Genomic DNA, 115,343 nt, shown 5'->3' with positions numbered 1-115,343 from the left:
CGCTGGTCGTCCCACCTCGCCTCGTGCACCTCGTGGCGCAGACGCAACTTCGGGCGGATGCCGAAGCGGTCGACGCAGCCCCGCAGGTAGTCCCAGATCTCCGGCTGACTGGAGAAGGTGTTCGACCAGCCGGGGTTGGGGGCGAAGGAGAACGAGTAGAGGTGCGACGGGACATCACAGGCGCAGCCCGGGTAGCTGTTGTCCCGCCAGGTGCCGCCGACGTCCGCACCCCTGTCGAAGACGAGAAAGTCGGTGAAGCCGGCCCGCTGTAGGCGGATGGCGGCACCCAGGCCACCGAATCCGGCGCCGATGATGGCGACGTCTGTTTCCATTCACTCCTCCGTGGGCTCGGGCGCGGCAGGCGGGTCGGCCTCGGGCGGCCAGGGCGGATCGCCCACGCCGGTGATGCGTACGCCGCCCCACGGATCGACCTCGGCCAGTCGGGCCGCCCGAACGCGGTCGGCGATGCGCACCTCGACGTCGCGCCGGCCGGAGCGCAGCAGGTGGGCCACCCGCGGCTCGGGCTCGATCCGTCCGCCCCAGTGGAAGCGGCCGTCGACGGGCTCCCACCGCCCGCTGAGGTGCACCCGGACCGGGGTGCCCTCGACACCCGCCGGGCCGTGGTAGCTCACGGCACGATCCGCTCGTGGGCGCGGGTGAGCTCGTGCGGCAGGTCGGCGCTGGCCCGCACTCCCTCGATGCCGCTCCACAGCAGGGTGGTCAGGTAGTCGGTGAGGGCCGCCCGGCTGATCGGCTGGCCGTGTGTGGTCCACCAGTCGCCGACCGCCTGCACGAAACCCACCAGGCCGTACGCCCAGGGCTCGGCGGGACCGGCGTCCAGGCCCAGCGTGCGTAGCCGGTCGCCGATCACCCGGGCGAGCCCGGCGGCCACCTGCCGGCTGGTGCCCGCGATCACCTGGTGGATGCCGGGGTCGCCGGACTGGTGCATCAGGAACCGGTAGAGCCTCGGCTCCGACTCGATCACGCCCAGGTAGGCGTCGATCGTCGCTTCGACCAGGCCACGTTCCTCGCGGACCTGTTCGATGGCGGGCGCGATGGTGTCGACCATCCGGGCCGCCACCACCTCGCTGACCGCTACCCAGAGCTGCGACTTGTCGGCGAAGTAGCGGTACAGAACCGGTTTGCTGACGCCAGCGGCGGCGGCCACCTGTTCCATGTCGACCTCCGGCCCGTGCCGCAGCAGCGCCTGCATGGCGGCCCCGACCAGCTCCTGCCGTCGTTGCTCACGATGGTCTGCCCAGCGGTCTCGGCGGCCGTTGCCCTTCGCCTTCGGGCTGCCGTCGGGAGGGATGGCCGATGGGTCGGACGCATTGACATCGGTGAACGGCGATTGCATGCTACTACTCGTAACAGTTACCGATCGTCACGTCAATATGGAGGAACCATGGAGGCGGCGGAAACCGAGCGTGCGGCGGTCGCCGAGCGACTACTCACGTCCTCGCTGCGGACCAGCTACGACCCCACCGTCGAGATCGACTGGGACGCCCCGCACACCCCCGGCGCCTACTGGCTCCCGCCGCAGCGCAGCAGCCTCTACGGCACGCCACTGTGGGAGCAGCTCGGCGAGGAGCAGCGCGTCGAGCTGACCAAACACGAGGTGGCCAGCGCGGCCAGCGCCGGGCTGTGGTTCGAGACGATCCTCATGCAGATGCTGATCCGGGAGTACTACCGCGCCGACCCGACCAGCCGGCAGGCCCAGTACGCGTTGACCGAGGTCGCCGACGAGTGCCGGCACTCCATCATGTTCGGCCGGCTGATCGAGGCGATGGGTTGTCCGGTCTACCGCGCCAGCGCCACCGACCACCACCTCGGGCGCTTTCTCAAGGCCACCGCCAGCGGCCCCAGGATGTTCGCCGCGATCCTCATCGCGGAGGAGATCCTCGACGCGTTCCAACGCGAGATCATGGCGGACGAGTCTCTCCAGCCGCTCATCCGGATGGTCTCCCGCATCCACGTGGTGGAGGAGGCGCGGCATGTCCGGTTCGCCCGCGAGGAGCTGGCCGCCGCGGTCGCGGCCACCGGCCCGCTGGGCATGGCGTACGCCCGACTGTTGGTCGGTCGTGCCGCCTACACGATCGCCAACCGCCTGGTCCATCCCGACGCGTATGCGGCGGTGGGCATCCCGCCGGCTGTCGGTCGTGCCGCTGCCCGCGCCAACCCGCGCTGGCGTGCCACCCTGCGCTGGTCGGCGGCGCGGGTGCACGCCAACCTGGCGGACGTCGGCCTGGTGGCGGGGCCGGGGCGTCGGCTCTGGGCCCGGGCCGGGCTGATCTGATCGTCGCCCCGCGCGCCGAGCGGCATGGGGCGGCCCGTCTCCGGCCGGACCCCACGCCGCCCGTCTGGGCTCACTAGCTGCGAGCGAAGCCACCCTTCGGCGCGATGATCTCCAGGTTCGTCCCGTCCGGGTCGTTGAAGTACGCGACAGCGGTGCCGACCGCCGCCGGCGGCTCCACCTCGCCGGACGCGAACGTGTACGGCTGGCCGAGGAACTCGAACCCGGCCTCGCTCATCCGGTCGTAGACCGCGCGTACGTCGTCCACGTGGAAGCACAGGTGCATCGAGCCGGGCCGGTTGGCCGCCACCTGGGCGGCGTCGCCGATCGGCTCCTGGAACTGGATCAGGTCGATGCCGAGGTTGTCGAGGTTGAACGTGGCGTACCGCAGCTTCGTCGTCGGCAACCCCTGTGACTGCGCGAACCCCGCGCCGTGCATGCTTTCGTCCCGAACGACCGGTTCCGCGCCGAGCAGGGCCTGGTAGAACGCGACCGAGCGGTCGAGGTCACTCACCGCGATCCCGACGTGCGCGGCCTTCTTCAGCCCGATGGACACGGTCGAGGGATTGGGGAATGCCATCCTGACTCTCCTTACCAGCGCTCTTCGTCGCCTGTGTTGTTGCTGATCTTCCTGGCGTACCCAGGGCGAGATCAGTTCATGCGACGTGGCTGTCAGGCCCGCTCGACCCGCGCCTGCTGGTGATCTGTCAGCCGCAGCCCCACCCCGCGCACGACATCGATGGTGGCCCCGGTGCCCAGGTCGTGCAGCTTGCGGCGCAGCCGCTTGACCAGCGACTGCACGTCCGCCTTGCGTTCGCGCCCCTCGTCACCCCAGACCGAGCGGTGCAGCTCGGCGTAGCTCCAGACCCGGGCCGGCTCGGTGATCAGGCAGGTCAGCAGGTCGTGTTCCAGGCGGGTGAGGTCGATCTCGCGTTCCCCGCAGCGGGCGCTGGAGCGGGCAGAGTCGATCACCAGGGCGGCGACCGGCGCCGGTTCGGACGGGGCGGCCACCTGCTGAGGAGCGGCGATCAGCCGGCGCAGCTCGTCGAGGTCGGCGACCAGCAGCAGCGGCGCGATGCCGTCGAGAAGCTCAGCGAGCCGGATGCGCTCGGCGGGCGACGGGGTCACCGCGATCAGCAGTGGGAACGGCTCGTCGGCCGGCTCACTCCTGTTCACCGTTGCCTCGTCCTCGGCCACCGCACCACCCGGGATCGATGGGCATCCCTGCCCAACTCTCGTCACGGTCCTGACAATGATTGGCAAGCGTGCCGCCAGCCAGGGCAACTCTTAGCGACAAGTTGCTCACGGCAAGTTCTTGATCGTCCGTTCTTCTCGATCATAGTGTCCAGTCGGGCAACCGGCGTGACCCGCGCGGTGCATGGGGAGGTCCACCATGGCCCACTACACCCTGGGTCGTTCTGAGGGAGGCAGCACCGATGTTCAGACGTCCACAATGGCGGCGCGCGGCCAGATCGCTGGTGAGCGCCGGCGCGGCGACGATCCTCGCCGCGACATGCTTGGCCACTGTCAGCTCCGGCGCGCAGGCCGCGCCGGGCGGTGCGATGGGGGCGGGCGCCCCGACCGGGGACAAGATCCGACCGGAGCTCGCCAAGCAGCTCCAGGCCAAGAGTGAAGGGGACTTCTGGATCCGGTTCAAGGACCGGGCGGACCTCAGCAAGGCCAGCGCCATCAAGGACTGGTCGAAGCGTGGCACGGCGGTGGCGGACGCGCTGCGCAAGACCGCCGCCGCGAGCCAGGGCAAGATCCGGGCCGACCTCGACAGCTCGGGCACCAGATACCAGACCTTCTGGGCCACCAACGCCATCAAGGTGAACAGCGGTTCGCTGGCGATGGCCCAGAAGTTCGCCGGGCACTCGGAGGTCGAGGGCCTCTACGCCCCGGTCGCGTACAAGGTGCCGGAGACGACCAAGGGCACCGACGAGAAGACGGTGAACGCCCTGGAGTGGGGCATCGCCAACATCAACGCCGACGACGTCTGGTCCCAGTACGGAGTCAAGGGCGAGGGCATCACCATCGCGAACATCGACACCGGGGTGCAGTTCAACCACCCGGCGCTGGTGAACTCCTACCGGGGCAACAACGGCGACGGGACGTTCGACCACAACTACAACTGGTTCAACGCCGCCAACGCTACCGGGGCCTGCGCCACCGCCCCCTGCGACGGTGATGGCCACGGTACGCACACCATGGGCACCATGGCCGGCTCCGACGGCGCGAACCAGATCGGTGTCGCCCCCGGGGTCAAGTGGATCGCGGCGAACGGTTGCTGCCCCAGTGACGCCGCTCTTGTCGAATCCGGTCAGTGGATGCTCGAACCGCTCGACCTCAACGGTCAGAACGCGGACGCGAGCAAGCGACCGAACATCATCAACAACTCGTGGGGCACCCAGGACCCGTCCAACGAGCCGTTCATGGAGGACGTGACGGACGCCTGGGCCGCGTCCGGAATCTTCGGCACCTGGTCCAACGGCAACAGCGGGCCGGCCTGTCAGACCAGTGGCTCGCCGGGCAGCCTCGTCAGCAACTACTCGACCGGTGCGTACGACGTCAACAACAACGTCGCCGGCTTCTCCTCCCGCGGGGCCGGTCAGAACGGCGAGATCAAGCCCAACATCTCCGCGCCGGGCGTGAACGTCCGGTCGAGCATCCCCGGCAGCGCCTACGGCAGCATCAGCGGCACCTCGATGGCCGCACCGCACCTCGCGGGCGCGATAGCGCTGCTGTACTCGGCGGCGCCGTCGCTGGTCGGCGACGTCAACGCCACCCGCGCGCTGCTCAACGGCACCGCGATCGACAAGGCCGACGACCAGTGCGGTGGCACCGCCGCCGACAACAACGTCTACGGCGAAGGTCGACTGGACGCCCTCGCGTTGCTCAACGCCGCCCCGACCGGCGACATCGGCACGCTGGCCGGCACGGTCACCGACGCGACCTCCGGCGCCCCTGTCGCCGGCGCGACACTGACGCTCACCGGCGCGTCCGAGCGTGAGCTGACCACCGGTGCCGACGGCAAGTTCTCCACCCAGCTCCCCATCGGCGACTACCAGGTCGCCGTCGCGGCGTTCGGGTACGCCAGCACCACCAGAACGGCAACGGTCGCGAAGGCCGCGACCACGACGCTCAACGTCGCCCTCACGGCGGTGCCGAGTGTCAACGTCACCGGAGCGGTCACCGACGGCTCCGGCCACGGCTGGCCGTTGTACGCGAAGGTGACAGTGACTGGCGTGTCCGGTGTCTACGACTACACCACCCCGTCGAACGGCCGCTACAGCATCAAGCTGCCGGCCGGGCAGACGTACACCCTGAAGTACGAGCCGCAGTACCCGGGCTACCAGACAGTCACCAAGCAGGTGGTGGTCGGCTCGGGCAACGCCACCGCCAACGTCGCCGTGCCGGTGGACAGCAGCGTCTGCACCACCGCGCCCGGATACACGACCGGCTCCGACGGTGAGTACGAGACCTTCGACGCCACGACCACGCCGGCCGGCTGGACCGTCGTGGACAACGCGGGCAGCGGTCAGGTCTGGAAGTTCACCGACGACGGAGACCGGGGCAACCTGACCGGTGGCACCGGCAACTTCGCGATGGTCGACAGCGACGCCTACGGAGCGGGCACCAGCCAGGACACCGCCCTGGTCAGCCCGGTGGTCGACCTGACCAGCGTCACGGCCCCGGTCATCCGGTTCAACCAGGACTTCAACCAGCTCAACGACGACACGGCCGACGTGGACCTGAGCATCGACGGCGGTGCCACCTGGACCAACGTGCTCCGGCAGGAGACCGACGTCCGGGGACCGAAGCTGACCGAGATTCCGATTCCGCAGGCCGCCGGCCAGGCGCAGGTGCAGGTCCGCTTCCGCTACTACGACGCCTCGTACGAGTGGTGGTGGGAGGTCGACAACGTCCTGATCGGCAGCCAGGTCACCTGCGTGCCGGTCGACGGTGGTCTGGTCGTCGGCAACGTCCGCGACAAGAACGACGGCAGTTACGTCAACGGCGCGACCGTCACCAGCAAGGACCGGCCCGCCGAGAAGGCCGTCACAGTGGCGACCCCGGACGACCCGGGGCTGGCCGACGGCTTCTACTGGATCTACTCGTCGCTCACCGGCGAGCACCCGTTCACGGCGACCGCCGGCAACTACGTCAGCCAGACCAAGTCTGTCGACGTCGAGGCCGACTGGGCGACCACCGCGAACTTCCAGCTCGCGGCCGGTCGACTGGCGGTGACGCCGACGCAGCTGAGCGCGACGCTCCAGATGCCCAACGGCAAGACCAGCAAGTCGTTCACGGTGACCAACACCGGCGGCGCGCCGGTGGAGGTCAAGTTCGGTGAGCGGGACAACGGGTTCGAGCTCCTGCGGGCGGACGGTTCCACTGTCACCCGGCAGCAGGTGCTCGGGTCCGCTGGAGCGCCGGAGCAGCGGCTCACCGTCCCGACGTCGTTCGCCGCCAAGGCGTCCGGCAAGGAGGCCAAGGCGGCTGCCGCGGCGACCGGCCCGCAGGCGGCGCCGTGGACCGACATCGCCAACTACCCGGCCACGATCATGGACAACCGGGTGGTGAACCTGGACGGCAAGGTGTATTCGCTCGGTGGCGGCGACGGTGAGGCCTCCACCACCAAGAACTATGCCTACGACCCGGCCGCGCAGACCTGGACGGCGATCGCCGACCTTCCCGGCGCGCGTAACGCAGTGACCGCCGGCGTGGTGAACGGCAAGATCATTGTCACGGGCGGCTGGGGCGACGCGGGCCCGGACTCCGCCACCTGGTCGTACGACCCGGGGGCCAACACCTGGACCGAGCTGGCCGACAACCCAGCACCGCGGGCCGCGGCCGGTCAGGCAGTCGTCGACGGCAAGCTGTACGCGGTCGGTGGCTGCACGACGGCGGCCTGTCTGCCGATGTCGAACAGCGTCGTCCGCTACGACCCGACCGGTGACAAGTGGGAGACGCTGGCCAACTACCCGAAGTCGGTGGCCTTCGCCTCCTGCGGCGGGATCGACGGCGTCCTCTACTGCACCGGCGGCAATGACGGGTCCGCCGCGCAGAAGTCCAGCTACGCCTTCGACCCGGGTGCCAACACCTGGACCGCCATCGCCGACGCGCCGACCGACAACTGGGCCAGCTCGTACGCGGTCGCCAGCGGCAAGCTCCTCGTCGTCGGTGGCTCGCAGGGTGGGGCCATCAGCAACGCCGGCTTCGCCTTCGACCCGGCCGCCGGGTCGTGGTCCAACCTGCCCAACTCGAACACCGCGCGGTACCGCGGCGGCGCGGCGTGCGGCTTCTACAAGATCGGCGGCTCGTCCGGCAACTTCAACGCGGCTCCGGACAGCGAGGTGCTCCCAGGCTTCGAGGGTTGCTCCGAGTCGGCGGCCGACGTCAGCTGGATGACCATCGACAAGTCGGCGGTCACCCTCGCACCGGGCGCGAAGGTCACTGTCACCGTCGGGCTGACGGCGAACGTGGACCAGCCGGGCACCTACTCCGGCGCCGTCGCGATCTCCGAGAACACCCCGTACTCGGTGGCGCCGGTCGCGGTGACCATGACCGCGAACCCCCCGAAGACCTGGGGCAAGCTCATGGGTACGGTCACCGGCACCAGCTGCCAGGGTGCGACAGCGCCGCTCACCGGTGCTGTCGTACAGGTCGACTCGTGGGCGGCCTCGTACACCTTCGCCACCGACGCCGAGGGCAGGTACGCCTACTGGGTGGACCGCCGCAACAACCCGCTCACCATGATCGTGGCCAAGGACGGCTGGAAGCCGCAGACCCGTCAGACCCGGATCGACACCGCCACTCCGACCGTGGAGAACTTCGGTTTGGCACCCATCAGGTGCTGACGCACTAGCCGATAAGGTCCGGCCCGCCTGGTCCCCGACCAGGCGGGCCGGACCGCGCCCGGGGGTGATTCAGACGGGAGCGAGCCGGAAGCCGACGCCGCGTACCGAGTGGATCGTCGCCGCGGCGTTGAGACTGGCGAGCTTGCCGCGCACCCGGCGGATCACCGAGTGCATGTCGGAGCCCCGGCCGAGGTGCCGGTTGCCCCAGACCTCGAGGTGCAGGCGCTCGTAGGTCCAGACCTGACCGGGCGCGTGCACCAGGCAGAGCAGGACGTCGTGCTCCAGTCGGGTCAGGTCGATCTCCTGGTCGCGCCAGCGCAGCACCCGGCGGTCGGAGTCGACGGCCAGATCCGGTGGCGGTGGCTGTGGGCTCGGCGCCACCTCGGCGAGCGCCACCCGGGTCGGGGGAGCCGGGGCGGTAGGCGCCTCGACCACCCCGAGGAACTCTCGTGCCTGGTCGACTGTCGAGACGATCAGGAAGGCGTCACTGCCGCCGAGCAGCCGGGCCAGATGTCGCCGCTCGGCCGGCGAGGATGCGATGCCGATGACCAGGCTGGCCACTGGGATTTCCTGCATGTGCCAACACCTTCCGGTTCCCCAACTCACTCCGGATGGATTTTTCGTACCGCCGACCGAAACATCGATCGGCGTCCTGACCCTAGTGGTGGCTGATCTCGGCTGGGTAAAACATAGTTGCATGGAAGCATGTGAATCCCATCGCGCCGTCCAGGTCCACCCGGTCCCACCGCCGACGATCCGCTTTCCGGAGGCGGTGGGGGTGGTTGTGACAGAACCAAGACAATCCGAGGACGGGGTACGGACCTGGCGAAGCGAGCATGGTCGCCATGTCCATCGGATCGTTGTACCTCGTAGGGCGATCGACGCCCGGTCCGGCGCGACCGCTGCCCCACGCCCGCGCGGCGGTTCCACTGGGCCTGCGGCTGCTCGCGGCGGCGCTGTGCGCTCTGGTTGCCCTGACCCTCACCGCCGCCGTCTTCGTGCGGACGTACCCCGGGCAGTGGCTGGACGGGGAGCTCCTGCCGCGCGCCGAGCGAGGCGGAGGGTACGAGCAGCAGACCGTGCTGGTGGGCCCGGCCAAGACGGTGCTGGCCACTTTCGGCAGCCCGAGCCTCATCGCGGCTCTGCTCGGTGTGGTGCTGCTGGTGGGTGTGCTGCGCCGGCGGCTGGTGGCGGGGGCCGTGGGTGTGGGCATGGTCGTCTGTGCGGTGCTGCTGGCCGGCGCCGTGAAATCGGAGCTGCCCCGCCCGGATCTGCAGGTTCTGAGCTCCACCACCCACAACAGCTTCCCCAGCGGTCACGTCGCTGCGGCGACCGCACTGCTGCTGGCGTTCATGCTGGTCCTGCCCGGGTGGGCCCGGCGCTGGCTGGCGGCGCCGGGCGCTGTGGGGGTGTCGGTGATCGCCTCCGCCACGATGATCGCGGGCTGGCACCGGTTCAGCGACGTGCTCGGTGGCGTACTGCTGGGGGTGACGGTGTTCTGCCTGGGCGCGGCCGCGTTGGCGGCCTGGTCCGGCGACGGCGACACGACCGGCGGTTCGGACGGCGGCAGCCTCTGGCGCAGGCTGGCCGAGGCGGGAGTCGGGCTTGTCGGGCTGGTCTGGGCGCTGCTGGTGGTCGTGCCCGGTCTGGCCGCGTCGGTGCAGCGGGGCTTGTTGATCGCCATCGTGGCCGCCGCCGCGTCGACGATGTTCCTGGTGGGCGCTGTCGTGTTCCTGGTGCGTTCGACGGAGTTCGCGGTTCGGGTTCCCGCGCGGAGCCCCGCGCCGCCGCCGTCGACGGGAACCCGAAACATCTCATGATGGGATACTTGACGACATGTCCCAGGTGCTGTTGATCGAAGACCACCAGACGGTGCGCGACGGACTGCAGTTGGCGCTCACCCGACAGGGCCACACAGTGCATGCCGTGGGCACCGGTGAGCAGGGGTTGGAACGGCTGCGCACGACCCCGTCCGATGTCGTGGTCCTCGATCTCATGCTGCCCGGGATGGACGGGTTCGAGGTCTGCCGTCGGATCCGGCAGCTCGGCGACCTGCCGATCATCATGCTCACCGCCCGCAACGACGACATGGACGTGGTGGCCGGCCTGGAGGCCGGCGCCGACGACTACGTGGTCAAGCCCGTGCAGGCCCGGGTGCTGGAGGCGCGCATCCGCGCGGTGCTGCGGCGGACCGGTGGCGACTCGCGGCGAGGCGGCGACCGGACCGGCCTGGAACAGCACGGTGCGTTGACCATCGACCGGGCCGCGCTGGTGGTCAGCAAGGACGGAACGCCGGTCAGCCTCGCCCCGACGGAGCTGCGGCTGCTGCTCGAACTCTCGCACACGCCGGGCCAGGTGCTCAGCCGCCAGCAGCTGCTGGAGGCCGTGTGGGAGCACGGGTATCTGGGCGACTCGCGACTCGTGGACGCCTGCGTCCAGCGGGTACGCGCCAAGATCGAGGCCGATTCGTCGGCACCGCTCTACATCCAGACAGTGCGTGGTTTCGGATACCGGTTCGGGCCGCTGTGACACTGTGGCGCCGGGTCGGCGCGTGGGTCTCGGGTCTGCGGGTCCGACTCGTCCTGGCCTTCGCGCTGCTGGGCGTGACCACGACGGTGGCGGTGGCCAGTGGCAGCTACTTCCAGGCTCGGACCGTCATCCTCCAACAGGCGCAGGACGCCGCTGTGACGTCGCTGACCGACCAGCTCACCAAGGTCTACCCGATCGTCCAGCTTCCGCCGACCCAGGACGACCTCGAACTGTTGGCCCAGCGCCTCAGCGACCGGGAAAGCTTCGCGGTGGTCGTCTACCGGGACATGCGGACACAGAGCGGCTCCAAACTCGCCGACCCGCTCACCCCCGAGCTGCGGCAGGAGGTCCGTGACGGTCGCATCGCCTGGCAACGTGTCTCGCTCGCCGGAGAACCCGCGCTGCTCATCGGTACCCAGTTGGCGCTGGACAGCCCGGACGGCACGTCCCGCCCGTCCGGGGTGGAGGTCTACTCGGTGCGCAGTCTCGTGCCCGAGCAGCAGAGCATCGACCAACTCGCCAGCAGGGCATGGCTGACCGGCGGGTTGTCCCTGCTCCTCGCCGTCCTGCTGGCCCTGCTGTCCGCCCGCGGAGTCCTGCGGCCCGTCCGCGACCTCAGCCAGGCGGCGCGCCGCCTCGGTGAGGGCGACCTGAGCACCCGGTTGACGATCCGGGGCGCCGACGAGTTGGCGGATGTGGCACGGACCTTCAACGACACCGCGGGCACGCTGGAGCGGCAGGTAGGCGAGCTGCGGCGACTGGAATCCGACGCCCGCCGCTTCGTGGCCGACGTCTCGCACGAACTCCGGACTCCGCTGGCCGCGATGACGGCGGTCACCGACGTGCTCGACGAGGAGGCGGAACACCTGCCCGGGGACGCGGGCCGGGCCGCCCGGCTGGTCAGCCAGGAGACGCAGAACCTCACCCAACTGGTCAACGACCTCATCGAGATCAGCAGGTTCGACTCCGGCACCGCGCGGCTCGCCCTGGACGACGTGGACGTGGCCGCGGCGGTGACCGCGACCCTGCGCATCCGCGGCTGGCTGGACCGGGTACGAACGGAGTTGGCACCCGGCATCGTGGCTCGACTCGACCCCCGCCGACTGGACGTCATCGTCGCCAACCTGGTCGGCAACGCCTTCCGGCACGGTGCCGAGCCGGTGTCGGTACGGCTCAGCGCCGACCAGGACTGGGTCACCATCGAGGTGGCCGACCGGGGACCCGGACTGGATCCGGAGGTGTTGCCACACGTCTTCGACCGCCTCTACAAGGCCGACACCGCGCGAACCCGCTCCGAGGGCAGCGGCCTCGGTCTCGCCATCTCCTGGGAGAACGCGCGCCTGCACCGTGACGGCGATCGACGGGGGAGTCTCGTAGCGGGCAACGGCCACCACGGCGGCGCGGTGTTCACCCTCCGCCTGCCCCGCGAAACGGTGGACACCGGAGGTGCCCGGTGACCGGCCGACGGACGGGCCGCGCGCTGCTCGCCAGCGGCCTGCTGCTGACGCTGGTCGCGGCGGGCTGTGGGGTACGACCCAGCGGGGTCATCACCGGTCGCCCCCCGATCAGCGGCCCCGCCCAGGGCACGTGGCTCTACCTGCTCGCGCAGGGCGAACTGGTGCTGGTCCTCCGCCCGGTCAACGCGGACCCGTCGCCCACCGCCGCGCTCTCGCTGCTCGCGGCCGGTCCGCAGGAGAACGAACGCGCCCAGGGTTTCACCAGCGACGTTCCGGCTGGCCTCGACCCGGTCACCGTGACGGCCGGAGCCGGTCGGTCCGGTGACCTCACGGTGCGGGCGAACATCGCGGCGCAGGCGTTGTCAGCGCGCGCGGTCGACCAGATCATCTGCACGAGCGTCGCTGCCGCGGCGCAGGTCAGCGCGGCGAACACCGCCACCACTGTCACCATCGTCGGGTCGGACGGCGCCCGAGGGCCCCGGGCGTGCCCGATCAGGTGACCGGGCACCGAGCGCCGACTCACACCAGGTGGTCGACAGCGCGTTCCGGCCGGGGCAACCCGCTGTGGTTGCCGTGGTCCTGATCGGCCAGCGCGCCGGCGATCAGGATGTCGATCAAGGCGGCGAAGTCGATGCCGGCCTGCTGCCAGATCTGCGGGAACTGGGACGCGGCGGTGAAGCCGGGGAACGTGTTGACCTCGTTCACTATGGGCTCGGTCGATCCCTCGGTGGGCAGGAAGAAGTCGACCCGCAGCAGCCCACGGCAGTCGAGGGCCTGGAAGGCGCGGATCGCACGGTCCTGAAGCACCTCGGTGGTCGCCGCGTCGAGCGGGGCGGGAATCTGGAAGATCGCCCCGCCGTCGTACTTCGCGTCGTAGTCGAAGAAGCCGGCACCGGTCACCCGGATCTCCAGCGGCGGGCCGGCCTGCACCCGGCCGTCCGGGTGCTGGAGCACAGCCACGTCGATCTCGCGCCCCCGCGCTCCCTGCTCGACGAGCACCTTCGGGTCGACCTGGCGGGCCTGCTCCAGCGCGGCGGGAACTCCCGCCCAGTCGTCCACCCTGACGACGCCCAGGCTCGACCCGGCCCGGGCCGGCTTGACAAAGACCGGCAGCTCCAGCCGACGCTGGTCCTCGGGGGACAACTCCTCGCCGGGACGCAGTGTCACCCCCGGGCTGACCCGCAGGCCCTCGGCCGCGAGGAGCCGCTTGGTGACCCCCTTGTCCATGCCGGCGGCGCTGGCGAAGACGCCGTTGCCGACGTACGGCACACCGAGCCACTCCAGCAGCGACGACACCGTGCCGTCCTCGCCGTACGGGCCGTGCAGGGCCGGGAACACCACGTCCTGGGCACGCAGGACGCGCAACGCCGCGGGCAGGGGCGTCGGTCGGCCGCCGACGTGCCACAGGCCGTCGCGGTCGATGAGCACCTCGGTGACCTGGTACCGCTCACGGTCCAGGTGGGCGAGGATGCTCGCCGCCGAGCGGCAGGACACCTCGTGCTCGCCGCTCTGCCCGCCGTACAGCACTGCCAGTCGGGTTGTCATGAGTTCCGTGCCCTTCCGTGGAGGTGCTCGCGGGCCACCCGGGCCCCGATACCGGTCAAGATCTCGTGTGGGTTGGTGTCGGCCCAGCGGGCCCACTCGACGACAGTGGGAGGGTGCTGGTCGCCCTCGGCCGGGCCGAACACCACCACCGGGTCGCCGATCGTCACGGGAAGGTCCCCGGCGTCGACAACGCACTGGTCCATCGCGATGCGCCCGACGATCGGGCACCGCCGGCCGCCGAGCCACACCGAGGCGTGGCCACCCGCGGCCCGGGGGAGCCCGTCGGCGTAGCCGAGCGGCAGCAGCGCGAGCGTGGTCGGTGCGCCGGTCACGTGCTCGGGCCCGTAGGAGACGCCAGTGCCGGCCGGCACCCGCTTGACGTTGACCACGCTCGTCCGCACTGTCATCGCGGGGCTCAGCCCGAACTCGCCCGGACCGTTCACGCCGAACGGGTCCACGCCGTAGAGGGCGATCCCGATCCGGCAGAGGTCGAATCGGGTCCGCGGTGCGGAGAGCGCGGCGGCCGAGTTGGCCAGGTGGACGAGGTCGGGGCTCAGGCCAGCAGATCGTGCGGTCCGCAGCGCCTCCTCGAAGATCGCCACCTGACGGGTGAGCGCGGGGGCGCCCGGCAGGTCGGCGTCGGCGAGGTGGGACCACACCCCGCGCACCCGGATCCCACCCTCTCGTTCGTACTTGCGGGCCCAACCGACCAATTCCGGCCAGTCGTCCCCGGCGGCCCCGTTGCGGGACAACCCGGTGTCCGCCTTGAGCTGCACCATCGCCGGCACGCCGAGCAGACGGGCCGCGTCGGCGACGGCGTGCAGGTGCGTCGTCGTGGACACGCCGACGTCGACGCCAGTCTTGATCAACATACCGAAGTCGTCATCCGGGCCGTGCAGCCAGCTCAACGTGGGCGCTGTCACACCCGCCTCGCGAAGGGTCAGCGCCTCGGCCGTCGAGGTCACCCCCAGCCAGGAGGCGCCGGCGCGCAGCGCGGCCCGGGCCACCTGCACCGCACCGTGGCCGAACCCGTCGGCCTTGACCACCGCCATCAGTCCGGTGCCGGTGACCGACGCGATTGCCCGCACGTTGCTGGCGATCGCGTCCAGGTCGATCAGGGCTTCGGCGAGGGCGCTCATCCGGCCGCCTCCACGCGGCGCGCGCCGGGCAGCGCGAACAACCAGCCCGCGCGAACCGCCAGCAGCCCGCGGTGAACGGCCAGGCTCAGACCGATCACCAGCCCGCTCAGCAGAATCGGATAACCGAGCACTATCAGGCCCTGAGCGGACCCATCCAGCCCGGAAAGCGGTACGAGCAACAGCCGGTGCAGCAGGGCCAGGACCGGCATGTGGATGACGTAGATCGGCAGTGTGATGCGGCCGAGCCTAGCCAGCGGTTCGCTGAGCGCCGACCACCGCGACAGCCGGGCAGCGGCGGTTATGCCGAAGATCACTGCCAGCACGGAGACCGCCGGCCATACCCCGAACCACTGCTGGGCGCCGGTCACCGCCATCGCGGCGAGCGCCAGGACGTAACCACCAGAGGTCAGCAACAGCCGGCGGCGGCTGGCGGTGGCGGCCCACCGCTGGATCTGCGGCCGCAGGTACAGGCCGGCGAGGAAGAAGACCAGGTTCTGGTAGAGGCCGGCGCGGTTGCCCGGGGTGTCGAGCAGGCCGGCGGCGGCCACGGCGGACAGCGCGGCGGCGGGGACCAGGACCAGCGCCCGGGGCGCCCGGCGGGTCACCTTGGCGATCGTGAAGTAGAGCGCCAGGGCGTACAGGTACCAGAGGTTGGACGGCGTGACGGTGAGCTGCTCCAGCAGGCCGAGCGCCGAGGTGGCCCGGTCGGTAGGCAGTTGCGGCGCGGCGGCGAGGACCACTGTGTGGATCAGCAGCCAGACGGCGTACAGGTAGAGGAACCCGGCGATCCGGCTGCGGGCGACCACCCGCCACTGCCGCTGGGCGGCGTTCGCCGCGAAGACGCCCGAGATGGTGAAGAACAGCGGCATCCGCAGCGGGAGGAACTGCTCACCCAGCGTTCCCCAGAAGCCCGGCACCGGTACGCCGACGTGCCAGTCGATCTGGAGGTAGTCCTTCACGACGACGTGCCACAGCACGACGAGGATGATGCAGACGCCCTTCGCGGCATCAGCCCACTGCGCCCGGTGTGACCCGGCGGCGGGTGCGGGCGCGGAGGCAGGGGTGGGTCCGGTCCGGTGGCGGTGGCGGAACCGGACGCGCGTCGCGTCGGGCTTCAGCTCGACGGGCCGGGGCTCGGTGGGAGACAGCTGTTGGATCACTCACCGAAAGCTGCCAGCCGGATATCCCCGCGTGATCCACGAATTGTCATGGTCCGGTAATGGACGCCGCCGGAGCTGATTCGTAGGCGGTTCCGAGCCGCCTCCGGCAGACGCCGGGCGGCACTAGGCTCGTTGCGGAGGTGCCAACATGAAGCTCGGGCTGCACTACTGGAACTACTCGACTCCGGCCGACCCGGCCGCGATCGCACCGACCCTGGCGCAGACGGCGACAGTCGCCGAGCAGGCCGGCGTCGCGTCGTTCACGGTGATGGACCACTTCTTCCAGATGGACGCGGTGTTCGCGGCCGAGGAGCCGATGCTGGAGGCGTACACCACGCTGGGCTACGTCGCGGCCATGACGCAACGGATGACGCTGGGCGTGCTGGTCACCGGCGTGATGTACCGCTACCCGGGGTTGCTCGCCAAGACCGTGACGACCCTCGACGTGCTCTCCGGCGGCCGGGCCCGCCTCGGCATCGGCGCCTCCTGGTACGAGCGGGAGCAGCTCGGGCTGGGCGTGCCGGTCGTCCCGGTGGCCGAGCGGTTCGAGCGGTTGGAGGAGACGCTGCGCATCTGCCTTCAGATGTGGAGTGCCGACGACGGCCCGTTCAACGGGCAGCACTACCAGCTCGCCGAGACCATCAACTCGCCGCAGCCGTTGAGCCGCCCGCGCCCGCCGATCATGATCGGTGGTGGCGGCGAGAAGAAGACCCTGCTGCTGGTGGCCCGGTACGCCGACGCCTGCAACCTGTTCGGCCGCGGCGGCATCGACGACATCGCGCGCAAGCTGGATGTGCTGCGCGGGCACTGCGCCGCCGAGGGCCGTGACTACGACACCATCGAGAAGACCGTGGTCGCCGCCCAGGCGCCGCTGGACGACACCGACGCGTTCCTCGCCGAGGTGTCCGAGTACGCAGCGCTCGGCGTGCGCGAGGTGCAGGTGACGCCGGATCGGGACCCTGTCGAGTTCGCCCGGCGGCTCGGCGACGAGGTGCTGCCCCGGTTGGCCGACATCGGCTGATTCCACAGCGCCAGGACACTGACCAGGGCCGTCCTCCCGGTGGTGCGGAGGACGGCCCTCGTCTGTGCCTGGGTCAGGCGACCGCGGCGGGGAACCGTTCCCAGACCCGGTGTGCGGCCATCAACTGCTGCACGGCGGTCAGCGCCTCGGCGCCCGAGCCCGCCGCCACGACGCCCGGGGTGCCGGCGACGCCGACCTGCTCCAGCACTGTGACGCCGGAGCCCCAGGCGCCGATCGCCTTGGCGTGCCGCCAGCACTCCTCGACGAGAAGCAGCACGCGGGGGTCCACGGTGGTTGGGGCCGGCGTGCCCGCCTTGGCGTCGCGGGCGGGCAGGGCATCCGGTGCGGGTGCCGGCGCGCCGGCCAGGAGGACCGCGTCGAACTCGACCGACCGGCCGGTGGCGAAGGTGCGCTGCACCGGCAGGTCGCCGACCATGCCGCCGTGCGGGGCGATCAGCAGCGGCACCATCCCGGCGTCGAACACGGCCCTGCGGACCTCGTCGACGCCGTCCAGGTCGCCGTCGGGGTCGACGACGATCCCGACCATCCGGCCGTCACTCGGCCACTCCCGACCGACCTGCGACAGCGCCGGGCTGGGCGTGACGTCGGGAAGCGGCACTGTCGGCTGGGGCGCGGGCAGGCCCAGGCCGGTGGCGACCTGTTCGCACAGCACCGGGTCGATGTTGGCGAGGCTCTGCAGCTGACGCTCCTTGATCGCCTGGTGGTAGCACTTGCCCAGCTCGAAGGTGTACGCCCTGATGATGTGTTCCTTCTCGACCGGCGACATGCTCAGCCAGAACAGGCGGACCTGGCTGTAGTGGTCGTCGAACGAGGCAGGGTTCGCGCGTACCTTCGGTGCCTGCGCCACGGTTACCGGCACGTCGACGAAGGCGTGCTCGGCGTCCCCGGCGGGGAACGGGTTGCCGCCGTCGAGCGAGTTCGGTCGGTACGGTGCGACGCCTGCGTGCACGGCGTGCTGGTGGAAGCCGTCACGCAGCATGTCGTTCACCGCGGCGTGCGGGCGGTTGATCGGGATCTGCGTGAAGTTGGGCCCGCCCAGCCGGGTGAGCTGGGTGTCGAGGTACGAGAAGAGCCGGCCCTGCAACAGCGGGTCGTTGGTGACGTCGATGCCCGGGGGCAGGTGACCGAGGTGGAAGGCGACCTGTTCGGTCTCGGCGAAGAAGTTCGTCGGCGTCCGGTTGAGCACCAGCTTCCCGATGGGCTGCACCTCGGCCAGCTCCTCCGGCACGATCTTCGTCGGGTCCAGCAGGTCGATGTCGGCGAAGGTCTCCTCGGGAGTGTCCGGGAAGACCTGGATGCCCAGCTCCCACTCGGGATACGCGCCGGCCTCGATGGCGTCGTAGAGGTCGCGTCGGTGGAAGTCCGGGTCGATGCCGCCGATCAGCTGCGCCTCCTCCCAGGTCAGCGAGTGCACGCCCAGCTTCGGCTTCCAGTGGAACTTTGCCAGCACCGTCTCCCCGGCCTCGTTGACGAGGCGGAAGGTGTGCACGCCGAAGCCCTCCATCGTCCGGTACGAACGCGGAATGCCCCGGTCGGACATGTTCCAGATGGTGTGGTGCTGCGCCTCGGTGTGCAGAGACACGAAGTCCCAGAAGGTGTCGTGGGCGCTCTGCGCCTGCGGGATCTCCCGGTCGGGGTGCGGCTTGCCGGCGTGGATGATGTCCGGGAACTTGATCGCGTCCTGGATGAAGAAGACCGGGATGTTGTTGCCGACCAGGTCGAAGGTGCCCTCGTCGGTGTAGAACTTCGTGGCGAAGCCACGGGTGTCGCGGACCGTGTCGGCCGAACCCCGCGAACCGAGCACCGTGGAGAACCTGACGAAGACGTCGGTCTCGCGCCCCTTCTTGAGGAACCCGGCCCTGGTGACCGCCTCGGCGGTGCCGTACGCGGTGAACACACCGTGCGCGCCGGCGCCCCGGGCGTGCACCACGCGCTCCGGAATGCGTTCGTGGTCGAAGTGCATGATCTTTTCGCGTAGGTGGTGATCCTGAAGGAGCACCGGGCCGCGCGGGCCGGCCTTGAGCGAGTGGTCGGTGTCGCGCAGCCGCGCGCCGTTCGCGGTCGTGAGGTAGGCCCCCTGCTGACCGTTGGCGATCGTCGGCGCGCCGGTCTCCGCGCCGGTTGGCGTGCGCGTCTGCGGTGCCCCCTGTTCGGGCTTCGGCGGTAGCGGGTCGTGCGGCGTCGTCGGCTCCTCGAGCGGCGGTGGCGCGCTCCCCGGCGCACCGGGGACATCCGGGGTGAGGGCGTCGACGATCTTTCCTGAGGCGGTCTTCACGACGTTCTTGACCGCCTCGGCGGGCTTGCTGGAATCCACTGAATGAACCTCTCGATGGCGCGTGTGCGGGCCGGCGTCTGCCCTGCTACCCCAGGTCAGAGGGTCGAAACACCATTCATCTCGGCATCCCGCGCCGGGACTGGTGATTTCGCCGATGCCGAGATCGGCCAAGCAGCTAAAACTGACACACGTCGATATCCCTCGACTTTAGGGAGTGCCCGACGTGTCCTCACCAACCACCACCCGTCCCCGTTCCGTCGCAGCCCGTGCCACCCGGTTCGCGTTGGCCGCCGTCCTGGCCGCCAGCGGCGTACTGGCCGGATCCTCCGGTGCCGCCCAGGCCGCCGGCCCGTACGAGCGGGGCCCCGCCCCGACCACCGCGATCCTGGAGGCCAGCCGCGGCCCGTTCGCGACGGCCTCGCAGAGCGTGTCCTCGCTGAGCGTCACCGGCTTCGGCGGCGGCGTCATCTACTACCCGACCAGCACCAGCGAGGGCACCTTCGGCGCCATCGCCATCTCGCCCGGTTACACAGCCGCCTGGTCCAGCATCAGCTGGCTCGGACCGCGCATCGCCTCGCACGGGTTCGTGGTGATCGGCATCGAGACCAACACCCGACTGGACCAGCCGGCCAGCCGGGGCCGGCAGTTGCTCGCCGCCCTGGACTACCTCACCCAGCGCAGTTCGGTGCGGACCCGGATCGACAGCAGTCGACTCGCCGTGGCCGGCCACTCCATGGGTGGCGGGGGCAGCCTGGAGGCGGCATCGTCGCGGCCGTCGTTGCAGGCCGCTGTGCCGCTGGCACCGTGGAACACCGACAAGAGCTGGTCCGAGCTGCGGGTGCCCACCCTGATCGTCGGTGGGGAGAGCGACAGCGTCGCGCCCGTCGCGACGCACTCGGTGCCGTTCTACAACAGCATCCCGGCCTCCGCCGAGAAGGCGTACCTGGAGTTGAACGGGGCGAGCCACTTCTTCCCGCAGACCACGAACACGCCGACCGCGCGGCAGATGGTGGCCTGGTTGAAGCGCTTCGTCGACGACGACACCCGTTACGAGCAGTTCCTCTGCCCCGGCCCGAGCGGCTCGCAGATCCAGGAGTACCGCAACACCTGTCCCAGCGCCTGACGGCGGTCACGGGGCGGTCGCCGCTGGCGGCCGCCCCGTCCACGTGCGCGAAGGGGCATTGAAGGTCTTGACGCCAAACCCGAGAAACGTACACTGCGAGTGTAAATAAACACCCGCCACGGCAGAGGGATGGGTGATGGAGCGCGGCCTCGAACTGCACCACATCGGCGTCCGTTTCGGCGGCCTCACCGCCCTCGACGACGTGTCAGTGCGGGTGCCACCCAACCGGGTGGTGGGCGTCATCGGGCCCAACGGCGCCGGCAAGACCACGCTGTTCAACGTGATCTGCGGCTTCGTCGCACCGGAGACGGGCTCACTCACCCTCGACGGCCGGCCGCTGCGGCCACGGCCGCACCGGCTGACCCGGCTCGGCATCGCCCGGACCCTCCAGGGCACCGGACTCTTCGCCGGGCTCAGCGTGCTGGAGAACGTGATGACCGGCGCTTCGCACACCGCCCGTGCCGGCTTCGTCCCGGCGCTGCTCGGGCTGCCGGCCAGCGACCGCGACGAGCGCCGGCTGCGCGGGGACGCCCTCGCCATCCTCGACGAGCTGGGCATCGCCGAGCACGCCGGGGCCGCGCCGACCACACTGCCCTTCGCCGTACGCCAGCGGGTCGCCCTGGCCCGCGCGCTCGCCGCGCGGCCCCGGCTGCTCCTGCTCGACGAGCCGGCCGGTGGCCTCGGAGCGGACGACATCGCCGAGCTGGCGGAGCTGGTCCGGCAACTGCCCCGGCGGGACACCGCCCCCTGCGCCGTGCTCCTGGTCGAACACCACATGGACCTGGTGATGGCCGTCTGTGACGAACTCGTGGTGCTCGACTTCGGCCGGGTCATCGCCGCCGGCACCCCGGACGAGATCCGCGACGACCCCGCGGTCACCGACGCGTACCTCGGTGTCACAGTCGAGGAGGCATCCCCATGACCGCGACCGACCTGCTCGTCGTGCGGGGGCTGGTCGCCGGTTACGGTGCCGCGCCCGTGTTGCGGGCCATCGACCTCACCGTCCCGGCCGGCACCATCGCCGCTGTCGTCGGCGCGAACGGCGCCGGCAAGACCACTCTGCTGCGCGCGCTCTCCGGCATGATCCGCCCGGCCGCCGGCCAGGTCCTGCTGGCCGGGGAAGACCTTCGCGGTACGCCGGTGGAGCAGCTCGTCCGACGCGGCATGGCGCACGTGCCGGAGGGTCGTGGCGTGATCAGCGAGCTGACCGTCGACGAGAACCTGCGGCTGGGCGGGCTGTGGCGACGCGACCGGGCCGACGCCGGGCGGGCCCTCGACGAGGTCTACCAGCTCTTCGAGCCGCTGGCCCGACGCCGCCGGCACCTCGGTCACCAGCTCTCCGGCGGCGAGCGGCAGATGCTCGCGCTCGGTCGGGCCCTGGTCGGCCGACCCCGTCTGCTGCTGCTGGACGAGCCGTCGCTCGGCCTTGCGCCACGGGTGGTCGCCCGGACCATGGCCCTGCTCCGCCAACTGCGCGACCGCACCGGGCTGACCGTCCTGCTGGTCGAGCAGAACGTGCGCAGCGCGCTCGCCGTCGCCGACCAGGGCGTCGTGATGTCCCTCGGTCGGGTGGTGATCGCCGCCCCGGCGGTGCAGCTACGCGACGACGTCGACCTGCGCCACGCGTACCTCGGTTTCTGACCACCACCTCGTCCCCCGGAGGGAGGACTGTTGGACCGCTTCGTGTTCCTCACCGTCGACGGCCTGTCCCGGGGCGCGGTGTACGCCGCGTTCGCGTTGGCCCTGGTGCTCATCTGGCGGGCGGCGCGGGTCGTCAACTTCGCCCAGGGAGCGATGGCCGTCGCCGCCGCGTACGTCGCCTACACGGTCAGCACCGCTACCGGTTCCTACTGGCTGGGTTTCGTGGTCGCGATCGTCGCCGGCCTGCTGCTCGGCGCGCTGGTGGACCGCGTGGTGATGCGGCACGTCGATCACGCCTCACCGCTCAACCCGGTGATCGTCGCGCTCGGGCTGGTGCTGCTGATCCAGGCCGTACTGGGCATGGTGTACGGCAGCGAGTTCCGCCCGGCCGAGGCCCCGTTCAGCCGGTCCGCCCTCACCGTGGGTGGGGTCGCCGTGCTGTCCCCGTACGACCTGTTCGTCTTCGCCACGATCGGCGTGGTGGTCAGTGGCCTGGCCTGGATGTTCGCCCGTACCCCGGTGGGGTTGCGGATGCGCGCGGCGGCCTTCGCTCCGGAGGTCTCCCGGCTGCTCGGGGTCAACGTCGGTGGGATGCTGACCCTCGGCTGGGCGCTCGCCTCCGGGGTGGGCGCGCTGGCCGCCATGCTGGTCCTGCCGACCGAGTTGGGCCTGCACCCGCACGCGATGGACCTGGTGTTCGTCTCGGCGTTCACCGCGGCGGTGGTCGGCGGGCTGGACAGTCCACCGGGGGCGGTGGTCGGTGGGCTGGTGGTGGGGCTGCTGCTCTCCTACGTCAGCGGTTACGCCGGCAGTGACCTCACTCCGCTCGCGGTGCTGGTCCTGCTGCTGGCGGTGCTGCTGGTCCGGCCCGGTGGGCTGTTCGCCCCGGTCGCGGCGAGGCGGGTGTGAGCGCCACGAGGGCGGCACTGCCGCCGAGAGAGCAGCTGGACGACCGGGGCGGCCGACCGGTCGACCGGCGACGCGGCTCCACACTGCTGCGCCACCTGGCTGTGGTGCTGGCCGCCGGGTTGCTGTTGGTGGCGGTCAGCTACTCCGTCGAGCCGTTCCGCAACTTCCAGCTCGCCACTGTGGCCGCCTACCTCTGCGCGACGGCTGGGCTGACCGTCCTCACCGGGCTCAACGGTCAACTGTCGCTCGGGCACGGCGCGTTGATGGCCACCGGGGCGTACACGGTGGCGCTCTGTCAGACCGCGTTCGCCGACCGGGGGATGACCGGCGGCTGGCTGTTGCCGCTGTCGTTGGGTGCGGCGATCGTCTGCACGGTCGCGGTCGGCGCGGTGGTCGGTGTGGCCGCGGCCCGGCTGCGCGGCCCCTACCTGGCCGGGGTCACCCTCGCGGTGGCCGTGGTGGTGCCGGCGCTGGCGGTCACCTTCGACGGCGTGTTCAACGGCGAGCAGGGGCTGTCGGTGCCGGTGGAGCCGCCGCCGTTGTCGCTCGGCCCGTACTTCCCGTACGAACGGTGGCAGCTCTGGGTCACCGGCGCGGCCACCCTGCTCGCGTTGCTGCTGTTGGCGAACCTGATCCGCAGCCGGTACGGGCGTACCTTCCGGGCGGTCCGCGACGACGAGGTGGCGGCCCGCCTGGCCGGCATCCACGTGGCCCGCACCCAGGTCCTCGCGTTCGTGGTCAGCGCCGCCACCGCCGGGCTCGGCGGTGCGCTCCTGGCGGTGCTCGCGCAGAGCGTCTCGCCCGGCGCGTTCTCGCTGACCCTGTCGCTGTTCCTGCTGATGGCAGTGGTGATCGGTGGCCTGGGTCGACTGACCGGCGCGTTGTGGGGAGCTGTCCTGCTGGTCGCCCTGCCCGATCTGACCCACTCGGTGACCGAGATGCTCACGCTCTCGCCCGCGGTGGCGCAGCGGCTGGAGGGCAACCTTCCCCTGGCGATCTTCGGGCTCACCCTGATCGTCGTCATGATCGCCGCCCCCGGCGGTGTGCAGGGTCTGCTGTCGCGTCTCGGCCGGGCGTTGCTGGCCAGGCGGCCGACCCGGCGTTCCTGAGCTGTCCTCGGTCCGGCCTCGGCCGGGCGCCCCACCACCACACCGTTCCCCGACAACCGGACCGAGAAAGGTCGGTGTTTCCCATGCACCGTAAAGCGCATCGCGGCCTCGCGATCGCCAGCACCCTTGCCCTGCTCATCACCGCAGCCGGCTGTAGCGGCGACGACGGACCCGGCTCCGGCGGGGCGTCGGTGCCGGGTGTCACCGCCACCGAGATCCTCGTCGGCACCCACATGCCGCTGACCGGGCCGGCCTCGGCCGGCTACTCGAAGATCGCCCCGGCGACGAAGGCGTACTTCGACTACGTCAACGCCAACGGCGGAGTGCACGGCCGCAAGATCACCTACAAGATCATGGACGACGGCTACAACCCGGCGAACACCCAGCAGGTGGTCCGTCAGCTCGTCCTCCAGGACAAGGTCTTCGCCGTCCTCAACGGCCTGGGTACGCCGACGCACACCGGTGTGCTCGACTTCCTCAAGAGCAACCGGGTGCCAGACCTGTTCGTCGCCTCCGGCAGCCGCAGCTGGGACCAGCCGGACAAGTATCCGGGCACGTTCGGGTTCAACCCGGACTACACGGTCGAAGGCAAGATCCTCGCCAACTACGCGAAGCGGGACCTGGCCGGGCAGAAGGTCTGCTTCCTCGGTCAGGACGACGACTTCGGGCGGGACAGCCTGGCCGGCGTGGAGAAGGTGCTCGGCGCCACGGCCGTGGCGGTCAAGCAGACGTACGTCACCAGCAACACCAACGTGGCGCCGCAGATCGGCGCGTTCAAGGCGGCCGGTTGCCAGGTCGTCGTGCTGGCCACAGTGCCCGGCTTCACCGCGCTCTCCATCGGCACCGCGGCGCGGCTGGGCTTCAAGCCGCAGTGGCTGGTCTCCAACGTCGGCGCCGACCACCCGACACTGGCCAAGCAGCTCGGCGCCGCCGCGCCGCTGTTGGAGGGCATGGTCGGCACCAACTACCTGCCGATGCAGAACGACACAGCGAACCCGTGGATCCAGCTCTTCACGAAGGTCAACAAGGAGCACAACGGCGACGCGCCGTTCGACGGCAACACCGTCTACGGCATGTCGGTCGGCTACCTCTTCGTGCAGGTGCTGCTCGCCGCCGGCAAGGACCTGAGCCGGGAGAAGGTGCTGGAGGCAGTGCAGAAGGGCGGCTTCCAGGGCCCCGGGCTGGTGCCGCTGCGCTTCTCCGCGAAGGACCACTCCGGGTACGGCGGCCAGCGGTTGAGCCGGGTGAGTGGGGGAGTGCAGAGCTACTTCGGGCCGGCGTACGAGACGGACGAGGCGGACGGGTCGGTCAACGAGTACACCGCCACCCCGGCCGCGCCGCCGGCGAACGGGGTGCCGACCGTCTCCTGAGGCCCCGCAGCCCCGACGTCCGACCGGGCGTGGTCCCGCCCGACCACGCCCGGTCGGACGACTGCGCGCGTGCTGTCGGCTCGGCCTGCCGACCGGTCGCCGGAGGCGTTGACCGATACCGATCGACGCTCCTACTATCTGCACCGTGAATGCATATTCGGACCGACTCGCGGGCCGGGTCGCCATCGTCACCGGCGCCAGTCGGGGGATCGGTCTGGCCATCGCCCAACGCCTCGTCGCCGAGGGCGCGCGGGTGGGTCTGACCGCCCGCCGCCCGGAAGGGCTGGCCGAGGCGGTCGCCACCCTGGGCGGTCCGGCGCACGCCCTTGCGGTGCCGGGCCGGGCCGACGATCCCGAGCACCGGGCCGCCGCGGTGCGCCAGGTGAGCGCGGCGTTCGGCCCGGTGGATCTGCTGGTCAACAACACCGGCATCAACCCGGTGCACGGCCCGCTGGTCGAGCTGGACCTGGCTGCGGCCCGCAAGATCCTCGACGTGAACGTGGTCGCCGCGCTCGGCTGGGTGCAGGAGGTCTGCGCCGCCGGCATGACCGAGCGCGGCGGCTGCGTCGTCAACGTCTCGTCGATCGCCGGGCTGGGCCCGTCCCCCGGCATCGCCTGCTACGGGGTCAGCAAGGCTGCGCTCAACCACCTCACCGCCAGTCTCGCCGTGGAGCTGGGGCCGATGGTCCGGGTCAACGCGGTCGCCCCCGGCGTGGTGAAGACCCGCTTCGCCGCCGCCCTCTACGACGGGCGGGAGGCCGAGGTCGCCGCGCGGTACCCGCTCGGACGCCTCGGTCTGCCATCGGACGTGGCCGGCGCTGTCGCCTTCCTGGCCTCCGACGACGCCAGTTGGATCACCGGGCAGACCATCGTCTGCGACGGTGGCGTCTCGCTGACCGGCCGGGCCGGATGACGACGTCGGCGGAGCGTCCGGAGCCGCTGATCAACGGCTGTCTAGACTCGGCGGTGCGTCGGGGGACGCCATGGCGGTGAGGGGGCGAGGGCGGATGGACGGGGTCGATGTGGCGGGCCGGGTCGACGGGCGCACCGCCCGCGCCGAGCGGACCCGCGCGGCCATCGTCGAGGCGCACCTCGCGCTCATCTCCGAGGGTGACCTCCGCCCGACCGGGGAACGCATCGCGGAGCGGGCCGGGATCTCGTTGCGCACCCTCTGGACCAACTTCAAGGACATGGAAACCCTCTTCGAGGCCAGCGGCGCGGAGGTGCTCCGTCAGCAGGACGCCGCCTACCGGCCGATCTCGACCGGGCTGCCGTTGGCGAAGCGGGTCGACGCGTACTGCCGGCAGCGGGCCCGGCTGCTCCAGCTCATCGCGCCGTCGGCGCGGGCCGCCCAGATGCGTGAGCCGGTCTCCGAGCAGCTGCACCGCAACAAACTCAAGCACATCGAACGGGTCCGCGACGAGGTCGAGGAGCTCTTCGCCGTCGAGCTGGCCGAGGCCGGGCCGGGCCGGGAGCAGTTGCTCAACGCCCTGGTGGCGGCGAGCACGTGGCAGGCCTGGTCGATGCTGCGCTACGGGCTCGATCTCGGCGTGGACCAGGCCCGCGCGGTGATGTCCCGGACCGTGGGCGCCCTGCTGGCCGAGGTCGCGCCCGACTGATTCCGGCCCGGCCCGATATCGCCCCCTCTTTCCATTCGGTTTCCGATGGGTAACACTGGCAAGCATGGTTACTGCATCAAGAGTGCAACTAACCGTGCTGCGTGGCCGGGACGACGAGTGCCGGGCTGTCCGGAGCCTGCTCGACGGCATGACCAACGCCGGCGGTGCCCTGCTGTTGCGCGGAGAGCCCGGATCGGGCCGGACTGCGCTGATCGGCTACGCCCACCGGCACGCCGAGGGTGGCTGCACCGTGCTGGCCGGCAGCGGGCTCGCCGAGGAGGCCGCACTGCCGTACGCCGGCCTGCAACGTCTTGTCGACCCGGTGCTCGACCGGGCCGCCGCGCTCCCCGGTGAGCAGCGCCAACTGCTGCGGCGCGCGCTGGCTGGGGAGAGCTGCCCGGCCGACCGGCGGTTGACCCTGTCGATGGCGGTGCTCGGGCTGCTCGCCGCCGCCGCCCGGGACCGGCCGCTGCTCGCCACCATGGACGACATCGACCGGGGTGACCCGCAGACCGCGCAGGTGCTGGCGTTCGTGGCCCGCCGACTGCGGCACCTGCCGCTCGCCGTCCTGCTCACCGCGGACGTCACCGCCAACCTCGACGGGATACCGGCGCACCGGCTGCGCGCGCTGAGCGAGCACGAGAGCCGCGCCGTCCTCACCGATCGACTCGATCGGCTGACCGAACGCGAGGGCGTCAACCGGCTCCCCGACCGGCCAGCCACGTCGGCCCTGACCGCCTTGGCCGCGATCGGCGGCGGCAACCCGCAGGCCCTTGTGGACCTCGCCGAGGTGCTCACCGCGGGGCAGTGGCGGGGCGAGGAGTCACTGCCCGCCGCGCCACCGGCGGACGGAGCGCTGGGTCGCGCGTACCGTGCCCGGCTGGACCGGCTGCCCCCGGAGACCCGGCGGGTGCTGTTGCTCGCCGCGCTCGATGAGGACGGCGAGCCGGGCACCCTGATCCGGGCCACGGCAGCCGCCGGCGCCGAGGTCGAGGCGCTCGCCCCGGCGGAGGTCGCCGGCCTGGTCCGCGTCGAGCAGCGCGGCGTCACGTTTCCGCAGCCGCTGGTGCGCACGATGATCGCGGCCAGCGCGCCGATCGCGGAGCGTCGCGCGGCGCACCGACTGCTCGCCGAGGTGCTGGTCGCGGACGGGCAGCGGCTCCGCCGGGCGATGCACCTCGCCGCCGCGACCGCCGGTGCCGATCCGGCCCTCGCCGCCGAGCTGGAACAGGCGGCGGTCGGCGGACCCGACGGCTGGGTCGCCGCCTCGGTGGCCCTGCGGTGGGCCGCCGAGCTGAGCGACCAGCCGAGGCTGACCGCCACCCGCCTGCTGACCGCAGCCCGGTACGCCTGGGCCGGGGGACAACCCGACGAGGCCCGGCTGCTGCTCGACCGCCTCCGCGCGGTCTGCGTCGACCCGGTCGTTCGAGGCCGCGCCGATCTGCTCCGCGGCGAGCTGGAGCTGCGCTGCGGCACCGCGATGAGTGCGTCGGCCACGCTGCTGGCCTCCGCCGCGGCGGTAAACGGCACCGACCGTGCCCTGGCGTTGACCGGGCTGGTGCGGGCCGGGGAGGCGGTCTGCTTCACCGGCGACCAGTACCGGTACGCCGAGATCGGCCGGCGGGCGCTGGCGTTGCGGCGACCGGACGACCCACCGGCCATCGAGGTCATGGGCTGTCTGGTCGCCGGGGTGGCGGCGACCCTGCGGGGCGACCACGAGCGAGCCGGGCCCGCGCTGCGCCGCGCCGTGGTGTTGGGCGACCGGCTGACCGGTTGGGCGTTGACCCCCACCGCGCTCAGCTGCGCCGCGGCGGCCGGACTGCTGGTGGCAGTGGACGGCGCGGCCCACCGGCTCGCCGAACGCGCCGTCGAGCTGGCCCGGGAACGGGGTGAGTTGTCCATGCTGCCGCGGGCGTTGGAGCTGCGGGCGGTCGCCGAGTACTGGCTGGGTCGGCACGAGGCGGCGGCGGAGACCTCCCGCGACGGGCTGCGCGTGGCTCGGGCCACCGGGCAGGTCAACTGCGCCAACGTCCATCTGGGCATGCTCGCCGTCCTCGCCGCGATCCGGGCCGATCGGGAGACCAGCCTGCGGCGGATCCGCGAGATCGGCGAGTCGCCGACGCCGGGCAGCCGCCCGCATGCGCTCGCCGCGTGGGCCCTGGCGGTGCTCGACCTGGTTGACGGCCGGCACGCCGAGGCGGCGGAGCGGCTGGCGTCGCTGGCTCGGCTCGGCACGCGCCGAGGCCAGGTCCTCGTGCAGGTGATGGCCACCCCGTACCTGGTGGAGGCGGCGGCGCACCTGGCGCACCGGCCGGCGGCGACGGCCGCGCTCGCCGCGTTCGACAGGTGGGCCAGCAGCACCGCGAGCCCGTTGCGCCGGGCCCTGTCCGCGCGGTGTCACGCACTGCTCGCTCCTCGGGGCGGCCCCGAGGCGGAACGGGACTTCCAGGCGGCGCTGCGTCTGCACCCGACCGAGGCCGGCACCTTCGAGCGGGCCCGCACCGAACTGCTCTTCGGTCAGGAGCTGCGCCGCAGTCGACGCCCTCGCGACGCGCGGACGCACCTGCACCAGGCCCGCGAGATGTTCAGCCTGCTCGGGGTGGAGTGCTGGGCCGAGCAGGCCACCACGGAGCTGCGGGCGGCCGGGGAGTCGATCGGTCCGCCGGACCTGCCCGCGGCGCGGTTGTTGACCGGCCAGCAACTGCGGATCGCCGAGTTGGTCGCCGAGGGCGCCACCAACCGGGAGATCGCCGCCCGGATGTTCCTCTCCACCCGCACCGTCGATCACCACCTGCGCAACGTGTTCCACCGGCTGGGCATCCGTTCGCGGACCGAACTGGCCCGCGCGTTCACCGCCGAACGGCACGTCGGTCTGGCCTCCGACCGGTGAACGTCCGGTCTGGACGCGTTTAACTATCACCGCTAGTTTGAGCGTCATGGACCTCACCCTCTCCGCCGAGCAGGCGGCGGTCCGCCAGCTGGCCGCCGAGTTCGCCGACCGCGAGCTGCTGCCGCACGCGGCCGTCTGGGACCGCCGCGAATCGGTCGACCCCGCCATCGTCGGCATGCTCGGTGACCTGGGCTTCCTCGGGCTGACCATCGCCGAGACCGACGGCGGTTCCGGCGGCGACCACCTCGCGTACTGCCTGGTCCTGGAAGAGTTGGGCCGGGGCGACTCGGCGGTGCGCGGCATCGTCTCGGTCTCCCTCGGCCTGGTCGCCAAGTCGATCGCCGCGCACGGGAGCGCGGAACAGCGGGCCGAGTGGTTGCCGAAGCTCTGCGCCGGCAGCGCACTCGGCTGCTTCGCGCTGACCGAGCCGGACAGCGGCTCGGACGCGGCCGCACTGCGCACCCGCGCGATCCGCGACGGCACCGACTGGCTGCTCACCGGCACCAAGATGTTCATCACCAACGGCACCACCGCCGACGTCGCGCTGGTCTTCGCCCGCACCGGCGGCCCCGGGCACCGCGGAATCACCGCGTTCCTGGTGCCCACCGACAGCCCGGGGCTGACCCGGCGGGAGATCCACGGCAAGCTCGGCCTACGCGGTCAGGCCACCGGCGAGCTGGGCTTCGACGAGGTGCGCGTGCCGGACACGGCCCGCCTCGGTGCCGAGGGCGCCGGGTTCCGGCTGGCCCTGGCCACCCTCGCCAAGGGGCGGATGTCGGTGGCCGCCGGCTGTGTCGGCATCGCCCAGGGTTGCCTCGACGCGGCAGTCGGTTACGCCGGGCAGCGCACCCAGTTCGGCAAGCCGATCGCCGCACACCAGCTCGTCCAACAACTGCTCGCCGCCATCGCGGTCGACACGGCCGCCGCCCGGCTGCTGGTGTGGCAGGTGGCCGACCTGATCGACCGCGACCAGCCGTTCGCCACCGAGGCGTCGACGGCCAAGCTCTTCGCCAGTGAGGCCGCCGTCCGCGCGGCCAACAACGCGGTCCAGGTCTTCGGCGGGTACGGCTACATCGACGAGTATCCGGTCGGCAAGTATCTGCGCGACGCCAGGGTGGCAACGCTCTACGAGGGCACCAGTCAAATTCAGCAACTCCTCATCGGACGCGCGCTCACCGGCGTCAACGCCTTCTAACAGCTGTAGGGAGATCCGGCATGAGAGTCTTCACCTCCGTCGAGGAGTTGGCCGCCGCGACCGGCGAGAGCCTCGGGCCCGGTCCGTGGCAGCGCATCGAGCAGAGCCGCGTCGACCTCTTCGCCGACGCCACGGACGACCACCAGTGGATCCATCTCGACCCGGTCCGAGCCGCGGCGGGGCCGTTCGGCGGGACGATCGCCCACGGGTACCTCACCCTGTCGCTGCTGCCAGCCCTGGCGGGCGGGCTCTACCGGGTCGAGGGGGTGGCGATGGGTGTCAACTACGGGCTGAACCGGGTGCGCTTCCCCGCGCCACTGCGGGTCGGCGCCGCCGTACGCGCCACCGCCACCATCGTCGACGTGTCGCCGGTGAGCGGCGGTGTGCAGCTGGTCGTGACGGTCACAGTGGAGAGCGACAGTGGCGGCAAGCCCGTCTGCGTGGCCGAAACCGTGAGCCGGCTCTACCGCGCCGTGGAGCAGTGACCGACGAGTTCGGCGAGGGTCGCGAGGTGCTCGGTGCTGCGTCCTACCCGGCCTCCTGAGCACCTCCGCAGGCTGAGGGGCGGCGACGGGATCCCGTCGCCGCCCCATCGCTGCGCGTCCTAGCAGTCGACGCGGAGCGAGCTGGCCCTGTTCCTTGCGCTCGTCGCCAGATTGACGTTCTTGCTGTTATTCCAGATCGATTGCAGCGGTGTCCCCGTTCCGCTGGCATTGTCGAAGAGGCGCATCGTGCCTCCGCCGCGGTTCCGTACCGACTCGATGTTGTTGTTCATGCCGGACGGCATAGCCAGGTTGGGCTCACAGCGGGCCAGGATGTACATGGTTCCCGTCGCGTTGAGGCCGGTCCACAGGCAGGCGTAGCCGGCCGGACAGTCGCCCCAGGCCTGGGTTCCGAAGTCGACCGCGGTCAAGCCGCTGCTCGTCGCGGTCTGCGGCCGGGCGTCGGCGGACGCTGCGGACGCCGGAGAGCCCGCCAGCGGCACGAGCAGGCCGACGGCGACCGCGAGGGCCGCGAATCGGTGCCGCACCGAAAGTCGGGGTCGCGACAGACCGTTTTCAGCTGCCGTAGGGGTGATATTCATGTCTACCTTTCCTGGACTGCTGACGCTTCAACAATTGACGTTGCCTCGGTAGCGAACTCGTAATCGAATACCCCCTCTTCCATTCGGGGATTGCGTGACACCCCCCGTACCCAGGGCGGCCATCAGTGCTGTGGGTAACAACGCCGATGCCGTTTCTGGCGTGCATCACACACCCCCTCCAGTTCTCCTTGGTGTCGTCGATCGACTCGAGTCGTCGAACGTGGCCGTACGCCTGGTTGCGCGGTGGCTGCTATCCGACACTCGTCGATCGGCGTTCACGGAACTAGATATAGTCGCCAATGGATTGTTTGCCAATAATGTCGCCAGGCTGACAAACAACTCTGTGACGGGGGACAACGTGGGAAGACCTGAGCGGCCGCTCGACCCGGAGGCAGGCGAGCTGGAGCGGTTCGCACTCGACCTGCGTCAGCTGCGGACAAAGGCGGGTTCGCCGACCTACCGTCAACTGGCCAGACGCGCGCACTTCTCGGTGACCACCCTGGCGAAGGCGGCCAGCGGAGAGACCGTGCCAAGCCTTCAGGTGACACTGGCGTACGTGGCCGCCTGTGACGGCGATCCAGCCGAATGGACCGAACGGTGGCACAGCCTGATCGCGAGCATGACGTCCGCCGAGACGGTGGGGGCCAGCCGCGGGCCGTACTGGGGAATGGCAGCGTTTCAGCCGGAAGACTCAGAATGGTTCTTCGGACGTGAGCGCATGGTGGCCCAGCTCTGTGAAATGCTCACCCGCCTCCGGTTCGTCGCGGTTTTCGCCCCGTCTGGTGCGGGCAAGTCGTCCCTACTGCGAGCGGGCCTGATAGCGGCTGTGGTCGATAATCCGGTGAAGGGTCTGCCGACCTGGGCCACACTGCTGATGACGCCCGGCGAACATCCCATCGAAGAGCTCGCGTTCCAGCTCGCCAATGAGCAGGACCTGGCTCGTGACACGGTCCAACGCCAACTGACCGATGATCCGGCCAGCATTCGCGAAACGATCGAGCAGATTCGTGATGCCCGCTCATCGGTCGCGAACATGCTCATCGTGGTGGACCAGTTCGAGGAGCTCTTCACGCTCTGCCGGGACGAGGAGGAGCGATCGGGCTTCATTGCCGCGCTGCTCGCCGCAGCGGAGATCCCCAGGGTTCGCGTGGTGCTGGGAGTGCGGGCCGATTTCTATGGTCGGTGTGCCGCCTATCCGGCCCTGGTGGCCGCTCTCCACGAGCACCAGCTGTTGATCGGCCCGATGGACGATGAGGATCTGCGTCGGACGATCACCGGCCCCGCCGAGCGCGCCGGGTTGCTCGTCGATCCGGCACTGGTGGAGATGGCAGTGGCAGACGTCGGCGGTCAGACGAGCGCGCTGCCGCTGCTGTCCCACGCGCTGTTGGAGACGTCGCGCCTGCGGCAGGGTAAACGGATCACACTGGCCCACTACCGCGAGTCAGGCGGCGTGAACGGCGCCATCACGCGTACCGCCGAGGGGGTGTACGCGCAGTTCGACGAAGGGCGGCGAGGGCTGGCACGGGACATCTTCCTGCGCCTGACCGCCCTCGGTGACGGCACCGAGGACACCCGACGCCGGGCGCCCCTCGCCGAGTTGGTGGGTGGGTCGGACCCGTTGGCCGCGGCTGAGGTGCTGGGCAGGTTGACGGCCGCGCGGTTGGTCACGGCCGATGAGAAGGGCGTCATGGTGGCCCACGAGGCCCTGATCCAGGAGTGGCCCCGGCTGCGTCGCTGGCTGACCGAAGATCGGGAGCTGCTGCGCTCCCATCGCAGGCTGACGGGGGCTGCCGCCGAGTGGGATCGGCATGACCGTGTGGACGGATTCCTGTATCGGGGGGTCCAGTTGGCGCTCTGGGGAACGCACCAGGTGATGGACCTCAGTGACCTGGAACGGGACTTTCTGGAGACCAGCCGTGCCCGAGAGAGCCGGCGCCGGGCAGCCCGACGGCGGCGGACCAGCGTGGCGTTGACCGCGCTCGCGGCGACCGTTGTCGTCGTGAGCGTCCTCGCCGCAGTGGCACTGGTGCAGGCGAACAGGGCGGCCGCCGAACGAGACCTCGCTGTTTCCCGGCAGCTGACGGTCGAGGCCAACAACCAACTGCAGATCGATCCACAGCAGGCGCAGCGCCTCGCCCAACGCGCTCTGACCACACGCCCGACCGTCGGCGCGGAGATGGTGCTGCGCCAGGCCGCCGCCGATGACCGACTGCAGGCGATTGTGCCGATGAGCGGCAAGAAGGCATTGGGGGTGGCGTTCAGTCCGGACGGAGGGCGGGTGGCGGCCACCGGGACCGACGGCGAGGTGCGGGTGTGGACCTGGGCCGGGCACGGCGTCTCCGGCCCGGGCCTGGCTCTCACCGGCGGACCCGAGGGACAGGTCTGGAGCCCGATGTTCAGCCCGGACGGGAAGCGACTGGTCACCGCCGGGTCGGACGGCACCGTCCGGATCTGGCAGGTCGATGGAACCACCGGTGCCATCGTTTTACGCGGGCACGAGGGCCCGGTCTGGGGAGCGGCCTTCAGCCCCGACGGACGGTTGGTCGCCAGTGCTGGCGAGGACACCACCGTTCGGGTCTGGGATGCCCGCGGCGGCTACCCACCGGTGGTGCTGCGTGGGCACAGGAAGGTGGCGGTCGGTGTGGCCTTCAGCCCTGACGGGCGCCAGTTGGCCAGCAGCGGCCACGACGCGACGGTGCGACTCTGGGACCTGGCCACGCGATCCACCAGAACGATTCTCACCGGGCCACGCGAGGCCACCAGGACACTGGTGTTCAGCCAGGACGGCACCCGCCTGGCCTGCTCCAGCGCCGACGGTACGGCCTGGGTGTGGCCGCTGACCGGGCCGGAGGCCCCGGTGGTGCTGCGCGGGCATGAGGGCACTGTGGAAGGGCTCGCGCTGAGCCCGGACGAGCAGTGGGTCGCGACCACCAGTGACGATCTGACCGTACGGATCTGGAACGTCAACGGCGCTGGCGACCCGTTGGTGCTGCGCGGCCACACCAACCGGGTCTGGGCGTTGGCGTTCAGCAGGGATGGATCCCGGTTGGTGAGCGCCGCCGATGATGGCACGTTACGGATCTGGGACCCGGGCAGCGATCGTCTGATCCTGCGGGGCCACAAGAAGGCCACCTGGTCCGCCGCGTTCACCCCGGACGGGCAGCGGGTGGTCAGCGGCGGCGAGGACGGCACGGTGCGGGTCTGGGAGCTGGCCGCACCCGCCGAGCCTCGGGTGCTCGGCAGCCACGACGGCGACGTCTACGGTCTCACTGTGAGTTCGGACGGGACGAGTGTGGCCACCGGCGGCCGCGACGGCAGCGTACGGGTCTGGGACCTCGCCGGCAGACACGATCCGGTGGTGCTCCGGGGGCACGAGAAGCAGGCGTGGACCGCTGACTTCAGCCCTGATGGCCGCCGGCTGGCCAGCGTCAGCAACGACCGGAGCCTGCGAATCTGGGACCTCAGCGGTCAGAGTGCCCCGGTAGTCCATCGGGTCGCCGAGGAGATCCGGTACGCCGCCTTCAGCCCGGACGGCACGAAGGTCGCCACAGCCGGCGCGGAGGGCACCCTACGGATCTGGGACGCTCTCCGCACTGCCGAACCACTACTACTTCCCGGTCACGAGGGACTGGTGTGGGCCGTGGCGTTCAGCCCGGACGGACAACGGGTCGCCAGTGCCGGCTTCGACGGCACCGTGCAGATCCACTCCGTCGCGGGCGGCAGCGCGCCGATCGTGTTGCGAGGGCACGAGGGTCCCGTCTGGCACGTGTCGTTCAGCCCGGATGGGCAATGGGTGCTCAGCTCTGGAAAGGACGGCACCGCTCGGCTGTGGCGCGCTTCGGAGGCCGCGCAGTCAGTGACCTTCGGGGGATTCGGCGCCTCCGTGGAGACCGTCGACTTCAGCCCGGACGGCGAGCGGCTCGTCTCGACGCATGACGACGGCACCGTACGCGTCTGGCCCTGCCGTGCGTGTGTTCCGGTCCAGAACCTGATGTAGCCGTGAGGGCCACCGTTCACGGCGTTGACGCGGGGTCTCGCCGACCAGCGGGTGCCGGGGGCGGTGCCGGGCCGCCGGGCCCGGCACCGCGAGGGCCGGTGTCAGGCGACCGCGCAGGCGGTGCCGTTGAGGGTGAACGCGGCCGGCCGGCCGGTGCCACCCGTGTGGGTCGCCTGGAAGCCGATGTCGACCGAGGTGTTGGGCGCGATCGTCGCGTTGTAGGAGACATTGCGGGCGGTCACCGCTCCGCTGGACGGGGAGTAGGTGGCGTTCCATCCGCTGGTGATGGCCTGCCCACCGGGCAGGGTGAACGCCAGGGTCCAACCGTTGACCGGCGTGCTGCTCGTGTTGGTCACCGAGACCGACGCGGTGAGACCGCTGTTCCAGGCGTTGACCGTGTACGTCACGCGGCAGTCGCCGGACGGCGGGGGAGTGGTCGGCGGGGGCGTGGTGGGCGGGGGAGTGGTGGGCGGGGGAGTGGTCGGAGGTGTGTCGCCCCCGATGCTGCCGGGCACGGTACGGAGAGCGTCGTACCAGGCGGCGGCCATCTTGCGGTAGCCAGTGGCGTTAGGGTGCACCCCGTCGGCCAGATCGCTGAGCGTCAGGGCGCGGTACATGTCGACCAGGTGTACGCGTTTTCCGGCGGCGGCCCGGCTCTGCACGATCCCGGGGATCGCGGCGTTGTAGCCCCGGACCTGGTTGTCAGCGCCGGACTTCGGGATGATCGTCGCGACGAACACGTCAGCGTTCGGGGCGGTGTTGGTGATCCGGTCGACGAGCGTGGCCAGCCGCGACGGAGCCCCGGACGTGTCGCCGTACATGTCGTTGGTGCCGATGTGCAGCAGCACGGTCCGCGGGTTCGTGGCCCGCAGCCAGTTCACCACGTTGGCGTCGATCTGGGCGATCGTCCAGCCGGAGTGGCCCTGGTGGTCGTGGTCGCCGAGGCTGGCTGGCCCGTTGAACTGGGAGCCGACGAAGTCGATCCGGTAACCACCGGACGTGAACCGCTGCCACAACTCGATCCGGTAACCGCCGGGGACGTTGAATCCGTCGGTGATCGAGTCGCCCAGTGGCATCACGCGTATGCCGCCGTTGGACTCCGCGCTGGCGGGAGTCGTCGCGACCGGCACGGCGGCGATGATGGCGGCGACGGCGGCCAGGGCCGTCCACCACCGGCGGGCCCGCCGGGGTCTCGACGTCCGTGCGCTGGCGGTCGGTGCGAGGGGGACGGGTTGAACGAGGGCTGGACTGCGCATGGGACTTCCTCTGGTGGGGGTGCGCGACGTCAGCGGCCACCGGGAGACGGTTGCCGCCACGAACGCGGTACGCGGAGGTGGGGTGCTCGGCACGACCAGGAGCCCGGACGTCTGCACTGGTGGTCGTGGCGGTTCGGGGTGGGCACCGGTCGTCGAGGGTCTGGCGCGACGGACCGATGAGCCGTGGCGGAAGTGTGCCCTGCACCTCGCCTGACGCACCATAGCGTGTTATCGCTAACACCGGCAATGCATCGGCGTTCAACGATGCCTGGGCTGCTACTCCCGGCCTGGATGGAGCACGGAACGCAGCCAGCGAAGCTGACGCCGGACGTGCACGGCCTCGCCGCCCTCATGGCCGTTGAACGGGTAGACGTGCATCTCCCGCTCGGGCGGGACCGGCCTCCCGTTCGCGGCGCCGTAGTGGTTGTAGGCGGCGAAGGCGGTTCGCGGCGGGCAGACCGTGTCGCGTTGGCCCACCCCGAAGTGCGCCGGAGCCGTCGCCCGACGCGCGAAGCTCACCCCGTCGACATAGGACAACGTGCGCCACACCGTCTGCTCGGCCTCCCGGTGCACAGCGAGGTACCGGGCGATCTCTCCGTACGGCGCGAGGTCGGTGAGCGCGACGGCCCGGCGCATGTCGCACAGGAACGGGGCGGTGGTCAGCACCGCGCTGAGATCCTCGACGAGACCCGCCACCGCCAGGGCGATGCCGCCGCCCTGGCTGTTGCCGACCACAGTGACCCGGTCACCGTCGACCCCCGGCAGCGCGCGGACCGCCTCGACAGCCCGCACCGCGTCGGTGATCAGACGGCGGTAGTGGTAGTCGCGCGGATCGAGGATCCCCCAGGTGGCCGGCCAGGGTCCGCCGGGCGCGCCGTGCGGGTCGGGGGTGTCCCCGGCGCCGTGCTGCCCCGCCTGGCCCCGGTTGTCCATCAGCAGGTGCGCGTACCCGGCCACCGCCCAGGTCGGCCGCTCGTGGGGCAGGCCGCGCCCGCGTCCGTAGCCGGCGTACTCGACCACGGCCGGCAGCGCCTCTCGAACCCCGGCCGGGCGCGTGTACCAGGCGCGGACCGGGTCACCGCCGAAGCCGGCGAACGAGACGTCCCAGGAGTCGAGCAGCCGCAGGTCGGTGGGTTCGGAGCGGACGTCGACGAGCACCGGTACGGCGGCTGCCTCGGCGAGCGTGTCCCGCCAGAACTCGTCGAAGTCGTCGGGTTCGGCGACCTCGGGTGCGTACCGCTGGAGCTCGTCGAAGGTGGAGGCGGAGTGGGGCACGGGTCCTCGCAGGGGCCGGGGTCAGTGCGGGTGGGCGGGGGGCGCGGTGCTCTCCCGGACGACCAGCTCGGTCACCAGGTCGATCCGGCTGGTAGCCGGCTCGTTTCCCCTGGTCAGGTCCAGCAACATCTGGGTGGCGATGCCGGCCATGTCGCGCAACGGCTGGTTGATCGTGGTGAGCGCCGGGTCGGTCCAGGCCGAGACCGGCAGGTTGTCGTACCCGATCACCGAGAGGTCCTCGGGCACTCGCAGGCCGCACTGACGGGCGGCCCGGAGCACTCCCATGGCCTGGATGTCCGACCCGGCGAAGATCGCCGTGGGTCGGTCCGGCCGCTGGAGTAGTTGCAGCCCGTGGGCGTGCCCGGCTCCGGCGGAGAAACTGCCGTAGCGGATCAGCTCGCGGTCGACCACTATCCCGGCTTCGTCGTGGGCCGACTGGAAGCCGGCGGCGCGGGCTCGGCTGCACAGCACGTCGGGTGGCCCGGAGATGATGGCGATCCGTCGGTGCCCCAGCTCCAGCAGGTGCCGGGCGGCGAGCAGGCCACCGTTCCAGTTGTTCGACCCGACGGTCGGCACGGAGGCCGAGGTGGCACTGTCGGTGTCGACGACGACGAACGGAATGCCCTGCCGGCGCAGGTGCTGTTGTTGGGCCTCGGCCAGGTGGGAGAGGACGAACACCACGCCCAGGGGGCGGTCGGCGAGTAACGCCTCCAACCATCGTGTCGGCGGGCGGTGCGCGCCGTCGAGCTGGGCGATCGACAGCCCGATGCCGGCCGCCGAGGTCACCGCCTCGACGCCCCGCAGGATCTCCATCGCCCAACCCGTGTCGAACTCGTGGAACACGAGGTCCACCCGGCCGCCGCTGGTCGCGTGTCGCCGGGCGCGGCGCTGGTACTGGTGGCGGTCGAGGCTCGCCTCCACCCGGGCTCTGGTGCCGGGGGCGACGTCGCCGCGTCCGTTGAGGACCTTGGACACGGTCGCGACCGAGACGCCGACATCGTTGGCGATGGTCGCGATGGTGGTGGAGGCGGGTGGGTCGAGCGGGCGGTGCTCTGTCATCGCGGCCTCATACAACATCCGAAAGTTTCGGGCGACCTTAACATGATGAGACATTCACGCCAGTGTGTGCGGCAGCCGGACTGCGCATTCACGGACATTGCGCGGCTTGTCGACGACGGAGCGCCGATGATGGGGTCACCGTGTGCAGGAAACACCCTCTGGTAGTCCGATTGAGACTCTTGACAGGCATCGATGGGCCACTTAGGTTGCCGAAAAGGTTACGCAGGTTTCCGGAAAGTTTCGGATCGTGAGAAAGGTCCGCCACCGAGCCGGTTCCACCAGGGCACGGGGATGTGGCCGGAGCTAAGGGGTCAGGGCATGAGCAGTCAGTCGCTCGAGGACGGCGGCACCGCGCCGTGGCGAGATCAGCGGCTGTCGCCGACCGAGCGAGCCGAGGCGCTCCTGCCGATGATGTCAGTCGAAGAGAAGATCGCCCAGCTCGTCGGGGTCTGGGTCGGCGCCGACGCCAGCGGCGAGGGCGTCGCACCGCACCAGTCGGACATGATCAGCGAGTTGCCGCAGTGGAGCACTGTCATCCAGTACGGGTTGGGCCAGTTGACCCGCCCGTTCGGCACCGCCCCGGTCGACCCGGTGTCCGGCGCGCGGTCGCTGGCGGCCTCGCAGGCGCAGATCGTTGCCGCCAGCCGGTTCGGCATCCCGGCGCAGGTGCACGAGGAGTGCCTCACCGGGTTCGCGGCGTGGCGGGCCACCGTCTACCCGACTCCGCTCAGCTGGGGCGCGTCCTTCGACCCCGACCTGGTCGAGGCGATGGCCGACCGGATCGGGCGGTCGATGCGCGCCGCCGGTGTGCATCAGGGCCTCGCCCCGGTGCTGGACGTCACCCGGGACTACCGCTGGGGCCGCACCGAGGAGACGATCGGCGAGGATCCCTACCTGGTCGGGACGACAGGTGCCGCCTACGTGCGGGGCCTGGAGCGGGCCGGCGTGGTGGCCACGCTGAAACACTTCGCCGGCTACTCCGCCTCCCGAGGCGGACGCAACCTCGCGCCGGTGCCGATGGGTCGGCGCGAGCTGGCCGACGTCATTCTGCCGCCGTTCGAGATGGCGCTGCGCCTCGGCGGCGCCCGCTCGGTGATGAACTCCTACGCCGAGATCGACGGCCTGCCCGTCGCGGCCGACCGTGGGCTGCTGACCGGGTTGTTGCGTGACGAGTGGGGCTTCACCGGCACCGTGGTGGCCGACTACTTCGCCGTACGGTTCCTCCAGACCCTGCACGGAGTCGCCGAGGATGCCGCCGACGCGGCCCGGCTCGCCCTGCGGGCCGGAATCGACGTCGAGTTGCCCACGGTGGATGCCTTCGGCGACCCGCTGGTGCAGGCGGCTCGCCGCGGCGAGGTCGACGAGGCGCTGATCGACTGCGCGCTGCGTCGGGTGCTGATCCAGAAGATCGAGCTCGGTCTGCTCGACGAGGGCTGGCGGGAACTGCCCGACGACGTGGCGTCCCTGCGCTTCGACGACGAGGCCAGCCAGGACGTGGCCCTTCGCCTCGCCCGGGAGTCAGTCGTCCTGCTGCGCAACGCCCGCGTCCTCCCGCTGTCAGTGGGTAGCCGGGTCGCCCTGGTCGGTCCGCTCGCCGACGACCCGATGGCCATGCTCGGCTGCTATTCGTTTCCCAACCACGTGGGCGTCCACCACAGCGACTACGGGCTCGGCCTGCGCATCCCCACCCTGCGCGACGAGTTGGCCCGACGCGTCCCGCTGCTCACTCACGAGCCGGGCTGCGCCATCACCGGCGAGGACACCTCGGGTATCCCGGCCGCGGTCGCCGCGGCCACTGCCGCCGACGTGTGCGTGCTGGCCGTCGGCGACCGGGCGGGAATGTTCGGCCGGGGCACCTCCGGTGAGGGCTGCGACGCCGTCGACCTGCGACTACCCGGCGTGCAGAGCGACCTCGTCCGCGCCGTCCTCGCCACCGGCACCCCGGTCGTCCTGGTCTCTCTGGCCGGCCGCCCGTACGCGCTCGGTCCGGAGTTCGACGGCGCGGCGGCCGTGGTGCAGGCGTTCTTCCTCGGTCAGCTCGGTGGGCAGGCGCTCGCCGAGGTGCTCACCGGCGCGGTCGATCCCTCCGGGCGGTTGCCGGTCAGCGTTCCCCGCGACGCCGGCGGGCTGCCGAGCACCTACCTGGCGCCGCCGCTCGGCCGACGCAACAAGGTCTCCTCGATCGACCCGACCCCGGCGTACCCGTTCGGCCACGGGCTGAGCTACACCACCTTCGAGTGGTCCGACGCGACGGTGGTCGAACCGCGCGAAGATCCGACTGCCTGGCCGGTCGACGGCGAGGTGCGGGTGCGGATCACCGTGGCCAACACCGGTGAGCGGGCCGGCACCGAGATCGTGCAGCTCTACCTGCACGACCCGGTCGCGCAGACCACCCGTCCGGTGGTCCGGCTGATCGGCTACACCCGGCTGCCGTTGGCGCCCGGCGAGGCGGCACACGTGACGTTCGGCGTACCGGCCGACGTGGCGTCGTTCACCGGGCTGACCGGCCAACGGATCGTCGAGCCCGGCGACGTCGAGCTGCGGTTCGGCCGATCGAGCGGCGACGTGGCGGCGGCCCTGCCGCTGCGACTGGTCGGCACCGAGCGCCAGGTCGGCTACGAGCGGGAACTGCTCACCTCGGTGCGGGTCGAGCCCCTCGTGGCCGTTCCACAGTCGGCATAGGAGGGTCGAGGATGACATCCACCCTGCGGCCACCGCCGCCGGCGCCGCCGAGCTCTCCCAAGCAGGCGCAGAGCCCTGCCCCGCGCTCGCCACGACGCGGTCGCAGTTGGCGACAGGCACTGCGCCGGGACTGGCAGCTCTACTCCCTCACCATTCTGCCGCTGCTGTTCTTCCTGGTCTTCCGGTATCTGCCGATGCTCGGCAACATCATCGCCTTCCGTCGGTTCAAACCGGGCGGCAACATCTTCGGTGAGTACTGGGTCGGGTTGCGCTACTTCCGGATGTTCCTCACCGACCCGACGTTCTGGGAGGTGTTCACCAACACCCTGGTGCTCGGGACGCTGACCCTGCTGTTCTGCTTCCCGCTGCCCATCGTGTTGGCGCTGCTGCTCAACGAGGTCCGGGCCCGCCGCTTCAAGCGGTTCGTCCAGTCCGTCTCCTACCTGCCGCACTTCCTGTCGATAGTGATCGTGGCGGCGATGGTCATGCAGCTGACCTCGATCGAGGGCACGGCCAACCAGCTCGTCAAACTGTTCGGCGGCGACCCGGTGGCGTTCCTGCAGAGACCGGAGTGGTTCCGCACCATCTACGTCTCGTCCGAGGTCTGGCAGACCGTCGGCTGGGGCACGATCCTCTACCTCGCCGCCCTCACCACCATCGACGAGGACCTGTACGAGGCCGCCCGCATCGACGGCGCCGGCCGGCTGCGCCAGACCTGGCACGTCACGTTGCCCGGCATCCGTCCGACGATGGTGACGTTGCTGATCCTCAACATCGGCAGCTTCCTGGCGGTCGGGTTCGAGAAGATCCTGCTGCTCTACAACCCGTTGACGTACCCGACCGCCGACGTGGTCTCCACCTATCTGTTCCGGATGGGCTTCCAGTCGAGCAACTTCAGCTACGCGGCCGCCATCGGCCTCTTCGAGGCGGTGATCGGGCTGGTCCTCGTCCTGTCGGCGAACGTCATCTCCCGGCGCACGGTGGGGACGAGCCTGTGGTGATCCTCGGTACGAAGACCGACGCCCCGAAGACCCGCGGGCCGGATGACAGCCGGGGTTACCGGGTCTTCCGAGTCGTCAACACGGTCGTCCTGATCGGCGTCGTGGTGGCGACGCTGTACCCGTTCCTCAACATCGTCGCCCGCTCGCTCAGCGAAGAGGCGTACATCATCGCCGGCAAGGTGACCATCTTCCCGCGTGGGTTCGACCTGACCGCTTACAAGCTGCTGATGTCGGACGCGTTGTTCTGGACGAACTACCGCAACACTGTGGTGTACACCGTGGTCGCCACGCTCATCTCGATCGTGCTGACCACCTGTTACGCCTACGTGCTGTCCAAGCCGCAGCTCAAGGGGCGCACCTTCCTCATCGGTGTCGCGCTGTTCACCATGTTCTTCTCCGGCGGCCTGATTCCCAACTACGTGCTGGTCACCAGCCTGGGCATGAAGAACACCATCTGGGCCGTGGTGATCCCCAATGCCATCAGCGTGTTCAACCTGCTGGTCATGAAGGCGTTCTTCGAGAGCCTGCCGAGCGAGTTGGAGGAGGCCGCGGCGGTCGACGGGCTGAACACGTACGGCATCCTGCTGCGGATCGTGTTGCCGCTGTCGAAGGCGATCATCGCGACGATGGTGCTCTTCTACGCGGTCTCCTTCTGGAACTCGTGGTTCACCGCGTTTCTCTACATCGACCAGCAGGATCTGCTGCCGGTCACCGTGTACCTCCGCAATCTCATCGCGGGCGCCACTGACGCACAGCAGTCTGGCGCCGCCGCCGCCGACGTCGTGCAGGCCGCGGCAACCCTCCAGGCCGTGACGATCGTGCTCACCACACTGCCGATCCTGGCGGTCTACCCCTTCGTTCAGCGGTACTTCGTCCGCGGCGTCATGCTCGGCGCGGTCAAGGGATGACGGCGAGCGCCGCACCGCTGCACCTCCGAACCCCACCACCGAAAGGACGAGCCATGCTCCACAAGACGTGGCGCCGCGTGGCGGTAGCCACAGCGGGTCTGCTCGCGCTATCCCTTGCCACCGCCTGTTCCGAGGACCCCGGTGAGTCGACGGACCTCTCCGAGAACCGGGTCGGCGCGATGGCCAACTACGGCATCGGCGACCAGTTCAAGGCCACCGAGGCGCTCTCCTTCTCCACCCTCTACAACAACCACACGTTCTACCCGCTCAAGGAAGACTGGCTGTTCTGGTCGGAGCTCACCAAGCGGACCAATGTCAAGATCGATCCGGTGGCCGTGCCGCTGAGCGACTACGAGCAGAAGCGCAGCCTGCTGATCGGCGCCGGCGACGCTCCGCTGATCATCCCGAAGACGTACCACCCGCAGGAGGACGCGTTCGTGGCCTCCGGGGCGATCCTCCCGGTGAGCGACTACCTGGATCTGATGCCGAACCTCAAGGACAAGATCAGCAAGTGGAACCTCCAGCCGGAGATCGACAACCTGCGGCAATCCGACGGTAAGTTCTACCTGCTGCCCGGCCTGCACGAGAAGCCCACGCAGGACTACACGGTGCTGGTGCGCACCGACATCATGCAGGAGCTGAACCTGGCCGTCCCGAAGACCTGGGACGAGTTGTACACCGTGATGAAGGCGATGAAGGCGAAGTACCCGAACGTCTACCCGTACTCCGACCTCTTCAGCAAGCCCAATCCGACCGGCGCGCTGCTGAACATCCTCGGCTCGGCTCACGGCACCTACGCGGGCTGGGACTTCCAGCACGCCACCTGGGACCCGGCGGCGAAGAAGTTCAGTTACACCGGCTCGTCCGACCAGTACAAGCAGATGGTCACGTTCCTGCACAAGCTCGTCGCCGAGGGTCTGCTCGACCCGGAGAGCTTCACCCAGACCGACGACCAGGCGCGCCAGAAGCTCGCCAACGGCAAGTCCTTCATGGTCACCGGCAACGCGCAGACCCTGGTCAACAACCACCGGCCCGACCTGGCCAAGACCCTGCCGAACGCCAAGATGGCCAAGATCCCGCTGCCGATCGGCCCGGCCGGTGAGGTCAACCCGTTCCCCCGCCTGGAGAACGGCATCATGATCTCCACGAAGGCCCGGGAGAGCAAGAACTTCGTGGCCATGATGCAGTTCATCGACTGGTTGTGGTATTCGGACGCGGGCCTGGAGTTCGCCCGCTGGGGCATCGAGGGCACCACCTTCACCAAGGACGCGTCCGGCAAGCGCACGCTCAACCCCGGCGTCGACTTCCTCGGCCTCAACCCGAAGGCGCCCAAGCACCTGCAGAAGGACTTCGGCTTCCAGAACGGCGTCTTCGCCTACGGCGGCAGCCCCGACCTGGTCCGTGGCTTCTTCTCGCCGGAGGAGCTGGAGTTCCAGAAGGTGATGGACGCCCGCAAGCCGAGGGAGGTCCCCCCGCCGCGCCCGTTCACCGACGAGGAACGCGAGCAGGTGTCGCTCTGGGAGACCCCACTGAAGGACTTCGTCACCCAGAACACCCTGAAGTTCGCCCTGGGCCAGCGCCCCCTCAGCGAGTGGGACGCGTACGTGGCCGAACTGAAGGCCAAGAACGCCGACCAGTACATCGAGCTGGTCAACAAGGCGTACGAGCGGTTCCAGAAGAAGAACGGCTGACCAGCGGGGGTCCGGTCGGGCGGCCTGTCGCGGCCCGACCGGACCCCCGGCGACCACGGATCAGCTGAGTCGACCGGAGGGAGCGACAGTGAGTGGCGCGACTCAGACCCGGCGACAGTTCGGCGACGGACCACTGTCGCGGATCACCTCGCGCGTCTACATCCTGCTCGTGGTCGAGCTGCTCCTGCTGCTCACCACACTGCCCGCCCTGCTCCCGCTGCTTCTGCTGGGCCGTGACCCCAGCAACCTGCCCCTGGCCGCGCTCCTCCTGGTACCGGTCGGCCCGGCGGTCTCCGCCGCCCTGTACGCCCTGCGCCACCAGCGGGCCGACCTGACCGACCTGCATCCGGCCAGAGTGTTCTGGCGTGGCTACCGGGCCAACGTGCTCGGTGTGCTGCGCGTCTGGGTGCCGACGCTGCTGTGGCTGACAGTGCTCGCCGTGAACCTCGCCTACCGCGGCGCGGTCGGCCTGTCGAGCTGGTGGGCGGTGCCGCTGGTCCTGATCGGAGTGGGCGTGACGCTCTGCGCGGCCAACGCCCTGGTGATCACCTCGCTGTTCGACTTCCGCACCCGGGACGTGCTCCGGTTGGCCGCGCACTTCCTCGTGCGTACCCCGGCTGTCACCGTCGGTAACGGCCTGCTGCTGGCCGCGGCGGCCGGGATCACCGCGGTCTTCTCCGAAGCGGTGTTGATGCTGCTCGCGTCCATCGCGGCGCTGGCGTACCTGCGCGTCAGCGACCCGATGATCCACCTGATCCGGAAGGAGTTCACCGCATGAGCCTGCCCCTCAGCGCCAAGGTGCCCTTCGGGGGCGACTACAACCCGGAGCAGTGGCCCGAGGACGTGTGGAAGCAGGACTACCGTCTCTTCGACAGCGCACGGATCGACCTGGTCACCCTCGGCGTGTTCGACTGGGCGCTCACCCAACCCGCCGAGGGCACCTACGACTTCGCGCTGCTGGACAGGATCGTCGAACGGGCCAGTGCCGAGGGACGCGGGATCTGCCTGGCCACCGGCACCGGAGCCCACCCACCGTGGCTGGCGAGGGCGTACCCCGAGGTGACCCGGACCGACTTCGAGGGCCGCAAGCACCGCTTCGGTCAGCGACACAACTCCTGCCCCAGCTCGCCGGTCTTCCGCCGGCTCTCGACGGAGCTGGCCCGCCGGGTAGCCCGCCGCTACGCCGACACACCGGCGGTGCTCGCCTGGCACGTCGGCAACGAGTACGGCGGCGCCTGCTACTGCGCGCTGTGCGCGGACGGCTTCCGGGGCTGGCTGCGCCACCGCTACGGCACCCTCGACGAGCTGAACGAGGCCTGGTACACCACCTTCTGGTCGCACACCTTCACCGACTGGGACGAGATCGAGCCGCCGTCGGCGTTGACCGAGCACTGGCGCGGCCCGGACCACACCGCGTTCCCGGGCATCACCCTCGACTACCTGCGGTTCACCTCCGACGCGATGCTGACCAACTTCCGCGACGAGAAGGCGGCCATCCGGGAGTCCAGCCCGACGCTGCCGGTGACCACGAACTTCATGGGCATGTACCGGCCGATCGACTACCACCGCTGGGCCCCTCATCTGGACTTCGTCTCCTGGGACAACTACCCGCCGGACGACGAGTCGGCGGCCCGGATGGCGCTGACCCACGACCTGATGCGCGGGCTCAAGGACGGCCAGCCGTTCTGGCTGATGGAACAGACCCCGAGCTTCACCGCGTGCCGCGACGTCAACCCGTTGAAACGCCCCGGCCTGATGCGGCTGTGGAGTTGGCAGGCCGTGGCGCACGGCGCCGACGCCGTGCTCTTCTTCCAGCTGCGTGCCTCCCGTGGGGCCAGCGAGAAGTACCACGGCGCTGTCATCGGGCACGCCGGTCGCTCCGACACCCGGGTGTTCCGGGAGGTCGCCGAGCTGGGCGCCGAACTGGAACGGCTCGGCCCGGCGTCGTTGGGCGCGCGGACCCCGGCCCGGGTGGCGCTGCTGTTCGACTGGGACAGCTGGTGGGCGTTGGAGCTGTCCGACGGCCCGTCCCGGCTGGTCCGCTACCAGCAGGTGGTGCTCGCCTACCACAGGGCACTCTGGGACGCCGGTGTGGACCTTGACGTCGTCGCGGTGACCGCCGACCTGTCCCGCTACGACGTGGTCGTGGCCCCGGCCCTGCACCTGCTCAAGGGTGACCTGCCGCAGCGGCTGGAGGCGGTGGCGACGCGCGGCGGGTCGGTGCTGACCACCTACCTGTCCGGCCGGGTGGACGAGAACGACCAGGCGTTCCTGATGGACGTGCCGGGCCCGCTCGGGCAGCTCATGGGTGTCCGGGTCGACGAGTGGGACGCCCGCGGCCCGGAGGTGGTCAACCCGGTCCGCCTCGGCGACGGCGTGGATCAGGTGGACGTCGACGCGCGACTGCTGTTCGAGCTGGTGATCCCGCAGGGCGCGCAGGTCGTCGGCACCTACCGGGCCGACTTCTACGCGGGTACCCCGGCGGTGACCCGCAACTCCTTCGGCGCCGGTGACGGCTGGTACGTGGCCGCCGGGCTGGACCAGGCCGGGGTGTCCTGGGTGGTGCGGCAGGTGCTCGCCCGGCACGACCTGCTCGGGCCCTACCCGGACGTGCCGGACCTGGAATCCGCCGTCCGGGTCGCGGTGGACGGGTCGCGGCTGCTGTTTCTGCTCAACCACCGCGCCGAGCCGGTCGAGGTGACCGCCCGGACCGGCGGCGTCGACAGGCTCACCGGCGACCGTGTGGCGGCCGGCGGTGCCCTGCGGCTGCCGGCGTACGGGGTTGTCGTGCTGGAGGAGGACCGGTGAACGCCGAAGAGTCGGTGGAGTTGGAGCAGCTGATGTTCGTCGAGGAGCCGATGGACGGTGACGAGCCGCGCGTCCATCCGGCCTGGCTGCCCCCGGAGGCGTTCCGGTCGCTCGGCGCGCGTCGCATCCTCCTGCACGGCGAGGGGTTGCTCGTCGACACCGTCCTCAACGAGGTCTCCCGCGCCTGCGCCCGTTACGGCGGACGGGTGTGGCACTCCCCGTCCTGGGACGTCGACGTCGACCTGGTGCTCGCCCTGCGCGACGCCGCTGAGCTGCCCAACCCGGCGGTGGAGGCGGCACGCGCCGCCGGCGAGGCGGCGCTGGTCGAGCTGGGCGACGGCGGGACGCTCGGCGACGAGGGTTTCGTGTTGGCGCGGGCCGGCGACGTGACAGCGGTGCTGGCCGACGCGCCCGCGGGCCTGCTGTACGGGCTCTTCCACGTGGTCCGGCTCTGCGCGGCGGCCTTCGACCCGGCCCGACCCCCGGAGCGGCACCGGCCGGCGCTGCGCCGACGAATGCTGAACCACTGGGACAACGTGGCGGTGCACCCGGTGATGGGCCAGGTCGAACGGGGGTACGCGGGCGGCTCGATCTTCTGGCAGGACGGCCGTCCGCGCGGCGACCTGGCCCGGGTACGGGAGTACGGGCGGCTGCTGGCCTCCTGCGGGGTCAACGCGATCTCGGTGAACAACGTCAACGTGGCCCGCACCGAGGCGCTGCTGCTCACCGAGCGGCTCGGCGACGTGGCCGAGATCGCGGACGCGCTGCGCCCGTACGGCATCCGGGTGCACCTGTCGGTCAGCTTCGCCGCTCCGGTGGTCCTCTCCGGCCTGCCGACCGCCGACCCCCTGGACGAGACTGTGCGGGCCTGGTGGGCTGCTGCCACCCGGCGGGTCTACGACCGCATCCCGGACTTCGGCGGCTATCTGGTGAAGGCCGACTCGGAGGGGCAACCAGGCCCGTTCACGTACGGCCGCGACCACTCCGACGGGGCGAACCTGCTGGCCGAGGCCCTCGCCCCGTACGGGGGAGTGGTGCACTGGCGGGCGTTCGTCTACAACCACCACCAGGACTGGCGGGACCGGTCCACCGACCGGGCCCGGGCCGCGTACGACCACTTCGCCCCGCTCGACGGGCGGTTCCGCACCAACGTGGTGGTCCAGGTGAAGTTCGGCCCGGTGGACTTCCAGACGCGGGAGCCGGTCTCGCCGGTGCTCGCCGCGATGCCGGCGACCCGACTGGCGGTGGAGTTGCAGGTCACCCAGGAGTACACGGGCCAACAGCGGCACGTCTGCCACCTCGGCCCGTTGTGGAGTGAGGTGCTCGGCTTCTCCCCCTGGGGGCCGGGTGGGCGGACGATCGCCGACGTGGTCACGGGGGAGACTGCGGCCGGCGGCGGGATGGTCGCCGTCGCCAACGTCGGCGACGACCTCTTCTGGACCGGGCATCCGTTGGCACAGGCCAACCTGTACACGTTCGGCCGGCTGGCCTGGGACCCTCGGCGGGACCCGACGGCGATCCTCGACGAGTGGATCACGCTGACCTTCCCGCCGTCGGCGACCGCCGACGCGGAGCTGGTGCGGCGGACCCTGCACGAGATCATGGACGACTCGTGGCGCACGTACGAGCGCTACACCGCCCCGTTGGGCGTCGGCTTCATGGTCAACCCCGGCGACCACTACGGTCCCGGCGTCGACGGGTACGAGTACAGCCGGTGGGGCACCTACCACTTCGCCGACCGTGACGGCGTCGGCGTGGACCGCAGCCGCGCGTCGGGCACCGGCTTCGCCGGCCAGTACCCGCCGTACTGGGCCCAGGTGTACGAGTCACCCGAGACCTGCCCCGACGAGCTGTTGCTCTTCTTCCACCACGTGCCGTACGGGCACGTGCTGCACAGCGGCTCGACAGTCATCCAGCACATCTACGACACCCACTTCGCGGGGGTCGAGGAGGTGACGGCGATGCGACGGAGGTGGCAGACGTTGACCGGCATGATCGACCCGAGCGTGTACGAGCGGGTCGCCGAACGCCTCGACGAGCAGGTGCGCTGCGCCACCGAGTGGCGCGACCAGATCAACACGTACTTCTTCCGCAAGTCCGGGGTGCCGGACGAGCGAGGACGGGACATCTACTGAGCGGCGGCGAGGGCGGCCCGACCATCCGGTCGGGCCGCCCTCGTGACCGTGCGCCCCGGCGGCCTCGCAGGTTCCGAAAACGTCCCGATAATTTATCGCCACCCATCGGCGCTGATCATGCCCGCCGATGCCCATTGTTGCGCAGGTGACCGCCGGAACCGTTGCGGCGAAAGGTTTCCGGAAGTCTTGACAATCGAGTGTGCTCGATTGAAGCTGACATGGTCACGCGAGCCGCGGTCAAGGTCGGGCGAAGGGCAGTCCTCGACTTAAGTCCCCTTCCACGCGCCTTTTTCGCAAGGGATCGCGACGATGACACTGAAGACAAAAATGCTTGGCGTCGTCATGGCGGCAGTGACACTGGCCGCCGCCGCGTTGACGTTCGCCACCCCCGCGTCGGCGGCGACGCTCACGCAGGTGACCAACTTCGGCACCAACCCCACCAACCTGCAGATGCACCTGTACGTCCCGGACCGGGTGGCCGCCCGACCGGCGATCCTCCTGGCCATGCACTACTGCACCGGAACGGGCCCCGCGTTCCACTCGGGCACCCAGTACGCCTCCCTCGCGGACCGGTACGGGTTCATCGTGATCTACCCGTCGGCAACCCGCAGCAGCAAGTGCTGGGACGTCTACTCACCGCAGGCGCTACGCCGTGGCGGCGGCAGCGACCCGGTCGGGCTGATGTCGATGGTCGACTACGTGCGGCAGCGCTACTCCGCCGACCCTGCGCGGATCTTCGCCACCGGCACCTCTTCCGGCGCGATGATGACCAACGTCATGCTGGGCGACTACCCGGACGTGTTCGCGGCGGGCGCCTCGTTCGCCGGGGTGCCGTTCGCCTGCTTCGCCACCGGTGGCACCTCGGAGTGGAACAGCCAGTGCGCCAACGGGCAACTCATCCGGACCGCGCAGCAGTGGGGTGACCTGGTTCGGGAGGCATACCCCGGCTACACCGGCCAGCGGCCCCGGATGCAGATCTGGCACGGCACCAACGACGAGACGCTGCGCTACCCGAACTTCGGTGAGCAGGTCAAGCAGTGGACCAACGTGCACGGGCTGAGTCAGACCCCGACGTACACCGACTCCCCGCAGTCCGGCTACACCCGCACCCGGTACGGCAGCAGCGGCCCGATGGCACCGGTCGAGGCGATCAGCATGCAGGGTGTCACGCACAACGTGCCGGTCGACGCCGCGCAGGTGATCCGCTTCTTCGGGCTGGACGGCACCGCGCCGCCGACCACCCCGCCGCCGACGACGCCGCCCCCGACGACGCCGCCCCCGACGACGCCGCCCCCGACGACGCCGCCCCCGACGACGCCGCCCCCGACGACGCCGCCCCCGACGACGCCGCCCCCGACCACGCCGCCCCCGACCACGCCGCCGCCGACCGAGGGCGCCTGCCGGGTCGGCTACACGGTCAACGCCTGGAACAGCGGCCTCACCGCGAGCGTGGCCATCACCAACACCGGAGCCACCGCCGTGAACGGCTGGGCGCTGACCTTCACGCTGCCCAGCGGACAGCGCATCACCAGCGGCTGGAACGCCCAGTACGCCCCGGCGAGCGGTGCGGTGACCGCCCGCAACGTCTCCTACAACAACACCATCGCCCCGAACGCGTCGGTCGAGATCGGCTTCCAGGCCACGCACGAGGGTGGCACCGGCAAGCCCACCTCGTTCGCCCTCAACGGTGCCGCCTGTTCGGTGTCCTGATTTCCCTTCCCACCCCACCACCCCTAGAAGGAGTCACACGATGAGAAGTACGAGATGGAAGGCGGCATCCAGAGCCGCCATCGCGCTCGCCGGCGCGGGTGCCCTCGCCGCCAGCATGGCGCTGTTCGCGACGGCACCCGCCTCCGCCGGGACGACGCTCGGCGCGTCCGCCGCCGAGAAGGGTCGGTACTTCGGTACGGCGGTGGCCGGATTCAAGCTCTCCGACAGTGCGTACACCACGATTTTGAACCGTGAGTTCAACATGGTGACCGCCGAGAACGAAATGAAGATGAACGCCACCGAGCCGCAGCAGAATCAGTTCAGCTACGGGGCCGCCGACCAGATCGTCAACCACGCCCGCAGCCGCGGGATGAGCGTGCGGGGTCACACCCTGGCGTGGCATTCGCAGCAGCCCGGCTGGATGGAGAACATGAGCGGCAGCGCGCTGCGCCAGGCGATGCTGAATCACGTGACGCAGGTGGCCACCCACTTCCGCGGTCAGGTGGTGGCGTGGGACGTGGTGAACGAGGCGTTCGCCGACGGCAGTTCCGGCGGCCGTCGCGACTCCAACCTCCAGCGCACCGGCAACGACTGGATCGAGGCGGCGTTCCGGGCGGCGCGTGCCGCGGATCCGGGCGCGAAGCTCTGCTACAACGACTACAACACCGACAACTGGACGCACGCCAAGACCCAGGGCGTCTACAACATGGTGCGCGACTTCAAGGCCCGTGGCGTGCCGATCGACTGCGTGGGCTTCCAGTCGCACTTCAACAACGATTCCCCGTACGTGAGCAACTACCGCACCACACTGTCGAGCTTCGCGGCGCTCGGCGTGGACGTGCAGATCACCGAGTTGGACATCCAGGGCGCTTCGGCGAACACCTACCGCAGCGTCGTCGAGGACTGCCTGGCCGTGGCCCGCTGCAACGGCATCACTGTGTGGGGGATCCGCGACAGTGACTCCTGGCGCGCTTCGCAGACCCCGCTGCTGTTCAACAGCAACGGCTCGAAGAAGCCCGCGTACGACGCGGTTCTCGCCGCGTTGAACAACGGCACCACGCCCACTGACCCGCCCACGGACCCGCCGACCGACCCGCCGACCGACCCGCCGACCGACCCGCCCACGACTCCGCCTCCGGGCACGGGTGGCTGCACGGCGACGGTGTCGGTGAACCAGTGGACGGGTGGCTTCGTGGCGAATGTTCGAGTGACGGCCGGCTCGTCCGCGCTCAACGGCTGGACGGTGACGATCGCGCTGCCGTCGGGCGCAACGGTCACCAACGCGTGGAGCGCCGACCGCAGCGGTAACAGCGGCTCGACAACCTGGACGAACGTGTCGTACAACGGCCAGGTCGGCGCCGGACAGTCCACCGAGTACGGCTTCCAGGCCAACGGCACCGCCGGCAGCCTCAGCCCCACCTGCTCGGCCCGCTAAAGCCCCACCGGCCGGTGCGGAGGCCCACCGCCTCCGCACCGGCCCCTCACAGCCCTCGTTGATCAAGAGGTTTGCGTCATCCGGCCTGGCGTGTCATGACGCAAACCTCTTGATCACCGGAGTGGGGGGGGGAGGGGGAGGGGGAGGGGGCGCCTGGGTGTTGGCGGTCACGCTTGGGCGGCGACGAGGAAGATCGGCACGACGACGAGGATCCGGTTCGCGTGGGCGCGTTCGACCTGCTCGGCGAGCCAGGTCTCCTCGTCGGTGATCCGTCTCAACAGGTCGAGTGCGGTGTCGTCGGTGAACACGGCGGTGTGCACCTCGACGATCGGGTCGGTGAACCCGGCGTCGAGCAGCAAATTGCGATACCTACGGGCAACGCGTGGCGACGGGAGTGAGTCCGCCTTCGCGTGGACCAGCCGACGGGTGGTTTCCGACTCGTCCGAGTCGATGGCGATCATGTCCCAGTCCTGGCCGAGCAGCACGGCCCGGCCGCCCGGTGCGAGCACCCGCCGGGCCTCGGCGACAGCTCGCGCCGGTTCGTCGAGCACGTGCAACACCTTGTCGGCCCGGTAGTAGGCAGCCGATCCGGTCTTGAGCGGCAGCTCGGTGGCGTCGCCGACGTGGAACTCGCCGGCCGGCCAGCGCCTTCTGGCCGCGGCGATCATCTCGGGGTCGAGGTCGACGCCGATCGCGTGGGCTCCGCGCTCGGCCAGCTCGGCGACGGCGCGGCCACTGCCACAGCCGGCGTCGACGACAGTTCGGCCAGCGAGGTCGCCGAGCAACTCGTAGGAACGGGTGCGCAGGTCGACGGCTGCGGGCTCGCTCTCGATGGCATCGAGGACAGCTAGAAGACTGGACATGCCCGCCATGCTCGGACTTAATGTCGACATGAAGTCAAGCCCGATGACGATCGGTGAGGTGGCCGACCACTTCGGCCTGCCGGCGCACGTCCTGCGGCACTGGGAATCGGTGGGTCTGCTCTGCCCCGCCCGGGTCACCGGCAGCCGTCGCCGCTACACCCGCGACGACCTGTTCCGGGTGGCTTCGATCCTGCGCGCGAAGCAGGCCGGCCTGCCGCTGCCGGACATCCGGGCGTTCCTCGCCGCGGGTGACCCGGCCGCCCGCAAGGATGTGCTGCGCCGCAACCATGGCGCGCTGCAGGCCAGGATGGCGGCGCTGCGGTCGGCGCTCGATCTGCTGGAGGCCGGGCTGTCCTGCTCACACGAGGACATCTCGACCTGCCCGAACTACCGCACCCATCTGGCGGAGTTGGTGGAGGCCGGGGGACGTGGCTAGCCGTCGATGCGGACGATGTTGCGGATCTTGTTGGACGCGTCCAGGGCGGCGACCTTGTACGCCTCGGCCAGCGTCGGGTAGTTGAACACCGCGTCGACCAGGTAGTCGATGGTGCCGCCGCAGCCCATCACCGCCTGACCGATGTGGACGATCTCGGTGGCGGCCGTGCCGAACACGTGCACCCCGAGCAGTCGGCCGTCGTCGGGGGAGACGAGCAGCTTGAGCATGCCGTACGAGTCGCCCACGATCTGACCCCGGGCCAGTTCGCGGTACCGGGCGATGCCCACCTCGAACGGTGTCGAGCTCTCGGTGAGCTGCGCCTCGGTCTGCCCGACGAAGCTGATCTCCGGGATCGTGTAGATGCCGATCGGTTGCAGGCCGTGCATCTCCCGGATCGGCTCACCGCAGGCGTGTTGCGCTGCCAGCCGGCCCTGCTCCATCGAGGTGGACGCGAGCGCCGGAAAGCCGATCACGTCGCCGACGGCGTAGATGTTCTCCACACTGGTGCGGTAGTTGGCGTCCACGGCGATCCGGCCGCGTCGGTCCGCCTCCAGCCCGGCCGCCTCCAACGCCAGGTCGTCGGTCTGGCCCTGCCGCCCGGCCGAGTACATCACAGTGTCAGCGACGATCTTCTTGCCGCTCTTGAGGATGCACAGCGCCGCCGTCTGGTGCTTCTCCACGGCGGCGACCTCCTCGCCGAAGCGGAACGCCACGGACAGGTCGCGCAGGTGGTACTTGAGTGACTCGACGACCTCGTCGTCGCAGAAATCCAGCATCCGCTCACGGCGTTCCACCACCGTCACCTTGGTGCCGAGGGCGGCGAACATCGAGGCGTACTCCATGCCGATCACGCCGGCGCCGACCACGACCATGCTGCGGGGTACGGCCTGAAGGTTGATGACGCCGTCGGAGTCCACGATCGTCCGGTCGTCGAAGTCGACGCTGTCCGGGCGGGCCGGGCGGGTGCCCGCCGCGATGACGATCTTGTCGAAGGTCACCCGGGACTCGCGGCCGGAGCCGCCGTCGACCCAGATCGAGTGCGCGTCGGCGAAACGCCCGGTGCCGGTGATCATCGTGACCCGGTTGCGGGCCAGCTGATTGCGGATGACGTCGGTCTGCCGGGTGATGACGTGCTGGGTTCGGGCGGCCAGATCGCTGACCGTGATCTCCTCCTTGACCCGGTAGCTGCTGCCGTACAGGTCCCGCTGGCTCAGGCCGGTCAGGTAGAGCACTGCCTCGCGCAGGGTCTTGGAGGGCACGGTGCCGGTGTTGATGCACACCCCACCGATCATGTCGCGGCGGTCCACGATGCCGACCCGCCTGCCGAGCTTGGCGGCGGCGATCGCGGCCTTCTGACCGCCGGGTCCGGAGCCCAGCACCAACAGGTCGTAGTCATACACAACCGCTAGCGTCGCAAGATGTCGTGGCTAGCGCCAGACCCCGGAGTCGAGCGTTATTCGTCTGCCACAGTGCAGAGGCCGCCGTTCAGCGTGATCTCCTCCGGCAGTTGCGTGCCAGAGGCGACGAGCCCCAGCGACACAGTGCCGCCGGGCGGGATCACCGCGTTGCGACCGGTGTCGCGCACCCGCAGGTAGCTGTTGTTGAGCCGGTCGACCACCTTCGCGCCCCAGATGCCGTGGACCTGCTGGCTGGCCCAGAACCGCCACGTCATCGTCCACCCGTCGACCGCCGTGGTGCCGGTGTTCTCGACGACGAGATGGGCCACGAAGCCGTCCGGCCACTGCCGCACGACGGATCGGACCGCGCAGCTCGGCGGCGGCGGCAGGGTGGTCACCGTGACCGGTGCGGACAGTGGGGACAGGTGTCCGACCTCGTCGCGGGCCTGCACCACGAAGGTGTACGTGGTGTTCGGCGTCAACCCGCTGATCTGGGCACTGTTCACGGGCGGGTACTGGTACACCTCACGGACCCGGGTGAGAGTGCCGACGGCGTCGACCTGGAACACCTCGTACCGGTCGAGCGCGACGTTCTCCACCGAGTGTGCCCACCGCAGCCGGACCACAGTGGCGGCGACGTCGTACGCCACCGGTTGACCAGGCGCGCCCGGCGGCTGGTCGTCCCCGGGCGGCATGGTCAGCCGCAGGCTCGGGTTGGACACCGAGCTGTTGCCGGCCGCGTCCAGAGCCCACACCGAGAAGGTGTACGTGCGCGAGGGCCGCAGGTTGGTGATCCGGATGCTGTTGGTGTCTGTCGAATACTGGGCGCCGGAATCCTCGAACTGCGCGCCGACCGGGTAGCGGACCACCCCCACGTTGTCGGTCGAGGCCTCCCAGGTCAGCTCGACCGAGGTGGTGTCGATGGCGACGACGGTGATCGGGCCGGGTGCGGTGGGCCGTTCGGTGTCGGCGGCGGCGGCGCGCGCCGGGGTCGCGCCGGCAGCGAACAGGGTTGCTGTCAGTGCGCACGCGACCAGCGCGGCGGCCTTCGAGCGAATTGCTCGACTTCGACGATCACGCACGATGAATCCCCCGCCTCCGGTCGTCCACCACTCCACCAATTCATCTACATCGATACTAGGTCACTGTTGCTCGGCAGAATGCCCCGTCGGATTCGGACGCCGACCTTGGCACGCCGGTCGCCCCAGGGCTGGTGGACGGTGTGGCGGTCGTTGCCTTTGGAGCTGAATCGTCTGCGACATCGGTGGCCGCCGGTGCCGCTGATTCGTTCACGACATCAGCTCCAAAGGCAACGAACAAAACATCAGGCCGCCCGCGAGCCGCCGCCCGCGAGCCGCCGCCCGCGAGCCGCCGCCCGCGAGCCGCCGCCCGACCTAGCCGACGAGGCGGCGTTCCCAGGCCCAGGCGGCGATCTCGACCCGGTTGCGGGCCTTGAGCTTCATCTGCACGCTCGCCAGGTGGGTCTTGACGGTGCCCACGGCGATGAAGAGCTGGGTGGCGATCTCGGCGTTCGTCAGGCCGCGGGCGACGAGCTTCACCACGTCGAGTTCCCGTGGGGACAGGCCACCGTCGTCGCGCGCCGGAGCGGGCGAGCTGAGGTGCTCCAACAGCCGTACCGTGATCGAGGGGCTGATCAGCGCGTCGCCGGACACGGCCGCGCGGACCGCCTCCACCAGCAGGGCCGGGCCGGAGTCCTTGAGCAGGAAACCGCACGCGCCGTTGGAGAGCGCGGTGTGCACGTACTCGTCGAGGTCGAAGGTCGTCACGACGACCACCCGGATCGGGTCGGCGACGCCCGGCCCCGCCAGCAGCCGCAGTGCCTCAAGACCGTCGAGGCGGGGCATCCGGATGTCCAGCAGCACCACGTCCGGGCGCAGTCGTCGGGCCAGCTCGACGGCCTGGACGCCGTCGGCGGCCTCGCCGACCACCTCCATGTCCGACTGGGCGCCAATGATCATGCCGAAGCCGGTCCGGACCATGGCCTGGTCATCGGCGATCAGCACCCGGATCACCGGGCCACCGCCGCTTGCAGCGGGAACGCCGCGTCGAGCACCCAGCCACCGGCGACGCCGGGCCCGGCGGTGATCGTGCCGCCGAGGGCGCGTACCCGCTCGGTGAGGCCGATCAGGCCGAAGCCGTGCCCCCGGGCCGGCGCTGTCCGCGGCGACGTGCCGTCGTCGGCGACCCGGACCAGCAACCAGTCCGGGGTACGCCGTACCGCCACGTCCACTGACCGCGCGTCCGGCGCGTGCTGGCGGGTGTTGGTCAGCCCCTCCATCACTACCCGGTACGCCGACGTCGAGACCTCCACCGGCAGTCCGTGCAGGTCGCCGTCGACGTGCAGTCGTGCCGGCGCGTTCGCCGCGCCGTTGAACCCGGTCAGCAGCGGCTCCAGCTCGGTCACCCCGGCCAGTGGGGCCAGAGGCGCGTCCGGTGGGGCGTCCGGGTTGCGCAGGATGCCGACCATCCGCCGCATCGAGGCCATCGTCTCCGCGCCGGCCCGCTCGATCTGCTCCAGGGCGACGATCACCCGCTGCGGGTCCTGCTCGGCGACGAACCGGGCGCCCTGCGCCTGCACCACGATGCCGGTGACGTGGTGGGCGATGAAGTCGTGCAGGTCCCTGGCGAACTCGGCACGCTGCTCGGCGCGGACCAGCGCGATGGCCCGCTCCCGGCCGGCTGCCATGATCCGCAGGTAGAGCCCCACCCCGGCGGCGCCGGCCGCGGCGAGCACCTGGAGCAGGCCGAAGATCACCAGCAGGTTCTCGGTGCCGACGCGCAGTGGCATCGCGGCGACGGCGAGCCCGGCGGCCGCCGCCGCCCACGGGGCGAGCCGGGCCGCGCCCCAACGGCTCACCACGAAGACCACGCCGATCAGCCCGGCCGACTCGGCGAGCCCCCAGGTGCGGGCGGGCAGGAGGCCGCCGCCTCCGGAGACGAGCACCACCCCCGCGGTCACGGCCAGTGAGGCGGTGGCGAGGGCCAGCGCGGCCACCGGCAGCCGCCGGGAACCCGGCCGGTGCACTGGCAGCCAGAGTGGCACGGTCGCCACCGCCAACCCCACCGGCACCAGCAGGAGCACGAGAGCGGCGAGGCTTCGTTCATCCGCCGTGCTGGCCGCGAAGTCGAAGAAGGCGAGCAGGCCGAAGGCCACCAGCCCGGCCGTCTGGGCCAGGCGTACCCAGAAACGTCGAAGATCCGGCGCGCTCATGATGACCCAGCGTAGCCAACCGGACGGAGGTGGCAGATCGGCCAAAAGGCAGACCCGACGACGGCGATACCCGGCCCCGGGCCGATGCGCCCACCCGCCGGTCGCGGCGACGCTGTCCGGGTCACCACGCAGCCACTGGAGGAACGATGACAACCCACGCCCCGCCGGAGACCAGCCACGCCGCGGTCGCCGCGGTCAACCTGGTGAAGGTGTACGGCAGCGGCGACACCGCCGTCCGTGCCCTGGACGGGGTCTCGGTCGGCTTCGGCCGGGCCGAGTTCACCGCGATCATGGGCTCGTCCGGGTCCGGCAAGTCGACACTGATGCACTGCCTCGCCGGCCTCGACACCGCCACCTCCGGTCGCGTCCTGCTCGGCGGCACGGAGCTGACCGGCCAGTCGGACCGGACGCTGACCCGGGTACGCCGGGAGCGGATCGGGTTCGTCTTCCAGTCCTTCAACCTGCTGCCGCAGCTCACCGCCGCGCAGAACATCACGCTGCCGCTGGACCTCGCCGGTCGGCAGCCCGACGCTGAACTCCTCGCCCACCTGGTACGGGTGCTGGGCCTCGGCGACCGCCTGAACCACCGGCCCAGCGAACTGTCCGGCGGCCAGCAGCAGCGGGTGGCGTTGGCCCGGGCGCTGGTGGCCCGGCCCGAGGTGGTCTTCGCCGACGAACCGACCGGCAACCTCGACTCCCGCTCCGGGGCGGAGGTGCTCACCATCCTGCGCGACTCGGTACGCGACCTCGGCCAGACCGTCGTCATGGTCACCCACGACCCGATCGCCGCCGCGTACGCCGACCGGGTGGTGCTGCTGGCCGACGGCCGGCTGGCCGGCGAGATCGACAAGCCGAACCAGGTGTCGGTCACCGACGCCCTGCGTGACCTGGCGGCCAGCCGATGAGGGCGACGGTGCTGCGTACCCAGACGACAGCCGCGGCGCGGCGGCCCGGCCGGCTGATCCTGACCGGCCTGGCGATCCTGGTCGCGTCGTTCGTCGTCTTCGGCACCGTGCTGGTGCAACAGATCACCGAACGGACAGTGCGGGACAACCTCAGCGGCACCCCGGCCGTCACCGATCTGGTGATCGGCACCCCCGGCGTGCCGCCACCCACAGTGACCGACGTGCGGCAGGTCCGGGCCGTGCCCGGGGTGGCCGAGGCGGTGGCCCGGGTGGCCACCGGGGTCTCCATCGGAGAGGGATACCTCAACCTCCAGTCCGACCCGGGCACCGGTCCGCTGACCACGGTCCGGGTGATCGAGGGCAGCTACCCGGACCAGCCCGGCGAGATCGCGATCACCCCGCGCACCGCCGAACGGCTCGGGCTCTCGGTGGGCACCACCACCAGCGGCACCGGCGGTGAACTCACCACGCCCGCCCCGCTCACAGTGACCGGCATGGTGGAGACCGGCGCCGACGCCGGTTACGACGCGTACGCCCCGGACAGCGCCGTGATCGCCTGGGCGCGCCTGACGGCCGTGGAGCGCATCGACCTGCGGGTGGCCCCCGGCAGCTCGGCCGAGACCGTACGCCAACGGGTGACCGCCGCGGTCGCCGGCCAGCCGATCCGTTCCGGCGCCGAGGTGCGCGAGGCCGAGGCTCAGGCGGCGGCCCAACAGGTCGGCAGACTCTTCATCCTGGTCGGCATGTTCGTCTCCATCGCGGTCGTCGCGGCGGCACTGGTGGTCACCTCGACCTTCCGCATCGTCTTCGCGCAGCGGATGCGGCAGCTCGCGCTGCTGCGGGCGGTCGGCGCGAGTCGGGGCACACTGGTGGGTGCCCTGACCGCAGAGGGAGCCCTGACCGGGTTGGTCGCCGGCGTCGTCGGGGTCGCCAGCGCCCTCACCCTCGGGTACGCGCTGCCGGCGATCCTGCGCGCCACCGGCCACGCTGTCTCCTCACCGGGCCTGCCACTGGCGGCTGCGGTCGCTGTGGTGATCGGCGCCGTCGTGATCACCGTGCTGGCCGTGCTGGCACCGGCGCTCTCCGCCGCCCGGGTCTCCCCGCTGGAGGCGTTGCGCGCGGCGAGCACCACCGCCGGCCGGCGCGGCATCGGCGCGCTGCGTCTGGTCCTCGGGCTGCTCCTGGCCGTCGGCGCGATCCTGGCGGCGGTCGGGACGATCAGTCAGTTGCCGAAGCCGGAGCAGTCGGACTACGACCCGTCGATGCCACTGCTCATGCTCGTCGGGTCCGGCGGGTTGGCGTTCTTCGCGCTGGTGGCCCTCGGCCCGCTACTGGTGCGTCCGGTGCTGGCCGTGGTGGGTTGGCCGCTGCGTCAGCTCGGGCCGCTCGGGCGGATGTCGGTCGGGGGGATCGGCGGGGCGCCGCGCCGGGCCGCCGCGGTCTCCGTCGTGGTCGCGCTGGGCGTGACACTGATCTCCGGGGTGGTCATCGGCGGCGCGTCGTTGCAGATCCTCGCCGACCGCGAGATGGCCCTCTCGGCCCCGTCCGACTTCGAGGTCACCAGCAACGGTGGGACGCTCCCGCCGGCCGTGGTGACCCGGGCCGAGGCGGCACACGGCGCGCTGGCGAGGGTGGTGCCGTACCGGATGGTCGACGACGCCCGGCTGCTGCGCGGCGCGGACAAGCTCGGCGACGTCGAGTCCGGTTATCCGACCAGCGACCTGGACCTGGCGGCGTTGCCGAGCACCGGTGCCCTGGACGTGGCCCAGGGCACCCTGACCGATCGTGGCCCCGGCCGGATCGTGCTGAACAGCTGGGTCGCGCGGGACGCGGGTCTGCGGGCCGGCGACACGGTTACGCTCGCCGTCGCCACCGGCACTGTCGACGTGCGGGTGGCCGCCGTCCTGCCCGGTGACGGGCCGCTGCACGCGGGCATCCTCGCCGATCCGGCCGACCTGGACCGGCTCGGTGTGCCGAGCGCGTACACCGGTCTGCTGGCCGACGCGGCCGGTGCCGGCGAGGACGGTCGCACCGTCGGCGTACGGGCGCTGCGGCAGGCGATCGGAGGCAGCGACGGGGTGGGCCTCGCGGTGCTCGCCGACGAACGGGACCGCAACGACGCGTTGGTGCGCACCCTGATCTGGATCGCCGTCGGTCTGGTCAGCCTGACCGTCCTGATCGCGGTGGTCGGCGTGGGCTCCACCACCGCGCTCTCGGTGGTGGAGCGGGTACGCGAGTCCGGCTTGCTCCGGGCGATCGGGCTGTCCCGGACCGGCCTACGCACCATGCTGACCGTCGAGTCGGGCCTGTACGGGGTGATCGGCGCGACCATCGGCCTGGTGCTCGGCATTCCGTACGCCTGGTTGGCGGTCCAGACCCTCGGGATCGAGGCGCCGCTGACCACGCCGCTGCTGCCGCTGGCCGGGCTCTTCGTGGTGCTGGTCGGGTTGACCGCGCTGGCCGGGGTGCTGCCGGCCCGTCGGGCGTCGCGGGTCAGCCCGGTGGTGGCACTGGGGGCCGACAACTGAGCACCGCCGTGGGGTGACGCCGTACGTTCGGCGCCACCCCACGGCGGCCTGGATCAGTTGGGGTTGTTGGCGTGGGTCAGCGTTTCCCAGGCGACGAAGAGGTTGTTGGTGCCGGCCGGACGTTGTTGCAGCGTGAGGGTCTGGGTGTTGGTCATGACGTTGCCCAACCGGGTGCTCATCGCGTTGAAGCCGACCTCGGTGATCGGTCCGAGGCCCCGGGTGAGGCTGCCACCGCAGAGCCAGGAGGGCGGCGCCTCGCCGAGCTGGTAGCGCGAGTGGAAGCCCAGCGCCTGACGCAGCCGTTCACCGACCTGCGGGTACAGGTCCCGTCCCTGGATCCGGGAGGTCTCCGCGACGTGCGAGATGGCGGAGATCCCGTACCCGGTGTGGACGAAGTCGCGGCAGGTTTCCTGGGCGAGGCCGGCGACGAAGGTGGACTGGCCCTGCCAGTAGCCGATGATCTCCGCGCTGGTGTCCAGGCCGCTGCCGGGCATCGTGTACGGCAACGCGCCGTCGCTGGGCAGGTAGACGAAGGCCCGGGCGCGGTTGAGGAAGCGGGTGGTCGCCGCGTCGTACACGGCCCGGTCGTCGAGGAACACCGCGATGCCGACGGTGGCCTCCATCATCGTCAGCTCCCAGTTGCCGTTGCTGTTCGATCCGTTGCGCACCATCGGCAGGTAGACGTTGCGCAGCATGCTGGCGAAGCGGTTGGCGTTGGGCCAACTCGTGTACGTGTACTTGATGATCTCGGCCGCCCGGGGCCAGACCGAGGCGGCCCAGCCTGTCTGCAGGGGAGCGTTGCTGCCGGTGTGCGCGGTGATGGTGGCCGACCACGCGTCCATGATCTGGATGGACTTCTGCGCGTACCGGGCGTCCCCGGTGACGTACCAGGCGAGCGCGTCGGTGTACGCCGCGATCGCGTCCTCCCGCTCGTCGGTGCAGCCGTTGTTCGGGTTGGAGTAGGAACCACACTCGACCACCGAACGGGGCGCCGGGGTGCGCGACAGGGAGGCGTACCGGCTGCTCATCATCTGGTTGTGGGCCGCCGCCCACGGCTGCGCGCCGGCCTGCACCCGGCCGCGGACGAAGTCGAGCTGGCCTTTGCTGACCAGCACGCCGGGGTGGGTGAAACCACCAGAGGGCGGTGGTGTGGTGCCACCGCCGGTGGGCAGCGTCCAGGTCTGGTTGGCGGTGCCGGTGCAGCTCCAGAGCTGTAGCGGGGTGCCGTCGGCCGAGCTGGGGCCGGTCGCGTCGAGGCACTTGCCCGATGTCGGGTTGACCAGTTGCCCGGCGCTGGGCGACCACTGCTGCGCTCCGGTGCCGTTGCAGTCGTAGATCTGCACCCGGGCCCCGTTGGCGGTGCTGGCGGCGGCGATGTCAAGGCACTTGCCCAGCGCCCGGATCGTGCCGTCGTCGGCCACCGTCCACTGTTGCGCTGTGGAGCCGTTGCAGGTGAAGAGCTGCACCGGCGTGTTGTTGGCCGGGTTCGCGGCGGCCACGTCGACGCACTTGCCGCCGTACCCGGTGATGGGGCCCGTCGTGGCCGCCATCGCTGGCGATGCGCCGACGACCAGGCCGGTCGGTACGGCGAGCAGGGCCGCGGCGAGCGCGGAGGTCAGTCTGATGCGGGGGCGGCGGGGCGGGAGCCCGGCCAATCGTCGCGCCATGTGGGGGTCCTTCCGGGGCGGCGAAACAACTGTAAAGTGTGTTAATCATTACAGTCATACACACCGATATCAATGTCTTCGTCGCCACGGATGCCGTTACGGGTGCATGGACGCACCCTTGAGCACCTTGTCCACCACGTTGCGCGGCGCGTGCAGCGCCAGGCCGACCAGGTCGAGCTTGTCGCGTCCGACCGCCTGGACGGCGCCGCGGTTGTCCCGGTCGTTGCCGGTGGCGAACAGCTCGGAGGTGAAGATCGCCAGCCGTAGTCCACGGGTGAGGGCGCGCGAGTGCGCGCCGACCAATGTGGCCTCGTCTCCGGCGAAGACCAGCACCGGCTGACCGAACATCGGCAGGTAGCTGGTGCCGTCGGCGTCGCGGTACTCCTCGCCGACCAGCTCCGGCAGCGTGCTCGCGATGCCGCTGACCAGGAAGGCGGTGACGTTCAGCCGTTGCCAGCTCGCCAGGTCGTTGCGGAGCAGCACGGCGATCTTGGTGGGAAAGCGGATCGGTTCGGTCATGGCGTCGAGCCTGCCCGCCCCGACGCCTACCGGTCTTGTACGTTCTTAGCGTGGCCACCCGCCCGGCGGGCTCGCACGTCAGCGCGTGGCGACCCGCGGTAGCCGGGGTCGCCGAGGTCTTCCACGCCCATTTCGTCGACCACGCCTACCCCCGGCACATCCACCAGGTGTGGACGCTGTTGATCGTCGACGACGGCGCGGTCCGCTTCGACCTGGACCGGCACCGGCACGGCGCGCTGCGCACGTCGGTCACCCTCCTTCCGCCGTACGTGCCGCACGACGGCAGCTCCGCCACCCCGGACGGCTTCCGCAAGCGGGTCCTGTACCTCGACACCTCGGCGCTCGACGCGGAGCTGGTCGGGCGGGCCGTCGACGAGCCGGACCTGGCCGATCCGCAGCTGCGCGACCGGGTCCACCACCTGCACCAGGTGCTCACCACACCCGGCGACGAGTTCGAGGCCGAGAGTAGGCTCGCGTTCATTCTGGACCGGCTACGCCGCCAGCTCCGCCAGCGTTCCCCGGCCGGTGGCCAGCCTCCTGGACGCGGCCTCGCGGTGCGACTACGGGAGCTGCTGGACGCGCGGACCGTCGAGGGCATCACGCTGGGAGAGGCCGCGGAGCTGTTGCACGCCCACCCGACCCACCTGGTCCGAACGTTCACCCAGGTGCACGGCGTGCCACCACACACGTACCTGACCGGCCGTCGGGTCGAGCTGGCTCGTCGCCTGCTCCTCGCCGGGCAGCGGCCTGTCGAGACCGCCGTCGCGGCCGGGTTCTTCGACCAGGCGTACCTGACCCGCCACTTTCGGCGCTACCTGGGCGTCAGCCCAGCCCGCTACCCCCGCCCGAGCTGACAGCGGTCAGACGAGCTGGCCGCCGATGACGGCGAGCAGGCGCAGCTTCTCGTCGCTCGGCGACCCGGGCACGGCGGTGAAGACCAGCAGTGTCTGTGACTGGTCGGGATCCACAAGTGTCTGACAGTGCAGCTCCAACGCCCCGACCTCCGGGTGCACGAAGTGCTTGGGCGGGCAGTAGCCGGCGGGCACCGGGTGCTCCCGCCACAGCTGCGCGAATTCCGGGCTCCTGGCCAGCAGGTCGTCGACGAGCGCGGCGGCCCGTGAGCCGCGCCCGTCGCGGGTGTACGCCGCGTGCAGGTGCGCCACGAGCAGGCGACTCTGCGTCTGGTGATCCTGCGCCGGGTGCAGTTGCCGGGCTCTTGGGTCGGTGAACCAGCGGTGGTGCGCGCTGCGCGCCAACCCGGTGTACCGGGTCTCGTCACCGAGCAGGGCGACGGCCGGCGCGGTCTGCGCCAGGGTCTCGCCGAGGTGGTTCACCACCTGGGCCGGGGTGTCGTGCATCCGGTCGAGGATGCGCATCATTCCCGGGTTCACGTGGTCGGCCCGCATCGCGCGGCGCGGAACGGCGTGACCGGCGAGCTGGAACAGGTGATCACGTTCGGCGAGGGAGAGCCGCAGGCCCCGGGCCAGGGCGGCGAGCATCTGCTCCGAGGGGTGCGGCCCGCGCTGCTGCTCCAACCTGCTGTAGTAGTCGGTGGACATCCCGCTCAACGTGGCGACTTCCTCACGCCGTAGCCCTCCGGTGCGCCGGCGCGGGCCCCGGGGCAACCCGACGTCCTCGGGCTGGAGCGCCTCGCGGCGGGTGCGCAGGAAGCTGGCGAGTTGGGCGCGGTCCACGGTGTCTCCGATCGGTGGGGCCGGCTGGATCGGCACGTCGTATTCAACAGGCAGGTCCGGCTGCGATGTTCCGCCGCCGGGTCCGGATCCCGGACGGGGCGGCCTCTGCAGCGCGCCCTTTGCTCTGCTTCAGCCACGGCAACACCGGATGTCCGATATTCGGACGCCGGGCGTTGCCTCCGGTGCAGCAGAGCAAAGGACGCAGCGGGTGGTGGCGGGGCCTTGCCCTGGGACGCGTTCGGGCCGGGCCAGGGCCGTCCCGCGCGGTCAGCGCTGGATGGACTTGGTCTCCAGGAACTCCTCCAGGCCCATCCGGCCGAACTCGCGGCCGTTGCCGGAGCGCTTGTAGCCGCCGAACGGGGCGAGTGGGTTCCAGTGGCCCGCGTTCACGTCGACCTGGCCCACGCGCAGCCGCCGGGCGACGGCAAGGGCGTGCTCCGGCTCACCGAAGACGCCGCTGGTCAGGCCGTACAGCGTGCCGTTGGCGATGGCCACCGCCTCCTCCTCGTCGGCGTAGGGGATGATCGTCAGCACCGGGCCGAAGATCTCCTCCTGGGCGATAGCGGAGGCCGGGTCGACGTCGGCGAAGATCGTCGGCTGGACGTAGGCCCCGACGGGCAGCCCCTCGGGCCGCTGCGGGCCGCCGAACACGAGCCGGGCGCCGTCGGTGATGCCCCGCTCGATGTAACCGACGACCTTCTGCCGGTGGGCCTCGGACGCCATCGGGCCGACGCGGGTGGCCTCGTCGCCAGGGTCGCCGACGGTGTACTGCTTCGCTGCCTCGACGGCCAAGGCCACGACCTCGTCCTGGCGGGCGGCGGGCACCAGCATCCGCGGCCACGCGCCGCAGACCTGACCGCCGTTGCTGAACGCCATCATCAGGCCCCACTCGACAGCGGTGGGCAGGTCGGCGTCGTCGAGGATGATGTTCGCGCCCTTGCCGCCCAGCTCCAGCGCGACCCGCTTGACGGTCGCCGCGGCCACCGCGGAGATCCGCTGACCCGCCCGGGTGGAGCCGGTGAAGGAGATCATGTCGATGTCCGGGTGGGCGGAGATCGCCTCGCCGACGGTCGCGCCGGTGCCGTAGACGACGTTGAAGACCCCCGCAGGTACGCCGGCCTCGGCGGCGACCTCGGCGAGGACGCGCGCGGTCAGCGGGGCGTTCTCGGACGGCTTGAAGACGATCGTGTTGCCGGCGAGCAATGCCGGCGCCAGCTTGGAGACGATCTGCTGAAGCGGGAAGTTCCACGGCGTGATCGCGCCGACCACGCCGATCGGCTCGCGGACGATCAGCGAGTTGCCGACCTCCTCGGTCCAGGCGAAGTCGTCTGCCAGGCCGGCGATGGACTCGACCACGGCGGCCGGGAACGCGACCTGGGCGGTCCGGGACATGCCGATCGGCGAGCCCATCTCGGCGGTGATCGCCTGGGCGATCTCCTCCGTGCGGGCGGCGAGGCCGGCGCCGAGGCGGCGCAGCACGGCCGCCCGGTGTTGCGGGGTGGTCGCCGACCAGGCCGGGAAGGTGGCTCGGGCGGCGGTAACGGCGCGCTCGACGTCGGCGGCGGTGCCGGCCGGGGTCTCGGCGACGACCTCGCCGGTGGCCGGGTTCACCACGGGAAGGGTGCCGGCGGAGCTGGTGACGGTCTCGCCGCCGATCCAGTGGCCGGTGACGGTGTAGGTGGAAGGTGTCATGGACCGACCGTCGCACCGCTGCCGAACCCCAACCAGGTGCGGTTTATCCAGGGTCCCGCGATCCCTGGGTGGGGCCCGGCCCGCTCAGAGCGTGAGGACGATCCGGCCGGCGGTGGTGCCCGCGTCCTGCCGGGCCCAGGCGTCAGCGATGCCGTCGAACGGCACGATCTCGTGGTCGACGGTGAGCCGGCCGGCCGCCGCATGCCCGGCCACCACTGTCAGCGCCGCGGCCCGCTCGGCGGTCGACAACCCGTTGTTGGTGTAGCCGATCATCCGCAGTGCCCCGCTGCGCAGCACGGCGGACTCGATGGGTGCGCTCGCGCCGGCCGCGGCACCCAGGTTGACCAGCCGTCCACCCGGGCGCAGCACCCGCAGCGCCGCCGCGGCCGGGACACCGAAGACCGGGTCGAGGACGAGGTCGACCGGCCCGTCGGCGGCGTCGCGCAGCCGGTCGGCCATCGACGCGACATCGTCGTCGGGGAGCAGCGGAACCGCGACGGCGGCGCCGAGCTCCTCGGCGCGGGCCCGCGCCGCTGCCGACCGGGCCACGGCGATGACCCGGCGGGCACCGCCGAGCAGGGCGAGCTGGACGGCGGCCTGGCCCACCACGCCCCCGGCCCCGAGCACGACGACCTGTTCGCCCGCCGCCAGGCCGCCGGCCTGGGTCAGCGCCGCGTGCGCGGCCACTGCGGAGAGACCGAGGGCGGCGAGCAGTGTCAGCGGTACGCCGGCCGGCAGCGCCACCACGTCGGCGGTCGGCACCGTGACAGTGCTCGCCATGCTGCCGTCCACACCGGAACGCATCCCGGCCGACGTGCCGAACCAGACAGCGGTGCCGTCGGCGAGCCGACCGACCCCCTGCACACCCGGCACGTACGGGGTGCTCGGCGGGCCGAAGTAGCTGGTGCCGCTGGCGCAGAGCACGTCCAGCGGGGTGATCGGCACGGCCTCGACGGTGACCGCCACCGCACCGTCGGCCGGCACGGGCGTCGGCCGTTCGGTGATCGCCGGGACGGCGCCGCAGGCGGTGAGCACTGCCGCGCGGATCACGTCGCGATGTCCGGGTAGGGCATCGAGAAATGGGCAAGCCTCGCGCCGTAGGACTTCTGGTATTCCAGCGGCTCGGTGTTGTCCCGCTCGAAGAGGGCGATGAAGAGGGTCAGGGTGAGGAACGGGTGCGCGCCCAACTCGAAGAGCTTCACGTGGTCGTGGGTGGCCAACGCCTCGCGCTCCACGTCGTCGAAGCGCAGCCAGGTGCTCGCCTCGCCGGTGTGGCAGTTCAGCACGGCGTTGGCGCGTTCGGTTTCCCACCAGGCGACCAGCTCGCGCGGCTCGCTGCGGTAGCGCTCGACCAGCTCCGGATCCCGGTCGACGGTGAAGAGGAACTTGTTCAGCAGGTATCTGCTCATGCCGTCGGCGCTCCGTTCGGGTACCAGGTGAAGTACGCCTCCATGGTGTGGAACAGATCGAGGGTGTCCACGTAGTCGGCCTTCACCCCGGCGCCGGCCACGCCCATCATCAGCATGAAGTCCATGAAGCCGTGGGTGGCGTTGCCCGGTGAGTGCAGGCTGTCCAGGGTGACCTCGCGCAGGCACTCGTCCAGGTCGCCGTTGGCGATCCACTCGACGGCCCGCCTGTCGAACTCCGGGTCCGGGCCGTGCGGGCCGAACTGCCGGGGGCCACCCAGCTCCAGTGAGAGGTGACCGGTGCCGATGACGGCCACCCGCAGGTGCGACGGCCACGACTCGACGATGTCGCGGATGCTCTGGCCGAGCTGGACGAAGCGCTTCGGCTGCGGCAACGGTGGCGCGAAGATGTTGGTGTAGATCGGCACGATCGGCAGGTCGGCCTCGGGCCGCAGCGTGATGATCGGGCAGGTGATGCTGTGGTCGATGCGCAGCTCGTTGCTGAACGCGAGGTCGAAGCCGGCGTCGAGCCCGGCCCGCAGGATGTGCCCGGACAGGTCCTCCTGGCCCGTGAGCAGCATCCGGGGCAGCCCGAACTCGCGCTCCTCGTTGTACCAGTTGGCGTCGTAGTGGGGCGCCTTGCCGACCAGGAACTGCGGCATGTTGTCCAGCCAGAGCTGGTGGAAGTGGTCCGAGCCGACCATCACCAGCACGTCGGGTCGGGCTCGGGTCAACGTCTCCCGGAACGCCAGGATCTTGCGGGTCCACTCGTCGGCGAACGGTGGCCGATCCTCGCCTGTGGCGGTGCTGGCCCGGTAGTAGAAGGGGTGGTGGGTGGAGGCGATGACCGCGACGATGGAGGCCATTCCCACTCCTTTCGGGGGTGGAGGAGGGGATCAGGGTTCGTAGACGGCGTTGCGGTCGACGGTGCGGTAGATGTCCATGCCGAGCGGTCGTCGTCGCTCCTCGGCGAGGTGCCCGAGCAGCCCCGCCGCGCGGGCCAGCAGGGCGAAACCGCGCAGCATCTCGACCGGGAGCCCGAGGTCGGCGAGGGCCGCCCCGCAGACACCGGCGCCGTTGAGCGGCAGGGTGCGGCCGAGCACCTGCGGGTGTACGCGTCCGATCGCCTCGAACAGCAGCAGGTGCGGGCCGTGCAGACCCTCCTCGGTGGCGATCCTGATCAGCACTGGGGTGCGCGGGTCCTGCTCCTTGTGCACGGGGTGCCCGAGCCCGGGGACCAGTCGACGCTCCCGCTTGGCCCGGGTGACCGCGTCGAGCGCCACCGCGTCGTAGTCGGTCACCTCGCCGGCCTGGGTGAGCGTGTCGGCGAGGAAGCGTCCACAGTCCTCGGTGACGCCGAGGAAGCGAGAGCCGCCGCCGAGCAGGCCGGCGGCGAGCGCGCCCTGCAACGACTCGGGCGCGGACAGGTACGTCAGCCGGGCGGCGATCGCCGTCGGGGTGAAGCCGTGGTCGGCGAGGGCCACCAGCACCGCCTCGAAGACCCGTACCTCACCCGGGGTGGGACGGCGGCCGGCGACCAGCCAGTACGCCAGCTCGCCGAAGCCCACAGTGCCCATCAGGTCGGCGGCCAGGTCCTGTCCGAGCAACGAAATGGTGGTCGGGTCGGAGGTGCCGATCCCGGTGGGGAAGCTCAGTTCTTCAGCCACGCGCGGATCTCCTCGCCGTGTTCGTCGAGCCCCGGCGGTGGCAGCTCGTACCGGGCCGGGGTGTCGGAGAAGGTGATGGGGTTGCGGACACCGGGCACGTCTCCGACGGTGACGACCGGGTCGAGTCCCAGTTCCTCGGCGAGCGCCACACCACCGTCGATGGTGTTGATCGGCGCGCACGGGACGCCGGCGGCGAGCAGGTCCCGAAACCACTCGTCCTTTGTCCGCCTGGCGAGGCGTTCGACAAGCAGGGGCCGCAACTGTTCGCGGTTGGCCGTGCGGTCCTGGTTGCGGCCGAAGCGCGTGTCGTCCGGCAGGTCGGGCAGGTCGAGCACCTGGCAGAGCTTGCGGAACTGCCCGTCGTTGCCGGCGATGACGATCAGCTCGCCGTCGGCGGTGGGCAGTGGCTCGTATGGGAAGAGGCTGGGGTGCGCATTGCCCATCCGGAACGGGACGGTGCCGCCGGCGACGTAGCCGCTGGAGTGGTTGACCAACCCGGACAGTGCCGAACTGAGCAGGTTGACCTCGACGTGCTGGCCTCGTCCGGTCTCGCCACGGTGGTGCAGCGCGGCGAGGATGCCGATGCTGGCGTGCAGCCCGGCCATTACGTCGAAGACGGAGATGCCAGCCCGGTACGGCGAGCCGTCCGGGTCGCCGGTGAGGCTCATCAGGCCCGAGATGGCCTGCACCATGAGGTCGTAGCCGGGAAAGTCCTTACCGGCGCCGGTGCCGAAGCCGCTGATGCTCGCGTACACGATCTTGTCGTTGTGCGCGGCCACGGTGTCGTAGTCGAGGCCGAACCGGGCGAGGCCACCGGGCCGGAAGTTCTCGATCAGCACGTCGGCGCGGCGGGCCAACTCCTGCGCGGCGGCCAGGTCGTCGGGTTTCCTGAGGTCCAAAGCGATCGACCGTTTGTTGCGGTTGATGCCGAGGTAGTACGTCGAGACCCCGTCACGGGTGGGCGGCATCCAGGTGCGGGTGTCGTCGCCACCGGGGCTCTCCACTTTGATCACCTGGGCACCCAGGTCGGCCAGGAGCATCGTCGCGTACGGCCCGGCGAGGATCCGGGAGAAGTCCGCGACGAGCAGGCCGGCCAGTGGGCCTGTCGAATGCTGCACCATGTTTCCGCCCGTTCTGCGGACACCTGTCCGCCGGGACAGCTTGCGATACCGCACCGTGCGTGTCAACGGTGCTTTTATCGAACGGGGCCACACTCTTGACACGCTTTGTGGCCGGGACCACACTTGCGCCACTCGGGCCGGCCGCACAGCGGACAACGGTCCGGATTCCCCTCGTACTCCGAAAGGAATGGGTGGCGAATGAGCGCAACCGACCGGCCGGTGGTCTTCCGTAACGGCCTGGTTCTCACCATGGACGACGCGCGCACGGTGCTGCCCGGCGCCGACGTGCTGGTCGTCGGCGGCCGGATCGCGCAGGTCGGTGTCGGCCTCACCGCACCCGACGACGCCCTGGAGATCGACGCCACCGACGGCATCCTCATGCCCGGCATGGTCGACACCCACCGGCACCTGTGGCAGACCGCGATGCGCGGGTACGGCGCCGACTGGACCCTGACCCAGTACTTCGTCTGGTACTACCTCGAGTCGGGCAAGCTGTTCCGGCCCGAGGACGTCTACGCCGGCAACCTGCTCGGCGCGATCGAGGCGATCGACGCCGGCGTCACCACCACTGTCGACTGGTCGCACGGGTTGCAGACACCCGAGCACGCCGACGCCGCAGTGGACGCCCTGGAGGCGGTCGACGGACGGTTCGTGCTCGCCTACGGCAACATCCAGCAGGGGCCGTGGGAGTGGGCCACCTCGCCGGAGTTCCGCGACTTCCACCGCCGCCGCATCGACGGTGGCAAGCTGGCCGGCTTCCAGTTGGCGTTCGACGTCACCGGCGACCCCGCCTTCCCGGAACGGGCCGCGTTCGAGGTGGCCCGGGAGTTGGGCGCCGCGGTCACCACCCACGCGGGCGTGTGGGGCGCCACCAACGACGACGGTATCCGGCTGATGCACGAGAACGGGTTCATGACCCCGTCGAACGTCTACGTGCACGCGGCGACGCTCACCCAGGACTCGTACAACCGGATCGCCGCGACCGGCGGCTCGGTCTCCGTCTCGACCGAGAGTGAGCAGAGCGCCGGCCAGGGCTACCCACCCACCTGGCAGTTGCGCCACCACGACATCCCGGTGTCACTGTCGATGGACACCAGCGTGTGGTGGAGCGGCGACCTCTTCTCCGCGATGCGCAGCACGCTCGGCGCGGACCGCTCCCGGGAGCACCTGGAGGCGCACGCCAAGCAGGAAACCATCACCCACTGCCACCTGCGCGCCGAGCAGGTCGTCGAGTGGGCCACCCGGGGTGGCGCCCGTGCGCTCGGCATGGACGCCACAATCGGCGCGCTCACCCCCGGCCGCCAGGCCGACGTCGTGCTGATCAAGAACGACGCCTCGCCGGCGATGTTCCCGATCCTGAACCCGCACGGTCACGTCGTCTTCCAGGCCCAGCGTGCCGACGTGCACACAGTGCTGGTGGGCGGCCGGGTCGTGAAGCGCGACGGCCGCCTCGTCGGCGTCGACCTCGCCGCAGCGCGGGCCACTGTGGCGGCGACCATCGACCACCTGCGCGAGACGATGGGGGAGCAGGCGTGGCAGCGGGGAATGAACCCGGACATCCCCGAGACCGCGATCCTGGAGAACCCGTACCAGTACACCGAGTGGGACGCCGGGTCGGCGCAATGGAAGCATTAAGGACATGAGTGACAACGGAAGGGGCGCCGGACCCGACTTCATCGAGGCTCTCGCCCGTGGCCTCGACGTCCTGCGCTCCTTCCGTCCGGCCTGCCCCTCGATGACGCTCAGCGAGATCGCCACCGCCACCGGCCTGGCCCGCCCCACCGTCCGGCGCATCCTCATCACGCTCGAATCGCTGGGCTACGTCCGCGCGGTCGGCCGCGGCCACACCCTCACCCCGCGCGTCCTGGAGCTGGGGATGGCGTACGTCAACGCGCTGAACATGTGGGACGTGGCCCGGCCGCACATGGAGAAGCTCGTGGCGCAGACCAACGAGTCGACCTCGATGGCCCAGCTCGACGGCAGCGACATCGTCTACGTCGCCCGGGTGGCCGTCCCCAAGATCGTCACCCTGGGCGTCACCATCGGCACCCGCTTCCCGGCACCGGCGACGTCGATGGGCAAGGTGCTGCTCGCGGCCCTCCCACCGGACACGCTGGCGACCGTTCTCGCCGAGCCCAGCCGCTCCGGCATCACACCGCGCTGGCAGCCCGCGCCGGGCGACCTCGACGCCGTGCTGCGCGAGGTCCGGGCGAAGGGCTGGGCGCTCGCCGACCAGGACCTGGCCCCGGGCATCCGGTCCGTCGCCACCGGCGTACGCGACGGCGACGGGCGGGTCGTCGCCGCCATCAACGTGACAGTGCACGCCGCCGAGACCTCGCTGGAGACCCTGCGCGAGGAGCACCTTCCGCGGTTGTTGCGCGCGGCCGCCGACATCGGGCACGACTGGGCGCTCACCGCCGCCGTGCCGGTGGTCACCGTCTAGGGCGTTCCCTGTCGATCATGGTGTTCCGTGGATCGTCCGGGGCAGCGCCGACACCCGACCGGATGCCATAGTGCCGCGATGAAGGCGGACCTGCACAGTTACTTGAAGGGCGGCCGCGAGTCGCTGCTGTGGAAGCTCGACGGGCTCGGCGAATACGATATTCGGCGTCCGTTGACCCCGACCGCGACCAACCTGCTCGGTCTGGTGAAGCACTCGGCGGCCATGGAGATCCTCTACTTCGGCGTCGTGTTCGGCCGACCGTTCGAGCAGGAGCTGCCGTATGTCGGCGACGGCGCGGAGACCAACGCCGACATGTGGGCGAGCGCGGACGAGACCCGCGAGGAGATCGTGGCACTGTACCGTCGCGCGATCGCCCACGCCGACGCCACCATCGAAGCCCTTGCGCTGGATGAGATCGGCCGCGTGCCGTGGTGGGGCGATGTTGCTGTCACGTTGCACCACGTCCTGGTCCACGTCATCGCGGAAACACAACGGCACGCGGGCCACGCCGACATCGTGCGCGAACTCATCGACGGCGCGGTCGGGCTGCTGTCTGAGAACGACAACCTGCACCCGGCCGACGAGTCGTGGTGGCTGGACCACCGCCAGCGAGTTGAGCAGGCTGCCCTCGACGCCAGCAAACGCGGCAACTAGGTTCGCTGCCGATCGTTCACCCGCGCTCAGGTTACGGGCGGCCTGCCTGCCTGCCCGCCTGCCCGCCGGCACGGTCTGCGGCGGCGGCTCATGCGGCGGCCCAGGCGGCGGGTCCGGCCGACGAACGGAGACTCCGCGCGGACGCCCCCGACGCCCAGGCCGGGCCGATCGAGCATTGATCATGGTGACTGAAAAGTGTCGTACACCTGTTCTAGTCTCGGGTCATGGTCGAGGAGTTGGCGCAGGCAGACGACGCGGTCGCCGCCTGCGTCGACGCCGCCACCTGGGCCCTTACCGAGCACGACCTGATCGCCGCGCTCGACGCCGCGCACCGCCTCGAGCAACGCCTCGCCGCCGTGAAGCTAGCCCTGATCCGTGAGCTCGACGGCCGCGGCACCGCCACCGCGCAGGGCGCCTCGTCGACCGCGGTGTGGCTGCGCGAACGGTTGCGCCTCACCATCCCCGCCGCCCGTCGTCTCGTCGACCTCGCCACCGCCCTCGACACCGGCAACCCAGGGGTACGACAAGCGCTAGCCGACGGGCAGATCAGCCTCGATCAGGCCCGGGTCATCGCCTCCACCGTCAACACCGTGCAGACCACCGCTGGTCCCGAGGCGGCCGACAAGGCCGTCGGTGTGCTCACCGACTGGGCCGGGCAATTCGACCCCACCCACCTGCGCACACTCGGCACCCGCATCCTCGATCACGTCGCCCCCGACCTCGCCGACGCCGCCGCCCGAGCCGCCCTCGAAGCTGACGCACGGCGGGCCACCCGCGACCGACACCTCACCCTCTCCGAGCAGACCGACGGCCGCCTGCGACTCACCGGCATCCTCGATACCGAAACCGCCGGGCTGTTCCGCGCCGCCATCGACCCGTTGAGCACGCCCTCGGGCGCGGATGACTCCCGGTCCGCCGGGCAACGCCGCCACGACGCCCTCGCCGACATCTGCCGGCTCGCCCTGCGGACCAGCGAGCTGCCCGAGCACGGCGGCGACCCCGCGCAGATCGTCGTCACCGCCACCTACGACGAACTGACCCGGCAGTTGGGCGCTGGCACCCTCGACACCGGCCTGCACCTCACCCCGGAAACGGTTCGCCGCCTTGCCTGCGACGCCACCGTCCTCCCCGCCGTCCTCAGCAGCACCGGCCAACCACTCGACGTCGGCCGACAACGCCGTCTCATCTCAGGGCCGCTGCGACGCGCCCTCGTGCTGCGTGACCGCGGCTGCGCCTTCCCCGGCTGCGACCGACCACCACGCTGGTGCCACGCCCACCACATCCACCACTGGGCCGACGGCGGCACCACCAACCTCGACAACAGCGTGCTGCTCTGCGGCCACCACCACCGACACCTGCACCACAGCGACTGGACCGTGCGACTCGCCGGCGACGGCCACCCCGAATTCGTGCCACCCGCCTGGCTCGACCCCGAACAACTCCCCCGCCGCAACCACTACCACCGACGAACGTGAGCACCAGCAGCGTCCAACGATCATGTGCCAGCAGGCCAGCCCAGTACGCCCTACTTCCGTGCGGTTCACCAAGGCGAAGCGAGGTGCGCGGCCAGGGCTCGGCACGCCCCACTCTCAGCCAGTCACTCGGGGCGGAATGCGGCCCTGCCGCACGCCGCGCCTGTGGTTGACGTGCCAATCGTTACGACGGTGATCACGTAGTCGCCAGCCAGCCAGCCAGCCGTTGGCCGGTGCCGCGTTGGCCCGTGCCGTGCTGGTCCGTGCGGCGTTGGCCGGTGCCGTGCTGGTCCGGGCCGCGTTGGCCGGTGCCGCGTTGGCCGGTGCCGTGCTGGTCCGGGCCGCGACCCGCCGCCGGCTCGCGGTTCTGCCGTCTGATCGACACCCCGACGTCCAGTCACAGTCGTACGGCCGTTCGGATGCGACGCCCGGCCGTCACGAAATCCGGCGGCGAATCGTCACAGCTGGCGGTTAGTCTTCCTCCGCGCGTCGTCGTCCTGGCACGACGCGCCCCCGCGCCCGGTTGGCGCGGCATCGCCGCCACCGCCCACCGTCGGCCGGCTCAATCGACTTCAGGAGAGTTAGTGACACAGCAATCCATCGCGACATCGGACAAACTCGACGCTGCGGTGCTCAAGGTGGCGGGCGTCGTCGTCCTTGGCGCGATCATGTCGATCCTCGACGTGACGGTGGTCAGCGTGGCGCTGCCCAAATTCCAGAGCGAGTTCGACGCGTCCTACGCCCGCGTGGCCTGGACCATGACCGCCTACACCCTCGCGCTCGCCACAGTGATCCCGCTCAGCGGGTGGGCGGCGGACCGGTTCGGCACCAAACGGCTCTACATGGTGGCGCTGGCCCTGTTCACTATCGGGTCGGGGCTCTGCGCCATGGCCGACACGATCGGCGAGCTGATCGGCTACCGGGTCCTGCAGGGCCTCGGTGGCGGCATGCTCATGCCGCTGGGCATGACCATCATGACCCGGGCCGCCGGGCCGCACCGGATCGGCCGGTTGATGGCCGTCCTCGGCATCCCGATGCTGCTGGGGCCGATCGGCGGCCCGATCCTCGGTGGTTGGCTGATCGACACCGCGAGCTGGCACTGGATCTTCCTGATCAACCTGCCGATCGGCCTGATCGCCCTGGTCTACGCGCAGGTCGCGCTGCCGAAGGACGCGCCCGAGCCGTCCGAGTCGTTCGACTTCGTCGGCATGCTCATGCTCTCGCCGGGTCTCGCCCTCTTCCTCTACGGCATCTCGTCCCTGCCGGAGGCGGGCACCTTTGCCGAGACCAAGGTCTGGGGCCCGATGCTGGTCGGCGGCGCGCTGGTGGTGGCGTTCGTGCTCTACTCGTTCAAGCCCCGGCACCCGCTGCTCGACCTGCGGCTGTTCCGCAACCGCAGTCTGACCATCGCGTCGGTGACGATGTTCGTGTTCATCATCGCGTTCATGGGCGCGGGCCTGCTGTTCCCGAGCTACTTCCTGCAGGTGCGCGGTGAGTCGACGCTGGCCGCCGGCCTGCTGATGGCCCCGCAGGGCATCGGCGCGATGATCACCATGCCGATCGCCGGCACGCTGGCCGACCGGGTGCCGATCGGGCGTACCGTCCCGTTCGCGCTGGGTCTCATCGTCGTCGGGTTCTTCGGTTTCACCCAGGTCGACCCGCAGACCTCGTACTGGCTGCTCGGCGGGTCGCTGTTCGTGATGGGTCTGGGCATGGGCGGCACGATGATGCCGATCATGACGTCGGCGTTGCGGACGTTGCAGGCGCAGGAGGTGGCCCGCGGCTCGACGCTGGTCAACATCCTCCAGCAGATCGGCGGCTCGGTCGGCGCCGCCGTGATGTCGGTGATCCTCACCAACGAGCTGAACGGCTCTCGGCCGATCCCCGGCCTGGTGGACGAGAACGGCAAGCCGGTCACCGAGGCCGGGCTGGCCATCGCCTCCCAGCAGCGGCCGGAGCTGCTTCAGCAGATGCCGGTGGACCCGTCGCTCATCGAGCGGGGGCTCGACTTCGCCGCCAAGTCGTTCGCCAGCACGTTCTGGGTCGCGTTCGCGTTGGTCGTGCTCACGCTCATCCCGGCGGCGTTCCTGCCGCGTCGGCGTCAGCCGGCGCAGCTCGACGACCCGCAGGGCGAGCAGGTCAGGACGCCGGTCGTCATCCACTGACCGGTCCCGCCGCGCCCGGCACCCACTGAGGTGCCGGGCGCGGCGGGTACGGCGTCAGCGCAACGGACCGTCGCCGGGCCCGTCCGGGTCCTCGACGACGTGGATCGCCGCTTCCTCCGCGCTGGCGGCACCCGCGTCGATGCCGGCGTCCCACGCCACCGACTCGGCCTCGTCGTCCTCGCGGACACCCTCGTCGTAGGCGACGAGACGGCCGGCGCGTGCCTCCGCCTCGTACCCCCGGCGGGTCAGCTCGTCCTCGTCGTCGCCACCCTCGGCGTACGGGTCGACATCCGGCACCTCCTGGGCGAGGTGTTGCTCCAGCGATTCGCCCGCGCGCTCCTCGGCTGGCGTGGTGCCGAACCGGTTTGCCGCCGTCCAGTGGTCCTCGGCGATGATGCCGGTGTCGAGGGGGTCGCCGACCCGGTCGTCGTCGAGGGTGTCGGAGGCGTCCAGGACGCCGTCGTCCTCAACCACGTTCCACTCGTCGACGGAATCCATCCGTTCGGTCTGGCTCACGGTGGTCTCCTCTTCGTCACGGTGCAGCAAAGCGCTCAGCCTATGACCGTGCAACGCGCCAGCATCCCGAGGCCTGCCCGTTGTGACGAACGAACCTCGGGGCGGGCGGCGCCGCTGTGGGTCAACGCTTCAGCAGCTCCGCCACAGCGTCGGTGAACTCCACCGGCTGCTCGATGTGCGCGAAGTGTCCGCTTCGCTCCAGCGTCACCAGCCGCGAGTCCGGAAGCCCCGCGTGCAACTGCTCGGCCCAGCGGGGGCCGCAGATGAAGTCGTACGTTCCGACGATCACCACGACGGGCACGGTGATCTCACCGAGGTTCTCCCGCACGTCGAAGGGCGTGGGGTCCTGCGCGCCGGCCGGCGTCGCCCAGATCCGGACGGCCGCCTGAAACGGGGCGAACTCGTCCTGTCGCCCCCAGAAGTCGGCGAAGTACACAGGCAGGGCGGCGCGCAGAGCGGCCCCCAACGACTCGTTGTCAGTCGCGCCGCCGATCTGCGCGAAGGCAGCCGGGACCGCCGCCGCCTCCGGCCGGTCCGGGTGCCGCTGCGGGTAGGCGGCGAGGCCGGCCATGGCCTCGCCCCAGAATTCGGCTCCGGTGACGGGCGAGGTGTCGTACAGGGCGAGGCCCGAGATCCGATCCGGGTGGGCCAGCGCGTACCGCTGGACGACGAAACCACCGTGCGAGTGCCCGAGGAGGTATACCCGGGGTTCGCCGAGGTGCTCGACGACGGCGTGCAGGAACCGGACATACGTGTCGAGACGGTAATCGTCGGGATTGTCGAGCTGCCCTGACGCGCCAGTGCCCACCGGCTCGACGTAGACCATCGTGAAGTGCGTCTCAAGGCTGGGCGTCCGCAGGTACTCCCACTCGATGCCCGGGCCGCCGGAGTGCGCCACGCAGACCGGGCCGGTGCCGGCGACGTGGTAGACCTGCCGAACGCCATCCACTGTGAACGTGTGGGCACCGGGTGCGAGGGCGCTGACGTCGTGGCTGGTGAAACCCATGAACTATCTCCCGATCCGAGACCCGCGCGGCGTCCGCCGACACGGCGACTGGTGCATGACGCGGACCAGATGCGCGGGGCGCGGGAAAAGTTCGCTCGGTCGGAGAAGTTTCTTCAGACCAGCGCGGGGACGGGGTGGAAGAGGGTGAGTTGGCGTACCCGGCCCTCGCGCAGCACCTGCAACCACAGTGCCGCCGGTGGGCAGTGCTGTGGGTCGTCGGGTGGGCTGATCAGGTCGGTTTCCCAGATCAGCACGTCGCCGCTGGCCACCACGTTGCGCAGCCGCTGACGTACCCCGGCGGTCAGGTCGCGGTTCATGCCGTTGATCGCCAGATCACGGCCACCGCGCGGGCCGCCCGGCACGATCATCTCGGCGTCCGGCCACCAGCTCTCGCGGACCACCCGCTCGAAGTCGCCGCCCATCGCCGTGGTGATCATGTCGTGGCCCGCCCGCCACCGCGAGTCGTTCGAGGCGGTGACGTCCGTGTGGGCGGCGTCCGCCGCCGCCCGCAGGCCGCCGGCGAGCGCCCGGCGGGCGTGGCTGAGGCGGCTGCGGACGGTGCCGACCGGCACACCACACACTGCCGCGATCTGGTCGTACGAGGACGCGTCGCTGAAGTACCGCAGCAGGGTGACGAGCCGGTCAGGTTCGGACAGTTGCCCCAGGGAGTGCCACACCCAGTCGCGCATCGCGGCCTGGTCCAGTGCCTCCTCCGGGGTGGGTGTGTCGGCGGGGCGGGTGAACCACTCGGGTTCGGCGACCGGGACGGCTCTGGGCCCACGCAACGTCATCCGGCTGTTGTTGCGGACGATGGCTCGCAACCACTGGCCGACGGCGTTCGGGTCGCGGACCTCGCCGATGCGACGCAGGGCGACGACCATCGTGTCCTGCACCGCGTCCTCGGCGTCCGGTCCGTAACCGAGGACGCTCAGCGCGACGGCCCGCATCCCGGCCTCGTGCCGGGCCAGCAGTGCCCCCAGCGCAGCCGCGTCTCCCGCCTGCGCGAGTACGACCAGCTCTCCGTCGCTCTGCGTCACGCCCAGTTCCTCCCCGAAACGCCTGTTCTGAACGCTTGTGCTCCACCAAGCGTACGGCGGGCCGGCGTGCCGATGCCCCGGGCCGTCGACCGTCCTACGCTGCGGACGGGCTGGCGGCGCGGGTCGCCCGGGAGCCGATCTGCCGCAGGTGCGCGATCAACTCCGGAGGCTCGTGCACCTCCATGTCGTAACCGAGGGTCAGCAGGTGCCACGCCAGCCACTCCAGAGTGTCGGCGTTGCTGCGCAGGCTGACGCCGAGCCGGGTCGCCAACTCGCTGCCGGGCCATTCGCGGGGCGTCTGCAACAGCGACAACAGGCCCAGCAGTCGGCCGGGGGTGTCGGACATGATCCCAGAATGCCAGCGATGTGTGCCAGAAGCTGTCCTACATGGGCCGTAGCGTTCGGGGCATGACGCCATTTCGCAGGCCTGGAACGACTCGCCGGTCGGGCTGCTGGCCTGGATGATGCAGACGTTGAAGGAGTTCACCATGACGGTGTCGACGCCGGAACAGGCCATCGACCGGGACCACCTGCTCACCAATGTGAGCCTCTACCCGGGCAGCCACTTCGTGGCGATGGACGAGCCGCTGGCGCACGCGGCGGACATCCGCGCGTTCTTCGCGGGCCTGCGATGATCGAGCTGACCTGGGCTCAGGTCTCCGCTCGACGTCTTCAGCGGCACCGGCTCGACCCGTCGGCCGCGCCGACGGCACCGGACGCCGCGCGCGTCGCCGACGTGGTGTCGGCGATCTGCGGCGCGCACGCCCAGATCGCGTCGGCCGCCGAGCTGTCCATCGGGCTACGGCTGCCGGGCGCGACCCGCGCCCTGGTGCGCCGATCACTGTGGACCGATCGCACAGTGGTCAAGACCCGGGGGCCACGCGGGACGGTGCACCTGCTCGCCGCGGCGGACCTGCCGATGTGGGTCGGCGCGCTGTCCGCGTTGCCGGCCCCGTCGTGGGAGCGAAGTGTGGTCCTGCTGACGCCCCGGCAGACCGAGCAGGTCCTCGCGGCCATCGCCGACGCGGTCGCCGAGGCCGACCTGACCACCGCCGAGCTGACCGAGGAGATCGTCGCCCGTACCGGACCGTGGGCGGGTGACCTGGTCATGGAGGCGTTTCAGGACAAGTGGCCCCGGTGGGTCGCGGCGATGACCGCCGCCACCCGGGCCGGAGTGGTCTGCTTCGGCCCGAATCGCGGTCGGGCCAGCACGTACACCAGCCCAACCCGGTGGCTGCCCGACTTCGCGCCGATGCCCGGCCGGGCCGCTCTGGCCGCCCTCGTCCGCGGCTACCTGCACGCGTACGGGCCGGCCACCCCGGCACAGTTCGCCCGGTGGCTGGCGGTGCCCCCGGGGTGGACGACGGTGCTGTTCGACTCGCTCGACCTGACCGAGGTGACGGTGGAGGGCACCCGGGCCTGGGTGGCCACCGACGACACCGAGTTTCCCGACGACCGGCCGTCCGGGTTGCGGCTGCTGCCCTACTTCGACGCGTACGCGGTCGGCTGCCACCCCCGCGAACGGCTCTTCCCCGGTGCCGCCGCCGAGCGGGCGCTCGCCGGTGGTCAGGCCGGCAACTATCCGGTGCTGCTGGTCGACGGGGTGGTCGCCGGTGTGTGGCATCAACGCCGCTCCGGCCGGTCGATCCGCGTCACCGTCGAGCCGCTGCGGCCGCTCGATGCCGCGAAGCAGCGGGCGTTGGGGGAGGAGGTCGAACGGGTCGGCGAGATCCTGGAGGGCACGGCGTCGCTGACCATCGGCACCGTCAGTGTCGGCCCGCACGCCTGAGACCACGCTGGCCAACCGGCTGAGTCAAGATGAGGGGGTGCACCCCGAACCGGTCGACCACGCGCCCCGGCAGACGTTCCCCTGGGCGCTCCTGCGCCAGCGCTGGGATGACCTCACCTTTCTGCACTGGGCCGTCGCTCCGGAGGCGGTCGCGCCGCTGCTGCCCGCCGGCACCCGTCCGGACACCCTGGACGGGGTCAGCTACGTCGGCCTGATCGGTTTCCGGATGGTCGGGCTGGGCCTCGGCCGGGGGCCGGGGGTGCCGTACTTCGGCACCTTCTGGGAGACAAACGTCCGGCTCTACTCCGTCGACGACGCCGGCCGCCGAGCTGTCGTGTTCCGCTCGCTCGACGCGTCCCGCCTGCTGCCGGTGCTGGTGGCGCGGGCGACGCTGCGCCTGCCGTACCTGTGGTCGTCGATGCGGTTGGATCGCGACGGCGACCGTCGCACCTACCGCTGCCGGCGACGCTGGCCGGGGCCAGCGGGCGCGACGAGCCGGATGGTGGTGCGGGTGGGGGAGCGGATCGTCGAGCCGACCCCGCTCGAACACTTCGTCACCGCCCGCTGGGGGCTGCACACCCGGGCGTACGGGCGCACGCTGCACCTCCCGAACTGGCATCCGAGCTGGCCACTGCACCGGGCCGAGATGCTGCACCTGGATGACGAGTTGGTCGCCGCCGCCGGGCTACCGGCACCGGTCGGGCCACCGGTGAGCGTGCTCTACTCGCCCGGTGTCGGGGTCAGGTTCGGCCCGCCGGTGGCGGCCCGGCCACGCGGTGCCGGGCCGCCGGAGCCTCAGTAGCGGCCACCCTCGGGTGCGGGCAGCGCGTCCAGGTCGGCAAGGTCCTCGGCGCTGAGCCGCACGTCAGCGGCCAAGCAGTTGTCCACCAGGTACTTCGGGGTCTTGGTGCCGGGGATCGGGATGACCTGGTCCCCCTGGGCGACCACCCAGGCGAGGGCGACCTGCGCGGGGCTGAAGCCGGCCCGGTCGGCGATCTCCCGGACCCGGGCGACGATGGCGAGGTTGGCGCGCAGCGCGTCCTGCTGGAAGCGCGGCAGGCCGCGCCGGAAGTCGTCGGCGGGCAGGTCGTCGAACGAGGTGAACCGGCCGGCGAGGAAGCCGCGACCGAGCGGGGAGAACGGCAGGAAGGCGATGCCCTGCTCGGCGCAGTACGGCAACACCTCGGTCAACGGGTCGCGCGTCCACAGTGACAACTCGGACTGCACCGACGCCACCGGGTGCACGGCCTGGGCCCGCGCGATCTGCGCGACAGTCACCTCGGACAACCCGAGCTGCCGGGCCTTGCCCGCCGCCACGACTTCGGCCATCGCGCCCCAGGACTCCTCGATGGGCACCTCCGGGTCGACCCGGTGCAGTTGGTAGAGGTCGACGTGGTCGGTGCCGAGCCGGCGCAGGCTCTCGTCGATCGCGGCGCGGATGTGCTCCGGGCGGCCGTTGTTGCCGATCTTCGGCAACTTGCCGGTGTCGCCGGTGGGGGAGGTGGCCACCAGGCCGACCTTCGTGGCCAGTACGGCCCGCTCCCGGTGACCGCCGGCCAGCGCCCGCCCGACCAGCTCCTCGTTTGTGTACGGCCCGTACACGTCCGACGTGTCGATCAGTGTCGCGCCCAGGTCCAGTGCCTGTCGGATGACGGAGATCGACGTGTCGTCGTCGTGAGGGCCGGTGATGTCGTAGGCGTGGCTCATGCCCATGCAGCCGAGGCCGATGACGCCGACCTCGGGTCCGGTGCTGCCCAGCGTGGTGGTTCGCATGCGCCCACGCTACGACTGGCCCGGCCGACCCGCATCGCCGAGCGGGGCATTGATGTTCCCGGGCAGGTGACGACTCTCACCGGATGTGGACTCGGGAGTCCGGTACGGTGGGAGCTAAGCGGACCTGCGAGTCCGGATATGCCTGAGAGTGACCCACGAGGAGCCCCATGACCTACGTACGGATCAGTGACGCCCTGCGCGCTGTGGTCTTCGAGCCGACGCGCGACCTGACCGAGGCGCTCGACGAGTTCTACGCCCCCGACTACACCCACCGCAGCGACGGCGAGACCCTCGACCGGGCCGGATTCGTCGAGATGGTGACCCAGGTCCGCGGTCAGATCGTCAGCGGCACCGTGCGGGTCCTCGACGAGCTGCGCGACGGTCTGCGCTACGCCGAACGACACGTCTACGAGATCACAGTGGCCGACGGGTCGACCGCCCGGCGGGAGATCACCATCTTCGGGACGTACGCCGAGGACGGCCGCTTCCGCCACCTCAGCGAGACGGGTTTCGACCTGCCCGCCTGACCCCACCTCGACCACCAACAAAGAAGAGAGAGCCATGCCCCGCCTTACCGACCCCGACCCGAACACGATTCCGGCCGACGTCCGCGCCGTTCTGTCCGCCGTGCCGCCCGACCCGATGGTCAAGATGCTGACCCACTCGACCGGCACCGTGAACCTCTTCATCCAGCTCGCGAGGGCGCAGTTCACCTCGTTGGAGCTGCCCGCCCGCTCGCGGGAACTGGTCATCCTCACCGTGGCCGCGCACACCGGGTGCGAGTTCGTGGCGGCCCAGCACGGCCCGATGTCCGCGACGGCCGGCGTCGACGAGCGCACCCGGGGGATCATCAGCAGTCGGGACATCGACAACCCGCACCTCTGCGCGTACGACCGCACGCTCATCCGGTTCGCCGCCGAGGTGGTGCGGTCACCGCGCGTTCCCGACGACCTCTTCGACCAGGTGCGGCACATCCTCAGCGAGCGCGAGATCGTCGAGGTGCTCCAGGTGATCGGCTACTACTGGTCGTTCGGACGGGTGGCCACTGTGCTCAACGTCGAACTCAGCACCGTGTACGGCGACGAGCCGCTGCTGACCGACGAGACCGAGCGGGCAGACTGAGGCGATGACCGCGCCGACGCCGAGCGACCCGGATACCCCCCATCGGCGGCTGGACGCCCGTCGCAACCAGGAGCGGGTCATCGCCGCCGCCCGGGAGCTCTTCAGCGAGCAGGGTCTCCAGGTGACGGTGCCGCAGGTGGCGGAACGGGCCGGGGTGGGTCGCGCGACTGTGTACCGCAGCTACCCCAGCAAGGAAGACCTGATCGTCGCTGTCGTCCAGCGGCAGTTCGAGGAGTTGGAGCAGCGCATCCGCGCGGCGCTCGACGGCGTCGACGCGTACCGGGAGTGGTGTTCCTTCGTGCCCGACCTGTTCGGACGCCTCGCCCGCGACCGGGTCCTCGCCGACGCGTTCTTCGAGGGCAGGCTGGTGCCCGCCGCGCGCATCCTGGAACTGATCGGGCAACTGGTGGCGGCAGCCCGAGCGTCCGGCAAGATCCGCCCGGACGCCGGGGAGCTGGACATCCGGGTAATCCTCTGCGGAGCGGTCCGGCAGCTCATCGTGCTCGACGAGCGCGACCCGGCGGTGTGGCGCCGCTACGCCGACCTCGTGCTCAACGCGCTGCGCCCCTGACGGCCACGGCTGACACTGGGAGAAAGCTCGGCCGACGTGTCGAGGACGGTAGCGCGGCTTCGACAACGTGTTGAGGGCCGGAGACAGCCGGCCTCGCCGACAAGCCGACACCCCACGGACCGAGGAGCGGATCGATGACGAAGGTGACGACCGGAGCGACGATGTCGTTGGACGGCTACATCGCGGACGCGTCCCACGGCGGCTTCGAGTATCTCTTCCAGTGGTACGAGAACGGCGACGTCGAGACGCCGACGGTCGACCCCGAGCTGACCTTCCGGACGTCCGCCGCGAGCGCCCGGCACCTGCGGGCTCGCACCGAGCGCACCGGCGCGCTCGTCGTCGGCAGGAGGCTCTTCGACATCACCAGCGGGTGGGGTGGCCGGCATCCGTTGGACGTGCCGGTCGTGGTAGTCACGCACAGCGTGCCGGAGGGCTGGGCACCCGAGAACGACTCCTTCGTCTTCGTCACCGACGGCATCGAGAGCGCCATCGCCCGGGCGAAGGCGATCGCCGGCGACAAGGAGGTCGGCGTCAACGGCGGCACCATCGCCGCCCAGGTCGTCGAGGCCGGCCTGCTCGACGAGGTGCACGTCGACCTCGTCCCGGTCCTGCTCGGCGCCGGCATCCCGCTCTTCGCCGACCTGAGGATCGCGCCACTTCAGCTGGACGGTCCGTTCAGCGTCGTCGAGGGCGATGGCGTCACCCACCTGGCCTACCGGGTACGCCCAGCGGCCTGAGCGCCGCGGGGGCCAGCGCCCCCACCTTGCTCCCATAGTCATTGATCGATATTGTGCGCGCAGGCGCCGCCCCGCCTCAGACCACCACCGTCGATCCGAAGCGGGTTCCGCATGCGCACACTGAGACTTGTCACGACCCTGGCCGTCGCCGGCCTGCTCGCCGGTGGGGTGGCAGTGGTCGCCGCCACACCGGCCAGCGCGGCGAGGGCCGTGTTCTCGGTGACGAACAACTGGGGCAACGGCTACCAGGGGCAGGTCACCGTCACCAACGACACCTCCGCACCGATCACCAGCTGGCGGGTCGAGTTCGACCTGCCGTCCTCCTCGGCGGTCAGCCAGTCGTGGAACGCGCAACAGACGACCTCGGGCAGCCACTACACCTTCGCCAACGTGTCCTGGAACGGCACCCTCGCCGCCGGCGCCTCCACCTCGTTCGGCTTCCTCGTCAACGGCACCGGCACCCCGGTCAACTGCACGGTGAACGGCGCGTCCTGCGCCGGCGGCCCGCCCCCGACCACGCCGCCGCCCACCACCCCGCCCCCGACGACCCCGCCGCCGACCACCGGCACGCCGGTCGAGCGACACGGGCAACTGCGGGTCTGCGGCACCACGATGTGCGACAGGTCCGGCGCGCGGGTGCAGCTGCGGGGCATCAGCAGCATGTGGCTCAACTGGGAGACGGCCCCGTACGCCGAGAACCTCTCCGCGTTGACCTGGATGCGCGACAACTGGAATCTCCAGGTGATCCGCGCGGCCATGGGCGTGGAGCCGGCGGGGGCGTACCTCAGTGACCCGGCCAAGGCGCGCGCGCAGGTGGAGACCATCATCAACAACGCCGTCACCGCCGGGGTCTACGTGATCGTCGACTGGCACGCGCACGAGGCGCAGAACAACCAGTCCCAGGCGGTGGCGTTCTTCGGTGACCTGGCCCGCCGGTACGGCCACCTGCCCAACGTCATCTGGGAGCCCTACAACGAGCCGCTCCAGGTGAGCTGGACCAATGTCATCAAGCCGTACCACCAGGCGGTGGTGTCCGCGATCCGCGCCGCCGACCCGGACAACATCGTCGTGCTCGGCACCCCGACCTGGTCACAGGACGTGGACGTCGCGGCGGCCAGCCCGGTCACCGGCACCAACCTGATGTACACCCTGCACTTCTACTCCTGCACGCACGGGGCGTCGCTGCGCGCCAAGGGCGACGCGGCGATCCGCGCGGGTCTGGCGCTGTTCGTCACGGAGTGGGGCGCCAGTAACGCCGACGGCGGCCTCGACGGCCGGTCCTGTCTGCCGGAGGCGCAGTCCTGGATCGACTGGATGAAGGCGAACGGCATTTCCTGGACGGCCTGGAAACTCGACGTCGGCACCGACACCACGAACCTGCTCAGCCCGGGGGCGCCGGTGACCGGCGGGTGGACCAACTACCTGCACGGCCACGCGCCGTTCGTGGTGGCGAACATGAGGTGATCCCGGCGGCGCCTTGACCGGGATTGTTCGAATCGAGACTGCTGATGTCGGGGTGTCCAGGCCGGCGGGACACCCCGACATCACCGACCCCCAGCACGACCACCGTCGCAGGGTCAGGGGGTGAAAGCCCGCCGGTACGCGGTAGGGGTGGTGGCGAAGGCCCGCTGGAAATGCGCACGGAGGTTGGTCGCCGTGCCCAGGCCGGTGCGCCGTGCGACCTCGTCGATGGTGATTCCGCCGTCCTCGAGCAGAGTGCAGGCGGCGCGCAGCCGTTGCTGGATCAGCCAGGCTCGTGGGCTCATCCGAAGCCGACTCTGAAAGGCACGGTGCAGCGTACGGCTGGACATCACACCCTGCCGGGCAAGGTCCGCGACGGTGATCGGGCGGTGCAGATTGCCGCTCGCCCAAGCGGTGACAGCGGCCAACTCGTCGTCCGGACCCGTTACGTCGACCGGAATGAACTGGGCCTGACCGCCGGCCCGGTGCAGTGGTGTGACCATGTGCCGGGCCCGTTGGATGGCGACAGCCTGCCCGTGGTCGCGGCCGACGAGGTAGAGGCACATGTCAAGACCGGCGGCGAGTCCGGCGCTGGTGAGCACCTTACCTTCGTCGATGTAGAGCGCACCCGCGTCCACTGACACCAGTGGGTGCTCGTGGGCGAGCGCGTCGGCGTGCGCCCAGTGGGTCGTCGCGCGGCGGCCGTCGAGCAGACCGGCCTGGGCCAGCGCGAAGGCGCCGGTGCAGATCGACGCGATGCGAGCGCCACGACGGTGGGCGAGCCGTAGCGCTTCGAGGGCGCGCGTCGGTGCCGGGCCACGGCGGAACCCGGGCACGATCACCGTGTCGGCATCGTCGAGGGCGTCAAGCGTCGCGGCGACGGTCAGCTCCAGGCCGGCGGTGGTGGTGGTGACCGAGCCACCGTCCAGTGCGCACACAGTCATCGCGTACCGACCGTGGCCCTCGTGGCCGAACACCTGCGTCGCGATGGTCAGATCGAAGGCGACGACTCTGGGCAGGGCGAGAACGGCGACCTGATGCGTGGCGGAACTCTTACGCATGATGGCAAGGATGCCACTCGTCGCCGCCCGCTCGACGGGAGATTCTGGGCCGTATGCGAATCGAGATCGTGGTGTTCGACGGCTTCGACGAACTGGACGTCTTCGGGCCGTTCGAGGTGTTGTCGATGGCCGGTTTCGACGTGGCGCTGGTCGCCGTCGAACGGTCGGGGCTGGTCACCAGCATGCGGGGCGTCCAACTCCAGGTCCCCGAGGTGCTGGGTCGGGCCGACGGTGTGATCGTCCCGGGTGGCGGATGGCTGAACCGGGCGCCCGAGGGTGCCTGGGCGCAGGCGCAGCGCGGTGTGCTGCCGGCGAGGCTGGCCGCGCTGGCACCATCGGCCCGGTGGATGGCGTCGGTGTGCACCGGTGCGCTGGTGCTCGCGTCCGCCGGCCTGCTGACGGGTCGGCGGGCGACCACCAACCGCAACGCGTACGACGAGTTGCGCGCGCACGACGTCACAGTCCTCGACGAGCGGGTGGTCGACGACGGTGACCGGGTCACCGCCGGCGCGCTGTCGGCCGGACTCGATCTGGGCCTGTGGCTCACGGAACGGGAACTCGACGCCGCCACCGCCGACCGGGTCGCTGCGGCCATCGAGTACCGGGCTGCGCGACGCTGAGCAGCGCGAACAGAACGGGCGCGTCACCTTAACGCGCCGGAAACACCCCCGGTACCAACCCTGGGAACGCTCGTCGGACAGCCAGACCACCGACACGCGAACCGGGGTGACAATGGCCGACAACACCACGAACGCGCCGACGTACGACGAGCCGGTGGGCCGGTCCGGCAACGGCCGGACGCTGCCCACCCCCCGTACGAATCCGGTCCTGTCGCTGGACGACGGCGACCCGGCGGACCTGGCCACGATCGGGGTGGAAGAGGAGTTCCACGTCGTCGACCTGCACACCCGGGAGCTGGTGCCCCGCGCCGGGGAGTTGCTCGACCGGTTGCCGGCGGCCTCGTTCACCGCCGAACTGCACCGCAGCGTGGTGGAGACCAACACCGCTGTCTGCCGCACCCTGGACGAGATCCGCGCCGAGCTGACCCGGCTGCGTCAGGCGGCCGTCCAGGTCGCCGACCGGGCCGGTCTGGGCATCGTGGCGGCCGGTACGGTGCCGCTGCGCGCCGACGGCGACCCGAGTGTCACCCCCACCTCCCGCTACCGGCGGATGCTCGACGAGTATCAGATGCTCGCCCGGGAGCAGTTGATCTGCGGCGCGCAGGTGCACGTCGGTGTTTCCGACCGGGACCTCGCGGTGGCGGTCACCCGCCGGGTCCAGCCGTGGCTGCCGGTGCTGCTCGCCCTCTCCACCAGCTCGCCGTACTGGATGGGTCAGGACAGTGGCTACGCCAGCGTCCGCTCCCTGGTCTGGCAGCGCTGGCCCACCGCCGGTGACCCGGGCGAGGTGACCAGCGCCGCCGACCACGAGGCGTTGGTCGCCGAGCTGATCTCTTCCGAGACCATCACCGACCCCGCCATGATCTATTTCGACGTCCGGCCGTCGGCGCACGTGCCCACGGTGGAGCTGCGGATCACCGACGCCAACCCCGACGTCGAGACCATCGTCCTGCTCACCGGTCTGTTCCGGGCGCTCGTCCGACGGGAGGTCGCCGCCCTGCGCGCCGGTGTGGAACGCACTGCCGTGCGACCACCGGTACTGCGCGCCGCCGTGTGGCGGGCCGCCCGCTCCGGGTTGGAAGGTGACCTGCTCGACCTGCCCCGGTCGGCCCGACCGGTGCCGGCCGCCCAGGCGGTCCGCCGCCTGGTGACCGACCTGCGCCCACAGCTGGTGGCGACCGGGGACTGGGAGCAGGTCAGCGAGCTGACCCGGTACGCGCTGGAACGTGGCAGCTGCGCCGCGCGGCAGCGGCGGGCGTACGAGCGACGGGGTCGGTTGGCCGACGTGGTCGACCTGCTGCTCGACGAGACCCGGGGCCGGGTCCGTGCTCCGCTGCCGGGTGCGCCGACACCGCCGGCGCTGCCCACGTACGTCGACGCCGGCGACGAGGTCTTCGGACCGGCCGGACCGCAACCGGCGTACGCCCCGATGCTCGCGGCCCTGCGCCAACTCGGCGCCGGGGCCCTGCGTCAACGCGAACACGACCGGGACGAGGAGCAGCGGGCCCGAGGCGTGACGTTCAGCGTGGCCGGCGAGGCGAGCACCCGGCTCTTCCCGGTCGACCTGGTGCCCCGGGTGGTGCCCGCCGCCGACTGGCGGACCCTGCGGACCGGCCTGGTGCAACGCGCCCGTGCCCTCGACGCGTTCCTGCGCGACGTCTACGCCGACCGTGCCGTGGTGGCCGACGGTGTGGTGCCGGCGTGGGTGGTGGAGTCCTCACCCGGGCTGCGCCCGACAGGCGCGCTCATGGGCCGTCGGGGCACCCGCGCCCAGGTGTCCGGCACCGACCTCGTCCGGGACCCGGACGGCGGCTGGTACGTGCTGGAGGACAACCTGCGGGTGCCCTCCGGGATCGGCTACGCGGTGCAGAACCGTCGACTGACCCAGGCGGTGTTGCCGGAGCTGCCGGTGCCGGAGGATCTGCTGCCCGCCGACGAGACGCCGGCGATGCTGTACCGGGCGCTGGTCGCCGCCGCGCCCGCCGCTGCCGACGACCCCGCCGTGGTGGTGCTCAGCGGCGGCCCCGGTGACCCGGCGTGGTTCGAGCATCGGCTGCTCGCCGACGAGATGGGTGTGCCGCTGACCGAGACCAGCGACCTGCTGGTGGAGGAGGGCCGGGTCCGACTGGTCCGCGAGGGCTGCCGCCGCGAGGTCGACGTGATCTACCTGCGGATGGACGAGGAGGCGCTGCTGCACGCGCCCGGCGCGGACGGGGTGCCGCTGGGCTGGCCGCTGCTCGCCGCAGTGCACGCCGGGCGGCTCACGCTGGCCAACGCGCTGGGCAACGGTGTCGGTGACGACAAGGCCCTGTACGCGTACGTGCCCCGGCTGATCGAGTACTACCTGGGCGAGAAGCCGCTGCTCGGGGACGTGCCGACGTACCTGTGTGGGCTGCCCGAGCAGCGGGCCGAGGTGCTGAGCCGGCTCGACGAGCTGGTGCTCAAGCCGGTCGACGGGTACGGCGGTGACCGGGTGGTGATCGGCCCCCGCGCCGAGGTGGAGGAGTTGGCCGCCGTCCGGGAGCAGATCCTCGCGGCCCCGCACCGGTGGATCGCCCAGGAGATGATCGCGCTGACCACCCACCCGGTCTTCGACGGCACGGCGCTGGCTCCCCGTCACGTCGACCTGCGGGCGTTCGTGTTCCTGGGTGACACCGCCGAGGTCGCGCCGGTGGCACTGACCCGGGTGGCGCCGGCCGGCAGCATGATCGTCAACTCGTCGCGCGGCGGCGGGTCGAAGGACACCTGGCTGCTCGGTGGAGCCGACGAACAGTCGGCGTAACCGACGCTTGACCCACCCGTCATCGGGACGCAACCCGGGCCGCCAAGCCTGGACCGGTCAGCGGCCCCCAGCGGATCCAGCCGATGAGAGGTGTACGCCATGTGCGGTATCGGAGGCGAGTTCCGCCTCGACGGAGCGCCGCCGGACCTGGCCGCCGTCGAGCGGATGCTCCCCGCCCTGGCCTCCCGGGGCCCGGACGGCGAGGGTCGGTGGCAGCACGGGCCGGTGGCCCTGGTGCACCGCCGGCTGCGCATCATCGACCTGTCCGACGCGGGCGCCCAGCCGATGGTCGACACCGAGCTGGGTCTGGCCACTGTCTTCAACGGCTGTATCTACAACTACCGGGAGCTGCGCGACGAGCTGACCACCGCCGGCTACTCCTTCCGGTCCACCTCGGACACCGAGGTGATCCTCAAGGCGTACCACAGGTGGGGGGCGGCCTGCGTCGAGCGGTTCTACGGGATGTTCGCGTTCGCCCTGGTCGAGCTGGACACGCACACGGTGGTGCTGGCCCGGGACCGGCTCGGCATCAAACCGCTCTACCTGGCCGAAGGGCCGGGCCGGGTGCGCTTCGCCTCGACAGTGCCGGCGTTGCTCGCCGCCGGTGACGTGGACACCGACCTCGACCCGGTGGCGCTGCACCACTACATGAGCTTCCACTCGGTGGTGCCGCCGCCGCGCACGATCCTCGCCGGGGTCCGCAAGCTGCCGCCCGCCACCGTGCGGGTGATCACCGCAGACGGCCGGAGCACGGACACCACCTACTGGCGGCCGGGGTTCAACCGGGCCGCCGTCCCCGCCATGTCCGCCAACGAGTGGCAGGAACGGCTCATGGCGGCGTTGCGCACCGCCGTACGACGGCGGATGGTCGCCGACGTGCCGGTCGGCGTGCTGCTCTCCGGCGGTCTCGACTCCAGCCTGATCGTCGCCCTGCTGGCCGAGCAGGGCCAGACCGGCCTGGCCACCTTCAGCATCGGCTTCGAGGCGGCGGCGGGGGAGAGCGGCGACGAGTTCCACTACTCCGACCTGATGGCCCGCCACTTCGACACCGACCACCAGCAGATCCGCATCGGCGCGAAGCGGTTCGTCCCCGCCGTGCACCAGGCCATCGCGGCGATGAGCGAGCCGATGGTCAGCCACGACTGCGTAGCGTTCCACCTGCTTTCCGAGGAGGTCTCGCAGCGGATCACGGTGGTGCAGTCCGGCCAGGGCGCCGACGAGATCCTCGCCGGCTACGACTGGTACCCGCCGATGGCCAACGTGGCCCGCGCGGACGCCGTCGAGGCGTACGCCCGGGTGTTCTTCGATCGTCGCCACGACGCGCTCGGCGGGCACCTGGCGCCCGAGTGGATGCTCGACCATGACGCCAGCCTGGAGTTCGTCGCCGCGCACTTCGGCGCGCCCGGAGCGGACACCGCGCTGGACGCGGCGCTGCGCCTGGACAGCCTGGTGATGCTCGTCGACGATCCGGTCAAGCGGGTCGACAACATGACGATGGCCTGGGGGCTGGAGGCCCGGGTGCCGTTCCTCGACCACGAGGTGGTCGAGCTGGCCGCGGCCTGCCCACCGGCCCTGAAGCTGGCCCACGGCGGCAAGGGGGTGCTGAAGGCGGCGAGCCGGGGCATCGTCCCGGACGAGGTGATCGACAGGCCGAAGGGCTACTTCCCGGTGCCCGCCATCCGGCACCTCTCCGGTCCGCTGCTCGACGACGTGCGGGACGCGCTGACCGCCGGACCGGCGCGCGAGCGGGGCCTGTTCCGCAAGGACTACCTGGAGGAGTTGCTGGACGCGCCGAACGCCCGGCGGACCACGCTGGGCTCCAACGCGCTCTGGCAGCTCGGGCTGCTGGAGCTCTGGTTGCAGCGGATCGGGGTTTAGATGAGCGTACGGATTGAGCCGCCGCGCACCACCCGGCGGCCCCGACCCGCCAGCCACCGGCCGGTGTCGCCGCCGGTGCCGATCAGCGAGGAGTTCGCCCCCGCGCCGTCCCCCGACGGCCGTCGGGTGGCGTTCCTCTCCGACCGGGCCGGCACGCCCGGCGTCTGGGTCTGCCAGGTCGACGCGGGTGCGCCCGTCGCGGTGCCAGTCGGTGACGAGCCGGTCCTCGCGCTGAGCTGGTCCCCGGACGGCCAGTGGTTGGCCTGTGTCGTCGCCCCCGGTGGCGCGCCCCGCACCGAGCTGTGGGTGTTACGCCCCGACGGCACGCGACGCCACCAGGTCGCCGGGTTCGGTCGACGCAGCGCCGCGCTGGCCGGCTGGCTGCCTCACGGCGCGGCGCTGGTGGTCACCGAGACCGACGAGCACGGGCAGGCCCTGCTGGTCGACGCGGCCACCGGTCACCGGCGGGTGCTCGCTGAGGGCGACCTGCTCACCCTCCTGGACGTGACCCCGGACGCCGCTGTGGCGCTGCTGCGCCGCGGCCCCCGTAACGCCCGCTGGCTGGAGGTGCTCGACGTCGCCACCGGCGTTCGGCGGCGGTTGTTCCCGGACACCGGGCGGGGCAGCACCGACCAGGGCTGGTTCGGCCCGGACGGAACGAGCGTGCTGGCCCGCACCGACGCGTACTCCGAACTCGCCGCGTTGGTGCGGGTCGACCTGACCCGACCGGAACAGCCGCCGACCCGGCTCGCCGGGCGACCGGACGCCGAGCTGGAACACGTCACGCCCAGCGCGGACGGGCAGCGCGGCGCGTTGCTGTGGAACACCTACGGCGGGCGCAGCGAGCTGAGCCTGCTCGACTTCGCCAGCGGTGTGCAGCGGGCCGTCACCGCCCCCGGCGAGGTGCTCGGCGACGCCGTCTTCGCCGCCGACGGCGGCCTGCTCTGCCTCACCGCGCAGGGGCCGGTGCAGCCCCGGGAGCTGTGGCTGGTCGACCCGTCGACAGGGGTGCCGCGCCCGCTGCGGCCGGCCACCGCCCCGCGCTCCGACGATGCCGGTGTCGCACCGCAACTTCTCGACCTGCGCGCCCGGGACGGGCTGCCGCTCTCCGGCTGGCTCTACCGCCCGGCAGGGCCGGGCCCCTGGCCGACCGCGATCAGCCTGCACGGTGGCCCGGAGGCGCAGGAGCGTCCCGGCTACAACCCGCTGTTCCAGGCCCTGGTGGCAAAGGGCATCGCGGTCTTCGCGCCCAACGTCCGTGGGTCGTCCGGGTTCGGCCGCTCGTTCGTCGCCGCCGACAACCTCGCCGGCCGCTACGGCGCGATCGCCGACGTGGCGGCCTGCGCCGACTTCCTCGTCGACGCTGGCGTCGCCCGGCCCGGCCAGCTCGGCGTTCTGGGTCGCTCCTACGGCGGATACCTGGTCCTCGCGGTGCTGGTGAACTTCCCCGGGCTGTTCGCCGCCGGGGTCGCCGAGTGCGGCATCTCCGACTTCCGGACCTTCTTCGCCGGCACCGAGCCGTGGATCGCCGCCGCCGCCGTCAGCAAGTACGGCGACCCGCACCGGGACGCCGATCTGCTGCGCGACCTCTCCCCGCTGACCCACATCGACCGGCTGGACGTGCCGGTGCTGCTGATCCACGGCGCCAACGACACGAACGTGCCGGCCGGCGAGTCCGCGCAGGTCGCCCAGGCCCTCGCCGACCGCGGTGTGCCGCACGGGCACCTGGTGCTCGCCGGGGAGGGGCACGACTTCCTGACCCGGACCAACGCCGAGGCGGCCCGTGCGGCCACCACCGGCTGGCTGACCCGGCATCTCGCCGCGACCGCGAGCGTCTTCGGCTGAGGCGTTATCCTGCGCCGGTGGAGGTCGCGGCGCAGGACGAGCGGTTGGCCGCGGACCTGGGTCGCTGGCTGGCCGAGGTGACCTTCGTCGACCTGGACACCGACGAGGTCACCGCGCGGGTGATCGACGCGGTGGTGCGGTGGGCCGAGGCCCAGGGCTGGCGGGTCTACCGGCGCGCGCCAAGCGTGCTGCCGTTGCCGCCACCCCTGGAGCAGCGGCACTCGGTGCTCGACGTGGCGTGTGCCCGTCCGGACGGCCCACCCGTCGTGGTGGAGGTCGACCACACCGACCGGGCCCGTACGGTGCAGAAGCTGCGCGCGGAGGCGGACGCCGGCCGGATCCCGATCTGGGTGCGGTGGGGTGTCGGACGTTTCACAGCGCCGCCACCGCCGGTGCGGATGGTGACCGTCGAGGTGACCCGGCGGGCCGGCCCGACCGGGCGCGGGCGGCTGCACAGCCGCGGCGGTGACCGCCCCGCCCCGGCCCACTCGACCGGCGGCGGCACCGTCACCCCGCAGGCGCTGCCGATCCCGTCGACCGACCGGGCGCAGGGCCCCGTCGACGACGGGCGTAAGAGCACCTGAAGCGAATCGTAAGCGGGCTCCGGCAGAGTTCTGGGTGTCACCGGAGAGCACGACAGACACCCAGGAGATCCCGATGCGCAAGCTCATCAACTCGACCTACATCACCCTCGACGGCGTCATCGAAAACCCGATGTGGACCATGCCGTACTTCGGCGAGGAGGCCGCCAGCCTGGCCGGGGCGCAGACCGAGGAGGCCGACGCGATGCTGATGGGCCGGGCCACCTATGACGGCATGTCCGCCGCATGGCCGACCAGGGACGAGAGCGACCCGACCACTGGCGCCGCGTACTTCAACAACGTCAAGAAGTACGTCGCCTCGACCACCCTGACCAACCCCACCTGGAACAACACAGAGGTGCTCCAGGGCGACCTGGTCGAGGCGGTCACCGCGCTCAAGGCCCGGCCGGGCAAGAACATCATCCAGTACGGCTTCGGCTCGGTCACCGCCGAGCTGCTCCGGGCGGGCCTGGTGGACGAGGTCCGGTTCTGGATCCACCCGGTGCTGGAGGGCGGCCCCAGCCTCACCACGCCGCTGGCCGACGTCAAGGCGTCGTTCGACCTGGTCGACACCCGGGTGCACAAGAGCGGCGTGATCGTCGCCTCGTACCAGCCGAAGGTGTCCTCCTGAGCACCGGTCAGAGCTGGGCCCGGGCCTCGCCCGGGCTCAGCTGCGCGCCCTCGGCGAGCAGCGCGTCGAAGCGTTCCGGCCCGAGTTCGGCTCGCAGTCGTGCTGTCGTCCGGTCGGTGTCGTCGCGTTCGGCCGGAGCGGCGGGGGACTGCGTGGCGAGTCGGGCGGCGGCTGCGGCGCCCAGCAGTCGGGCGGCGACCTCGGGGGAGCGGACGGCCGCCGCCATCCCCTCCAGCGGTCCGACCGCGTCGCGCATCGTCGCCATCGCCTCGGCGGCCTCGAACGCCTCGATGTGCAGGGCCAGTGCGGCGTCCGGGTCGCCGCCCTGCTCGACCGCGTAGCCCAGCTCGACCAGCACCATCGGCAGGTAGAGCGCGGGTTGGCTCTCGCCGCGGCCCAGGTCGGCGAGGTGGCTGAGGTGGGTGACGGCCAGATCGAGCTTGCCGTCGCGGCGGGCGGCCAGCCCGAGGCTCATCTCCGCGAAGATCAACGCTCCGGGCGAGCCCTGCTCCACCGCCAGGTCGTAGGCGCGTTCGGCCAGTTCCCGACCCTGCGCGTAGTCGCGGGTCTGTACGGCGAGCCAGGCCAGCCAGGACAGCTCGGCGCAGACCTGCGGCCACAGCGCCAGCTCCTCGGCCCAGCGCAGCCCGTCGCGGTGCAGCGCGGCGGCGCGCTCGTGCTCGCCGCGCATGTCGGCCAGCCCACCCACCCACTCGGTCGCCCGGAGCCGACCCCACCGGTCGCCGAGGTCGGCGAAGAGCGCGGCGCTGCGGGTCGCGGTGCGCTCCAGGGTGGCCTGGTCACCGTTGGCGTGGGCGATGTGGGCCAGGGAGGTGAGCACCGCTGCCTCGGTCCACGGATCGGCTGCGGCGGTGGGCAGCAGCTCCGACACCAGGGCCAGGTCGCCGTGTTCGATCACCGCGTTGGCCGCGAACCACGCGGCGTGGCTGCCCGGGTCGGCGGCCACTGCGGCGCGTACGTCGTCCGGTGCGATCACTTCACCCTGCGACAGGGCGAAACCGACCCGCCAGGGTGCCGCGCGGGCCTCCTGCTCCGGGTCGCCGGGCACGGCCAGCGCCCGCCGTGCCTCGGTGAGCCGGCCGCGCAGGAACCAGTACCAGCTCAGCGCGACAGCCAGGCGCAGCCCACCACCGTGCGCCAGCGCCGACCGCAGGTTCGCCAGCTCGGTGTCGAGAAGCGCCAGCCACCGCTGCTGGTCGGCCCCGCGCAGCCCGGGGTCAGCCCGTTCGGCCAGCTCCGTGTAGTAGGTGGCGTGCCGCCCGCGTACCTCGTCGGCGTCGGTGAGGCGGTCCAGGCAGAACGCGGCCACCGATTCGAGCAGCCGGTAGCGGGGGGCCGCACCGGAGTCGTCGAGCACCACAAGCGACCGGTCCACCAGCCGGGCGAGGACGTCCAGGTCGGTTCGGCAGACCTGTTCGGCGGCCTCCGGGGTGCAGCCGTCCGGGAACACCGCCAGTTGGGCGAGCACCACCCGGTCGGACTCGTCCAGGAGGTCCCAGCTCCAGCCGATCACCGCGGTGAGTGTCCGCTGTCGAGGTGGCACGTCCCGCTGCGCGGTGGTGAGCAACCGGAACCGGTCGTCGAGCCGGTCCACCACCCCGCGTACGCCCAGCGCGCGGACCCGGGTCGCGGCCAGCTCCAACGCCAGCGGTAGACCGTCGAGGCGGCGGCAGAGCTGGGCCACCGCCGTCGCGGTCTGTCCGTCGAGGCGGAAACCGCGCTGCTGCGCTGCGGCGCGGGCGACGAACAACCGGGCCGCCGCCGAGCGCCGGACCGCCTCCAGGTCACCGTCGTCCGGCACCGGCAGTGGGGGTACCTCCCAGATCAGCTCACCGGTCAGCCCGAGTGGCTCTCTGCTGGTGGCCAGCACGCTCACCCCGGACACGTCGCGCAACAGCCGGGCGACCAGCTCGGCGACCGGTTCGATGACGTGTTCGCAGTTGTCCAGCACGAGCAGCAGCTGCCGGTGCCGCAGGGCCGTGACCACCCGGTCGGCGGGGGACTGGGTCGTTCCGGCGGCCTCGTGGGCGCCCAGGGCGCCGAGCACCTGTTCGGCGACGCGGGCGTCGCCGGCCGGGAGTGGTGCCAGCTCGACCAGTCGGACACCGTCCGGAGGAGACGCCGCTCGGGCCGTCTCGGTGGCCAGCCGCGTCTTGCCGACGCCACCTGGCCCGACCAGCGTGACCAGTCGCTGCCGGGGCAGCAGCGCCAGTAGCTCGGCCAGCGCCTCGTCCCGCCCGATCAACTCGTCGAGCGGGGCCGGCAGGTTGTTCCGGATGGTCGCCGCCCTCGGCGGGGCGTTCAGGCCGGCGTCCTGTTCGAGGATCCTGCGGTGCAGGGCGACCAGCTCCGGGCCGGGGTCGAGGCCCAGCTCCTCGGCGAGCCGGGCCCGCAGCTCGGCGTAGCTCTCCAATGCCTCGGACTGGCGGCCGGCCGCGTACAACGCGCGCAACTGCACCGCCCGCAGGCCCTCGCGCAGCGGATGCCTGGCGACCAACTCGGCCAGGTCCGCGGCCACCAGGTCATGCTCGCCCCGGGCCAGCCGGGCCTGCGCCAGCCGCTCCTGAACGACGAGGCGCTGCTCGCCGAGGCGGGCCGCCTCGGCGCGCACGAACTCGGCGTCGGCCACGTCGGCGTACGCCTCGCCGCGCCACAACGCGAGGGCCTCGGTCAGCCGTTCGACATCGGCGCAGCGGGCCAGCTCGTCGAAGCGGCCGACGTCGACCGCGTCGACCCGCAGCAGGTAGCCGGGTGGCCGGGACTCGACAAGCTCGCGGGCGCCGGGCTCGGCATCGTTCAGCGCCTTGCGGAGCTGAGACACCCGCACCTGGAGTGCTCCGGCCGGATTGGCGGGGGCGTCGTCACCCCACAGGTCGTCGATGAGGCGGTCCGCCGAGACGACCTGGTTGCGGTTGGCCAACAGGTCGGCCAGCAACGCCCGTACCTTGGTGCCGGGCACCACCACCGGCTCGCCGGCGTCCGTGGTCACGGCGAGCGGCCCGAGCACCCCGAACTGCACGGCGGTCATCCTAGCGCCGGCGAGCAGACCTGAATCAGACTGTGAACGGGCGGAAGCCTGGGCATGCACCACCACAACTCCATGATCGACGGAGTGGAGGGAGAGACCCTCGCGCGATCTTGCACTTTCGGTGGCGGCATCAGTCGCAAAAGCCGCATGGCGGCAGCAGGGAGTGCAAGATCGCGGGGTTGGGGCCCAGGAGCGTGGGAACGGAACTGCACTCCTCAGCATCGGGCGCCACAACGGGGCTCTCTTGGACATGCTTGCGTCGGTGCTGCCTGGCTGACAGCGACTCGGTCCGGGTCACCGCATGACCGTTGTTCCCACCCGCTCGGCTTGAAGTTCGCGTGTCCGTGGTCATGGCGCGCGGCCGGCTCAGGGGGTAGAAACATGTCAACCCTTCGGTGCGACCCCACCTTCGACCGCAGGGATCAGAGAGCGCTCTCACCGCCCCGAGCTGCGCCGGAAGTACGCCCCGGCCAGCGGAGAGGACGAACCACATGACAACCCCGTCCCGAGACGTGCGCCGGAGATCCGGTCGTACCCTCCTGCTCGCTCTGGTCTTGACCACCGCCACCACGATGACCAGCACGGCGGCCAGCGCCGGCCGCCCGACGCACGGCGCACCCGACTTCGGCCCGAACGTGACGATCTTCGACCCGTCGATGCCGGTCGGCGAGATTCAGCAGACCCTCGACGCGGCGCACGCCCGCCAGGTCGACAACGAGATGGGCACCGAGCGGCACGCGTACCTGTTCAAGCCCGGCACGTACGGCACGGCCGCGCAGCCGTTGCAGGCCAAGGTCGGCTACTACACCGAGGTGTCCGGCCTGGGCGCCTCGCCCACCGACGTCACGGTCAACGGCAAGATCGAGGTCTACAACCGCTGCCTGGCCGACGGGGGCACCGGCAACTGCCTCGCGCTGGTGAACTTCTGGCGTACCCTGTCCAACCTCTCGCTCACCATCAATGCGGCCGGTCAGGACGACTGCCGGTCGACGGCGAACTTCTGGGCGGTGTCCCAGGCGGTGTCGATGCGCCGGCTCAACATCACCGGCGGAGGCCTGTCGCTGATGGACTACTGCACCGCGGGCCCGCAGTACGCCAGCGGCGGGTTCATCGCCGACTCGCGGCTGCCGGCCACCACCAACGGCTCCCAGCAGCAGTGGCTGACCCGCAACAGCGAGGTCGCGAGTTGGTCCAACGCGGTGTGGAACCAGGTGTTCGCGGGGGTCGAGGGCGCGCCCGACGACGCCACCTTCCCCGACCCTCCGTACACCACACTGGAGGCCACCCCGCTCAGCCGGGAGAAGCCCTACCTCTTCGTCGACGGCAAGGGTCGTTACCAGGTACGGGTGCCTGCGGCGCAACGCGACAGCCGGGGCGTCTCCTGGGCCGACCGCATCACGCCGGGGCGGACCATCGGGATCGATGACTTCTTCATCGCCAAGCCGTCCGACCCGGTCCGCGTCATCAACAGCCAGTTGGCGCGCGGCAAGCACCTGCTGCTCACCCCCGGCACCTACGACATCGCCCGCAGCATCGAGGTCCGGCGCCCGAACACCGTCGTGCTCGGGATCGGGCACGCCACGCTCACCGCCGTGAACGGCGCGATTCCGCTGGATGTGGCCGGTGTGCCAGGGGTGATCGTCGCCGGTGTCACTATCGACGCCGGCACCGTCGAATCACCGGTCCTGCTGCGGGTCGGACGCCAGCACGGCCACAACGCGAGCAGCCCACACAACCCGACCACGCTCTCCGACGTGTACTTCCGGGTCGGCGGCCCGCACATCGGACGGACGAACACCGCGCTGGAGGTCAACAGCGACAACGTGCTGATCGACCACACCTGGGTGTGGCGCGGTGATCACGGCGTCGAGGGCTTCACCGAGGGCGTCAACGGTGACACCGACCGCTGGCGTACCAACACCGGTCGCTACGGCGCCGTCATCAACGGCGATCACGTGACAGCGACCGGCCTGTTCGTCGAGCACTTCCAGCGCTACAACACGGTCTGGAACGGCGAGCACGGCACCACGATCCTCTACCAGAACGAGCTGCCGTACGACCCGCCGACGCAGGCCGACTGGATGAACGGCCCGGTCGAGGGTTGGGCCGGGTACAAGGTCGGTGACCGGGTGCGTCACCACACCCTGTACGGCGGCGGGGTGTACGTCTTCAACCAGAACAACCCGTCGATCCACACCGAGAACGGCTTCGAGGTCCCGGACCGGCCTGGGGTGCGGCTGCACCACATCATGACCGTCAACCTCAGCGCCGGCACCATCGACCACGTGGTCAACGGTGTCGGCGAGGCGGCCGACATGACCAAGGTCGGCGCTCCGGTCTACCTGGCCCGGTACCCGACCCCGTAGCGGGACCGGGCGTACCGACGGGGCCGGAGCCGGCGACGGCTCCGGCCCCGCACGGATGGTCTGCCACGGCCCGCCTGATCTGTCGCGGGCGCTTGCCTAGCTCGACCGGGACCCGGCGGCCGGTCGATAGTCCGGCAGCGGCGGGAGCCTGGGCTGTAGGCGTCGTTCCACTCCCGCCACGGCTCCGAGCAATGGAAGTCGGGCCATCGTGTTGCGAGCCCAGATGCCGGCCCGGCTCTTCGGGGCGAGCATGCCGATGAAGAGGTTAGATTGACTCCGCTCGACCATCTTTCGATGACCCTGCTCGTACCGGTGGAAGGCGATCCGATGATCCCCGCCGACGGATGCGAGTTCTCCCGCGAGTCGGTAGGCGCCGATGAGAGACAGCGTCGCCCCGGCGCCGGCAGCCGGTGACGCACAGTGCGCGGCGTCTCCGAGGAGCGCGACCCGCCCGGACGACCACGACGCCATCCGCACCTGGCTCAACGCGTCGAAGTAGAAGTCAGGATCGGTGAGTGCGCCCGCCAGCAGTTGCGGGACGTGCCATGGCAGGTCCGCGAACGCCTCCCGCAGCAGACGCTTCTGCTGCTCGACGTTCCGGTAGTCGTACGTCAGGGGCTTGCTGCGGAACAGAAAGTTCACTTTGGCCCCGGCATGGGTGCCCGAACGATAGATGCCCGCCGCCCGACCCGGTCGGTTGTAGAGCGTCACCCACCGCTGCTCACCCAGGTCAGGGTCCACGTTCGAGGATGCGAAGTAGTGCCCCAGATGCCGGAGGAACTGCGACTCTGGGCCGAAGGCCAACTGCCGCACCGTGGAGTGTGTGCCGTCAGCGCCAACGATCAGGTCGAACCGGCGGGTCGGGCCGTGCTCGAAGGTGACAGTCACGCCATCGTTGTCCTGGTCGATGGTGCGGATCGAGTCATCGAAGATGTACTCGACGTCGTCCTTTGTCGTCTCGTGCAGGATCGCCGCCAGGTCGCCGCGCATGATCTCGACCTCGGTGCTGGCGGCTCTGCCCTGGATCGCCCGCATGTCGATGCGAGCCACGCTGCGATTGTCCGCGTCCACGAAGGACATGCCGATCACGTCCGCCGCCGCCGCGCGGATTCGCGACATGATCCCCATCCGTTCGACGACGTCAACGGCCTGCCCGCGTACGTCGACACCGTTGCCGCCCTCGCGCAGGCGGGGCGCACGCTCGACCACTGTGGGCGCAAAGCCATACCTGGCCAGCCAGAAGGCCAGGGTCGGCCCCGCGATGCTGGCCCCGGAGATGAGAATCCGCTGGTTCATTGACTCCTCCTTAGTGGCGCAGCGAGGAGCACGCCAGTGGCACGTGCGCCGCTTGCGTGTTCCGGGGAGTTTTCGTAGGCTAAATGAAATACGCGTTCCACTTGACGATATGGAATGGTCGTTTCAGATGTCAACCCCTGCCGCCGATGGCGTGACCCGACGCAGGGCGGACGCCGTCCGCAATCGCCAACGTGTGCTGGCGGCGACGAAGGCCCTCTTCGCCGAGGGGCGCGTCGCCATCACCGTCGACGCAATCTCGCAGCGGGCGGGCGTGGGAGCGGCCACTGTCGTGCGCACCTTCGGCAGCAAGGAGGCGCTCATCGACGCGGCCGTGGCCGAGCTGCTCGAACCGCTCATTCAGCGTGGCCGGGACGCGCTGCTTGAGCCGGATGCCGAACAGGCTCTTCGAGGCTTCCTCGTCGAGGTGATCGCGTTCCAGTCCGCGCACTGGATCATGGGTGAACGGCTCGGGGACATGGAGCTACCGAGCACGACGGCGCAACGAGCCGCTCTGAACAAGGTCGGGCTCGATCTGATCACCAGGGCCCGGGACGGCGGTGCGATCCGTACCGACATCGACGCCACCATCGTTACCGTGTTGATCAGCGAGGTGACCTACGCGATCGCGAGGTCGAAATCCGCATCACCGGCACTCGCCGAGAATTACGTCTTGGTCATCATGGACGGGCTCCGCCCGCAGCAGGACAGGGTCTGAACTGGTCTGGAGGTATGGGTCGCGTCGGGCACCCGTGCCCGCTGCCGGTCCTGTATCTGGGGGAAGGCCAGGGCAAGAGCAGGAACGCACCGGCACACAGCACTCCGATGGCGGCGGCCAGGCCGACCGGCCCGGGCAGCAGGGTCACCACGGTCACCACTCCGCCCAACCCGACGCCGGCGAGCAGCACACCGGGTGCGACGACCAGCACTCTCATCGCGGCGACGCCTCCAACGGAAAGTGCGGCTGGACGCCCCGTGCCGTCCAGCTTCTGCGGGGGGCGACCTCCCGGCATCGGGTAAGGGTCCAGTCCGTTCCGGCCGCCGGCCGCGGGGTGGTGCGCTCAACCACGGCCCGACCGCTCCATCGGCCGTGGCGCTCCGGCGGGCAGCAACTCGTCCTCGCCCAGCCAACCGAGCACCGGGCGGGCGCGTTCGTCGTCGAGTCGCAGCAGGCGGGCGCCGGCGTGCCGGTCCAGCCAGCCACGCAGCGCGCCGGCCGCGATCCGCCGGTTGATCCAGTTGACCAGCGGCACCGAGTCACCCAGCGGCAGCGCGGTCGGTGCGATGGCGTGCCAGGCCGCCGAGCCGATCGGGCTCACCTCGCACCGCCAGCGCGGCCGGCGTCCTGGTGGGTCGACGAAGAGCAAGCGTTGCCCGGACGCCAACTGCCCCAGCATCGTCGGATGCCCGTCGACAGACCAGCGGGTACGGCTGAACAGCACCACCCAGTCGCGGGTGTCACCGGCGGGCAGCGGGCCGACGTCGCCGCGCAGCGTGGCGAGCAGGTCACCCAGGCCCAGCCGTACGGGTCGACCGAGGAGTCGCCTGACCAGGTGGTCGGCGAGCAGCGTGGCCCGGAACACCGGCAACCGGTGCCGGGGCTGGGTCATCCGCAGATATCCGACCAGGCTGCCCAGCAGGTGTCGAGAGCGGATGGTCGGCCCGAGCAGCCGGGTGGACGCGCCACGGCTGTGCGTCACGACGGCGTCGGGAAGCATCCACATCTCATGACCGGCCTGGTCGAGCTGCCGCGCGAGGACCACGTCGTTCCAGTAGACGGGGAACGTCTCGTCGAGGATCGTCTGCTGCCCGAGCACCCTGCGGCGTAGCAGCACGCAGCTGCCCGAGGCGAGTTGCCGGGGACGGGTGAAGTCCTCGCCCCGCAGCTGGAACCGGTGCAGCGCCTGGCGGAACCCGGGCAGTCGGCGCAGCGCGGTCACCAGTGCGATGGTGGCGGCGAAGCTGGGCTGTTGGGCGTAGTGCGCTTGGACGGTGCCGTCCGGGTTGAGGTACAGCGGGCTGACCCCGGCGACCTCCGGCCGCTCGCGCAGATGGTCGACCATCCGGGACAGCGCGCCCGGGTGAAACCGGATGTCGCTGCTGAGCAGCAGGACCAGCTGTCCGTTCGCGCGGCGGTACGCCTGGTTCACGGCGGCGGCGAAACCGTTGTTGTGTTTGTTGCGGATCAGTCGGACCCGTGGTTGGTCGGCGAGCAGGTCGGCAGAGCCGTCGGACGAGCCGTTGTCGACGGCCACCACCTCGTAGTCGAGATCGGGGTCGGCGGTCGACGCCAGCGAGTCCAGGCACTGCCGGGTCTGCTCGCGGGTGTTCCAGCTGACCAGCAGCACCGACAGCAGCGGAGCGCCCATCTCGACACCGCCGGGTCGTTGCGGTGGCGGACCCAGAGTCTCTCTCAACGGGCCGTCCTCCCTCCTCTTCGGGTGGTCCCGGGCATGCCGGTGGCCACCTCCGGGAGAAGTTACCCGCGAGAAAGGGCCTAACAATGATGAATAGCGAGATACAGCACTTTCCACCACGAAACACGCATATCTACACGAGACATTGGGTCAAGTGTCCGTTTGGTGGCCCTTCGGTGGGTTACCGTCGTGGCCGGCCGTCCGGTTGCCGCAGCGGGCCGACCGTACCGTCGTTGCGAGGAGTTCCAGATGGACCTGCCCGGTTCCGCCGTCGGTGCCGACCCGTCGACGACCCTGACACCCCGGCGCATTCTGGTGACCGGGGGTGCCGGCTTCATCGGCAGTCACGTGGTCGCCCGGCTGATGCTGATGGGCAGCCAGGTCCGGGTGCTCGACAACTTCTCCACGGGCCGGATCGAGAACCTGGCCGACGCCGCGTCCGGCGGGTTGACCGAGGCGGACGTCGTCTCGGGTGACATCCGTACGCCGGAGGGTGTCGAGGTCATCCACCAGTGGCAGCCGGACGTGGTGGTGCACCTCGCCGCGCAGCCGAGCGTTCCCACGGCCCGTCATTCACCCCTGTACGACGCGGACGTGAACGTGTTCGGCACCGTGAACGTGCTGGACGCCTGCGCCCGCGGCGGCGTACGCCTGCTCGTCAACGCGGCCAGCAGTGACATCTTCGGCAGCGTCGCCGCCGACGAGTTGCCGGTCCGCGAGGACCATCCGATCGCGCCGGTGAGCCCGTACGGCGTCAGCAAGGCCGTGGGCGTGCACTACGTCGACTGGTACGGGCGTCAGCACGCCCTGTCGTACACCTCGATGGTGTTGGGAAATGTCTACGGGCCCCGGCGGGAGGGCGGCGACTGCGGCGTGGTGTCCCTGATGGCCGACGCGCTTCTCGGGGGCCGACAGGCGGTCATCTACGGCGACGGTACGCAGACCAGGGATTTCGTCTACGTCAGCGATGTGGCCGAGGCGATCGCTGTCGCCTGTCACCACGACGGGGTGGGGATGGTCAACATCGCCTCGGGCCGGCAGACGAGCGTCAACGAGGTGTACGACACGGTCCGGGAGGCGTCCGGCGTCGGCGACGCGGCCCGTTACGAGCTGCCGCCCTGGCCGGACGAGGTGCGCAGCATGGCGCTGGACACCAGGAAGGCGCGCGAGCTGCTCGGGTGGTATCCCAGAATCGGCTTCACCGAGGGCGTGCGGATGACGGTGCGCGACGCGCGTCGCCGCCAGGCCGGCAGCCAGAACCTGTCCCCGGTGTGGGCGCTCAGCCACTGATGACGAACCGCATAATTCCCGTCGTCTGATCGGTAATTTCATCGATCAGTCTAACTCTTGCGGGTCGGCATCCACTACTGCCACGATGGCCGTCAATGCCTTCCGTCCCGAAGGAGTGGTCGTCATGGCGGTGTCCCGCCGCAGGTTCGTCACATCGGTGCTGGCCGGGTCCGCCCTCGCCACCGCCTCCACCACCGAACTGCTCACCGCAGTGGCCAGCCCCGCGCACGCCGCCAGTCCCCCCGGGGACGTGGTCGGCAAGGTGACGGTCGGCTACCAGGGCTGGTTCAGCGCCCCCGGCGACGGCGCGCCGATCGGCGGATGGTGGCACTGGGGCCGCGACCGGTTCCAGCCGCCCTCACCCGCCAACACCACAATCGTGTCCTGGCCGGACATGCGCGAGTACACCCGCAGCTATCCCACCGCGTACCCCAACCTGGGCAACGGCCAGCCGGCCACCCTCTTCTCCTCGTACGACCAGCAGACCGTGGACACCCACTTCCGGTGGATGCAGGAGAACGGCTGCGACACCGCCGCGCTGCAACGGTTCAACCCGATGGGCGACGAGGGCCCGACCCGCGACGCGATGACGCAGAAGGTGCGCTCCGCGGCCGAGCGTCACAGCCGCAAGTTCTACATCATGTACGACGTCACCGACTGGCTGAGCTTCCAATCGGAGATCAAGACCGACTGGACGACGAAGATGGCCGCGCACACCGCGTCCTCCGCGTACGCCCGGCAGAACGGCAAACCGGTCGTCTGCATCTGGGGCTTCGGCTTCAGCGAGCCCAGCCGTCCCTTCACCCCCGGGCCGTGCCTGGAGGTCATCAACTGGTTCAAGGCGCAGGGCTGCTACGTCATCGGTGGCGTGCCCACCTGGTGGCGGCAGGGCATCGAGGACTCCCGCCCCGGCTTCCTCGACGTCTACCACGCGTTCCACGCGATCTCGCCGTGGATGGTCTACCGAGCCAGGACCGTGGAGGAACTGGACTCCTACTACAACAACGTCAACGTCGGCGACATGGCCGACTGCGCGGCGCGCGGCATCGACTACCTGCCCTGCGTGATGCCCGGCGACCTCGCCGGGGGCCACCGCAAGCACGGCGACTTCTACTGGCGGCACATCTACAACATGGTCCGACTCGGATCCCAGGGCCTGTACGTGTCCATGTTCGACGAGTACAACGAGGGCAACCAGATCGCCAAGACGTCCGAGACCCAGGCCACCACCCCCGCCGGGGCGAACATCAGGGCCCTGGACGAGGACGGCGTGGCCTGCTCCTCCGACTACTACCTGCGGATCACCGCCGACGGCGGCCGGATGCTCAAGGGGCAACTCGCGCTCACCGCCGTGCGCCCCACCCCACCGATGGTCGGCACCCCGCCACCGGTCAGCGGCAACCTGGCCGCCGGCAGACCCACGGCGGCCAGCAGCCAGGGCGGCGGGTTCCCGGCGTCGAACGCTGTGGACTCGAACGCCGGCAGCTACTGGGAGAGCGGCGGCGGTGGGTTCCCACACTGGTGGCAGGTCGACCTCGGCGCCAGCCACCAGGTCAACAAGCTCGTGGTCCGGCTGCCCGCCGGCTGGGGAGCGCGCACCCAGACCATCGCCGTGCAGGGCAGCGTCGACGGCAACTCCTTCGCCACCATCGCCGGGGCCTCCGCGTTCGCCTTCGACCCGGCCACCGGCAACAGCGTCACCCGCACGCTGACGACCACCACGGCCCGCCACGTCCGCCTCAGCATCAGCGGCAACACCGGCTGGCCGGCCGCCCAACTCGCCCAGGTCGAGGTGTACGCCGGCAGCACCGTCCCGGACAACCCGCCGACCGCCCCGAGCGGCCTCACTGTCACGGGCAAGACCTCGACGAGCGTGTCGCTGGCGTGGACGGCCTCCACCGACGACACCGGCGTGACGGGCTACCAGGTACGCCAGGGCGGCAATGTCGTCGCCACAGTCGCGGGCACCACTGCGACCGTGAGCGGGCTCAGCGCGTCCACCGCGTACACCTTCACTGTCACCGCCCGCGACGCCGCCGGCAACACCTCCGGTGCGTCCTCGGCGGTCACCGTCACCACTGACGCCGCGGCCAACGCGGACCTCGCCCGGGGTCGACCCACCAGCGAGAGCAGCCACGTCCAGAGCTACGGGTCGGGCAACGTGGTGGACGGGGACGCGAACAGCTACTGGGAGAGCGCCAACAGCGCGTTCCCGCAGTGGGTGCAGGTTGATCTGGGTTCGTCGCGCACTGTCGGGCGGGTGGTGCTGAAGCTGCCGCCGTCGTCGGCCTGGGGGAGTCGGACGCAGACGCTTTCCGTGCAGGGCAGCACCGACGGAGGGAGCTTCAGCACGCTTGTCGGATCGGCGGGGCGGACCTTCGACCCGGCCAGCGGTAACCAGGTGACGCTCACGTTCAGTGCCGCGCAGGCGCGCTACGTGCGCATCACCGTCACGGGTAACACGGGGTGGCCGGCAGGACAACTGTCGACGCTGGAGGTCTACGCCAGCTGATCAGGGGTGGGGCGGCCGCCGGGGGAGCGGCGGCCGCGCCACCGGGCCGTCGACGCAAGTCGCACCTGAGGCCACCGCGTTCGGAGACCCCCGAACGGCCTCCTGCCGGGTGCCGAGACGGACCGAATCGAGCTGACGACCCCTTGACCCCCAGACCTCGGCAAGGTGGTCGGGTGAGGTCCGCACCGCTGTATGACAGCCGGATCGACGTCGTAGCGGCCCCATGCGGTTCTGTCGGTTGCTGTACATCGCTGCTGTACTACCGAAAGTCAGCCGACGTCGCACCACTCCCCCGCCAGCCCTGCCATCGTTTCTACTGGGGCGGGGTTTAAACCCCATACACCTGCGACTTTAGGAGATCATCTTTTAGGAGGCACCTTCGGCCAACCCTGCATAACCCCCGTTAGCGCCTCCACGGGGGTCGGAAGTAGGCCCAGGTATGACCGCATGAGGGGTTCCTGAGCGCTCTCGATCTTCGATAGCGTCTGCCTCTACTTTCAACGTGGGGACTCCGGAGGTACTCAGTGGCGGCTCGGCAGCCCAAGCGGCGGATTCGAAACGAGTTCACGTTAGGTGAAGGTGCCGCCGAGTACGACGGCCTGCTTCGCGAGGCGTTCTACGAGACGTGGCTATACCGGGCAATCGTGTCCCGTGATGATCAGCGGTGCTTCCTGATTGGACGCACCGGAAGCGGCAAGTCTGCGTTGTTTCGCCAGATGGAGTTTGAACATGGCGATCACCTAATTCGGCTTAGCCCAGAAGATCTATCATTGACTTACATCGCAGAGCTGCAGGTGGTGCGCTTCCTGAAATCACTGGACGTTCACCTGGATCCACTATTCATTGCGCTCTGGAAGCACGTCCTAATAATTGAAATCGTCAAACATCGCTATCAGGTAGACTCGCCCGAAGCAAAGCAGCGCTTCCTGCACGGACTTATGGATAAGATTAAGCGAGACAAGAGCAAACAGGAGGCTCTCAAGTACCTAGAGGACTTCGACGGAAAATTTTGGCAGGAAACGGACGAGCGCGTCAAAGAGATCATCGAGAAGTTCGAAACGCAAGTAAAGGCCGAAGCCGGCGCGAAGATCGGGGCCGGATTAGCGAGTTTCAGCGGAAACGTGGGTGACACGGTGATGGAGTCGGGGGAAAAACGAAGGGAGCTAGTCAATCGCTTCCAGCGCCTGGTGAATGAAACGCAGCTACCTCGCCTAAACAAAATGGAGCGCGTCTTAAACGAGGACATCCTCGACTCCGCCCAGCATTACACTTATATCGTCATTGATGACCTTGACCGCGATTGGGCGGACGAGCAGATCACCAATGATCTCATTCGGTGCCTTTTTCGTGCGGTAATGGATCTCAAGCGGGTTGAGAATCTCAAAATTTTGGTCGCACTTCGAACAAACATCTTCGAAGCTCTCGATTTTGGCAGGACCGGCGGACAGGAAGAGAAGTTCCGCGGCCTCAGCCACACGCTTAGATGGTCGAAGAACGAGTTGCGCGACCTTCTGGATAATCGTGTCAGTACGGCCGCTCAACGCCACGGCCTGACGGACGTGAAGTCGATGGATGAACTTCTTCCCCGCACGAACCCCACTAGAGGAAACCCACTCGACTACATCCTCAACCGAACACTGCTTCGGCCACGTGACGCTATCGCGTTCCTGAACGAATGCTTTACGCTATCGAACGGGAAAGAAAAGCTAACTTGGGCGGCAATCCAGTCGGCTGAGTCCGCATACTCTAAGAACCGGCTCCTTGCGCTACGGGATGAATGGAAGCCAACCTATCCCGGCATCGAAGAGCTACTTGCTGCATTCACTCGCTCCTCCAACACGCTCGACTGGGATGAGATGAGGAGACGACTGGCCGAGTGTGCCGTCCTGATTGCGGAGCCCGATTTCCCCGGACGAACTTGGTTAACCCCCATCGCAGAGCCGCTTTGGTCGGCTTCCAGCTCGGATGATACTGCCGAAGTCCACCAGCCGCTAATCCGACTTCTTCACAACATCGGATTTATCGGATGCATTACCACTGTAGACGAGGTAATAGGTTCTGAACGTCGACAGGTAGACGAGCCTGCGATTTACAATAACGATCAGCCCAGTTTTGCCGACCACGTCAGCAATCTGCGCAGAGTCTCGGCGTTCACGGTCCATCCGGCCTTTCGGCCCGCCCTGGATATCAGAGACTGAGCATCGGCCGGGCAGTCAATTAGACGCCGCGACGCCGACTCAACCTTCAGTACGACGCACCTTGGGGAATCACTCCTGCCCTCACCATCCCGTCGGCCTTCGTCCGCACACCTACTCGGCTTCGCCCGGACGAAGGTTGCCGGGATGGCGCCAACCATCCCAGAGCGCCCGAGCGCCCCGCCGGAGGCACGCCCTGGTCGTCACTCCTCAACATCGAAGCCCCGGACCAGCCATCGCTCATGGCGGCCCGGGGCTTCTTCGTATGTCGCGCCGCCGGCGGGGCTGCAACCGTTCGGGGTGCGCCCCGTGCGCTTGCGCTAAGGGGCGCGGGGTCCCCGATCGGCGAACCGTGTGGGTCGGCCCCTGGTCGGCGGCGCGAGCGGCCTGCGAAGCGGGCCGCCTTGATCTCGTACAGAAAGTTCTCACATAAACCCTCGTCGCGCGTCTGTCCGACTCCGGATGATGCGTTACACGCTGGTTTCAGTTGATGCGTGACACTCCGCCGAGTGTTGGTGGAGATGAGCGTGACAGAACAGCGGTATCGGGCCGTGTTGGAGGTTCAGGCTGGGCTTGCGGTGACGGAGGTGGCCGATCGGTTCGGCGTCTCCCGCCAGGCGGTGCACCGGTGGTTGCGCTGGTATGCCGAGGAGGGCTTGGACGGATTGCGGGACCGCTCGCACCGGCCCCAGGGGCACCCGGCCCAGACCTCGGCAGAGGTCGAGTCGGCTATTTGCGAGCTGCGCCGTGGC

At 70.6% G+C, this 115,343-nt stretch carries 96 protein-coding genes (1 of these 96 running past the window's edge); 58 read left to right on the top strand and 38 right to left on the bottom strand.

The window, feature by feature from the left end; translation table 11 throughout:
• The 3 genes in view from MED01_RS16540 to MED01_RS16530 are tightly spaced (each overlapping or abutting the next) and all read right to left on the bottom strand, a layout consistent with a single transcriptional unit that may run on beyond the window.
• Window positions 1–332 carry the start of a flavin-containing monooxygenase gene (locus tag MED01_RS16540; protein WP_238669461.1) on the bottom strand. It extends 1,162 nt beyond the left edge of the window, so only the first 332 of its 1,494 coding nucleotides appear in the window; its start codon is at window positions 330–332; the stop codon falls past the left edge of the window.
• Complete coding sequence (locus tag MED01_RS16535; protein ID WP_238669460.1) at window positions 333–632, bottom strand: DUF4873 domain-containing protein; 300 nt, start codon at window positions 630–632, stop codon at window positions 333–335. It abuts the gene before it with no gap.
• On the bottom strand, window positions 629–1,357 hold the full coding sequence (locus MED01_RS16530; protein WP_238669459.1) for a TetR family transcriptional regulator: 729 nt from the start codon (window positions 1,355–1,357) through the stop codon (window positions 629–631). Before MED01_RS16530 ends, MED01_RS16535 begins: the two co-directional genes overlap by 4 nt.
• 48 nt (window positions 1,358–1,405) lie before the next feature.
• Between MED01_RS16530 and MED01_RS16525 the strand changes: the two genes are divergently transcribed.
• Window positions 1,406–2,296 carry an AurF N-oxygenase family protein gene (locus MED01_RS16525; protein WP_238669458.1) on the top strand — a complete coding sequence of 297 codons (891 nt, stop codon included), beginning with the start codon at window positions 1,406–1,408 and terminating at the stop codon, window positions 2,294–2,296.
• A 73-nt stretch (window positions 2,297–2,369) separates the two neighbouring features.
• Here MED01_RS16525 and MED01_RS16520 read toward each other — a convergent pair whose 3' ends face one another.
• Together MED01_RS16520 and MED01_RS16515 are read right to left on the bottom strand one after the other, a co-directional pair.
• On the bottom strand, window positions 2,370–2,873 hold the full coding sequence (locus MED01_RS16520) for a VOC family protein (protein WP_238669457.1): 504 nt from the start codon (window positions 2,871–2,873) through the stop codon (window positions 2,370–2,372).
• 92 nt (window positions 2,874–2,965) lie between these two features.
• Window positions 2,966–3,469, bottom strand: a complete 504-nt coding sequence (locus MED01_RS16515; RefSeq protein WP_238669456.1) for a winged helix-turn-helix domain-containing protein — start codon at window positions 3,467–3,469, stop codon at window positions 2,966–2,968.
• Window positions 3,470–3,729: 260 nt separating this feature from the next.
• On the opposite strand from MED01_RS16515, the gene MED01_RS16510 reads away from it, so the two are divergent.
• Window positions 3,730–8,154, top strand: a complete 4,425-nt coding sequence (locus MED01_RS16510) for a S8 family serine peptidase (protein ID WP_238669455.1) — start codon at window positions 3,730–3,732, stop codon at window positions 8,152–8,154.
• 69 nt (window positions 8,155–8,223) lie between these two features.
• Here the strand turns inward: MED01_RS16510 and MED01_RS16505 are convergent, their stop codons facing one another.
• Entirely contained in the window at window positions 8,224–8,730 is a 507-nt protein-coding gene (locus MED01_RS16505; RefSeq protein ID WP_238669454.1) for a winged helix-turn-helix domain-containing protein, read from the bottom strand.
• 269 nt (window positions 8,731–8,999) lie between these two features.
• On the opposite strand from MED01_RS16505, the gene MED01_RS16500 reads away from it, so the two are divergent.
• Genes MED01_RS16500 through MED01_RS16485 form a run of 4 tightly spaced genes read left to right on the top strand, consistent with a single transcriptional unit; the run spans window position 9,000 to window position 12,640 of the window.
• Window positions 9,000–9,974 (top strand): phosphatase PAP2 family protein, encoded by a 975-nt coding sequence (locus MED01_RS16500; protein WP_238669453.1) that lies wholly within the window; start codon window positions 9,000–9,002, stop codon window positions 9,972–9,974.
• Between the two features lie 16 nt (window positions 9,975–9,990).
• A complete protein-coding gene (locus MED01_RS16495) occupies window positions 9,991–10,683 on the top strand; it encodes a response regulator (RefSeq protein ID WP_238669452.1) in 693 nt (230 codons plus the stop codon).
• Window positions 10,680–12,140 carry an ATP-binding protein gene (locus tag MED01_RS16490; protein WP_238669451.1) on the top strand — a complete coding sequence of 487 codons (1,461 nt, stop codon included), beginning with the start codon at window positions 10,680–10,682 and terminating at the stop codon, window positions 12,138–12,140. The genes MED01_RS16495 and MED01_RS16490 overlap by 4 nt, the downstream gene beginning before the upstream one ends.
• Entirely contained in the window at window positions 12,137–12,640 is a 504-nt protein-coding gene (locus tag MED01_RS16485) for a hypothetical protein (RefSeq protein WP_238669450.1), read from the top strand. Before MED01_RS16490 ends, MED01_RS16485 begins: the two co-directional genes overlap by 4 nt.
• Before the next feature lie 19 nt (window positions 12,641–12,659).
• On the opposite strand, the gene MED01_RS16480 is transcribed toward MED01_RS16485, so the two are convergent.
• Genes MED01_RS16480 through MED01_RS16470 form a run of 3 tightly spaced genes read right to left on the bottom strand, consistent with a single transcriptional unit; the run spans window position 12,660 to window position 15,984 of the window.
• The gene (locus MED01_RS16480) at window positions 12,660–13,685 is read right to left on the bottom strand and encodes a D-alanine--D-alanine ligase family protein (RefSeq protein WP_238669449.1); all 1,026 of its coding nucleotides are present in this window, start codon (window positions 13,683–13,685) and stop codon (window positions 12,660–12,662) included.
• Window positions 13,682–14,824: an alanine racemase gene (gene alr / locus MED01_RS16475; RefSeq protein WP_238669448.1), complete on the bottom strand. Its 1,143-nt coding sequence runs from the start codon at window positions 14,822–14,824 to the stop codon at window positions 13,682–13,684. The genes MED01_RS16480 and alr overlap by 4 nt, the downstream gene beginning before the upstream one ends.
• Window positions 14,821–15,984, bottom strand: a complete 1,164-nt coding sequence (locus tag MED01_RS16470; protein WP_238669447.1) for an acyltransferase family protein — start codon at window positions 15,982–15,984, stop codon at window positions 14,821–14,823. Before MED01_RS16470 ends, alr begins: the two co-directional genes overlap by 4 nt.
• Before the next feature lie 148 nt (window positions 15,985–16,132).
• Here MED01_RS16470 and MED01_RS16465 point away from each other — a divergent pair, with 148 nt between their 5' ends.
• Complete coding sequence (locus MED01_RS16465) at window positions 16,133–17,005, top strand: LLM class F420-dependent oxidoreductase (RefSeq protein ID WP_238669446.1); 873 nt, start codon at window positions 16,133–16,135, stop codon at window positions 17,003–17,005.
• A gap of 73 nt (window positions 17,006–17,078) precedes the next feature.
• Here the strand turns inward: MED01_RS16465 and MED01_RS16460 are convergent, their stop codons facing one another.
• Window positions 17,079–19,340 (bottom strand): catalase, encoded by a 2,262-nt coding sequence (locus MED01_RS16460; RefSeq protein WP_308193488.1) that lies wholly within the window; start codon window positions 19,338–19,340, stop codon window positions 17,079–17,081.
• A 184-nt stretch (window positions 19,341–19,524) separates the two neighbouring features.
• Here MED01_RS16460 and MED01_RS16455 point away from each other — a divergent pair, with 184 nt between their 5' ends.
• The 11 genes from MED01_RS16455 to MED01_RS16395 all read left to right on the top strand — a co-directional run bounded on the left by MED01_RS16455 (window position 19,525) and on the right by MED01_RS16395 (window position 31,642).
• Complete coding sequence (locus MED01_RS16455; protein ID WP_238669445.1) at window positions 19,525–20,424, top strand: alpha/beta hydrolase family protein; 900 nt, start codon at window positions 19,525–19,527, stop codon at window positions 20,422–20,424.
• A gap of 136 nt (window positions 20,425–20,560) precedes the next feature.
• The gene (locus MED01_RS16450; protein ID WP_238669444.1) at window positions 20,561–21,346 is read left to right on the top strand and encodes an ABC transporter ATP-binding protein; all 786 of its coding nucleotides are present in this window, start codon (window positions 20,561–20,563) and stop codon (window positions 21,344–21,346) included.
• Window positions 21,343–22,065: an ABC transporter ATP-binding protein gene (locus tag MED01_RS16445; RefSeq protein ID WP_030490741.1), complete on the top strand. Its 723-nt coding sequence runs from the start codon at window positions 21,343–21,345 to the stop codon at window positions 22,063–22,065. The genes MED01_RS16450 and MED01_RS16445 overlap by 4 nt, the downstream gene beginning before the upstream one ends.
• A gap of 30 nt (window positions 22,066–22,095) precedes the next feature.
• Entirely contained in the window at window positions 22,096–22,974 is an 879-nt protein-coding gene (locus tag MED01_RS16440) for a branched-chain amino acid ABC transporter permease (RefSeq protein ID WP_091399163.1), read from the top strand.
• Window positions 22,971–24,083, top strand: a complete 1,113-nt coding sequence (locus MED01_RS16435; protein WP_238669443.1) for a branched-chain amino acid ABC transporter permease — start codon at window positions 22,971–22,973, stop codon at window positions 24,081–24,083. The genes MED01_RS16440 and MED01_RS16435 overlap by 4 nt, the downstream gene beginning before the upstream one ends.
• Window positions 24,084–24,166: 83 nt before the next feature.
• Window positions 24,167–25,453, top strand: a complete 1,287-nt coding sequence (locus tag MED01_RS16430) for an ABC transporter substrate-binding protein (protein ID WP_238669442.1) — start codon at window positions 24,167–24,169, stop codon at window positions 25,451–25,453.
• A gap of 145 nt (window positions 25,454–25,598) precedes the next feature.
• The gene (locus MED01_RS16425) at window positions 25,599–26,366 is read left to right on the top strand and encodes an SDR family oxidoreductase (protein ID WP_238669441.1); all 768 of its coding nucleotides are present in this window, start codon (window positions 25,599–25,601) and stop codon (window positions 26,364–26,366) included.
• A 94-nt stretch (window positions 26,367–26,460) separates the two neighbouring features.
• On the top strand, window positions 26,461–27,072 hold the full coding sequence (locus MED01_RS16420) for a TetR/AcrR family transcriptional regulator (protein WP_238669440.1): 612 nt from the start codon (window positions 26,461–26,463) through the stop codon (window positions 27,070–27,072).
• Window positions 27,073–27,136: 64 nt separating this feature from the next.
• Window positions 27,137–29,962, top strand: coding sequence for an AAA family ATPase (locus MED01_RS35755; RefSeq protein ID WP_274525822.1), 2,826 nt, complete (start codon window positions 27,137–27,139; stop codon window positions 29,960–29,962).
• 46 nt (window positions 29,963–30,008) lie between these two features.
• Window positions 30,009–31,157, top strand: coding sequence for an acyl-CoA dehydrogenase family protein (locus tag MED01_RS16400; RefSeq protein WP_238669439.1), 1,149 nt, complete (start codon window positions 30,009–30,011; stop codon window positions 31,155–31,157).
• 20 nt (window positions 31,158–31,177) lie between these two features.
• Window positions 31,178–31,642, top strand: coding sequence for a MaoC family dehydratase (locus tag MED01_RS16395; RefSeq protein ID WP_238669438.1), 465 nt, complete (start codon window positions 31,178–31,180; stop codon window positions 31,640–31,642).
• Window positions 31,643–31,761: 119 nt separating this feature from the next.
• Here MED01_RS16395 and MED01_RS16390 read toward each other — a convergent pair whose 3' ends face one another.
• Window positions 31,762–32,241: a peptidase inhibitor family I36 protein gene (locus MED01_RS16390; RefSeq protein ID WP_238669437.1), complete on the bottom strand. Its 480-nt coding sequence runs from the start codon at window positions 32,239–32,241 to the stop codon at window positions 31,762–31,764.
• A 220-nt stretch (window positions 32,242–32,461) separates the two neighbouring features.
• Between MED01_RS16390 and MED01_RS36120 the strand changes: the two genes are divergently transcribed.
• Entirely contained in the window at window positions 32,462–36,238 is a 3,777-nt protein-coding gene (locus MED01_RS36120) for an nSTAND1 domain-containing NTPase (protein ID WP_238669436.1), read from the top strand.
• A 101-nt stretch (window positions 36,239–36,339) separates the two neighbouring features.
• Here the strand turns inward: MED01_RS36120 and MED01_RS16380 are convergent, their stop codons facing one another.
• A complete protein-coding gene (locus MED01_RS16380; RefSeq protein ID WP_238669435.1) occupies window positions 36,340–37,494 on the bottom strand; it encodes a cellulose binding domain-containing protein in 1,155 nt (384 codons plus the stop codon).
• Between MED01_RS16380 and MED01_RS16375 the strand changes: the two genes are divergently transcribed.
• Window positions 37,493–37,708 (top strand): hypothetical protein, encoded by a 216-nt coding sequence (locus MED01_RS16375; protein WP_238669434.1) that lies wholly within the window; start codon window positions 37,493–37,495, stop codon window positions 37,706–37,708. The genes MED01_RS16380 and MED01_RS16375 overlap by 2 nt on opposite strands.
• Before the next feature lie 62 nt (window positions 37,709–37,770).
• Here the strand turns inward: MED01_RS16375 and MED01_RS16370 are convergent, their stop codons facing one another.
• Both MED01_RS16370 and MED01_RS16365 read right to left on the bottom strand, forming a co-directional pair.
• Window positions 37,771–38,769 carry an acetylxylan esterase gene (locus tag MED01_RS16370; protein ID WP_238669433.1) on the bottom strand — a complete coding sequence of 333 codons (999 nt, stop codon included), beginning with the start codon at window positions 38,767–38,769 and terminating at the stop codon, window positions 37,771–37,773.
• A 21-nt stretch (window positions 38,770–38,790) separates the two neighbouring features.
• Window positions 38,791–39,828 carry a LacI family DNA-binding transcriptional regulator gene (locus tag MED01_RS16365; protein ID WP_238669432.1) on the bottom strand — a complete coding sequence of 346 codons (1,038 nt, stop codon included), beginning with the start codon at window positions 39,826–39,828 and terminating at the stop codon, window positions 38,791–38,793.
• A gap of 318 nt (window positions 39,829–40,146) precedes the next feature.
• Between MED01_RS16365 and MED01_RS16360 the strand changes: the two genes are divergently transcribed.
• The 9 genes from MED01_RS16360 to MED01_RS16320 all read left to right on the top strand — a co-directional run bounded on the left by MED01_RS16360 (window position 40,147) and on the right by MED01_RS16320 (window position 54,198).
• A complete protein-coding gene (locus MED01_RS16360) occupies window positions 40,147–42,510 on the top strand; it encodes a beta-xylosidase/alpha-l-arabinosidase (protein WP_238669431.1) in 2,364 nt (787 codons plus the stop codon).
• Between the two features lie 11 nt (window positions 42,511–42,521).
• On the top strand, window positions 42,522–43,511 hold the full coding sequence (locus MED01_RS16355) for an ABC transporter permease (protein ID WP_238669430.1): 990 nt from the start codon (window positions 42,522–42,524) through the stop codon (window positions 43,509–43,511).
• The gene (locus MED01_RS16350; RefSeq protein WP_238669429.1) at window positions 43,508–44,419 is read left to right on the top strand and encodes a carbohydrate ABC transporter permease; all 912 of its coding nucleotides are present in this window, start codon (window positions 43,508–43,510) and stop codon (window positions 44,417–44,419) included. The genes MED01_RS16355 and MED01_RS16350 overlap by 4 nt, the downstream gene beginning before the upstream one ends.
• 53 nt (window positions 44,420–44,472) lie before the next feature.
• A complete protein-coding gene (locus MED01_RS16345) occupies window positions 44,473–46,110 on the top strand; it encodes an ABC transporter substrate-binding protein (protein WP_238669428.1) in 1,638 nt (545 codons plus the stop codon).
• A gap of 88 nt (window positions 46,111–46,198) precedes the next feature.
• Entirely contained in the window at window positions 46,199–46,888 is a 690-nt protein-coding gene (locus MED01_RS16340; protein WP_238669427.1) for a DUF624 domain-containing protein, read from the top strand.
• Entirely contained in the window at window positions 46,885–48,918 is a 2,034-nt protein-coding gene (locus MED01_RS16335; RefSeq protein ID WP_238669426.1) for a beta-galactosidase, read from the top strand. The genes MED01_RS16340 and MED01_RS16335 overlap by 4 nt, the downstream gene beginning before the upstream one ends.
• On the top strand, window positions 48,915–51,053 hold the full coding sequence (locus MED01_RS16330; protein ID WP_238669425.1) for an alpha-glucuronidase: 2,139 nt from the start codon (window positions 48,915–48,917) through the stop codon (window positions 51,051–51,053). The genes MED01_RS16335 and MED01_RS16330 overlap by 4 nt, the downstream gene beginning before the upstream one ends.
• A gap of 309 nt (window positions 51,054–51,362) precedes the next feature.
• Window positions 51,363–52,763, top strand: a complete 1,401-nt coding sequence (locus MED01_RS16325) for an extracellular catalytic domain type 1 short-chain-length polyhydroxyalkanoate depolymerase (protein ID WP_238669424.1) — start codon at window positions 51,363–51,365, stop codon at window positions 52,761–52,763.
• Window positions 52,764–52,803: 40 nt separating this feature from the next.
• Window positions 52,804–54,198, top strand: a complete 1,395-nt coding sequence (locus MED01_RS16320; protein WP_238669423.1) for a glycoside hydrolase family 10 protein — start codon at window positions 52,804–52,806, stop codon at window positions 54,196–54,198.
• Window positions 54,199–54,365: 167 nt separating this feature from the next.
• On the opposite strand, the gene MED01_RS16315 is transcribed toward MED01_RS16320, so the two are convergent.
• A complete protein-coding gene (locus MED01_RS16315; RefSeq protein WP_238669422.1) occupies window positions 54,366–55,061 on the bottom strand; it encodes a methyltransferase domain-containing protein in 696 nt (231 codons plus the stop codon).
• A gap of 28 nt (window positions 55,062–55,089) precedes the next feature.
• On the opposite strand from MED01_RS16315, the gene MED01_RS16310 reads away from it, so the two are divergent.
• Window positions 55,090–55,497 carry a MerR family transcriptional regulator gene (locus tag MED01_RS16310; RefSeq protein WP_238669421.1) on the top strand — a complete coding sequence of 136 codons (408 nt, stop codon included), beginning with the start codon at window positions 55,090–55,092 and terminating at the stop codon, window positions 55,495–55,497.
• Here MED01_RS16310 and sthA read toward each other — a convergent pair.
• The 4 genes from sthA to MED01_RS16290 form a co-directional block, all read right to left on the bottom strand.
• Window positions 55,494–56,897, bottom strand: a complete 1,404-nt coding sequence (sthA, locus tag MED01_RS16305; protein WP_238669420.1) for a Si-specific NAD(P)(+) transhydrogenase — start codon at window positions 56,895–56,897, stop codon at window positions 55,494–55,496. The two genes, MED01_RS16310 and sthA, sit on opposite strands and share 4 nt — an antisense overlap.
• Window positions 56,898–56,950: 53 nt before the next feature.
• Window positions 56,951–57,976 (bottom strand): fibronectin type III domain-containing protein, encoded by a 1,026-nt coding sequence (locus tag MED01_RS16300; protein ID WP_238669419.1) that lies wholly within the window; start codon window positions 57,974–57,976, stop codon window positions 56,951–56,953.
• Between the two features lie 312 nt (window positions 57,977–58,288).
• A complete protein-coding gene (locus tag MED01_RS16295; protein WP_091399091.1) occupies window positions 58,289–58,927 on the bottom strand; it encodes a response regulator in 639 nt (212 codons plus the stop codon).
• On the bottom strand, window positions 58,924–60,126 hold the full coding sequence (locus tag MED01_RS16290; RefSeq protein ID WP_238669418.1) for a sensor histidine kinase: 1,203 nt from the start codon (window positions 60,124–60,126) through the stop codon (window positions 58,924–58,926). The genes MED01_RS16295 and MED01_RS16290 overlap by 4 nt, the downstream gene beginning before the upstream one ends.
• Before the next feature lie 146 nt (window positions 60,127–60,272).
• Here MED01_RS16290 and MED01_RS16285 point away from each other — a divergent pair, with 146 nt between their 5' ends.
• Both MED01_RS16285 and MED01_RS16280 read left to right on the top strand, forming a co-directional pair.
• Window positions 60,273–61,031: an ABC transporter ATP-binding protein gene (locus MED01_RS16285; protein WP_238669417.1), complete on the top strand. Its 759-nt coding sequence runs from the start codon at window positions 60,273–60,275 to the stop codon at window positions 61,029–61,031.
• Between the two features lie 8 nt (window positions 61,032–61,039).
• On the top strand, window positions 61,040–63,559 hold the full coding sequence (locus MED01_RS16280) for an FtsX-like permease family protein (RefSeq protein WP_238669416.1): 2,520 nt from the start codon (window positions 61,040–61,042) through the stop codon (window positions 63,557–63,559).
• 53 nt (window positions 63,560–63,612) lie between these two features.
• Here the strand turns inward: MED01_RS16280 and MED01_RS16275 are convergent, their stop codons facing one another.
• Window positions 63,613–65,226 (bottom strand): ricin-type beta-trefoil lectin domain protein, encoded by a 1,614-nt coding sequence (locus MED01_RS16275; protein ID WP_238669415.1) that lies wholly within the window; start codon window positions 65,224–65,226, stop codon window positions 63,613–63,615.
• A 96-nt stretch (window positions 65,227–65,322) separates the two neighbouring features.
• The gene (locus tag MED01_RS16270) at window positions 65,323–65,745 is read right to left on the bottom strand and encodes a DUF2000 domain-containing protein (RefSeq protein WP_238669414.1); all 423 of its coding nucleotides are present in this window, start codon (window positions 65,743–65,745) and stop codon (window positions 65,323–65,325) included.
• A gap of 50 nt (window positions 65,746–65,795) precedes the next feature.
• On the opposite strand from MED01_RS16270, the gene MED01_RS16265 reads away from it, so the two are divergent.
• Window positions 65,796–66,599, top strand: a complete 804-nt coding sequence (locus MED01_RS16265) for a helix-turn-helix transcriptional regulator (RefSeq protein ID WP_238669413.1) — start codon at window positions 65,796–65,798, stop codon at window positions 66,597–66,599.
• A 6-nt stretch (window positions 66,600–66,605) separates the two neighbouring features.
• Here MED01_RS16265 and MED01_RS16260 read toward each other — a convergent pair whose 3' ends face one another.
• The 7 genes from MED01_RS16260 to MED01_RS16230 form a co-directional block, all read right to left on the bottom strand.
• Window positions 66,606–67,439 (bottom strand): helix-turn-helix transcriptional regulator, encoded by an 834-nt coding sequence (locus tag MED01_RS16260; protein WP_238669546.1) that lies wholly within the window; start codon window positions 67,437–67,439, stop codon window positions 66,606–66,608.
• A gap of 267 nt (window positions 67,440–67,706) precedes the next feature.
• The gene (locus MED01_RS16255) at window positions 67,707–69,131 is read right to left on the bottom strand and encodes an aldehyde dehydrogenase family protein (protein ID WP_238669412.1); all 1,425 of its coding nucleotides are present in this window, start codon (window positions 69,129–69,131) and stop codon (window positions 67,707–67,709) included.
• Window positions 69,132–69,215: 84 nt separating this feature from the next.
• Entirely contained in the window at window positions 69,216–70,181 is a 966-nt protein-coding gene (locus tag MED01_RS16250; protein ID WP_238669411.1) for a quinone oxidoreductase family protein, read from the bottom strand.
• On the bottom strand, window positions 70,178–70,540 hold the full coding sequence (locus tag MED01_RS16245; RefSeq protein ID WP_238669410.1) for a hypothetical protein: 363 nt from the start codon (window positions 70,538–70,540) through the stop codon (window positions 70,178–70,180). Before MED01_RS16245 ends, MED01_RS16250 begins: the two co-directional genes overlap by 4 nt.
• Window positions 70,537–71,403, bottom strand: coding sequence for a DODA-type extradiol aromatic ring-opening family dioxygenase (locus MED01_RS16240; RefSeq protein ID WP_238669409.1), 867 nt, complete (start codon window positions 71,401–71,403; stop codon window positions 70,537–70,539). Before MED01_RS16240 ends, MED01_RS16245 begins: the two co-directional genes overlap by 4 nt.
• 30 nt (window positions 71,404–71,433) lie before the next feature.
• A complete protein-coding gene (locus tag MED01_RS16235) occupies window positions 71,434–72,204 on the bottom strand; it encodes a citryl-CoA lyase (protein ID WP_238669408.1) in 771 nt (256 codons plus the stop codon).
• On the bottom strand, window positions 72,189–73,325 hold the full coding sequence (locus MED01_RS16230; protein ID WP_238669407.1) for a CaiB/BaiF CoA transferase family protein: 1,137 nt from the start codon (window positions 73,323–73,325) through the stop codon (window positions 72,189–72,191). Before MED01_RS16230 ends, MED01_RS16235 begins: the two co-directional genes overlap by 16 nt.
• Before the next feature lie 198 nt (window positions 73,326–73,523).
• Between MED01_RS16230 and MED01_RS16225 the strand changes: the two genes are divergently transcribed.
• The 4 genes from MED01_RS16225 to MED01_RS16210 all read left to right on the top strand — a co-directional run bounded on the left by MED01_RS16225 (window position 73,524) and on the right by MED01_RS16210 (window position 77,897).
• Window positions 73,524–74,960, top strand: coding sequence for an amidohydrolase family protein (locus tag MED01_RS16225; RefSeq protein WP_238669406.1), 1,437 nt, complete (start codon window positions 73,524–73,526; stop codon window positions 74,958–74,960).
• 4 nt (window positions 74,961–74,964) lie between these two features.
• Window positions 74,965–75,768 carry an IclR family transcriptional regulator domain-containing protein gene (locus tag MED01_RS16220; protein WP_238669405.1) on the top strand — a complete coding sequence of 268 codons (804 nt, stop codon included), beginning with the start codon at window positions 74,965–74,967 and terminating at the stop codon, window positions 75,766–75,768.
• Window positions 75,769–75,846: 78 nt separating this feature from the next.
• Window positions 75,847–76,422 (top strand): DinB family protein, encoded by a 576-nt coding sequence (locus MED01_RS16215; protein ID WP_238669404.1) that lies wholly within the window; start codon window positions 75,847–75,849, stop codon window positions 76,420–76,422.
• A 224-nt stretch (window positions 76,423–76,646) separates the two neighbouring features.
• Complete coding sequence (locus MED01_RS16210) at window positions 76,647–77,897, top strand: HNH endonuclease signature motif containing protein (protein ID WP_238669403.1); 1,251 nt, start codon at window positions 76,647–76,649, stop codon at window positions 77,895–77,897.
• Between the two features lie 193 nt (window positions 77,898–78,090).
• Here MED01_RS16210 and MED01_RS16205 read toward each other — a convergent pair whose 3' ends face one another.
• Window positions 78,091–78,279: a hypothetical protein gene (locus MED01_RS16205; RefSeq protein ID WP_238669402.1), complete on the bottom strand. Its 189-nt coding sequence runs from the start codon at window positions 78,277–78,279 to the stop codon at window positions 78,091–78,093.
• Window positions 78,280–78,478: 199 nt separating this feature from the next.
• Between MED01_RS16205 and MED01_RS16200 the strand changes: the two genes are divergently transcribed.
• Window positions 78,479–80,059 (top strand): DHA2 family efflux MFS transporter permease subunit, encoded by a 1,581-nt coding sequence (locus MED01_RS16200; protein WP_238669401.1) that lies wholly within the window; start codon window positions 78,479–78,481, stop codon window positions 80,057–80,059.
• Between the two features lie 54 nt (window positions 80,060–80,113).
• On the opposite strand, the gene MED01_RS16195 is transcribed toward MED01_RS16200, so the two are convergent.
• The 4 genes from MED01_RS16195 to MED01_RS36350 all read right to left on the bottom strand — a co-directional run bounded on the left by MED01_RS16195 (window position 80,114) and on the right by MED01_RS36350 (window position 82,964).
• Window positions 80,114–80,575, bottom strand: coding sequence for a DUF5709 domain-containing protein (locus MED01_RS16195; RefSeq protein WP_238669400.1), 462 nt, complete (start codon window positions 80,573–80,575; stop codon window positions 80,114–80,116).
• 121 nt (window positions 80,576–80,696) lie between these two features.
• Window positions 80,697–81,581, bottom strand: a complete 885-nt coding sequence (locus MED01_RS16190; RefSeq protein WP_238669399.1) for an alpha/beta fold hydrolase — start codon at window positions 81,579–81,581, stop codon at window positions 80,697–80,699.
• A gap of 113 nt (window positions 81,582–81,694) precedes the next feature.
• Window positions 81,695–82,618 (bottom strand): RNA polymerase sigma factor, encoded by a 924-nt coding sequence (locus tag MED01_RS16185; RefSeq protein WP_238669398.1) that lies wholly within the window; start codon window positions 82,616–82,618, stop codon window positions 81,695–81,697.
• A gap of 94 nt (window positions 82,619–82,712) precedes the next feature.
• Window positions 82,713–82,964, bottom strand: a complete 252-nt coding sequence (locus MED01_RS36350) for a WCX domain-containing protein (RefSeq protein ID WP_238669397.1) — start codon at window positions 82,962–82,964, stop codon at window positions 82,713–82,715.
• Window positions 82,965–83,106: 142 nt separating this feature from the next.
• Here MED01_RS36350 and MED01_RS16175 point away from each other — a divergent pair, with 142 nt between their 5' ends.
• Genes MED01_RS16175 through MED01_RS16165 form a run of 3 tightly spaced genes read left to right on the top strand, consistent with a single transcriptional unit; the run spans window position 83,107 to window position 85,209 of the window.
• A complete protein-coding gene (locus MED01_RS16175; RefSeq protein WP_238669396.1) occupies window positions 83,107–83,253 on the top strand; it encodes a hypothetical protein in 147 nt (48 codons plus the stop codon).
• On the top strand, window positions 83,250–84,407 hold the full coding sequence (locus MED01_RS16170; RefSeq protein ID WP_238669395.1) for a winged helix DNA-binding domain-containing protein: 1,158 nt from the start codon (window positions 83,250–83,252) through the stop codon (window positions 84,405–84,407). The genes MED01_RS16175 and MED01_RS16170 overlap by 4 nt, the downstream gene beginning before the upstream one ends.
• A gap of 37 nt (window positions 84,408–84,444) precedes the next feature.
• Window positions 84,445–85,209, top strand: coding sequence for a YqjF family protein (locus tag MED01_RS16165; protein ID WP_238669394.1), 765 nt, complete (start codon window positions 84,445–84,447; stop codon window positions 85,207–85,209).
• Here the strand turns inward: MED01_RS16165 and MED01_RS16160 are convergent.
• Window positions 85,203–86,180: an aldo/keto reductase gene (locus MED01_RS16160; protein ID WP_238669393.1), complete on the bottom strand. Its 978-nt coding sequence runs from the start codon at window positions 86,178–86,180 to the stop codon at window positions 85,203–85,205. The two genes, MED01_RS16165 and MED01_RS16160, sit on opposite strands and share 7 nt — an antisense overlap.
• Before the next feature lie 167 nt (window positions 86,181–86,347).
• Between MED01_RS16160 and MED01_RS16155 the strand changes: the two genes are divergently transcribed.
• From MED01_RS16155 to MED01_RS16135, 5 genes are all read left to right on the top strand, one after another.
• A complete protein-coding gene (locus MED01_RS16155) occupies window positions 86,348–86,707 on the top strand; it encodes a hypothetical protein (RefSeq protein WP_238669392.1) in 360 nt (119 codons plus the stop codon).
• Window positions 86,708–86,741: 34 nt separating this feature from the next.
• Window positions 86,742–87,302 carry a carboxymuconolactone decarboxylase family protein gene (locus MED01_RS16150; protein ID WP_238669391.1) on the top strand — a complete coding sequence of 187 codons (561 nt, stop codon included), beginning with the start codon at window positions 86,742–86,744 and terminating at the stop codon, window positions 87,300–87,302.
• 4 nt (window positions 87,303–87,306) lie between these two features.
• Window positions 87,307–87,873 carry a TetR/AcrR family transcriptional regulator gene (locus tag MED01_RS16145; protein WP_238669390.1) on the top strand — a complete coding sequence of 189 codons (567 nt, stop codon included), beginning with the start codon at window positions 87,307–87,309 and terminating at the stop codon, window positions 87,871–87,873.
• 134 nt (window positions 87,874–88,007) lie between these two features.
• A complete protein-coding gene (locus MED01_RS16140; protein ID WP_238669389.1) occupies window positions 88,008–88,610 on the top strand; it encodes a dihydrofolate reductase family protein in 603 nt (200 codons plus the stop codon).
• A 111-nt stretch (window positions 88,611–88,721) separates the two neighbouring features.
• Window positions 88,722–90,074, top strand: coding sequence for a cellulase family glycosylhydrolase (locus MED01_RS16135; protein WP_238669388.1), 1,353 nt, complete (start codon window positions 88,722–88,724; stop codon window positions 90,072–90,074).
• 113 nt (window positions 90,075–90,187) lie between these two features.
• On the opposite strand, the gene MED01_RS16130 is transcribed toward MED01_RS16135, so the two are convergent.
• Complete coding sequence (locus MED01_RS16130; RefSeq protein WP_238669387.1) at window positions 90,188–91,132, bottom strand: GlxA family transcriptional regulator; 945 nt, start codon at window positions 91,130–91,132, stop codon at window positions 90,188–90,190.
• A gap of 53 nt (window positions 91,133–91,185) precedes the next feature.
• Between MED01_RS16130 and MED01_RS16125 the strand changes: the two genes are divergently transcribed.
• From MED01_RS16125 to MED01_RS16100, 6 genes are all read left to right on the top strand, one after another.
• Window positions 91,186–91,752 (top strand): DJ-1/PfpI family protein, encoded by a 567-nt coding sequence (locus MED01_RS16125; protein ID WP_238669386.1) that lies wholly within the window; start codon window positions 91,186–91,188, stop codon window positions 91,750–91,752.
• Window positions 91,753–91,864: 112 nt separating this feature from the next.
• A complete protein-coding gene (locus MED01_RS16120) occupies window positions 91,865–94,534 on the top strand; it encodes a carboxylate--amine ligase/circularly permuted type 2 ATP-grasp protein (RefSeq protein ID WP_238669385.1) in 2,670 nt (889 codons plus the stop codon).
• 99 nt (window positions 94,535–94,633) lie between these two features.
• Window positions 94,634–96,412, top strand: coding sequence for an N-acetylglutaminylglutamine amidotransferase (locus tag MED01_RS16115; RefSeq protein WP_238669384.1), 1,779 nt, complete (start codon window positions 94,634–94,636; stop codon window positions 96,410–96,412).
• Window positions 96,413–98,257 carry a S9 family peptidase gene (locus MED01_RS16110; protein WP_238669383.1) on the top strand — a complete coding sequence of 615 codons (1,845 nt, stop codon included), beginning with the start codon at window positions 96,413–96,415 and terminating at the stop codon, window positions 98,255–98,257.
• Between the two features lie 17 nt (window positions 98,258–98,274).
• Window positions 98,275–98,841 carry a hypothetical protein gene (locus MED01_RS16105; protein ID WP_238669382.1) on the top strand — a complete coding sequence of 189 codons (567 nt, stop codon included), beginning with the start codon at window positions 98,275–98,277 and terminating at the stop codon, window positions 98,839–98,841.
• Window positions 98,842–98,914: 73 nt separating this feature from the next.
• Entirely contained in the window at window positions 98,915–99,469 is a 555-nt protein-coding gene (locus MED01_RS16100) for a dihydrofolate reductase family protein (RefSeq protein ID WP_238669381.1), read from the top strand.
• A 7-nt stretch (window positions 99,470–99,476) separates the two neighbouring features.
• On the opposite strand, the gene MED01_RS35745 is transcribed toward MED01_RS16100, so the two are convergent.
• On the bottom strand, window positions 99,477–102,518 hold the full coding sequence (locus tag MED01_RS35745; RefSeq protein ID WP_274525818.1) for an AfsR/SARP family transcriptional regulator: 3,042 nt from the start codon (window positions 102,516–102,518) through the stop codon (window positions 99,477–99,479).
• 491 nt (window positions 102,519–103,009) lie between these two features.
• Here MED01_RS35745 and MED01_RS16090 point away from each other — a divergent pair, with 491 nt between their 5' ends.
• On the top strand, window positions 103,010–104,884 hold the full coding sequence (locus MED01_RS16090; protein WP_238669380.1) for a pectate lyase-like domain-containing protein: 1,875 nt from the start codon (window positions 103,010–103,012) through the stop codon (window positions 104,882–104,884).
• Between the two features lie 96 nt (window positions 104,885–104,980).
• Here MED01_RS16090 and MED01_RS16085 read toward each other — a convergent pair whose 3' ends face one another.
• Complete coding sequence (locus tag MED01_RS16085; protein ID WP_238669379.1) at window positions 104,981–106,180, bottom strand: FAD-dependent monooxygenase; 1,200 nt, start codon at window positions 106,178–106,180, stop codon at window positions 104,981–104,983.
• A 193-nt stretch (window positions 106,181–106,373) separates the two neighbouring features.
• Between MED01_RS16085 and MED01_RS16080 the strand changes: the two genes are divergently transcribed.
• Entirely contained in the window at window positions 106,374–106,895 is a 522-nt protein-coding gene (locus MED01_RS16080) for a TetR/AcrR family transcriptional regulator (protein WP_238669378.1), read from the top strand.
• Between the two features lie 343 nt (window positions 106,896–107,238).
• On the opposite strand, the gene MED01_RS16075 is transcribed toward MED01_RS16080, so the two are convergent.
• Window positions 107,239–108,594 carry a glycosyltransferase family 2 protein gene (locus tag MED01_RS16075; RefSeq protein ID WP_238669377.1) on the bottom strand — a complete coding sequence of 452 codons (1,356 nt, stop codon included), beginning with the start codon at window positions 108,592–108,594 and terminating at the stop codon, window positions 107,239–107,241.
• A gap of 249 nt (window positions 108,595–108,843) precedes the next feature.
• Between MED01_RS16075 and MED01_RS16070 the strand changes: the two genes are divergently transcribed.
• The 4 genes from MED01_RS16070 to MED01_RS16055 all read left to right on the top strand — a co-directional run.
• Window positions 108,844–109,884 carry a GDP-mannose 4,6-dehydratase gene (locus MED01_RS16070; RefSeq protein ID WP_238669376.1) on the top strand — a complete coding sequence of 347 codons (1,041 nt, stop codon included), beginning with the start codon at window positions 108,844–108,846 and terminating at the stop codon, window positions 109,882–109,884.
• Window positions 109,885–110,008: 124 nt separating this feature from the next.
• Window positions 110,009–112,396: a glycoside hydrolase family 99 protein gene (locus MED01_RS16065; RefSeq protein ID WP_238669375.1), complete on the top strand. Its 2,388-nt coding sequence runs from the start codon at window positions 110,009–110,011 to the stop codon at window positions 112,394–112,396.
• Between the two features lie 524 nt (window positions 112,397–112,920).
• A complete protein-coding gene (locus tag MED01_RS16060) occupies window positions 112,921–114,594 on the top strand; it encodes a P-loop ATPase, Sll1717 family (protein ID WP_238669374.1) in 1,674 nt (557 codons plus the stop codon).
• Window positions 114,595–115,112: 518 nt separating this feature from the next.
• Window positions 115,113–115,343 (top strand): helix-turn-helix domain-containing protein (locus MED01_RS16055; protein ID WP_238669545.1); only part of this gene is annotated, 231 nt, incomplete at its 3' end.

Origin of the sequence: Micromonospora alfalfae (assembly GCF_022230925.1) — a bacterium.
Taxonomy (GTDB): Bacteria; Actinomycetota; Actinomycetes; order Mycobacteriales; family Micromonosporaceae; genus Micromonospora; species Micromonospora alfalfae.
Note: the sequence above shows the minus strand (reverse complement) of the source record. Positions and strands in the feature narration are given on the sequence as shown.

Excerpts from the sequence above, each read along its gene's own strand:
- MED01_RS35745 (WP_274525818.1), bottom strand. The coding sequence starts at position 102,518 with ATGACCGCCGTGCAGTTCGGGGTGCTCGGGCCGCTCGCCGTGACCACG.
- MED01_RS16215 (WP_238669404.1), top strand. The coding sequence starts at position 75,847 with ATGAAGGCGGACCTGCACAGTTACTTGAAGGGCGGCCGCGAGTCGCTG.
- MED01_RS16380 (WP_238669435.1), bottom strand. The coding sequence starts at position 37,494 with ATGCGCAGTCCAGCCCTCGTTCAACCCGTCCCCCTCGCACCGACCGCC.
- MED01_RS16500 (WP_238669453.1), top strand. The coding sequence starts at position 9,000 with ATGTCCATCGGATCGTTGTACCTCGTAGGGCGATCGACGCCCGGTCCG.
- MED01_RS16430 (WP_238669442.1), top strand. The coding sequence starts at position 24,167 with ATGCACCGTAAAGCGCATCGCGGCCTCGCGATCGCCAGCACCCTTGCC.
- MED01_RS16115 (WP_238669384.1), top strand. The coding sequence starts at position 94,634 with ATGTGCGGTATCGGAGGCGAGTTCCGCCTCGACGGAGCGCCGCCGGAC.
- MED01_RS16070 (WP_238669376.1), top strand. The coding sequence starts at position 108,844 with ATGGACCTGCCCGGTTCCGCCGTCGGTGCCGACCCGTCGACGACCCTG.
- MED01_RS16145 (WP_238669390.1), top strand. The coding sequence starts at position 87,307 with ATGACCGCGCCGACGCCGAGCGACCCGGATACCCCCCATCGGCGGCTG.
- MED01_RS16135 (WP_238669388.1), top strand. The coding sequence starts at position 88,722 with ATGCGCACACTGAGACTTGTCACGACCCTGGCCGTCGCCGGCCTGCTC.
- MED01_RS16365 (WP_238669432.1), bottom strand. The coding sequence starts at position 39,828 with ATGACAGAGCACCGCCCGCTCGACCCACCCGCCTCCACCACCATCGCG.
- MED01_RS16360 (WP_238669431.1), top strand. The coding sequence starts at position 40,147 with ATGAGCAGTCAGTCGCTCGAGGACGGCGGCACCGCGCCGTGGCGAGAT.
- MED01_RS16140 (WP_238669389.1), top strand. The coding sequence starts at position 88,008 with ATGACGAAGGTGACGACCGGAGCGACGATGTCGTTGGACGGCTACATC.
- MED01_RS16255 (WP_238669412.1), bottom strand. The coding sequence starts at position 69,131 with ATGACACCTTCCACCTACACCGTCACCGGCCACTGGATCGGCGGCGAG.
- MED01_RS16530 (WP_238669459.1), bottom strand. The coding sequence starts at position 1,357 with ATGCAATCGCCGTTCACCGATGTCAATGCGTCCGACCCATCGGCCATC.
- MED01_RS36350 (WP_238669397.1), bottom strand. The coding sequence starts at position 82,964 with ATGTCCGACACCCCCGGCCGACTGCTGGGCCTGTTGTCGCTGTTGCAG.
- MED01_RS16355 (WP_238669430.1), top strand. The coding sequence starts at position 42,522 with ATGACATCCACCCTGCGGCCACCGCCGCCGGCGCCGCCGAGCTCTCCC.
- MED01_RS16325 (WP_238669424.1), top strand. The coding sequence starts at position 51,363 with ATGACACTGAAGACAAAAATGCTTGGCGTCGTCATGGCGGCAGTGACA.
- MED01_RS16175 (WP_238669396.1), top strand. The coding sequence starts at position 83,107 with ATGACGGTGTCGACGCCGGAACAGGCCATCGACCGGGACCACCTGCTC.
- MED01_RS16395 (WP_238669438.1), top strand. The coding sequence starts at position 31,178 with ATGAGAGTCTTCACCTCCGTCGAGGAGTTGGCCGCCGCGACCGGCGAG.
- MED01_RS16290 (WP_238669418.1), bottom strand. The coding sequence starts at position 60,126 with ATGAGCGCGCCGGATCTTCGACGTTTCTGGGTACGCCTGGCCCAGACG.
- MED01_RS16275 (WP_238669415.1), bottom strand. The coding sequence starts at position 65,226 with ATGGCGCGACGATTGGCCGGGCTCCCGCCCCGCCGCCCCCGCATCAGA.
- MED01_RS16220 (WP_238669405.1), top strand. The coding sequence starts at position 74,965 with ATGAGTGACAACGGAAGGGGCGCCGGACCCGACTTCATCGAGGCTCTC.
- MED01_RS16390 (WP_238669437.1), bottom strand. The coding sequence starts at position 32,241 with ATGAATATCACCCCTACGGCAGCTGAAAACGGTCTGTCGCGACCCCGA.
- MED01_RS16085 (WP_238669379.1), bottom strand. The coding sequence starts at position 106,180 with ATGAACCAGCGGATTCTCATCTCCGGGGCCAGCATCGCGGGGCCGACC.
- MED01_RS16130 (WP_238669387.1), bottom strand. The coding sequence starts at position 91,132 with ATGCGTAAGAGTTCCGCCACGCATCAGGTCGCCGTTCTCGCCCTGCCC.
- MED01_RS16110 (WP_238669383.1), top strand. The coding sequence starts at position 96,413 with ATGAGCGTACGGATTGAGCCGCCGCGCACCACCCGGCGGCCCCGACCC.
- MED01_RS16480 (WP_238669449.1), bottom strand. The coding sequence starts at position 13,685 with ATGACAACCCGACTGGCAGTGCTGTACGGCGGGCAGAGCGGCGAGCAC.
- MED01_RS16230 (WP_238669407.1), bottom strand. The coding sequence starts at position 73,325 with ATGGTGCAGCATTCGACAGGCCCACTGGCCGGCCTGCTCGTCGCGGAC.
- MED01_RS16520 (WP_238669457.1), bottom strand. The coding sequence starts at position 2,873 with ATGGCATTCCCCAATCCCTCGACCGTGTCCATCGGGCTGAAGAAGGCC.
- MED01_RS16505 (WP_238669454.1), bottom strand. The coding sequence starts at position 8,730 with ATGCAGGAAATCCCAGTGGCCAGCCTGGTCATCGGCATCGCATCCTCG.
- MED01_RS16155 (WP_238669392.1), top strand. The coding sequence starts at position 86,348 with ATGACCTACGTACGGATCAGTGACGCCCTGCGCGCTGTGGTCTTCGAG.
- MED01_RS16270 (WP_238669414.1), bottom strand. The coding sequence starts at position 65,745 with ATGACCGAACCGATCCGCTTTCCCACCAAGATCGCCGTGCTGCTCCGC.
- MED01_RS16375 (WP_238669434.1), top strand. The coding sequence starts at position 37,493 with ATGGGACTTCCTCTGGTGGGGGTGCGCGACGTCAGCGGCCACCGGGAG.
- MED01_RS16090 (WP_238669380.1), top strand. The coding sequence starts at position 103,010 with ATGACAACCCCGTCCCGAGACGTGCGCCGGAGATCCGGTCGTACCCTC.
- MED01_RS16465 (WP_238669446.1), top strand. The coding sequence starts at position 16,133 with ATGAAGCTCGGGCTGCACTACTGGAACTACTCGACTCCGGCCGACCCG.
- MED01_RS16445 (WP_030490741.1), top strand. The coding sequence starts at position 21,343 with ATGACCGCGACCGACCTGCTCGTCGTGCGGGGGCTGGTCGCCGGTTAC.
- MED01_RS16245 (WP_238669410.1), bottom strand. The coding sequence starts at position 70,540 with ATGAGCAGATACCTGCTGAACAAGTTCCTCTTCACCGTCGACCGGGAT.
- MED01_RS16125 (WP_238669386.1), top strand. The coding sequence starts at position 91,186 with ATGCGAATCGAGATCGTGGTGTTCGACGGCTTCGACGAACTGGACGTC.
- MED01_RS16320 (WP_238669423.1), top strand. The coding sequence starts at position 52,804 with ATGAGAAGTACGAGATGGAAGGCGGCATCCAGAGCCGCCATCGCGCTC.
- MED01_RS16065 (WP_238669375.1), top strand. The coding sequence starts at position 110,009 with ATGGCGGTGTCCCGCCGCAGGTTCGTCACATCGGTGCTGGCCGGGTCC.
- MED01_RS16525 (WP_238669458.1), top strand. The coding sequence starts at position 1,406 with ATGGAGGCGGCGGAAACCGAGCGTGCGGCGGTCGCCGAGCGACTACTC.
- MED01_RS16420 (WP_238669440.1), top strand. The coding sequence starts at position 26,461 with ATGGACGGGGTCGATGTGGCGGGCCGGGTCGACGGGCGCACCGCCCGC.
- MED01_RS16335 (WP_238669426.1), top strand. The coding sequence starts at position 46,885 with ATGAGCCTGCCCCTCAGCGCCAAGGTGCCCTTCGGGGGCGACTACAAC.
- MED01_RS16345 (WP_238669428.1), top strand. The coding sequence starts at position 44,473 with ATGCTCCACAAGACGTGGCGCCGCGTGGCGGTAGCCACAGCGGGTCTG.
- MED01_RS16160 (WP_238669393.1), bottom strand. The coding sequence starts at position 86,180 with ATGCGAACCACCACGCTGGGCAGCACCGGACCCGAGGTCGGCGTCATC.
- MED01_RS16495 (WP_238669452.1), top strand. The coding sequence starts at position 9,991 with ATGTCCCAGGTGCTGTTGATCGAAGACCACCAGACGGTGCGCGACGGA.
- MED01_RS16170 (WP_238669395.1), top strand. The coding sequence starts at position 83,250 with ATGATCGAGCTGACCTGGGCTCAGGTCTCCGCTCGACGTCTTCAGCGG.
- MED01_RS16100 (WP_238669381.1), top strand. The coding sequence starts at position 98,915 with ATGCGCAAGCTCATCAACTCGACCTACATCACCCTCGACGGCGTCATC.
- MED01_RS16310 (WP_238669421.1), top strand. The coding sequence starts at position 55,090 with ATGAAGTCAAGCCCGATGACGATCGGTGAGGTGGCCGACCACTTCGGC.
- MED01_RS16450 (WP_238669444.1), top strand. The coding sequence starts at position 20,561 with ATGGAGCGCGGCCTCGAACTGCACCACATCGGCGTCCGTTTCGGCGGC.
- MED01_RS16510 (WP_238669455.1), top strand. The coding sequence starts at position 3,730 with ATGTTCAGACGTCCACAATGGCGGCGCGCGGCCAGATCGCTGGTGAGC.
- MED01_RS16120 (WP_238669385.1), top strand. The coding sequence starts at position 91,865 with ATGGCCGACAACACCACGAACGCGCCGACGTACGACGAGCCGGTGGGC.
- MED01_RS16315 (WP_238669422.1), bottom strand. The coding sequence starts at position 55,061 with ATGTCCAGTCTTCTAGCTGTCCTCGATGCCATCGAGAGCGAGCCCGCA.
- MED01_RS16150 (WP_238669391.1), top strand. The coding sequence starts at position 86,742 with ATGCCCCGCCTTACCGACCCCGACCCGAACACGATTCCGGCCGACGTC.
- MED01_RS16190 (WP_238669399.1), bottom strand. The coding sequence starts at position 81,581 with ATGGGTTTCACCAGCCACGACGTCAGCGCCCTCGCACCCGGTGCCCAC.
- alr (WP_238669448.1), bottom strand. The coding sequence starts at position 14,824 with ATGAGCGCCCTCGCCGAAGCCCTGATCGACCTGGACGCGATCGCCAGC.
- MED01_RS16210 (WP_238669403.1), top strand. The coding sequence starts at position 76,647 with ATGGTCGAGGAGTTGGCGCAGGCAGACGACGCGGTCGCCGCCTGCGTC.
- MED01_RS16400 (WP_238669439.1), top strand. The coding sequence starts at position 30,009 with ATGGACCTCACCCTCTCCGCCGAGCAGGCGGCGGTCCGCCAGCTGGCC.
- MED01_RS16285 (WP_238669417.1), top strand. The coding sequence starts at position 60,273 with ATGACAACCCACGCCCCGCCGGAGACCAGCCACGCCGCGGTCGCCGCG.
- MED01_RS16225 (WP_238669406.1), top strand. The coding sequence starts at position 73,524 with ATGAGCGCAACCGACCGGCCGGTGGTCTTCCGTAACGGCCTGGTTCTC.
- MED01_RS16240 (WP_238669409.1), bottom strand. The coding sequence starts at position 71,403 with ATGGCCTCCATCGTCGCGGTCATCGCCTCCACCCACCACCCCTTCTAC.
- MED01_RS35755 (WP_274525822.1), top strand. The coding sequence starts at position 27,137 with ATGGTTACTGCATCAAGAGTGCAACTAACCGTGCTGCGTGGCCGGGAC.